Consider the following 111,640-nt stretch of genomic DNA (forward strand, 5'->3'; position numbering starts at 1 on the left):
CCGCCCCGGCCCCGGCCCCCGCTCCGGCCCCGGCCGCCGCCGCCGCCCCGGCGGCGATGCCGTCGGCGCGCAAGATCGCCGCCGATGCCGGGCTCGACACCGCCGGCCTCGCCGGCAGCGGCAAGGGCGGCCGGGTCACCAAGGGCGACGTGCTGTCGGCGCTGGCGGCGCCGGCCGTCGCCCCGGCCAGCGGGCGCGAGGAGCGGGTCAAGATGACCCGCCTGCGCCAGCGCATCGCCGAGCGGCTGAAGGCGGCGCAGAACAACGCGGCGATGCTGACCACCTTCAACGAGGTGGACATGACCGCCTTGTTCGAGCTGCGCAACCGCTACAAGGACGGCTTCGAGAAGAAGCACGGGGTCAAGCTCGGCTTCATGTCGTTCTTCGTCAAGGCCTGCGTCGCCGCGCTGAAGGAATGGCCGGCGGTCAATGCCGAGATCGACGGCGATGAACTGATCTACAAGAAGTATTACGACATCGGCGTCGCGGTCGGCACCCCGCAGGGTCTGGTGGTGCCGGTGGTGCGCGGGGCGGATACGCTGTCCTTCGCCGGGGTCGAGCAGGAAATCGCCGCGCTCGGCAAGAAGGCGCGCGACGGCAAGCTGACGATGGCCGAACTGACCGGCGGCACCTTCACCATTTCCAATGGCGGGGTGTACGGCTCGCTGATGAGCACCCCGATCCTCAACCCGCCGCAATCGGGCATCCTCGGCATGCACAAGGTGCAGCAGCGGCCGATGGTGATGCCCGACGGCAGCATCGCGGCGCGGCCGATGATGTATCTGGCCCTGTCCTACGACCACCGCATCATCGACGGCCGCGAGGCGGTGTCGTTCCTGGTGCGGGTCAAGGACGGGATCGAGGATCCCTCCCGCCTGCTGCTGGAGGTCTGAGCGATGGCCGCAACCTCGTTCGATCTGGTGGTGATCGGCGGCGGACCCGGTGGCTATGTCGCCGCGATCCGCGCCGCCCAGTTGGGGATGTCGGTCGCCTGCGTCGAAAAGCGGCCGGCGCTCGGCGGCACCTGCCTCAATGTCGGCTGCATTCCCTCCAAGGCGCTGCTGGCCGCCTCGCACCATTACCACACCGCCGCCCATGGCCTCGGCACCTTCGGCATCGCCACCGAGGGGGTCAGCTTCGACCTCGCGGCGATGATGGCGCACAAGGACAAGGTGATCGCCGACAACACCAAGGGGATCGACTTCCTGTTCCGCAAGAACAAGATCACCCGCTTCACCGGCGCCGGTCGTCTCGCCGGCGAGGGCCAGGTGGTGGTCAGCGGCGCCGAGGGCGAAACCACGCTCGCCGCCAAGGCGATCGTGATCGCCACCGGCTCGGAATCGACTCCGCTGCCGGGGATCGAGATCGACGAGACGGTGTTCGTCTCCTCGACCGGGGCGCTGGCGCTCGGTTCGGTGCCGAAGCGCCTCGCGGTGATCGGCGGGGGCGTGATCGGGCTCGAACTCGGCACGGTGTGGGGCCGGCTCGGCTCCGAGGTCACCGTGATCGAGTTCCTCGACCGCATCCTGCCGTTCCATGACGGCGAGGTGTCGAAGGCGATGCAGCGGCTGCTGGCCCAGCAGGGCTTCGCCTTCAAGCTGGCGACCAAGGTGGTGGCGGGCGAGCGGGTCGGCGATGCCGCCCGCCTGACCCTCGAACCGGCTGCCGGCGGTCCGCAGGAAACGGTGGAAGCCGACGTGGTGCTGGTGGCGATTGGCCGCCGTCCCCATGTCGATGGCCTCGGTCTCGACACGGTGGGGGTCGAGCGGACCAAGCGCGGCTTCATCGCCGTCGATGCTCACTATCGCACCAACGTCCCCGGGATCTATGCCATCGGCGACGTGATCGGCGGCGCGATGCTGGCGCACAAGGCGGAGGAGGAGGGCGTCGCCCTGGCCGAATTGCTGGCCGGCCAGCACGGCCACGTCAATGCCGAGGCGATCCCGTCGGTGGTCTACACCTGGCCGGAGGTGGCCTCGGTCGGCCAGACCGAGGAGCAGCTCAAGCAGGCCGGCATCGCCTATGCGGTCGGCAAGTTCCCGTTCCTCGCCAATGGCCGCGCCCGCGCCAGCGGCGAAGCCGACGGCTTCGTCAAGATCCTGGCCGATGCCGCCACCGACCGTATCCTGGGGGCGCACATCATCGGCCCCAATGCCGGGGAACTGATCGCCGAACTGGTGCTGGCGATCGAATTCGGCGCCGCCGCCGAGGACATCGCCCGCACCTGCCACGCCCATCCCTCGCTGGCCGAGGCGATCAAGGAGGCGGCCCTCGCCGTCGCCGGGCGGGCGATCCACGTTTGACGCGTGGGCTCCGCCCACACCCGCCAAGGGCCGAGGGCCCTTGGAACCCTTTGGTGGGTGGGGCGGAGCCGCTTTTTTCGTGATGGAAAATCAAGGGGATCCAAGGGCCTGTGGCCCTTGGCGGGTCCGGGCGGAGCCCGGGGGAGTCAAACTGTCTCCCGACGGAGGGGATGCTTCCGGGCCTGTCTGGTGGGGACATCGGCGCCTGGAGCGAGCGGGACCAGGCCGCTCCGGACTTCGTTCCACCGACAGTTCCCCGCCGTCGGGAGTTTGAGGGCCGGCGAGGAACCGGCAATCCGGTAACGGTTCCTCGCCGCCCTGGGGTGGGGGACGCCCCGGCGATGGGGGGGGAGGAGATCGCCGGCGTCTGACCCGATGCCTCGGCCTGTCAGGGGGGATGACGGGGCCGGGCCGTAGCGGTGAGGAGGGGAGGGTGGAGGAACCTCTCTCACCGCCGCGTTAAAGATAGACTAATTCTTATTTGATGCATCCGCAATACATTTTTTGGACCCGCCGCCGATGATCGCCGAATTCGCCGCCGTGCTCGCCGCCGTGCTGTCGCTGGCCACCCTGGTGGTGGTGCTGTTGTCCCGCCGGGGCGACGAGGGGGGCGGCGGCCGGCTCGACCGGCTGGAACGGCTGCTGCGCGACGAATTCGCCGCCCAGGCCCGCCAGGGGCGCGAGGAGCTGGCCGGACAGATCCGCGCCCTCGAAGCCGAGCTGCGCGGCCTGATCGAGCAGCGGCTGGCCGACGCCCGCGCCGATCAGGCCGGGCAGGGGCGGGCGCTGCGCGAGGAGGTCGGCGGCAATCTGCACCAGCTCGCCGACGGCATCGCCCAGACCCTGCGCGACCGGCTTGACGGGGTGATCCGCTCGATGGGCGAGCAGACCCGCACCGTGGCCGATCAGCTCGACCGCCTGCGCGGCGACAATGCCGCCAAGCTCGAACAGATGCGCCAGACCGTCGATGAGAAGCTTCAGGGCACGCTGGAAAAGCGGCTGGGCGAGTCGTTCCGTCTGGTCAGCGACCGGCTGGAGCAGGTGCATAAGGGGCTGGGCGAGATGCAGAGCCTCGCCAGCGGGGTGGGCGACCTCAAGCGGGTGCTGTCGAACGTCAAGACCCGGGGCACCTGGGGCGAGGTCCAGCTCGGCGCGCTGCTCGACCAGATCTTCCGCCCCGATCAGGTGCTGCGCGAGGCGACCTGCCGCCCCGGCAGCGCCGAGCGGGTCGATTACGCCCTGCGCCTGCCCGGCCGGGGCGAGGACGAGCCCGAACTGCTGCTGCCGATCGACGCCAAGTTTCCCAACGAGGATTACGAGCGGCTCCAGCTCGCGGTCGAGCGCGCCGATGCCGAGGCGGTCGAGCAGGCCGCCCGCGCGCTGGAGGCCCGCATCCGCCAATGCGCCCGCGAGATCCGCGACAAATACATCAACCCGCCCTTCACCACCGATTTCGCCCTGCTGTTCCTGCCGACCGAGGGCCTCTATGCCGAGGTGCTGCGCCGGCCCGGGCTGATCGAGCTGCTTCAGCGCGAGTACAAGGTGGTGGCGGCCGGGCCGACCACCCTGGGGGCGATCCTCAACGCCTTGCAGATGGGGTTCCGCACCCTGGCGATCGAAAAACGGTCGAGCGAGGTGTGGGAGATCCTTGGCGCGGTCAAGACCGAGTTCGGCAAATATGGCGAGGTGCTCGACAAGGTGCAGCGCAAGTTGCAGGAAGCCTCGAAGACCATCGACGACGTCGCGGTGCGCAAACGGGCGATTGATCGCCGCCTGCGCGCGGTCGAGGCGCTGCCGGACTCGGGGGTGGCGGCGCTGCTGCCGTTCGACGACGCCGACGACCCGCCGGGCTGACGCCCGGGGCCAAGGGGCGAGCCCCTTGGCAATCCCCCGGAGGGCCGCAGGCCCTCCACCCTTGAATCACGGATTGGCGGGGAGGACGGCCCCGCCTTTTATGAAGAGAAACAAAGGGGGTTTGGGGCATCGCCCCAAATGGGTTTGGGCGAGTGCCCAATAAGGGAGCGGTCAAGCCAGGCTGTCGTCGAGCAGGGCGGCGGGGATTTCCATCAGTCTCGGTCCGTCGGTCCACAGCAGCAGGCAGCGGATCCGCCGTCCGGGATAGAGGCAGGCCAGCGCCAGCCGGTAGGCGGCCATCTGGCGGACATAGAGCGGCGGGATCGCCGCCACCTCCGACGGTGGGCGGCGATTGGTCTTGTAATCGACCGCCACCACGCTGTCGGCGGTGACCACCAGCCGGTCGATCCGCCCCGACAGGATCCGCTCGCCGATGCGGGCCAGCACCGGCACCTCGGCCAGGGCGCCGGGGGCGAACAGCGGGGCGAACTCGGTCGAGTCGAGCAGGGCGTTGACCTCGGCGGCGATCGCCACCTGCTCGGCGGCGGTGAGGCCCCACAGCGGCCGGGCCAGGAACCGGCTCATCGCCGCCGCCCGCTCGGGCCGGGGCAGGTCGGGCAGGCTTTGCAGCAGGCGGTGGATCAGGGTGCCGCGCTGCCAGCGGCCGGTGTCGCCGGCACGGTCGAGCGGCGAGCGCACCGGCGGTTCCTCGTCGTCGGGGCGCGACGGCGCCAGCGGGCGCGGCGGCGATGGCTCGGCCTCGGCCGGGCGGGTGGCCCAGGGCGGCAATTCCGGCTCGGGCGGCGCGGCGGCGGCGCCGGGCTCGGCGTCCACCGCGTCCTGCTGCGGGCAGCGCAGCACCAGCAGCTCGTGCCCCTCGGTCTCGTCGGCCGCGACCAGCCACGGCGCCGGCTCGGTCTCGGCCAGCGGGGCGACCGCGTCGCGGATCAGGCCGTACCAGCAGCCCTCGGGCGGGGCGCGGCGGGTTTCCCAGCCGCAGATGATCAGCCGGTCCTCGGCCCGGGTCAGCGCGACATAGAGCAGGCGGCGGTATTCCTGCTCGCGCGCCTGCTTGCGGGCGGCGGCGGCGGCGCGGCAGACCGGGTCCTGGTCGTCGGCGCGCGGCACCCAGGCCGGCAATTCGTCGGCCGCCGCGCCGTCGCCCAGCCACAGCAGCCGCCCGCTCTGGTTCGGCATCTGGAGGGTGTCGGGCAGCACCACGATCGGCGCCTGCAAGCCTTTGGCGCCGTGGACGGTCATGATCCGCACCGCGTCGCGCCCGCTTTGTTCGAGGTCGCGCTTGATCTCGGGCTGGCTGGTGTCGAGCCAGTGCAGGAAGCCCTGCAACGAGGGGGGATGGATCCGCTCGACCGCCAGCGCCAGGGCCATGAATTCGTCGATCGGGTCCTCCGCCTCCTGGCCGAGCCGGGCCAGCAGCGCCCGCCGTCCGCCGAGCGGGCCGAGGATCCGCGCATACAGCGCCTGCGGCGGCAGCCGGTCGGCCAGCGCCAGCAGGTCGGACAGATAGAGGTAGGTGCGCTCGAACGCCGGATCGCGGGTCAGGCCGGCGGCCAGCGCGCTCCACAGCGAGGTCTCGCCCCGGTCGTGGGCCAGGGTGAACAATTGGGTCTCGTCCAGCCCGACCAGCGGCCCCTTCAGCACGGTGGCCAGGGTCAGATCGTCCTCGGGCAGCAGCAGGAAGCGGCCGAGCGCCATCAGGTCCATCACCGCCATCTGGTCGGTCAGCACCATCCGGTCGGCCCCGGCCACCGCCACCTTCAGCGTCTTCAGCTCGCGCACCAGATCCTCGACCAGCGGGCCGCGCCGCCGCACCAGCACCAGGATGTCGCCGGCCCGCACCGGCCGGCCGCGCGACTCCAGCCTCTCGCTGCCGATCATCGCCGCGATCCGCCCGGCCAGCAGCCGGGCCAGCCGGGCCGGTGGCGAATCGCCCCGGATCCGCTCGACCGGCGGCTTCCATGGCGGCGGGGCGTCGAGCGGGCGCGGCGCCACCGGCGGCCAGATCTCGACCCGCCCGCCGGCCCCGGCGCGGTGGGCGAGGTGGGTGATGTCCTCGTCCGGCCCGGCGACACCGTCGCGGCCGGGGCTGTTGGGCGCGAACACCGCGTTGACCGCGTCGAGCACGGCGCGGCCGGAGCGGAACGACAGGTTGAGGGCGATTTCGTCCCAGCGTTGGCCGGCCGACGGCACCTCGCGGGCGAAGCGGGCGCGCATCGCAGCGAAGGCGCGCGGGTCGGCGCGCTGGAACGAATAGATCGACTGCTTGGCGTCGCCGACCGCGAACACGGTGCGGGTGCGCCCGCCGGCACCGACATCGGCGAAGAATTCCCCGGTCAGCGCCGCCACCACCGCCCACTGGTCGGGGTTGGTGTCCTGGGCCTCGTCGATCAGCACATGGTCGATGCCGCCGTCGAGTTTGTACTGGACCCAGGCGGTCTGGCCCGGCCGGGTCAGCAGGTCGCGCGCGGCCAGGATCAGGTCGTCGTAATCCAGCGCCGCCCGCGCCGCCTTGGCCCGGCGGTAGGACTCGAGCAAAGCGGTGCCGAGGGTCAGCAGCGCGGCGGTGGCGGCGAGGATCCCGGCGGCGCGCAGCCTGTCCTCGACCCACAGCACCCGCTCGGCTTCGGCCTCCAGGGCGTCGAGGCTGGCCGGGTCGGCTTCCCGCACCCCCTTGGAGGCCAGGGTCTGGCGGATCTCGCCCTCGCGGGTGAGGAACTGATCGACCCACCCGGCCCAGCCGGCGGCGCGCCCGGCCGGGTCGGCCAGCCACGCCGCCATCCCTTCGGCCCGCTTCTGGTCGGTCTTGCCGCCCTGTTCCAGCGCGGCGACGGCGCGGCGCAAGGCGGGGCCGTCGAACGAGTCCTCGGCGCAGGCGGCGGCGCGCAGGCTGTCGACCGTCTCGCCCGGCGCCACGTCCAGCCGGGCCGCCAGCGCCCGCACCACCCCGCCCAGCCCGCCTTCGCGGCGCAGGATCCGTTCCAGCCGGCCGCGCTCGCTGGCCAGTTCGCCCAGCAGATCGGGGAAGGCCTGCTCATGCACCCGCGCCGTCACCGTCGCCAGCGCCAGCGCCAGGGTCGGATCGGCCCCGTCGCGGGCGGCGGCCAGCACCTCGATCTTGGCGGCTTCCAGCGCCTCGGCGGCGTCGCCATCGTCCATCAACTGGAAATGGGGGGCGAGCCCGGCCTCCAGCGGGAAGCGGCGCAGCAGCGACTGACAGAAGGCGTGCAGGGTCTCGATCGCCATCCCGCCCGGGGTGTCGAGCACCTGGGCGAACAGCCGGCGCGCCCGCACCCGCTCGGCCGCATCAGGCGCACGCCCCAACAGCCGGGCCAACTCGCCTTCCAGCGTCGCCTCGTCGGCGGTGGCCCAGGCGGCGAGACGGCGGTTGAGCCGCACCGCCATCTCGGCGGCGGCGGCCTTGGTGAAGGTCAGACACAGCAGCCGGCGCGGCGTGGCGCCGGCCAGCAGCAGGGTCAGCACCCGGTCGGTCAGCACCTTGGTCTTGCCGGTGCCGGCGCTGGCGGCGACCCATACGCTGGCGGTGGGATCGGCGGCGCGGCGCTGGCGGCGGTCGGCCTCGTCGGTCAGGCTCATCGCCGGCCCCGCCCGACCACCGAAGCAGGTCCAGGAGCCGCTGGCTCCTGGCGGGTTTGGGCGGAGCCCATGATTTTTTACCCCCCTTTACCGGCGAGAGGATGGTGGCTCTGCACCAGCTTGACCAGCCGCTCGCTCTGGACGTGGGTGTAGATCTCGGTGGTGGCGATGTCGGCATGGCCCAGCATCTGCTGGACCAGCCGCAGATCGGCGCCGCCGGCCAGCAGATGGCTGGCGAAGGCGTGGCGCAGGACGTGGGGCGACAGCCGCGACGGTTCGATCCCGGCGGCGAGCCCGGCCCGCCCCAGCATGCGGGCGAAGCCGGAGCGGGTGAGATGGCCGCTGCGCCCGCGCGACGGGAACAGCCAAGGCGAGGTGGCGGCGCCGGGCAAAGCGGCGCGGACCGGGCGCCACGCCGCCAGGGCTTCGCGGGCCGGCACCGACAGCGGCACCATCCGTTCCTTGTCGCCCTTGCCGCGCACCGTCAGCAGCGCCGGGTCGCGCGCCACCGCCGCGAACGGCAGCCCGACCAGTTCGGACACACGCAGCCCGGTGGCGTAAAGGGTTTCGAGCAGGGCGGTCAGCATCACCCCGTCCTCGCCCGGCACGGCGCGGGCGGCGGCGAGCAGGGCCGACACCTCGGCCACCGACAGGATCTTCGGCAGCGGCCGCTTCAGCCGGGGGGCATCCACCCCCATCGTCGGGTCGTCGCGGCGGCGGCCCTCGGCGACCAGGAAGGCGTGGAACTGGCTGACGCAGGACAGCCGCCGCGCCTGGGTGCGCGGCGCCATCCCGCGCGCGGCCTGATCGCCCAGCCAGTCGCGCAGCAGGGCCGGGCTGGCCTCGAGCGGGCCGGCGCCGGCCCGGCCGAGGAAGGCGAGGTAGGAGTCGAGATCACGGCGATAGGCGTCGAGGGTGTTGGCGGCGGCGCCCCGCTCCGCCGCCATCATTTCCAGGAAGGACTCGACGTGGCGGTCCATCACACCCCGTTGGCCAGCGCGATTTCGATCGCCAGGGCGCGGGCCTCGTTGGTGAGGCCGACCAGCCGCAGCATCGCCACCGCCCGGCCGAGCAGGGCCGGGTCGGCGCGGTCGAAGCCGGTCTGGCCCAGTTCGACCAGACTGAGCAGCACCGTCTCGCCCAGGCGGCGGTCGGTCGCCGCCGCCTCGGCCAGCGAATCGAGCGCCGGACGGGGCGACAGGGTCGGGGACAGCAGCGGATCGCGCAGCGAGGCCAGCCACGGACCGGGCGGCACCACCTCGCCGACGCCTTCCAGCAGCGACAGGATCACCTCGGCGCGGCGGCCGGCGGCCTCGGGCGACAGCCCGTCGGCGGCGGGCAGCTCGATCGGCGCCGCCTCCTCGTTCGGCCGGGCCAGCCGGCGCAGCAGCGCCACCGCCTTGGCCTGACGCAGGGTGGCCGGGTCGCCATAGGCGAGGTTGAGCCAGGGGCCGGCCAGATCGGCGCGGTCGATCACCACCAGGGCGCGGGCCAGCGGCGCCGCCTGGGCGGCGAGGTCGGGGCCGGGCGTCAGCGCGGTCAGCAGCGGGGCGTAGAGGCGGGCGGCGGCGGCGAAGGCGGCCGGATTGGCGCTGCCGGTCAGCAGGCCGGCGATCGCCTGGGCGCGGCGGGCGGGATTGTCCTCGGCCGGGATGGTCCGCCACAGCAAAGCGCGGCCGCGCGGGGTGCGCGGGCCCTGGGCCAGCGCCTCCTGGGTCTCGGTCGGGTTGAACGACAGGTCGGTGTAGAGGTGGCGCAGCGATTCGGTCGCCCACAGCCCGAGCGCCTCGGCCCGTTCCGCCGCCGCCAGCCGGGTGTCGGCGGAATTGACCGGGTTGGTGGCGATCGCCAGCAGCAGGCCGGGCGGCACCGTCGCGGCGGCCTCGGGCGGCAGCGGCAGCCGGCCGGCGCGACAGGCGGCGAGCGACACCGGGGCCAGGGTGTCGATCCGCTCCAGCTTGGCCGGCGGCACCCCGGCCATCGCCTCGGCGGCGAGCAGGAACACCGGGTCGGCTTCCTTGTGGTCGCGCATCAGGTCGAGCGCCATGTTGGCCTCGAGCGTCCGCCCCTCGGACAGGGCGCACACCACCTTGAGGCGCGGCTCGTCGTAATGGCGGGTGGCGGCCTCGACGCAGGCGGCCTTGACGTCGCCGCCGAGCAGGGCGGTCTCGACCCGGGCGCGGGCCAGGGGGGGGGAATTGAGCGATCCCGGCACCGCCTTGACCAGCGCCGCCAGCCCCTCGCTTTCGCCCAGCGCGGTCAGCCGGTCGATGCGGATGTCGAGCAGCGACGGCCCGCCGGCGGGGGCAGCCCCGGCCGGCGCCGCCGCGTTGGTCAGCAACAGCCGTCGCGCCAGCTGGCGCAGGGCGGGGGATTCGGTGGTCGGCAGGCGGGGCAGCAGGCGGCGGATCACCGCCGGGTCGGTGCCGCCCCACATCGCCGCGCCGAGGCCGCCATGGGCATCGTCGAGCACGCCGCCGCCGTCGAGTCCGGGCTCGCCCAGTTCGCGCGCCTCGAACCGCGGCGCGGCCCCGCGCGGGGCGGTGACGGAAAACACCCCCTCGGCGGCGCCCGGCGCCTCCTCCGCCGCCCGGGCCGCGACCGGCCCCAGCAGCAACGCCAGCGCCAGCAGCCCGGCGCCGGCGTCAGCGCGGGAAATGGTCATCCGGAATCATCCGTTCGATTCGTACCGTCGGCGGGGTGGGATCCCAGGCCGAAACCATCACCACGGCGGTGGTGATCAGCACGGCGAGGACGAGGATCACGAAAGCGACAAGCCTGATCATGAGAAACCGGGGACCTCATTGAACGAGGAGTGACATCGATTTCTGGACAGAGCCGGCCCGGCGCGGCTAAAAGCGGCGGATCGGGGCGCCCCGCCCCTGGATTTCGGCGCGATGCCTTGAACACGGGGGGCCAGAAACCGAACGATGGCGAACCTTGAGCAGTCTATCGGCCCCGCCGCCGCCGATCAACGCCGCTCGCGCACTCCCGGTGCCGAGCCGGCCCCCGCCGCCGATCTCGACCGGCTGGCCGCGCCGCTGATCGGCCGGATTCCGCGCACCGTCGCCCTGGTCGGTCTGATGGGGGCGGGCAAATCCTGCATCGGCCGCCGCCTCGCCGCCCGGCTCGGGCTCGATTTCGTCGATGCCGACGCCGCGTTCGAGGCCGCCGCCGGCTGCACCATCGCCGAATATTTCGCCCGCCACGGCGAACCCGCCTTCCGCGAGGGCGAGCGCCGGGTGATCGCCCGCCTGCTCGATCAGGGGCCGATGATCCTGGCCACCGGCGGCGGTGCCTTCATCGATCCCGACACCCGGGCCCGGATGCGCGCGGGCGCGATCACCGTCTGGCTGCGCGCCGAGCTGCCGCTGCTGCTGAAGCGCACCGTCGGCCGCGACCACCGCCCGCTGCTGAAGCAGGGCGACCCGGCCGAGATCCTCGGCCGGCTGATCGCGGCGCGCTATCCGGTCTATGCCGAGGCCGATCTGGTGGTCGAATCGACCGACGAGGCGCCCGAGGCCACGGTGGCCCGGGTGCTGGCCAGTCTGGCCGGCCATCTGGCCCCCGGCCAGGGCGACAGGGAGGAAGCATGAGCGTCGAAACCGTCACCGTCGCCCTGGGCGAGCGCACCTATCCGATCGAGATCGGCCCCGGCCTGCTCGACCGCGCCGGCGAACTGATCCGCCCGCTGATGCGGGGCGAGCGGGCGCTGGTGGTCAGCGACGATCAGGTCGCGCCGCTGTACCTCGAACGGCTGGAACGCAGCCTGTTCGCGGCCGGGATCCAGCCGCTGCACACGGTGATGCCGGCCGGCGAGCAGACCAAGGATTTCCCCCATCTCGAAGCCCTGCTCGACGCGATGCTGGCGGCGCGGGCCGAACGCGGGACGATGGTGGTGGCGCTGGGCGGCGGGGTGGTCGGCGACCTGACCGGCTTCGCCGCCGCGATCCTGCTGCGCGGGGTCGATTTCGTCCAGATCCCCACCACCCTGCTGGCCCAGGTCGACAGCTCGGTCGGCGGCAAGACCGGGATCAACACCCGGCACGGCAAGAATCTGGTCGGCGCCTTCCATCAGCCCCGGCTGGTGCTGGCCGACACCGACCTGCTCGACAGCCTGCCGCGCCGGCAGGTGCTGGCCGGCTATGCCGAGGTGGTCAAATACGGGGTGATCGACGATCCCGATTTCTTCGCCTGGCTGGAGGCGCACGGCCCGGCTTTGGTCGCGGGTGACGCGGCGGCGCGGCGGCATGCGGTGGCGGTCAGCTGTCGCGCCAAGGCCCGCATCGTCGCCGCCGACGAGCGTGAATCCGGCCAGCGCGCCCTGCTCAATCTCGGCCACACCTTCGGCCACGCGCTGGAGGCCGAGACCGGCTTCTCCGACGCGCTGCTGCATGGCGAGGCGGTGGCGATCGGGATGGTGCTGGCGCTGAAGCTGTCGGCCCGGCTCGGCCTCGCCCCCGCCGCCGACGCCGAGCGGCTGGCCCGCCATCTCGACGCGGTCGGGCTGCCCTCGGCCCTGCCGGCGGGGCGGGCGTGGGATCCCGACCGGCTGCTGGAGCACATGTTCGGCGACAAGAAGGTCAAGGACGGGGCGATCACCTTCGTGCTGGCGCGCGGCATCGGCCACAGCTTCCTGTCGCGCGACGTCGCCAATGGCGAGGTGCTCGCCCTGCTGGCGGAGAGCGCCGCCGGGAGGTAGGCCATGGACAGCATTACCCTGACCCTGCTCGCCGTCGCGGCGTTGCAGGCGATGTCGGCATTCTTTTCCGGTTCGGAAACCGCGCTGACGGCGGTGTCGCGGCCGCTGATGCACCAGCTCGAACAGGAGGGCGACCGCCGCGCCGGCCGGGTCAACCACCTGCTCGCCACCCGCGACCGGCTGCTGTCGGCGCTGCTGCTCGGCAACAATCTGGTCAACATCCTGGCCTCGTCGCTGGCGACCGGGGCGCTGGTCGGGCTGTTCGGCGATGCCGGCATCGCCTATGCCACCGCCGGGATGACGGTGGTGGTGGTGCTGTTCGGCGAGGTGCTGCCCAAGACCTACGCGATCTATCACGCCAACCGGGTGGCGCTGTGGGTGGCCGGGCCGGTCAGTGCGCTGGTGCTGGGGCTGACCCCGGTGGTGCGGACGCTCGAACTGCTGGTGCGGCTGATCTTCCGCCTGTTCGGCGCCAGCCGCACCCCGACCGTCTCGCCCGAGGCGGCGATGGCCGAATTGCGCGGCGCGATCGAGGTCCATACCGGCGAGGGCGAGGTGCGCGAGGAGCGGCGGATGCTGCGCTCGATTCTCGAACTGGGCGATGTCGAGGTCGGTCAGGTGATGACCCACCGCCGCAACATGGTCACCCTTGATGCCAGCCTGCCGCCGGCGGCGCTGCTCGATCAGGTGATCGCCAGCCCCTATACCCGGCTGCCGCTGTGGCGCGACGATTCCGACAACATCGTCGGCGTGCTGCATGCCAAGGACGTGCTGCGGGCGGTGCATGACAATCCGGCGGCGATCGAGCAACTCGATCTCGGCGCCTTCGCCAGCCCGCCCTGGTTCATCCCCGCTTCGACCACGCTCCAGGAGCAGTTGCAGGCCTTCCGCCAGCGGCGCGAGCATTTCGCCCTGGTGGTGGACGAATACGGCTCGCTGCTCGGGGTGGTGACGCTCGAGGACATCCTGGAGGAGATCGTCGGCGACATCGTCGATGAGCACGACGTCGCCGTCGCCGGGGTGCGGCCGCAATCGGACGGCAGCTACATGATCGACGGCGCGGTGCCGATCCGCGACCTCAACCGCGAATTCGAATGGCGGCTGCCCGACGACGACGCCGCCACCCTGGCCGGGCTGGTGCTGCACGAGGCGCGGCGGATTCCCGAGGTCGGGCAGGCCTATCTGTTCTACGGCTTCCGCTTCGAGATCGCCCGCCGCCACCGCAACCAGATCACCGCGGTTCGCGTCACCCCGCCGGCCGCGACCGGCACGGGCCGCCCGGCCTGACCCTTCCCTGGGCGTTTGCGCTTGCGCCGGGCCTGCGGTTCCGCTAAGTCTCGGCCAGACTGGAGGAGGTCATGATGCGGCACCGTGCCAATCCGGATGCTGGTCGGCTCCGGGACGCGGTTCCGGCGGCGGTGCCCTTCGCCTTTTTTTCCAAAACCGGCACGACCAAGACCGCCTGACGGCGGGCTGGTTCGTCCTGAGCAAACGACCAGGCCCGCGGCGACGCCTCGCGGGCCTTGTCGTTTGCGGCAGGCAGCGCGGGCCCGGCCGGGCGGCCCCGAAACGGAGAGACAGACACGATGGGCTACAAGGTTGCTGTGATCGGCGCCACCGGCAATGTCGGCCGGGAGATGCTGCAAATCCTGGCGGAACGCGATTTTCCGGTCGATGAGGTCGCCGCGCTGGCCAGCGAGCGTTCGGTCGGGCGCGAGGTGTCGTTCGGCGAGGATCAGGTGCTGCGGGTCAAGGACCTCGCCAAGTTCGACTTCACCGGCTGGGACATCGCCCTGTCCTCGCCCGGGGCCAAGGTGTCGGCCCAGCACAGCCCGCGCGCGGCGGCGGCGGGCTGCGTGGTGATCGACAACACCTCGCATTTCCGGATGGAGCCGGACGTGCCGCTGGTGGTGCCCGAGGTCAATCCCCAGGCGATCGCCGGCTACCGGAAGCGCGGCATCATCGCCAACCCGAATTGCTCGACCATCCAGATGGTGGTGGCGCTGAAGCCGCTGCACGAACTCGGCCAGATCACCCGCGTCGTGGTGTCGACCTACCAGTCGGTGTCGGGCGGCGGCAAGGAGGCGATGGACGAGCTGTTCAACCAGACCCGCGCGATCTACGTCAATGACGAGGTCAAGGCCGAGAAGTTCCCCAAGCAGATCGCCTTCAACCTGATTCCCCAGATCGATTCCTTCATGGATGACGGTTCGACCAAGGAAGAGTGGAAGATGGTGGTCGAGACCCGCAAGATCCTCGATCCCGACATCGCGGTGCTGGCGACCTGCGTCCGCGTCCCGGTGTTCGTCAGCCATTCCGAATCGATCAGCGTCGAGTTCGCCCGCCCGGTCAGCGTCGAGGAAGCGACCGAGGCCCTGCGCGCCGCCCCCGGGGTGGTGGTGCTCGACACCCGCGAGCCGGGCGGCTACCCGACCCCGGTCGAGACCACCGGCGAGGACGCGGTGTTCGTCAGCCGCATCCGCAAGGACCCGACCGTCAAGAACGGCCTCGCCTTCTGGTGCGTCGCCGACAATCTGCGCAAGGGCGCGGCCCTCAACGCGGTGCAGATCGCCGAGCTGCTGGCGCGGGACTACCTCGCTAAGTAATCGGCCCCCTCTCGGGTTTTAGGGTGATGTGGGCTCCGCCCACCCCCGCCAAGGGCCGCAAGGCCCTTGGAACCCATGGGGGGTCGGGCGCGGACCGGCCTGTCAGCTTGGGCGCGGGTGCTTGCCGCGCGAAGGGCAGGGAAAGGGATCCAAGGGCCTTCGGCCCTTGGCGGGTGCGGGCAGAGCCCGCCTGACGGTGGATTCATCCCGGCGAATCGGCTAACACATCCTCCGGCGCCCGTTCGGCGCGCCAGGCCGCGTAGGGAGGAACCGCTTTGCCGTACAATCGGATCACGCTGACCCATTTCCTGTTGCAGGACCAGCGGCGGCTGGGCGGGACCGGCTCGTTCACCGGACTGGTCACCGACCTGATCTTCGCCTGCAAGATGATCTCGCGCGAGGTCAACCGGGGCGCGCTGGCCGGCAATCTCGGCGTCGCCGGTTCGGAGAACATTCAGGGCGAGGAGCAGAAGAAGCTCGACGTTCTCTCCAACGAGATCTTCATGCACATGAACGCGCTGGGCGGGGCCTATGCCGGCATGGCCTCGGAGGAGATGGAGCATGTCAGCGCCATCCACGGCGCCGGCGACGGCAAGTATCTGCTGCTGTTCGATCCGCTCGACGGCTCGTCCAACATCGACGTCAACATTTCGGTCGGCACGATCTTCTCGATCCTGCGCCTGCCCGAGGGCGCCAGCACCATCGCCGAGGCCGCCTTCCTGCAAAAGGGGGTCAAGCAGGTCGCCGCCGGCTATGCCCTCTATGGCTCCTCGACGATGATGGTGCTGACCACCGGCAACGGGGTCAACGGCTTCACCCTCGACCAGTCGATCGGCATGTTCATGCTGACCCATCCCAACATGACGATCCCGGCCGACACCCAGGAATTCGCCATCAACGCCTCGCGCGCCCGCTTCTGGGAACCGCCGGTCAAGCGTTACGTCGATGAATGTCTGGCCGGCAAGGAAGGTCCGCGCGGCAAGGATTTCAACATGCGCTGGGTCGCCTCGATGGTGGCCGAGGTGCATCGCATCCTCTGCCGGGGCGGGGTGTTCATGTATCCGATGGATGCGGAGAACCAGGCCAAGGGCGGCAAGCTGCGGCTGATGTACGAAGCCAACCCGATGGCCTTCATCGTCGAGCAGGCCGGCGGCGCCGCCAGCACCGGCCGCCAGCGCATCCTCGACATCGAGCCGGCCAAGCTGCACCAGCGCGTGCCGGTGATCCTCGGCTCGCGCAACGAGGTGACGCGACTGGTCGGCTATCATTCCGAACACGATTCGCGCCGGAACTGACGGTCCGGCCGCCCCGGAGCCGGTCGGGCTCCGGGGTCGGGATCAGGTGAACAGCCGCAGCACCGCCTGATTGGCCTGGGCGGCCGGGGCCAGCGATTGCAGCGCCGGCGGCTTCCGCCCGGCCGCGTCCGGGTCGGGGTGGGTGACCGTGCGCAGGGTGGCGATCAGCTGGCTGGTGAAATCCTGGCGGATCTGCACGGTGCCGAGCGCCTGGGTCAGGCTGGCAGCGGCCTCGGCCAGGGTGGTGGCGGCCTGGGCCAGTTCCTGCCGGCTGGCGGCGGCGCCCTCGGGGCCGGTCCAGGCGGTGGCGGCCGGGGTCAGGCCCAGCCCGGCGGCGGTCAGGGCCAGTTCCGGCAGGGTGCGCGGGGTGGTGCTGGCCGAGGTGCCGTTGAACAGCACGGTCAGCGCCTCGGGGTCGCTGCCGTCGATCAGCTGGGTGCGGCCGTAGCAGGTGGCTTCGGCGATCTGATCAAGCCGGGCCAGTTCGGCGTCGTAGAGGGTGGCGGCCTGATCGAGCGGGCGGGCGCCGCTGGCGGCGGCCTCGGCCAACTCCGCCAGCCCGCCGACCAGCGCCTGGATCGCCAGCACGCCGTGGTTGGCCGATTTCAGCGCCGCGACCGCATGCTTCATGCCGACGAGCAGGGCGCCGAGATCGCCGGCCCGGCTGTCGAGGGTCGCGGGCGGCAGCGGGGTCTCGCCGAGATCGGGCAGCCCGCCGGCCCGGCGGGCGGCGGCGAGGCGGGCTTCGACATTGGCCAGCAGCGCGGCCGAATTTTGCAGGGAATCCGTGATCGATCGCATTGAATTCGTCTGGGTGGAGTCCGCCATGATCGTCTCCGGATTCTGGAGAGAATGCGACGAAACCTGGGAAAGGCCGTTTCCGGGGCCGGGGGTACGCTAACCCGGCGCTGGGGTTTGCGCAACAGACAACCCCGCCGCCCGCGCGCGCCGATCCTTCTGGCCGGGCTGATCGCCTCGGCGTAGAATGGAAAGCAGCATTCGCACGCTGGAGGGAGGGCCATCATGGCCGAGGAACAAGTGCGTACCGATGTTGCCGATATCAAGGTGATTCCGCCGGTGATCTTCGGCGGGTTTCTGGTGGGGGGACTGGTGCTGGCCGCGATCTGGGGGGTGCCGGTGCTGCCCCGGGTGCTGGCGCACGGGCTGGGGGTCTGTCTGTTGATCGCCGCCGGCTTCGTCGCCGTCACCGCGTTCCAGGCGATGAAGCGCCAGGGCACCGCCGTCCATCCCCGCACCCCGACCGACGCGCTGGTCACCGACGGGCCGTTCGCCTACAGCCGCAACCCGCTCTACCTGTCGCTGCTGGCGATCTATGGCGGGCTGGCGCTGCTGGTCAATTCGCTGCTGATGGTGCTGCTCGGGGTGGCGCTGTACTTCACCCTCCAGCGCCATGTGGTCGAGCCGGAAGAGCGCTATCTGGCCGAAAAGTTCGGCGACGCCTATCAGGATTATCTCGGCCGGGTGCGGCGCTGGCTGTAACGCTCCGGTCGGGCTGCCGCCCGACACCCGCCCGGGGCGATGCCCCGGACCCCCTTGGTTTTCATCGATAAAAAAAAGGGGAGGTTTGGAGGCGCCAGCCTCCAAGCGGGCCGACGGGCGGCAGCCCGCCTCACCTATACATGTTTGCGCGCGGGGCGGCGGCCCGCCTCAGCGCAGCATGCGGCCGAGCAGGTCGGCCAGCGCCTCGACCGCCATGCCGGCGGCGAACACCGCGGTGAAGATCAGCACCTTGTTCCAGGACGGGCGCGAGAAGGCGCCGTTTTCGGCCGGCTCGACCGGGGCCGGCGCCTCCGCCGGGGCCGGAGGGGCGGCGGGACGGGTGTTGGTCGGGTTCCAGGCCGGGGTAGCGGCGCGGCGGGGGATCTCGCCATGCTGGGTGCTGCGCCACAGCCGCAATTGTTCGAGCGCGGCCTCCTCGCCGGCCGGCGGGGCCAGATGGGCCCAATGGCGGTTCTGCCGGATCAGCAGATCGACGGTTTCGCGGGTGGCGTCGAGCAGGGCGCGGCCGGCGCGGCTTTCCGGGTCGAGCACCGCCACCGGCAGGCCGAGCTGGGCCGCCTCGGCCACCGTGGCGTCGGCGGCGATCTCGGTCGACAGCACCTGATCGCCGAATTCGGCGCGGATCACCCGGGCGACGTCGGCGCCGATCGGGTCGGTGCCGGTCATCGTCAGCAGGATGCCGGCGACGTCGAGCTGGTAATTGACCGTCTCGCGGACGCGGCGGACCTCGTACCAGGTGTTGACCAGCCCGTCATGGGCGAACGGGTCGGGCCGCACCGGCATCAGCACGGCGGTGGCCGAGGCCAGCGCGGTGGCGCCGGCGGCCGACAGCGAGGGCGGGCAATCGACCACCACGATATCGACCCCGGTCTCGGCGAGGCGGGCCTCGAGCAGGCCGCGCCGCCGCCCCGAGGGGGCGAGCAGGTGGTCGTTGTCGCGCAGGCTCTGGGTCGCCGGCAGCAGCCACAGCCCCTCATAGACGGTGTCGAGGGCGACGTCGGCGATGTCGGCGCGGCCGGCGATCACCTCGAACGCACCCTCGGCCGGCAGCGGCGCGACGCCGAAGCTGGCGCTGGCATTGCCCTGGGTGTCGAGATCGACCAGCAGCACCCGATAGCCGAACGCGGTCAGCGCGACGGCGAGGTTGCAGGCGACGGTGGTCTTGCCGACGCCGCCTTTCTGATTGAACACCGCCAGCATGGCCGGCGGCGGGGCGGGGGAGGTGGGGGTTTCGGTTTCGGCCATCACGAAAACAGGTCTTCATCCTGGGTTTCGACAGAAGCCGGCCGCCGCGGCCCGGGGTCGCGGCCGGCCAGCGCGGCGGTGAAGCGCCGGCGCCAGTCGGACAGGGTGATGCACTCGCCCAGTTGGCGGCTCCAGACGTCGATCACCGGATCGATCGGGGGCAGAGGGGGGTGGGCGCGGGTCTCGGCCACCAGTTCGGCTTCGAGCCGGCGGAAGGTTTCCAGCACCGAGGCGACCTGCTCCAGCCCCTGGCGCGAGCGGTCGGCCGCCTGAAGCCGGCCGATCACCGCGAAGGTGTCGTCGCGCAGGGTCGCCGCCGCCTCGGCGTCGCCATTGCCGCCGCCGGACCCGCCGATCCTGGCGGCCATCCCGGCCAGCACCCCGGCGGCGCCCTCGGTGGCCTCCTCGAACTCGCGGCCGGTGGCCACCGCCTCGGCGGCCAGGAAGGCGAAGGCGTTCTGTTGCAGGACCGAAAAGGCCTGCCAGCGTGCCAACAGGTCAAGCAGCGCCGCCTTGTCTCCGGAATTGGTCATGGTCGGGATCCCTTGTTGCGCCGGACCGGGCGCGCCCCCCACTGTGGCGCAACCGGGCGCCGGCATCAATCCTCGCCGTGGGCGCGACACAGCCGCAGGATCTCTTCCGCGATCCGGCCGAGCGGCAATTCGCGCTGCGAGGCGCCGTTCTCGCGCGCCGCCTTGGGCATGCCGTAGACCACGCAGGAGGATTCCTCCTCGCCCAGGGTGTCGGCGCCGGCCTGACGCATCGCCAGCAGCCCGTCGGCGCCGTCGCGGCCCATCCCGGTCAGGATCGCCCCCACCGCTTTGCTGCCGCAGGTGGTGGCGACCGAGTGGAACAGCGCATCGACGCTGGGCTTGTGCCCCGACACCAGCGGGCCGTCGTCGAGATGGGTCACCAGGGTGGCGCCGGAGCGCCGCACCAGCAGGTGGCGGTCGCCCGGGGCGATGTAGGCGTGGCCGGCCAGGATCCGCTCGCCGTTTTCCGCCTCCTTGACCCGCATCGCCGCCAGCCCGTTGAGCCGCTCGGCGAAGCTGGCGGAAAAGCGCGGCGGGATGTGCTGGGTGATCACGATCGGCGGCGCGTCGGCCGGCATCGCGACGATGATGTCGCGCAACGCCTCGACCCCGCCGGTCGAGGCGCCGATCGCCACCAGCCGCTCGCTCGAGCGGTAGAGCTGGTTGGCCGACAGCCGCCCCGGTGCGGCCCGCGTGGTGGCGTCGCGCGGCCGCAGCCGGGCCACCGCCGCCGCCTTGACCTTCTCGACCAGTTCGACCCGGCGGGCCTCGAAGCCGGCGGCGGCGGCGTCGGACGGCTTGCACACCACATCGACCGCGCCCAGCTCCAGCGCCCGCAGCGACACCGCCGCGCCCTGGGCGGTCAGCGACGACACCATCACCACCGGCATCGGCCGCAGCGTCATCAGCCGTTCGAGGAAGGTGATGCCGTCCATCCCCGGCATCTCGACGTCGAGGGTCAGCACATCGGGGTTGAGCGCCTTGATCTTCTCGCGCGCCACCAGCGGATCGGGGGCGGTGCCGACCACCTCGATTCCCGGATCGGAGCCGAGCAGGGTCGACAGCATCTGCCGCATCAGGGCGGAATCGTCGACGATCAGAACGCGGATCTTGGCCATGGTCGTCCTCATGTGAACAATTCGACGTCACCCTCGATCGGCACGGCGGCGAGGCGCGAGCGGTAGGACATCTCGCGGGTCAGCACCGCCCGTTCGACCTCGTGCTTGAGGAACAGGCGGATCACCTTGCCGATGCGGGGGAAAAAATGAATCCGGCGCGGATAGGGGCCGCCCAGATCCTCGGCGGCGAGGCGCAGCCCCTCGTCGTCGAGATAGCGGCGGACGAAGCGGGCGTTGCGGTCGCCGACCGAATCGAGCCCGCCATGCATGCCGGGAATGACGTTGCCGGCGCCGAACACCTTGATCTCCAGCGATTCCCGCCGCGCCCCGCGCCGCAGCAGGTCGTTGACCAACTGCTCCATCGCGTGGTTGCCGTAGCGCATCGCCTTGTCGATCGGGGCCTCTTCGTCGCCGCTGTCGGGCAGCATGAAATGGTTCATCCCGCCGATCCGCATCCGGGGATCCCACACGCAGGCGGCGACGCACGACCCCAGCACGGTGACGATCATCTCCTGCCCGGCGGTCGAGACGTAATGCTCGCCCGGCAGCACCTTGACCGCCATGATCCGGAAGGTGGGATCGAACCAGCGGCGGCGTTCGGCCTCGGCCGACGCGGCGAGAGCGGCATTCCACCCGGTCATCGGCGGCGATAGACCGTCTTGTCGGACATTTCGAACCGGTCGGTCAGGCCGATCAGCGATTCGGCGTGACCGAGATACAGCATCCCCCCGGGCACCAGCAGGTCGGCGAAGCGGTTGAACAGGCGGTGCTGGGTCGGCTTGTCGAAATAGATCGCGACGTTGCGGCAGAAGATGACGTCGAACGGCCCCTTCATCGGCCAGGCCTGGTGCAGGTTGAGGCGGCGGAAGCGGATCAGGGCGCGGATGTCGTCGCTGATCTGCACCCGGTCGGGCTCGCCGTGGACGTGGCGGAGAAAGCGCCGGCGGTAGGTTTCGGGGATGGTCTCGCCCTCCTCGGCGGAATAGATCCCGGCGGCGGCCCGGCCCAGCACGTTGGTGTCGATGTCGGTGGCGAGGATCAGCGCGTCCCACGCCCCGGGCGGATGCAGGGTGGCGGCCACCGTCATCGCGATGCTGTAGGGCTCCTGGCCGGTGGAACAGCCGGCCGACCACAACCGCATCCGCGGCCGGCGCGGCTGCTCGGCGGCGCGGGGTTCCAGCACCCGGCTGCGCAGATGGTCGAAATGATGCGGCTCGCGGAAGAAATGGGTGATGTTGGTGGTCAGGGCGTTGACCATGTTCTCCAGTTCGCCCCGCCCGTCCGGCCCCTCGATCAGGGCGCAGTAATCCTTGAAGCTGCGCAGGCCGAGCGCGCGCAGCCGCTTGACCAGCCGCCCCGACACCATCTGCCGTTTGTGCTTGGTGACGACGATGCCGGTCTCGCGGGTCAGGTAGCCGGCCAGGGCGGCGAATTCACGCTCGCCCAGTTCGAAATGGCGCTCGGACGCGGCGGCAGGGTCCGCCGCGCCGTCCTCCGTGTTCCGTTCGGGCCGGCCGGGAGGCGGCGCGGCCCGTTCCTGGTCCTTGCCGCGGCTCAGAATTCAGCCCAATCCTCATCCGCACCGCTCTTGGCGGCGTGTTTGGGAGCCTCGATCCGGGCCGGGCTCTTGGCGGCGTGGGCGGGCGGCGCCTTGCGCACCGCCGCCTTGATCGCCGGCGGGCGGACGGTGGTGGTGGCGCGGGCCGGCTGGCGTTCGGCCGCCCGCGCCGCCGCCGCCGGCTGCCCGGTGTTGAAGAAGGCCATCACCTCGCCGAGATGGCGGGCCTGATCCTCGAGCGAATGGGCGGCGGCGGTGCTTTCCTCGACCAGGGCGGCGTTCTGCTGGGTCATCTCGTCCATCTGGGTGACCGCCTCGTTGACTTGATCGATGCCGCTGGCCTGTTCGGCGCTGGCGGCGGCGATCTCGGCGACGATGTCGGCGACCCGTTTGACCGAGCCCAGGATCTCGTCGAGGGTGCGGCCGGCGCCCTTGACCAGTTCGGCGCCGTTTCTCACCTGCGACGAGCTTTCGGCGATCAGCCCCTTGATCTCCTTGCTGGCCTGGGCGCTGCGCTGGGCGAGGTTGCGCACCTCCTGCGCCACCACGGCGAAGCCCTTGCCGGCATCGCCGGCCCGGGCCGCCTCGACCGCGGCGTTCAAGGCCAGCAGGTTGGTCTGGAAGGCGATCTCGTCGATCATGCCGACGATGTCCTCGATCTTCTGCGACGAGGTTTCGATCCGGCTCATCGCCCCGATCGCGTCGGTGACCACCTGTCCGCCCGAGGCGGCGACCTCGCGCGCCCCGGCGGCGAGCTGGTTGGCCTGCTGGGCGTTGGCCGAGTTCTGGCGCACGGTGGCGGCCAGTTCTTCCATGCTGGCGGCGGTTTCCTCCAGCGCGCTGGCCTGCTGTTCGGAGCGTTCCGACAGGTCCTGGCTGCCGGCGGCGACTTCCGAGGCGGCGCTGGTGATCTGGGTGGCGGCGTCGTTGATGTTGCTGACCACCTCGAACAGCTTGTCGGCGGTGCGGTTGACGTCGGCCTTCAACTGGCCGAACAGGCCGGCATAATCGCCGGTGATCCGCCGGGTCAGGTCGCCGCCGGCCACCGCCGCCAGCACGCTGGCGACGTCCTTCAGCGCGGTGGCGGTCTGCGCCACCAGAGTGTTGACCCCCTCGCACAGATTGAGCAGGAAGCCGTCCTTGCCGGCGAGGTCGATCCGGCGGTCGAGATCGCCGGTGCTGGCGGCCTTGGCCACCTGGGCGACCTCGGCGACGATCGCCGCCTCGCGCTTGCGCTGCTCCTCCTCGGCGCGGCGGGTGGCGTCCTCGGCCGCCTTCTGCTCGGCCTCCATCCGCAGCTTGTCGATGGCGTTCTGCTTGAACACCTGGACCGCCTTGGCCATCTCGCCGATCTCGTCATGGCTGTCGAGGGCGGGCACATCGACGGCATGGTCGCCGCCGGCCAGCCGGGTCATCGCCCCGGTCATCGCGGTCACCGGCACGGTGATGCCCCGCGCGATCGCCCAGGCGAAGATCACCCCGAACAGCACCGCCAGCCCCGACACCGCCAGCAGGACGGTGATCGCGGTGGCGTTGGCGGATTCGGTCTCGTTGGCGACCCGCTCCAGCCGCTCGTCGAGCTGGCTCGACAATTGGGCGGCGCCAGCGGCGAAGTCGGCGGCGATCTTGGGCATCGTGCTGCCGATCAGGTCGCGGGTGGCGGCGTAGGAGGTGATGGTCTCGTTGAGCGCCTTGGCGTAGCTGGCCGCCAGATCGATGGTGGCGCGGATCTCGCGCGCCGCCTCGGGGCTCTTGACCTTGGCGGCGAAGGCGGCGAGGTCGCGCTGGAGCACGTCGATCTGGCGCAGGGCGATGTCGGCGTTGTCGCGGGTCGGGGCCATCAGGTATTTGGCCGCGGTCAGTCGCGACAGGATCCATTCGCCGCGCAGTTCGGACAGGTCGGTGGCAAGGGCGGCATCCGATCCGTTGCGCAGGGTCTCGAGCAGTCGGCCGAGGCCGTCGACCCCGCCGGCGCCGAGGCGGGTCATCGCCTCCTGGGCGGTGTCGCGCTGGTGGTCAAGCTCGCGCAGCCGGGCGGCGTTGGCGAGGTAATCCTCGGTCAGGCGGATCATCTTGCCGACCAGTTCGCGCCGGGATTCGGTGCGGAAATTGTTCTGGGCCACCCTCAGCGCGTCGGTCACCTTGGCGCCCAGCGTCGGGATCAGGTTGTAATCGGCGTCGGTGCCGGTGTTCTGGTAGACCTGGACCTGCCGGCGCAGGTTGGCGAGATCGCCTTCGAGCCGCAGGATCTTCTGGCCCTGGTCGGCGAGGCGGGCATATTCGCGGCTGCGCTCGGCCGCGCCGTTGAGACTCTGCCAGCCGATCACGGCCAGGACGCAGAGCAGGATCAGGACCAGCAGGAACCCGGCGAAGATCCGGCTGCCGATCTTGAAGTTGGCCATCCAGGTGATCATGACGACACTCCTTGTCGGATCGGGCGGTCAGGCCGCCGCGATACCCTCGCTCGGGTCAAATTCGTCGAAGGCGAAGACATGGTCGAGGTCGAGCAGGGCGACCATGCGGCCGTCGCCGGTGACCAGACCGGTGAGGAACCCGGCGTCGCTGCGTTCGACCTGCGGCGTCGGCTGGATCTCGCCCGCCGCCACCGCCAGGATGTCGGCGACGGCATCGACCAGGATCCCCGCCACCCGGTTGCCGACCGCGACGACGATGATGACGTGGCGGGGGGTGGTGGTGGTGACGCCCCGGCCAAAGCGCGCGCGCAGGTCGAGGATCGGCACGATCGCCCCGCGCAGGTTGATCACCCCGCGCATGTAGGGGGGGGTGTTGGGCAGTTCGGTGCTGGCGGTCCAGCCCTTGATCTCACGAATCGCCATGATGTCGACGCCGTATTCCTCGTCGCCGATGGTGAAGGTGATGAACTGCCGGATGTCGCTTTCCGACGCGGTGCTGTCAGACACGTCGTCCTCCCTTGAACGGCCCACCTTGCGGCGCGGGGCGTGTCAGTCCGCCGTGGCGCCCAGGGCGCCCTCGGCACGCGGTGCGGTGTGGTCGAGGCGCTCCCCCATGATCCGGAGCGCGCCGACGTCGAGAATCAGGGCGACGCAGCCGTCGCCCAGGATCGTGGCGGCCGAGATCCCCTCGACCGGGCGGTAATTGGCGTCGAGGCTCTTGATCACCACCTGCTGCTGGCCGAGCAGCTCGTCCACCAGCAGGCCGACCCGGTCGCCGCCGTCGGTTTCGACCACCACCACCAGCCCCCGGGTCGGCTGGGTGATCGCGTCGGGGATCTCGAACAGCTGGTGCAGCCGCACCAGCCGGATGTAGTCGCCGCGCAGGGTCAGCACGTCGCCGATATTGACCAGGGTGCGGGCCTGCTGCGGGGTGGGGCGGAAGGATTCGACGATGTTGGTCAGCGGCAGCACGTAGCGCCGGCCGCCGACCGACACCAGCATCCCGTCCATCACCGCCAGCGTCAGCGGCAGCGACAGCACGAAGCGGGTGCCCTGGCCCGGGCTGTTCTGCACCACCACCCGGCCGCCGATGTCCTGGATGTTCTTGCGCACCACGTCCATGCCGACCCCGCGTCCCGACACGTCGGACACCTTGGCGGCGGTCGAGAAGCCGGGCAGGAAGATCAGCTGGTCGATCTGCTCGTCGGTCAGGGTGGCGCCCCGGTCGATCAGGCCGCGTTCGACCGCCTTGTCGAACACCCGGCGGCGGTCGATGCCGTTGCCGTCGTCGGCGATCTCGATCACGATCCGGCCCGAGCGGTGCTCGGCGCCGAGATGGAGGGTGCCCTCGGCCGGCTTGCCCCGGGCGATCCGCTCGTCGGGCGGCTCGATGCCGTGATCGAGGGCGTTGCGGATCAGGTGGGTCATCGGGTCGGACAGGTGTTCGATCACCGTCTTGTCGACCTCGGTCGCCTCGCCGCTCATCACCAGCCGGGCCTGCTTGCCGAGCTGCTGGGCCAGATCGCGCACCAGCCGGGGCGCGCGGGCGAACAGCGCCTTGACCGGCTGGGCCCGGATCGCCATCACGCTTTCCTGCAATTCGCGGGTGTGATGCGACAGTTCCTGGAGGCCCTGCACCAGTTCGGGATGGGATTCGACCGAGAAGCCCGAGGCCTGCTGGCCCAGCATCGCCTGGGTGATCACCAGTTCGCCGACCATGTTGACCAGCCGGTCGATGCGGTCGAGATCGACCCGGATCGAGGCGGTCTGGATGCCGCCGCCGGGGCGGGGGGCGGCGGGGTGCGGGGTGGCGGGGTGTGGATCGACGGCAGCGGGGGGGTGGGCCTCGGCGGCCGGCAGCGGGGCGAACAGGCCCCAGCCCTCGCCCTCCTCGGCGGCGGGGGCGGCCGGCGGCGGGGCGAACAGGCCCCAGCCTTCGCCCTCCTCCTCGACCGGGGCGGCCGGCGTCACCGGCTCGATCGTCACCTCGGCGCTGGCGGTGTTGACGAATTCGAACACCGCCTCGATGTCGGCCCGCGCGCAGCGCCCGGTCAGGCGCAGCCGCCAGGACAGATAGCTTTCCTCCGCCGCCATCGCCACCAGGGTGGGCAGGCGGCTGCTGTCGACCTCGATTTCCAACGTGCCGAGGGAGGCCAGCTCGCGCAGCAGCAATTGCGGATCGTTGCCGGTCAGCAGCATTTCGGGCGCCGGGGCCAGCCCGATCGACCACACCGCCGGGGCGTCGGCGGGCGGTGGGGCGGCGGCCGCAGCGGCGGGGGGCGCGGGCGCGGGCGCGGCCTCGGATCCGACCAGGGCGGCCAGGGCGGCGCGGATCTCGCCGGCGTGATCGGGGGGCAGGGTCACCTCGTCCTGGGCGGCGCGGACGAAATCGCCCAGCCGGTCGGTGCCGCGCACCAGCAGGTCGGCGATCGCCGGGGTCAGCGTCACCGTGCCGGACCGCAGCGCGTCCATCGCCGTCTCGAACACATGGGCGAAGCGGACCAGCGCCTCGAAGCCGAAGGCGCCACCGCCGCCCTTGATCGAGTGGACGCAGCGGAAGACGGCGTTGAGGTCCTCGGGCTCGCCCTCGCCGGCCTGGAGACGGGCAAGAGTCTCTTCCGCCGCGGCCAGCAGCTCGGCGCATTCCTCGAAATAGGTCGCCTTGAAGCGCGACAGGTCGTAGGACTGATCCTCGCTCACGCCGCGGCCTCCCAGCTTGGCATGGACTTTAGTCTTATACCCTCAGGGGCAGACTTTTGCCACGATTTGCAACAGTTTCTCCGGGCTGAACGGCTTGACGATCCAGCCGGTGGCGCCGGCGGCGCGGCCTTCCTCCTTCTTGGCCTGCTCGCTTTCGGTGGTGAGGATCAGGATCGGGGTGCCGGCATGGCTGGGCAGGCCGCGCAGGCGGCGGACCAGGGTGATGCCGTCCATTTCGGGCATGTTGACGTCGGTGATCACCACGTCGATCTTCTGGCCCTGGAGGGCGCGCAGCGCGGCGACGCCGTTTTCCGCCTCGATCACGGTATAGCCGGCCCCGCGCAGGGTGAACGACACCATGTCGCGCATGGTCTTGGAATCGTCGACGGCCAGAATGCACTTGCCCATGGGCATCTCCTCGCTCAGGTGATCTTGCGCAGTTCGTCCGCCAGGCCGAGCCGGGCGAAGGCTTCGACGATGGAGGCGGTGGGGCGGACCAGGGCGAACGGGCGTTCGCCGCCGGCGAAATCGCGTCCGGCGGCGATCATCACCTGGATCGCCGCGGTCGACAGCCGGGCGACCCGGTCGGCCTGAAGGGTCAGCGCGGCGGTGCCGTCACGACCCAGCACGTCGAGCAGATGCTCCCGCAATTCACGCGCTGCGGGAAGATCGACGATTTCGGGCAGTTCGATCTCGAGCCGCCCGTCCGAGTCCTTGACTTCCATGCCGGTTTCGCCAACTTCTTCGGTGGACCGACTCAGAATGATACGGCAAATGCTAAACTTTCGTAAGAGCCGAACCGTCCGGGCGTGTGCATGGCCAAAATAACCACTCAAGCCGGTCCGTGGAACATGACGGTGTATGCCTTTGATCCAGGCGACACCGACAATCCCTTGACGGCACTTGGCCCCGACGACCTCAGTAAAATACCCTACGGCGCCGCTGAATTGGACGCCGACGGCCGGGTGTTGTCCTACAATGACACGGAGCCCGACGACGGTGAGTCCGGGCGGCCCTCGCCGCTCGGGCGCGATTTCTTCGCCGAAGTGGCGCGCTGGGCCGGCAATTCCCTGCTGATCCGTGAATTCCGCCGGGGGGTCGAGGCCGGCGACCTCAACGTGGTGTTCGACTGCGCCACCCCGCGCCTGCCGCACAAGGTGCGGATCCATTTCAAGGTCAGCCCGATCCTCGGCACCTACTGGGTGTTCGTCAAAAGGTTGCGCCGGCTCTGAACGGTCAGGCGGGCGACCGCCCCGCGCGCTCCGCGCGCAAACAGACACAGGTGAGGCGGGCTGCCGCCCGCCGGCCCGCTTGGAGGCTGGCGCCTCCAAACCTCCCCCTTTTTTATCGATGAAAACCAAGGGGGTCCGGGGCATCGCCCCGGCGGGCTCGCGGGCAGAGCCCGCGCCTCAGCCTTCGCCGCGAAACAGGGCGACCAGTTCGCGCGCCGCCGCGCCGGGGGCGAGCCGGCCGTCGGCGACCGCCTGTTCCAGCGTGGGCAGCCGGGCGGCGATGCGGCCGTCGTCGCGCAGGCTCTGCAACAGGGTTTCCGAGATCTCGTTCCACATCCAGGCGTGGGCCTGGGCGGCGCGGCGGGCGGCGAGGGCGCCGCTGGCCCCCTGGCTGTCGCGGTGGCGCAACACCGTCTGCCACACCGAATCGATTCCGGTGCGGGTCAGGGCGGAGCAGGTTAGCACCGGCACCTGCCAGCCGTCGCCGGGGGCGGCGAGCAGGTGCAGGGCGCTGGCGTAATCGCGGGCGGCGCGGGCGGCGGCGGCGGCGAGGTCGCCGTCGGCCTTGTTGACGATCACCGCGTCGGCCAGTTCGACGATGCCCTTCTTGATTCCCTGCAATTCGTCGCCGCCGCCGGGGACCAGCACCAGCAGGAACATATCGACCATGTCGGCCACGGCGGTCTCGCTCTGGCCGACGCCGACGGTCTCGACCACGATCACGTCGAAGCCGGCGGCCTCGCACACCAGCATCGCCTCGCGGGTGCGGCGGGCGACGCCGCCCAGGGTGCAGCCGGACGGGCTGGGGCGGATGAAGGCGCGCGGGTCGCGTGACAATTCCTCCATCCGGGTCTTGTCGCCGAGGATCGAGCCGCCGGTGCGCGGGCTGGACGGATCGACCGCCAGCACCGCCGGCCGGCCGCCCTGGGCCAGCACATGCAGGCCGAAGCTCTCGATGAAGGTGCTCTTGCCGGCGCCGGGGACGCCGGTGATGCCGACCCGGGCCGCGCCGCCGGTATGGGGCATCAGCTCGCTCAGCAGCGCCTCGGCGGCGGCGCGGTGGTCGGCGCGGGTGGATTCGATCAGGGTGATGGCGCGGGCGAGGGCACGGCGCTGGCCGGCCCGCACGCCTTGGGCCAGGGCGACGGGATCGAGCGGGGCAGGGGTCACGGGCGGGGTCACTTCCGGCGGGGACGGGGAGGGGGCGAGGCCGGCGCGGGGCCGGCGGAATGGGGCGGCAGGGGACGCGGCGGCGGCTGGGGCGGCGGCTGATCCTTCTGGTCGAGAAAGGCCAGGATCGCCATCGACACCAGCTTGGCGCGGTCCTCGTCCGACAGGGCGTCGAGGATCTTGCGCTTGGCGCGGTGGATCTCGCCCGCCTCGCGCAGCAGGCGCGCCCGTTCCGCCGCCGCCGTCACCGCGGCGGCGGGGCGGGGCGGCGGGGACGCGGCGGGCGCGGCGCGGCGGGCGGGGGCGGGGGCCCGGGCCGCCGGCGCCGCGCCGAACAGGCGGGCGATCCAGGCGAACATCGGCGCCATGCTAGCGCGACCGGCCGGCCGCTGTCACCGGCCGTCGCCGTGGCGCGGCGGCGGCGGCGGGCGATCGCCGATCACGACGCCCGATCACGACGATTGAGCGACGCGGCGAGGTTGGCTACAGTCGCGCACCGCGGAACGGTCGGGGGCGCGTCGCGCCCCGGCCCTCCCGGCTCGTTGCAGCATCGGGCGTGCCGACCATGGATCTGGACCTGCTTCGTCATCCCCATCTGATCGCCCTGCGCCGCTGGTGGCTGGAACAGGGCGGCAGCCGGGGGCTGCCCTCCGCCGCCGACCTCAGCCCGACCATGCTGCGCCGCTGGCTCGACAACATGGTGGTGGTCGATGTCGATCCCGCCGGCGAGACCCGCTACGCCTATTATGGCGCCAACCTCGCCGCCGCCTTCGGCACCGACATGGTCGGCCGCTCGATCGACCAGCTGCCCGAGGCGCAGCGGGCGGTGCTGGCCCGCGAATACGACACCATCCGTCATGGCCGCGCCCCGGTGGCGCGCCGCCACACCGCCGATTTCGACGGGCAGACCCAGACCTGGGAACGCCTGCTGCTGCCCTTCTTCGACGGCGCCGGTGCCGTCGAGAAGATCATCGTCGCCGTCTACCGCCTGGAGTGACATGAGCCCCGCCCAAGACGACAGCATGACCGCCGCCGACTTCAATTTCTGGTGCGCGGTCAACAGCAAGCCGTTCCGTCTGGTGCGCCATCGCTGGCCAGACGGCTCGGTCGAGTGGGACGTCGAGGTGTTCCCCGGCCGGCCCGAGGCCACCGTGGCCTACGGCACCGGCCAGACCGCCGAGAGCCCCGCCGCCGCCGCCGCCTTCGCCTTCGCCGCCGGGGTCGAATGGGGCGAGAGCTTCGCCCGCCCCGCCGGCGGCTGGGATGACGGCGCCGAGGCCGACGAGGCCGGGCCGGATCTCGATCCGCCGCCGGCCCCGACCGCCGCCGCGCCCCAGGTTCCGGCTCCCGCCGCGCCGGCCCCCGTGGTCCCGGCTCCCGTGGTTCCGGCCTCCGCCGCCGTGCCGGCCGCCGCGCCGGCCGCCTCGGGCCCGCTGGTGCTGTCGGTGCCGCGCGCCACGGTCACGCCGCCCGAGCGTCCCGAAGCGCCGTCCTTCGCCCCCGATCCGGTGCGGGCGGCGGTGATCCCCCCGCCCGAGCCGGAGCCCGCGCCCGAGGGCTATCAGCCGCCCGACATCGCGCTGTTGCAGCAGCCGCCGCCGCGCAGCCGGGTCGAGGAGGACGAGGAGGCGCTGGCCACCAACGCCCGCATGCTCGAAACCGTGCTGCGCAATTTCAAGGTGCGGGGCGAGATCATGGAGGTCCGCCAGGGCCCGGTGGTCACCCTGTACGAGTTCGAGCCGCTGCCCGGCACCAAATCCTCGACGGTGATCAACCTCGCCGACGACATCGCCCGCTCGATGAGCACGATCACCACCCGCATCGCCATCGTGCCGGGCCGCAGCGTGATCGGCATCGAGCTGCCCAATCCGATCCGCGAGACGGTCTATCTGCGCGAGATCCTGGAAAGCCCGGCCTTCCTCCAGCATTCCGGCCGGCTGCCGCTGGCGCTCGGCAAGGACATCGCCGGCGAGCCGGTGGTGGCCGACCTCGCCCGCATGCCGCATCTGCTGATCGCCGGCACCACCGGCTCGGGCAAGTCGGTCGGCATCAACGCGATGATCCTGTCGCTGCTCTACCGCTTCCGCCCCGAGGATTGCCGCCTGATCATGGTCGATCCCAAGATGCTGGAGTTGTCGGTCTATGACGGCATCCCGCATCTGCTGACCCCGGTGGTGACCGACCCCGACAAGGCGGTGCGGGTGCTGAAATGGGCGGTGCGGGAGATGGAGGCGCGCTACCGGGCGATGGCCCTGCTGGCGGTGCGCAACATCGACGGCTACAACGCCCGCCTGACCGAGCTGGCCGCCACCGGGCAGAAGGTCAGCCACCGCGTCCAGGTCGGCTTCGACCGCACCTCGCGCGAGCCGATCTTCGAGGAACAGCCGATCGACCTCAAGCCGCTGCCCCACATCGTGGTGCTGGTGGACGAGATGGCCGACCTGATGATGGTCGCCGGGCGCGATCTCGAAGTGGCGATCCAGCGTCTGGCCCAGATGGCCCGCGCCGCCGGCATCCATCTGATCATGGCGACCCAGCGCCCCTCGGTCGATGTCATCACCGGCACGATCAAGGCCAACTTCCCCACCCGCATCTCGTTCCAGGTCACCTCGCGCATCGACAGCCGCACCATTCTCGGCGAATCCGGCGCGGAACAACTGGTCGGCCAGGGCGACATGCTGTTCATGTCGGGCGGCGGCCGGGTCACCCGCATCCACGGCCCGTTCGTCTCCGACACCGAGGTCGAGCAGGTGGTGGCCCACCTCAAGTCGCAGGGCGAGCCCGATTATCTCGGCTCGATCACCGAGGACGAGGAGGACGAGGACCTGCGCGGCGGGGGCGGCGGCAGCGACGAGGGCGGCTTCACCAGCGGCGACGATCTCTACGATCAGGCGGTGGCGCTGGTCACCCGCGAGCGCAAGGTGTCGATCAGCTTCATCCAGCGCCAGTTGCAGATCGGCTACAATCGCTCGGCCCGGCTGGTCGAGCGGATGGAGGCCGAGGGGGTGGTGTCGCCCTCCAACCATCAGGGCAAGCGCGAGGTGCTGGCCCGGCGCTGGTCGGAGAACGGCGAGGCCGCCGAGTCCTGAGCCGGGGGCGGCCGTGCCCCCGCCCCGGACCTCCCATGCCGGGGTTGCATGGGCCGGCCGGGGGCGGGGGGTGTAGCCTGCCGCTGCCGGCATCCGGCCGGATCGGGGGGAGCCGATGAGCTACGAAAAGACCATCAACGATTTCCACGATTCCCTGTTCGCCCGCCATCGCGGCGGCGACGGCAGCCTGGGCTGGCGGTCGAGGGACTCCCAGCAGGCCCGCTTCGACGCGGTGCTGTCGCAGGGGCCGCTCGACGGCATGTCGGTGCTCGACGTCGGCTGCGGCTTCGGCGATCTCGCCCCGGCGCTGAAGGCGCGGGCGCCCTCCGCCCGCTATACCGGCTGGGACATCAATCCGCAGTTCGTCGAGGTCTGCCGCGCCAACGCGCCCGATCTGGTCTTCGAGCGGCGCAACATCCTGGTCGATCCGCCCGAGACTCCGTTCGACGTGATCCTGTCGGTCGGGCCGATCAACATCGAACTCGGCAGCAACGAAGAGTTGATGCGGCGGATGCTGAAGGCGATGTACAAATCCTGCACCAGCCATTGCGTGATGAGCATGGCCAGTCGCGAGACCCGCGGCGGGGGGCGTGACTTTCATTATTATGACCCCTGCAAGATGCTGGATTTCTGCTTCTCGCTGACCAAGAACGTGATCTTGCGTCACGATTACCATCCCAGCGACTTCTGCGTGTTCCTGTTTCATTGAGTCTGCGGTCGGGGCCGGTCGGTGTTTTCCACCAGGGCGCCCGGGGCGACTGGACGTTTGCAACTGGGCGCCGGACCGGTATAGTCCCGCATCGTTTTTGACCGAACGCCCCGTTTCCCGAGGAGTCGTCCACCATGTTCGTCTCGACCGCTTACGCCCAGGCCGCCGCTTCCGCCCCGTCGATGGGGACGATGGACGTGCTGCAGCAGTTCCTGCCGCTGGTCCTGATCTTCGTCGTGTTCTACCTGCTGCTGATCCGGCCGCAGCAGAAGCGGATGAAGCAGCACAAGCAGATGCTGGCCGAGCTGCGCCGGGGCGACCGGGTGGTGACCTCGGGCGGCATCATCGGCACCGTCAACAAGGTGGTCAGCGACACCGAACTGGTGATCGAGATCGCCGAGGGCGTGCGGGTGCGGGTGGTCCGCGCCACCGTCGCCGAGGTGCTGGGCAAGGGCGAGGCGGCCGCCGCTTCCGCCGACAAGGCTGACGCCGACAAGTAAGCGTCGGCGTCTTTTCGCTTTCTCCTCCGACCACGAGCCGGGACATGAACCTAATTCCCAGATGGAAGATCGTCGTGGCGGTGCTGGTGGGGCTGACCGGCCTGCTGTTCTCCGCCCCCAACCTGCTGCCGCGTGACGTCACCGACCGCATGCCCGGCTGGTTGCAGCCGGTCAGCCTCGGCCTCGACCTCCAGGGCGGGTCATACCTGCTGCTCGAGGTCGATACCGGCTACGTGGTGCGGGAGCAGATCGCCGGTCTGGTCGAATCGATCCGCACCACCCTGCGCAAGGAAAAGGTCAAGTACGGCGATCTCGGCCAGCATGGCGACACCGTCTCCGTTCGCATCCTCGATGCCGAGGACCGCGAGCGGGCGGCGCCGCTGCTGCGCAAGATCGACGAACAGGCCCAGCTCGAGGTCGGCACCGACGGCCTGATGACCCTGCGCTACACCGATCAGGCGCTGAAGCAGCGCAAGCTGGCGGCGGTCGATCAGTCGCTTGAAATCGTCCGCCGCCGCATCGACCAGCTCGGCACCCGCGAGCCGTCGATCCAGCGCCAGGGCCAGGACCGCATCGTGGTCCAGTTGCCCGGGGTCAAGGATCCCGACCACATCAAGTCGCTGCTGGGCAAGACCGCCAAGCTGACCTTCCATCTGCTCGACGACACCGCCAGCGTCGAGGACGCCCTGCGCGGCCGGGTGCCGCCGGGCGACATGCTGCTGCCCGGCAACGAGCAGGGCCGGGGCCTGCCCGAGAATTACGTGGTGCGCAAGCGGGTCGAGGTCGGCGGCGACATGCTGACCGACGCCCGCGCCACCTATTCCGAAGGCCGCCCGGTAGTCAGCTTCCGCTTCAATTCGGCCGGGGCCAAGAAGTTCGGCGACGCCACCCGCGAGAATTCCGGCCGCTTCCTCGCCATCGTCCTCGACGACAAGGTGATCAGCGCGCCCCGGATCAACGAGCCGATCCTCGGCGGTTCGGGCATCATCTCGGGCGGCTTCACCCTCCAGCAGGTGCAGGATCTGGCGATGCTGCTGCGGGCCGGCGCCCTGCCGGCGCCGCTCCAGGTGCTGGAGGAGCGCACCGTCGGCCCCGATCTCGGCGCGGATTCGATCCGGGCCGGCACCATCGCCTGCGTCATCGGCCTGGTGCTGGTGGTGACGACGATGCTGGTGATCTACGGCTCGCTCGGCCTGCTCGCCAACCTGTCGATGCTGATGAATCTGGTGCTGCTGCTCGGTGCGCTGTCGGCGCTCGGCGCCACCCTGACCCTGCCCGGCATCGCCGGCGTGGTGCTGACGATGGGCATGGCGGTCGATGCCAACGTGCTGATCTACGAGCGCATGCGCGAGGAACAGCGCAACGGCCGCAGCGTGATGTCGGCGTTGCAGGCCGGCTATGACCGGGCCTTCGCCACCATCCTCGACGCCCACGTCACCACCCTGGTCGCCGGCGCGCTGCTGTTCCAGTTCGGCTCGGGGCCGGTGCGCGGCTTCGCCGTCACCCTGTCGCTCGGCCTGCTCGCCTCGCTGTTCACCGCCGTCCTGGTCAACCGGATGCTGGTGATCGGCTGGGTGCGCTGGCGCCGGCTCAAAGCCCTGCCGTTGGCCTGAGGACCGAACCATGCAATTGATCGATCGCTTCCTGCCCCACGGCACCAAGTTCGATTTCATCCGCTATCGCCTGATCGCCTTCGGCATCACCGCGTGCCTGGTGCTGGGCTCGCTGACCCTGATCGTGGTCAAGGGCTTCAATTTCGGCATCGATTTCGCCGGCGGCATCCTGATCGAGGCCCAGTCCACCAACGGCCCGGCCGATCTGCACCAAATGCGGACCAGCCTGTCCACCCTCGGCCTGGGCGAGGTCAGCCTCCAGCAGTTCGGCGATACCGGCCGCGACGTGATGATCCGCGTCCAGCGCCAGGACGGCGGCGACAAGGCGCAGATGGAGGCGCTGGCCAAGGTCAAGGACACCCTCGGCTCGGCCTATTCCTACCGCCGGGTCGAGATCGTCGGCCCCAAGGTCGGCGACGAACTGGTGCGCGACGGCGTGCTGGCGGTGGTGCTGGCGCTGGGGGCGATCGCGGTCTATGTCTGGTTCCGCTTCGAATGGCAGTTCGGGGTGGGGGCGCTGATCTCGACCTTCCACGACGTGATCACCACCTTCGGCCTGTTCGCGCTGACCGGGCTCGAATTCAACCTCACCACCGTGGCGGCGATCCTCACCATCGCCGGCTATTCGGTCAACGACACCGTCGTCGAATATGACCGGGTTCGCGAGAACCTGCGAAAATACAAGACGATGTCGATCTACGACCTGATCAATCTGTCGGTCAACGAAACCCTGGCCCGCACCATCCTGACCGTGGCGACGGTGTTCGTCACCGTGCTGGCGCTGCTGTTCTTCGGTGGCGAGGTGCTGCGCGGCTTCGCCATCGCGATGCTGTGGGGGCTGGTGATCGGCACCTACTCGTCGATCTATGTCGCGATGCCGATGCTGATCTATTTCAACCTGCGCAGCGGCAAGGATCGGGAAAAGGACGCCGAGCCCGCCCCGACGCCGTGACCCGGCGCTGATATCGGGATGTGGGCTCCGCCCACGCCCGCCAAGGGCCGCAAGGCCCTTGGATCCCATTGATGGTCGGGCACGGACCGGCCTGTCAGCTTGGGCGTGGGTGTTTGCCGCGCGAAGGGCAAGGAAAGGGATCCAAGGGCCTTCGGCCCTTGGCGGGGGCGGGCAGAGCCCGCGCAAAAAAACGCCCGCCCCGACGGTTCGGGGCGGGCGAGGGGAGGGTCGGCCGTTAGATGAAGTAGGCCTTCAGCGGTTCGAAGCCGTTGAAGTTCACCGCCGAATAGGAGGTGGTGTAGGCCCCGGTCGAGAGGATGCGGACGCGGTCGCCGACGGCGAGGGTGACCGGCATTTCGTACTGGGCCTTTTCGTAGAGGATGTCGGCGGAATCGCAGGTCGGGCCGGCCAGCACCACCGGGGCGGTGTCATCGCCCTCGTGGCCGGTCTGGATGCGGTACTTGATCGCCTCGTCCATGGTTTCGGCGAGGCCGCCGAACTTGCCGACGTCGAGATAGACCCAGCGGACGCTTTCGTCGTAGCTCTTGCGGCTGATCAGCACCACCTCGGTTTCGAGGATGCCGGCGTCGCCGACCAGCGAGCGGCCGGGTTCGATGATCATCGCCGGGATGTTGTTGCCGAAATGGTTGGTCATCGCGGTCATCACCGCGTCGGCGTAGCGTTCGATCGCCGGGATGTCCTTGCGGTAGCGGGCGGGGAAGCCGCCGCCGAGATTGACCATCCGCAGGTCGATCCCGGCCTCGTCGAGCGCGGTGAACAGCATCGCCGCCTTGCCGACGGCGAGATCCCACTGGGCGAGGTCGGTCTGCTGGCTGCCGACATGGAACGACACGCCGTAGGGGTCGAGGCCGAGGTCGCGGGCGCGCACCAGCAGGTCGCGGGCCATCTCGAACTCGCAGCCGAACTTGCGCGACAGCGGCCATTCGGCGCCGTCGCAGGTCATCAGCAGCCGGCAGAACACCCGGGCGCCGGGGGCGGCGGCGGCCAGCTTCTCCAGTTCGGCCTCGCTGTCGAAGGCGAACAGCCGCACCCCCCGGTCATAGGCGTAGGCGATGTCGCGCTGCTTCTTGATGGTGTTGCCGAACGAGATCGCCTCGGCGGCGACGCCGTTGGCGAGGCACAGATCGATCTCGCCGCGCGAGGCGACGTCGAAGCTGGAGCCGAGCCCGGCCAGCATCCGCACGATCTCGGGGGCCGGGTTGGCCTTCACCGCGTAATAGACCTGGGCCAGCGGCAGCCAGCGGCGCAGGCTGTAATAATTGTCTCGGATGACGTCGAGATCGACCACGACACAGGGGGTGACGGGGCGGACTTCCTCGAGGAAACGGGAGATCTTGGCGGTCATGGCGAAAACAACTCCGATCGGGCCCGGCGGGGCCCGCGCGACGATACGGAAAAAGGGAGTGTTGCCCCGGTCGGCCGATCAGGCGGACACGGGGGCGCGGGACAACGGCACGGACAGGGGTGCCGTCAGACCCGTTCGGACGTACTTCGCACGTCAACCCACAGCATGGCCCAGGCCTGCCGGGGTTTGACCGCTTGCGAGGAGGGTATGGAAAGGGCGGACGCAGCACCTGCGTGCCGGGCAATCGCGTTCATAAGAGTCCCTCCAAGCACCGGGGGCTTGACCCCGCCTGCACCCAGAAGACGCCTTGGACGTCGTTGCCTGGCTCAAACCCAGCCAGAGGCACGTGCGCTGTACGTCTCACCTGAGACCGCTATATACGCTGTTTTGACGCGATGAAAAGACCAAATTGGACCGTGCGGGAAAATTTCATCGAACCGCGACCCGCTCAGGACAGCAGCGGCGGCAGGGTGGCGGCCAGCTTGCGGGCCTCGGCGGCGGCCTGCGGGCCGCACAGGGCGAAGCCGAGCAGGCTGTCGTCATGGCCGACGAAGCGGGCGGTCAGCGCGCCGCCGGCGTCCTCGACCCGCCAATGTCCGTCGGCGCCGGGCGGCGGCGGACAGACCACCGTCGGCAGCGCCGGGGTCTTCACCACCACCGGCAGCGCCGGCAGGGTCAGCGGGGTGTCGGTGCCGGTCAGGGTGGCGGCCAGCGCCTTGGTCTCGGCCAGCAGCGGGGCGATGAACGGCAGCGGTCCGGCTTCGGTCTCGGCGCAGTCGCCCAGGGCGAAGATCGCCGGATCGCTGCTGCGCAGCAGACGATCGACCAGGATGCCGCGCCCCACCGCCAGCCCGGCGGCGGCGGCCAGACCGGTGCGCGGCACCAGTCCGATCGCGCTGAGGCCGCGGTCGAAGGCGACCTCGGTGCCGTCGTCGAGCCGGGCCAGTCCGGGGGCGAAGGCGGCGACCGAGCGGCCGAGATGGAGGGTGATGCCGATCCCGCGCAGGGCGGCGGCCAGCGCGGCGCCGAGTTCGGGCGGCAGCAGCCGGCCGAGCGGCCATGGCGCCGGATCGACCAGGGTGACGGCGAAGCCGGCGGTGGCGAGATCGTTGGCGAACTCGCAGCCGATCAGCCCGGCGCCGATCAGCAGCAGCCGCGCCCCCGGCCGCAGCGCGGCGCGCCACGCCCGGTAATCCTCGAGATCGTTGACGGTGAACAGCCCGGCCCCGGCGCTGCCCTCGACCCGGTAGGGGCGGGGGTCAGCCCCCAGCGCCAGCACCAGCTTTTCATAGCCGATCTCGCCCCGGCCCTCGTCGGGGCGGCGCAGCACCAGCCGGCGGCGGTCGCGATGGATCGCCTCGACCCGATGATGGGTCATCACCTGCAACGACAGTTCGGCGGCCAGCGCGGCGGCGCTCTTCTGCACCAGCCCGGCCGGATCCTTGCCGAGGGCGAAGGCGGCCGACAGCATCGGCTTGGTGTAGGCTTCGCCGCCATCGGCGGTCACCACGGTGATCGCCATTTTGGCGTCGCGGCGGCGCAGCTCGCGGGCGAGGCCGTAGCCGCCGAGCCCGCTGCCGACGATCACCAGTCCGGGCCGGTCGTCCATCGCCTAGTCCTCCAGTTCGAAGAACTCGGCCTTGCTCATCCCGCATTCGGGACAGATCCAGTCGTCGGGCAGATCCTCGAAGGCGGTGCCGGGGGCGATGCCCTCGTCGGGCAGGCCGAGCGCCGGATCGTAAACGAAACCGCACACCGCGCACTGATACCGCTTCATGCCGTTCCCTCCCTTGGTCGCGGTGGGACGGGAAAGCCCCCGCGCTTTCCTACAGTTTGGCTTCGGCGCGGGAGAGGTCAAGAGGGGGGAATCCCCGCCGGCGCCGCCGTCCTTTGCGGGCGGCGCGGCCGGCCGGGCAGATCAGAGCGGGCGGACCTTGCCGTACTGGACGAAATCGGTCCAGGTGCGCTCAAGCCGCAGCAGGGTGTCGAGGGTGGTGTTCAGCCGCTCGGGGGTGCCGCTCTCGCCGGTGATCGTCTCGGCCAGCCCGTCCTGCAGGGTGTGGATCGCGCCGCACAAGGCGAGGCCCTTGTCGGTCAGCCGCAGCCGCACCGAGCGGCGGTCGTGGGGCGAGCGTTCCTGGGTCAGGTAGCCGGATTCGGTCAGAGCCTTGATGTTGTAGGAAACATTCGAGCCGTGATAATAGCCGCGATCCTTCAGGTCGCGAATCACCACCTCGTTCTCGCCAATATTGTAGAGTAACAAGGCCTGGACGGCGTTGATGTCTTCAACCGCAAGACGGCGCAACTCGGTCCGCAGCACATCGAGAAAGTGCCGGTGGAGCCGTTCGATCAGTCGAATTATGTCGAGATAGGGCTGGGTCACGGGCGGAGTATAGGGGGTTCCGCCCGGCCCGGCAACCGCCCTCGTCACACTTCGCGACAAGTCCGCTCCGGCGGGAGCGTAGGGATGACAGCGGCGGAAATAGCGGCTAGGCTGCCGCCATCCATGATGGATGGGCATGGAACCATGACGGCGAAACGGGACGATCTCGGCCGTTCCAGCGACATCTACGTCGCGTTCGCGTTTGCGGCCGCCGATGTGCTGGTCGAGGTCGATGCGGCGGGGACAATCGGTTTTGCGGTCGGCGCGGCGATGGCGCTGCTCGGCCAGGGCGCCCGCGGCCTGACCGGCCAGCCGGTGCGCCGGCTGGTCCATCCCGACGATCATGACGTCTTTGATCAGGCGCTGGCGCAGATGGGGCGGGGCGAGCGGGTGCGCAACGCCCGGCTGCGGCTGCTGCGCCCCGAATCCCGCGCGGTCGACGTGGTGCTGTCGGGCTATCCCAATCCCGCCCAGCCGGACCGGCTGCTGCTGGCGTTCGGCCATCCCGGCGGCCTGCCGCCGCGCGAAAGCCGGGTCGCCGAGACCGGTCTGCTCGACAAGGACAGTTTCCAGGCGATGGCCGCGCATCTGCTCGAGGACGGCGATCCCGCCCAGCCCTATCAGTTGACCCTGGTCGAACTGCCCGACCTCGCCGCCTTGTCGGCCGAGGAGCGCGGCACCCTGCCGGCCGGGTTCGCCGCCGAACTGAGTGCCCGGCTGAAAAGCCTGTCGGTCGGCGGCGACGCGGTCGGTCAGTTCGACGAAGGTCATTTCGGCGTGCTGCACGATGCCTCGGTCTCGACCGGGGCGATCAGCGAATCTGTCGCCCTGGCGGCGCGCGAGGCCCTGCCCGAGGCGCCGGCGCTGTCGGCCTCGGTCGCCACCCTGGTGCTCGACGTCGCCGACATCCCGCCCGACGAGGCGGCGCGGGCGCTGACCTACACCCTCAACCGCTTCTCGCGCGACAGCCGCAACGGCGGCGACCTCGCCAGCCTGATGCGCGACCTCCAGCCCCGGCTGTCGGCGACGGTGCGGCAGATGAACGAGGTGCGCCAGCTGGTCGGCAGCGGCGATTTCGACCTGATGTTCCAGCCGATCGTCGATCTGTGGACCAACGTGGTCCATCATTTCGAATGTCTGGTGCGGTTCCAGGGCGACGATGCCCGCTCGCCCTACGAGACCGTCGCCTTCGCCGAGGATGTCGGCATGGTCGGCATGCTCGACCTCGCCTTGCTCGAACGCGCGATCCGGATCATGCGCTCGCCGGTGGCGCGGTCGGATTCGCTGCGCTTCGCCGTCAACCTGTCGGGGCGCTCGCTGTCCGATCCGGCGGTGGTGCGCGAATTGCGGCGGATTCTGGCCGGGGCCGGCGACCTGCGGCGGCGGCTGGTGTTCGAAATGACCGAATCCGCCGAGATTCTCGATCTGCGCGCGGTCAACGAGGTGATCCAGGGCATCCGCGCCCAGGGGCACGAGGTCTGTCTCGACGATTTCGGCGCCGGCAATGCCGCCTTCCATTACCTGCGGGCGCTGAAGGTCGACAACGTCAAGATCGACGGCAGTTACATCCGCGATGCGATGCGCAGCAACGAGAACGTCTCCTTCATCAAGGCGATCGTCCAGCTCTGCACCGATCTCGGCATCACCACCACCGCCGAATATGTCGAGGATCAGGAAACCGCGGCGCTGCTGCGGGTGCTGAAGGTCCGCTTCGGCCAGGGCTGGTATTTCGGCAAGCCACAGCGTCCGTCGGGCGAGGATCCGCTCACGGCGTGGCGGACCCCGGCGCTCGATTGGCGCAAGGGGCTGCTTTATTTCAAGACGGGAGCGAACGCGTAGTCATGGCCCCCCCCTCTCTGCTTCAGGGCGACATCCCGGTGCGCAGCTGGATCGACCGGTTGCCCCCCTCCTGGGGGCCCTATTGCCGGCTGATGCGGCTCGACCGGCCGATCGGCACCTGGCTGCTGCTGTTCCCCTGCTGGTGGAGCACCGCGCTGGCGGCCGAACGCTGGCCCGATCTGTGGCTGTGCCTGCTGTTCGCGCTCGGCTCGGTGGTGATGCGCGGCGCCGGCTGCACCGTCAACGACTGGGCCGACCGCAATTTCGACGGCAAGGTCGCCCGCACCGCCACCCGGCCGATTCCCTCGGGCGCGGTCAGCCCGCGTCAGGTGCTGTGGTTCCTCGCCGCCCAGCTGCTGGTCGGGCTGCTGGTGCTGCTCCAGCTCAACTGGTTCGCCATCGGCGTCGGCGCCGCCTCGCTGCTGCTGGTGTTCCCCTATCCCTTCATGAAGCGGATCACCTATTGGCCGCAGGCCTGGCTGGGGCTGACCTTCAACTGGGGCGCCCTGGTCGGCTGGGCGGCGGTGCGCGGCGATCTCGACTGGCCGCCGCTGCTGCTCTATGTCGCCGGCCTGTTCTGGACGCTGGGCTACGACACCATCTACGCCCACCAGGACAAGGAGGACGACGTCCTGGTCGGGGTCAAATCGACCGCGCTGGCGCTCGGGCGCCATACCGTGCCGGCGTTGTGGGGCTTCTATGGGCTGGCGCTGGCCCTGATCGCCGCCGCCGGCTGGACCGCCGGGCTGTCCTGGCCGTTCTGGCCGCTGCTGGCGGTCGCCGCCGCCCAGCTGGTGTGGCAGATCCGCACCGTCGATATCGACGATTCGCCCAACTGCCTGCTCCGGTTCAAGTCGAACCGCTGGTTCGGCTGGCTGCTGCTGCTCGCCATCGTCGCCGGGCGGGTGTGGTGAGCGCGCCCGCCGATCCGGCCGCCTTCATCCGCGCCCACACCGCCCCGGCCAGTCCGCCCGCCTGCCCGGAGATCCGGCTGTGGAGCGGCGGCGCGGTCACCCCGCTGTGGGAGGCGACCGAGGCCTGGGCCGGGCGCAGCGGCCTCGCCCCGCCTTACTGGGCCTATTGCTGGGCCGGCGGTCAGGCGCTGACCCGCTGGCTGCTCGACCATCCCGAACAGGCGGCGGGGCGGCGGGTGCTCGATTTCGCCGCCGGCTGCGGCGTCAGCGCGATCGCCGCCGCCCGGCTCGGCGCCGCCCGGGTCGAGGCGGCCGAGATCGACCCGCTCGCCGCCGCCGCGATCGCCCTCAACGCTGACCTCAATCAGGTGGCGGTCGAGGTGGTGTGCGGCGATCTGGTCGGCGCGCCCTGCCGCTGGGATCTGGTGGTGGCCGGCGACGTCTGTTACGAGGCGGCGATGACCGGGCACATCTGGCCCTGGCTGAAGCGGCTGGCCGCCGACGGCGCGACGGTGGTGATGGCCGATCCCGGCCGGGCCTATCTGCCCCGTCACGGCCTGCGCCGGCTGGCCGATTTCGAGGTCGAAACCAGCCTCGAACTGGAGGATCGGACCCGCCGCGCGGTCACCGTCTATACTCTGGCGGGATGAAACCTGGAGCCCTTCTCCGGGCCGGCATTTTCCGCTATCCTCCCCGGCGGCCGCGGGCGAGTGGGTCGCCTGGGGGAACCAACAGATTGTTTTTCGGGGGATTCGAGATGGCTGAAGCCGAGGCTACCGGACGGGAACTGCAGAGCGTGACCGAGACGCCCGCCTTGCCGGCGGAGAAGACGATCAACCTCGCTCAGGCCGACGTGCTCGACCTCAGCGGCCTCAAGGAAGAGCAGATCGCCGAGATCAAGCAGCAGCAGGCCGAGGGGATCGTCGCCGTTCAGGTCAAGGCGGCCGAGAAGAAGCTCGACGTCACCGCGCTCGACGCGGCGCTGACCTCCTTCACCGAACAGACCGCCCGCGCGGTCGAGGCCGGCACCCACGCCACCATCCAGCATTCCCAGACCAGCTCGATCGGCAAGACCGAGGTGGTGATCGGCAACACCGAACGCGCCGCCCAGGGCAAGGTGTCCTCGGCCAGCGATGCGTTGCAGAACAACAGCCTGACCATCATCGGCGTGATCGGCATCATCATCATCCTGCTGGCGGTGTTCGCCAAGGGCGGCTGAGGCCGTCCGTCACGGTCCCAGGGCGCGCCGCGCGTCGCCGCCTCGCGGGGCGCGCCGCCCGCCCGGGGCCTCCCGACCTTTCCCGTACCGCGCTTGTTCCGCCGACGGCGCCCCCGACCGGGGCCGCGCCGTGAGTCCGGCGGGTTTCCCGCTGCCCCGGTCTTGTTTCTGGCCCAAAGTGCTATATCTTAAGTAAGGCCCGCAGCGGCGGGTCGCGGATCCCCCTCGGTTGGCACAGGTGCGGGCATGAACGGTCGCGGCAGCAGGCTTGGTCTGGTGGTGGCGGTGGTTTGCCTGTCGGCCGGCCCCGCCTGGGCGACGGACGGGGCGGCGGCTGCCCCGGTGCCGGCGGCCGGCGCGGTGCGGCTGGTCTATGGCGGCGACGAGATCTGTCTGGTCGATAGTGCTCCGCCGGCCCGCGCGTCGCGGCGGCCGGCGGTGTCGTGGCGCGATCCGGTGGTGCGGGTGCTGGCCGGGGCGGCGCCGCGCCGGCTGGCCCGCTGTTCCAGCCGGGTCGGGGCGATCCGCTGTCTCGGCGGCGGCTGACCGCCCGCATCCCGCCGGTCGGCAGGAAAAGGCCGGCGGGACAGAAAAGCCTGTTGATTCCCCCCGGCCGATTTGCTATCTCCCTCACTCCCCGGCGGCGGCAAGCCGGACGGGGAACACGCCAGGGTTTGCGGCCATGGCGGAATTGGTAGACGCGCAAGCTTGAGGTGCTTGTGGGGTAACTCCCGTGGAAGTTCGAGTCTTCTTGGCCGCACCAAGCGATGACACCAGGCCCGCCGGCCCCAACCGGCGGGCCTCGTCGTTTCCGGCCCCGGCATCCGTCAAATACCGCGAGGATACCGTGCGATGGGGCTGAGCGAAGCCGAGATCCTGGCCCGGGTGCTGTATCGCGACCAGGACGTGATCGTGCTCGACAAGCCGGCCGGGCTCGCCGTCCATGCCGGGCCGGGCACCCCCGACCATCTCGAACTCTATCTCGGCCCGCTGGCGTTCGGCTGGGCGCGGCCGCCGCGCCTCGCCCACCGGCTCGACCGCGACACCTCGGGCTGCCTGATCCTCGGCCGCCACGACAAGGCGCTGAAGCGGCTGGGCCGGCTGTTCGAGGCCCACCGCATCGACAAGGTCTACTGGTCGCTGTGCCGGGGCGCGCCGCCGGCCGAGTCGGGCCGGGTCGAGGCCCCGCTGCTGAAACAGTCGCTGCCCGAGATCGGCTGGCGGGTGCGGGTCGATCCCGCCGGGCGGAGCGCGATCACCGACTGGCGGGTGCTGGGGCGGGGCGACGGCTTCGCCTGGGTCGAATGGCGGCCGCGCACCGGCCGCACCCACCAGATCCGCGCCCATGCCGCCCATCTCGGCTGCCCGCTGGTCGGCGACGCGGTGCATGGCGCCGATCCGGCCGAGCCGGGGCCGTTGCAGCTGCATGCCCGCGCCGTTTCGATCCCGCCGCTGGGGCCGAGCCGGCCGCCGATCGCGGTCGAGGCGCCGCCGCCGCCGCATCTGCACGCGGCGCTGGCCGCGTTGGGGTTGAACTCGTCCCTCCCTTGACAGCGCCGCCCGCCGGGCGGACTCTGCGCGGCGACTTGGGGAGCGCACATCCGATGGCTTATCTCGACCACATCGCCGCCTGCAACCGCCACGATCTGTCGCGGTTCCGGCCGTTCGTCATCGACGGCACGGGGGTGGGATGGGTCCGGCACGACGTCGCCCACCGTCTCGCCCCCTATCCCGAGGTGTTCCGGGTCGGCCGCGACGCGGTGACGCTGCATCCGCTGCTGACCTCTCCGCAGGCGCGCACCGAGGCGGTCGGCGGGGTGGCGCTCGACCTGCACCGGGCCTGGGGCACCCCGGCGCCGCGCGGCGAGATGTACCGCGTCGCCGGCCGGTTCGGCGCCCCGCCGCTGATGGACATCGACCGGGGCGTGGTCAGCCTGTTCGGCATCCGCGCCTATGGCATCCACGTCAACGGGCTGGTGCGCCGGCCCGACGGCGATCATCTGTGGATCGCCCGCCGCTCGCCCGACAAGAGCGTCGCCCCCGGCGCGCTCGACAACATGGTGGCCGGCGGCCAGCCCGGGGCGCTGTCGCTGGCCGACAACCTGCTGAAAGAAGCGGCGGAGGAGGCCGACATCCCCGCCGCGCTGGCCGCCACCGCCCGCCCGGTGGGCGCGATCGCCTATTGCATGGAAGACGAGTGGGGCCTCAAGCCCGACGTGATGTTCTGCTACGACCTCGCGGTGCCCGAGGATTTCGTGCCGCGCAACACCGACGGCGAGATCGACCGCTTCACCCTGATGCCGGTGGCCGAGGTGGCCCGGCTGGTGCGCGACACCACCCGGTTCAAGTTCAACGTCAATCTGGTGATCCTCGATTTCCTGATCCGCCACGGCCATCTGTCGCCCGACCGCGAGCCCGACTACCTCGATCTGGTCGCCGGGCTGCGGCGCGGGGTCCGATAACGCCCGGGCCCCGATTCGCGCGGATGGTTCGCGCCTCGGCGGCGTGACGAATTATTCTTCCGCCGCGTCGCTGTTTGGGCAAGTATTCTTACCGCCCGTTCGGGTTGACTGAGCCACCCAAAATCATTGCTCGGACCCGCGCGCGGGTCTATGGTCGCCACTCTTTTCGGCGGCGCCACGGCGGGCTGCGGCCGGTTCAAGTCAGGGAGATAGGGATCAGATGAGCGGACCAGGGATTCCCGGCGGAAAGACCACCAACAGCAAACTGCTGGGCTGGATCGAGGAGGTGGCCGCGCTGTGCCGGCCCGACAATATCTATATCTGCGACGGTTCCCAGGCCGAATATGATGCGCTGTGCGAGAAGATGATCGCCAGCGGGACGATGATTCGGCTCAATCCGGCGCTGCGTCCCAATTCCTACCTGTGCCGATCCGACCCCCGAGACGTCGCCCGGGTGGAAGACCGAACTTTCATCTGCTCGATCAACCGCAACGATGCCGGCCCGACCAACAATTGGGTCGAGCCGAAGGAAATGAAGGCGCGGATGCGCGCCCTCTATGACGGCTGCATGCAGGGCCGCACCCTCTATGTCGTGCCGTTCTCGATGGGCCCGCTCGGCTCGAACATCGCCCATATCGGCGTCGAGCTGACCGACAGCCCCTATGTCGCCGCCAACATGCGGATCATGACCCGCATGGGCCAGAAGGTGCTCGACCTGCTGGGCGAGACCGGTGATTTCGTCCAGTGCCTGCACTCGGTCGGCAAGCCGCTGGCCAAGGGCGAGCAGGACGTGGTGTGGCCGTGCAACCCGGACAACATCCACATCACCCACTTCCCGGAAGAGCGCAAGATCTGGTCGTTCGGCTCGGGCTACGGCGGCAACGCCCTGCTCGGCAAGAAGTGCTTCGCCCTGCGCATCGCCTCGGCGATGGCCCATGACGAGGGCTGGCTGGCCGAGCACATGCTGATCGTCGGCGTCGAGAGCCCGAAGGGCGAGAAGACCTATGTCGCCGCCGCCTTCCCGTCGGCCTGCGGCAAGACCAACTTCGCGATGATGGTCCCGCCCGCCGGCTTCGAGGGCTGGAAGATCTGGACCGTCGGCGACGACATCGCCTGGATCAAGCCCGGCCCCGACGGCCGCTTCCATGCGATCAATCCCGAGGCCGGCTTCTTCGGCGTCGCCCCCGGCACCGGGGCCAAGACCAATCCGTCGGCGATCGCCGCCTGCGCCGCCAACACCATCTTCACCAACGTCGCCCTGACCGACGAGGGTGACGTGTGGTGGGAAGGCCTGACCGACGACAAGCCGGCCCACCTGATCGACTGGAAGGGCAACGACTGGACCCCGGACAGCGCCACCCCGGCGGCCCATCCCAACGCCCGCTTCACCGCCCCGGTCAGCCAGTGCCCGAGCGTCGATCCCGATTGGGAGAACCCGGCCGGCGTGCCGATCTCGGCCTTCATCGTCGGCGGCCGCCTGTCGAAGAACGCGCCGCTGGTGGTGCAGTCGTTCAACTGGGCCCACGGCGTCTATCTCGGCGCCACCATGGGGTCCGAAGCCACCGCCGCGGCGGTCGGTCAGGCGGCGATCCGGCGCGATCCCTTCGCCATGCTGCCGTTCTGCGGCTACAACATGGCCGATTACTTCAATCATTGGCTCAACATGGGCCGCGCCGTCAGCAACCCGCCGCCGATCTTCCGGGTCAACTGGTTCCGCAAGAACGCCGAGGGCAAGTTCATGTGGCCGGGCTATGGCCAGAACATGCGGGTGCTGAAGTGGATCGTCGATCGGGTCCATGGCCGCGCCAACGGGGCGGAATCCCCGATCGGCGTGGTGCCGACCTACCACGACATCGAATGGGCCGGCCTCGATTATCCGGCCGAGACCTTCAAGGAACTGATGAAGATCGATCGCGAGGCCGGTGTCGCCGACGCGCGCAGCCAGGAGGACCTGTTCGACAAGTTCCTCGACCGCGTGCCGAAGGAGATGCTGTTCGAGCGCGAGATGCTGAAGTCCCGCCTGTGGCGGGCGCCGGCGGTGTGGGAGCTGGCCAGCGAGATCTGATCGCCGCGCCGGTCGTGGTGTGACGATGGGCCGGGGGCGTCTGCCTCCGGCCCTTTCGTCGTGTGGGGCGCGGCCGGAGGGAGGCCTTTCCGTCCCGCGCGATCGTGCCAATATATCGGCCGTGTGGTGAACACGGCCCGCGTCGGGCGGTGGTCGCCGCCGGGACGCGGCAGGGAGGCGGTACGGGTGGACTTTCTTTCCCCGAAACACGGGTGCGACCCGGCTGCCGCGGTCGATTGCGGCGACCTCGGCATCCATATCGACCGCCAGGGCCGCTGGTTCTATCACGGCTCGCCGATCGCCCGGCGCGAGATGGTCTGCCTGTTCGCCTCGATGCTGTGCCGCGACGCCGACGGCTCCTATCTGCTGGTGGCGCCGGGCGAGGTCGGGCGGATCGAGGTCGAGGACGTGCCCTTCCTCGCCGTCGAGATGTTCGTCGGCGGGGCCGGGCGCGAGCAGATCCTGTCGTTCCGCACCAATGTCGATGCCCTGGTGACGCTCGACGCCGATCATCCGCTGCGTCTGGCCGGCGGCGGCGAGGCCGAGGCCCCCGCCCCCTATCTGCGGCTGGAGGGGGGATTGGAGGCGCGCCTGACCCGATCGGTGTACTATGACCTGGTCGCGCGGGGGTGGGAGGAAGAGCGGGATGGTGAAAAGGTTTATGGCGTATGGAGCAGCGGCGTGTTCTTTCCCCTGGGGCGGCTGACCCCGTCCGAATGAGCGTCGAAACGATCGCCCGGCGGCTGGCCGCCCGTCCGCCCGGCGGGCTGCGCCGCACCTCTCCCAGCGATGACGATGACCTCGCGGCGATGGTGCCGGCGGCGGTGCTGCTGCCGCTGATCGACCATCCCGGGGCGATGACGGTGCTGCTGACCCGGCGCACCGCCCATCTTGCCCATCATCCCGGCCAGATCAGCTTTCCCGGTGGCCGGCTCGAACCCGAGGATGACGGCGACGCGGTGACCTGCGCCCTGCGCGAGACCTGCGAGGAGGTCGGGCTACCGCCCGGCCGGGTGCGGGTGCTGGGCCGGCTCGATCCGCTTGCCACCGGCACCGGCTTCCTGATCCAGCCGGTGGTCGGGCTGGTGCGGCCGCCGGTCGCCTTCACCCCCGATCCGTTCGAGGTGGCCGACCTGATCGAACTGCCGCTGGCCTTCGCCCTCGACCCCGCCAACCATCAGGGCCTGACGGTCGAGCGCGAGGGGCGGCTGTGGTCGGGCTGGCGGCTGGCCTGGGGCGACGCGGTGATCTGGGGCGCCACCGCCGCGATGCTGGTCAACCTGTCCGAGGTGCTGCTCGATGGCCCCGCCTGAGCCGGGCGGCGGCGGCCTCCATCGCCGCCCGGGCGATCCGGTCGGGCAATTGCCGCCCCAGCCCTGGCGCGACGCCGCGCCGACCCGGGCGGTGCTGGCGGCGCTGACCGCCGGCGGGGCCGAGGTCCGCTTCGTCGGCGGCTGCGTGCGCGACGCGGTGTGCCGCCGGCCGGTGCGCGACATCGACCTCGCCACCCCCGAGCCGCCGGAACGGGTGCTGGAGCGCCTCGCCGCCGCCGGGCTGCGCGGCATTCCCACCGGCCTCGCCCACGGCACCGTCACCGCCGTGGTCGGGGGGGCGCGGTTCGAGATCACCACCCTGCGCCGCGACGTCGAGACCGACGGCCGCCATGCCAAGGTCGTCTTCACCGACGATTGGGTCGCCGACGCCGCCCGGCGCGATTTCACCATCAACGCCCTGTCGGCCGATCCCGCCGGGCGGATCTACGATCCGTTCGACGGGCTGGCCGATCTCGGCGCTGGCCGGGTCCGCTTCGTCGGCCTGCCGGCGCGGCGGATCGAGGAGGACGCGCTCAGGCTGCTGCGCTTCTTCCGCTTCCATGCCTGGTTCGGCCGGGGCGATGCCTGCGATCGCGACGCCGTGGCCGCCTGCCGCCGCTTCGCCCCCAGCCTGGTCCCCCTGTCGGGCGAGCGGATCGCCGCCGAACTGCTGCGGTTGTTGCAGGCCGACGATCCCGCCACCACCCTGATGGTGATGCTGGCCAACGGCGTGCTGGCGCCGATCCTGCCCGAGATCCACGACATCCCCCGCCTGCGCCAGCTCTCCTGGCTGGAGTGTCGCGGTCTGGCCCGGCCCGAGATCCGCCCCGACCCGCTGCGCCGTCTCGCCGCCCTGCTCGGGCCCGACCCGGCCGCCGCCGCTGCCGTCGCGGCGCGGCTGCGGCTGTCGGCGGCCGACCGCGACCGCCTCGCCGCCCTCGCCGCCGCCGAGCCGGTGCTTCTTCCCTCGCTGTCCGCCGTCGCCTTCCGCCGCCTGCTGCACCGCCACGGCGCCTCGCGCCTGCGCGACCGGACCCTGCTGGCCTGGGCGGCGTGGCGCAACGGCCGGCTGCGGCTCGATCCGGCCGACACCGCCGCCTGGATCGCTCTGCTCGATCTCGCCAGCCAGTGGGAGCCGGTCGCCCTGCCGGTGCGCGGCGCCGACCTGCTGGCGCTGGGGCTGACGCCCGGCCCGGCGGTGGGACGGCTGCTGGCCGAGCTGGAGGGATGGTGGGCGGAACGGGATTTTCGTCCCGACCGCGCTGCCTGTCTGGCCGAGGCGCAGGCTCGGCTGTAGCCGGCCAAGGGGCGGGTGCCCCTTGGCGATCCCCCCGGAGGGCCACAGGCCCTCCACCCGATGGGGTCGCGGGGCCGCCGGCCCCGCGCGGAGAGCGCCGAGAGGCGGCGCCTCTCGGCTAGACCGCCGTGCCGCCGACGGTGAGCCCGTCGATCCTGAGCGTGGGCTGGCCGACCCCGACCGGCACGCCCTGGCCATCCTTGCCGCAGGTGCCGATGCCGGGATCGAGGGCGAGGTCGGTGCCGATCATCCTGACCTGTCCCATCGCCTCGGGGCCGTTGCCGATCAGGGTGGCGCCCTTGACCGCCGGGCCGATCCGGCCGTTCTCGATCAGGTAGGCCTCGGAGGCCGAGAACACGAACTTGCCGCTGGTGATGTCGACCTGCCCGCCGCCGAAATTGACGGCGTAGATCCCGCGCCCGACCGAGGCGATGATCTCGGCCGGGTCCCTGTCGCCGGCCAGCATGAAGGTGTTGGTCATGCGCGGCAGCGGCGGGTGGGCGAAGGACTGGCGCCTGCCGTTGCCGGTGGCGGCGGCCCCCATCAGCCGGGCGTTGAGGCGGTCCTGGAGGTAGCCGGTCAGGATGCCGTCCTCGATCAGCACGGTGCGGCCCGACGGCGTGCCCTCGTCGTCGATGGTGATCGAGCCGCGCCGGTCGGGCAGGCTGCCGTCATCGACCACGGTGACGCCGGGGGCGGCGACGCGCTGGCCGATGCGGTCGCTGAAGGCCGAGGTGCGCTTGCGGTTGAAATCGCCCTCGAGGCCATGGCCGACCGCCTCGTGCAGCATCACCCCCGGCCAGCCCGGGCCGAGCACCACCGGCATCTCGCCGGCCGGGGCGGGAATCGAGCCGAGATTGACCGCGGCCTGCCGCAGCGCCTCCTCGACGCAGCCGCGCCACGCCTCCGGCCCGGTGACACCCTGATAGGCGATCCGGCCGCCGATGCCGTGGCCGCCGGTTTCCATCCGCCCGGCCTCGCTCATCACCACGCTGACGTTGAGCCGCACCATCGGCCGCAGGTCGGTGCCGAGGCTGCCGTCGGCGCGCAGCACCGCCACCGCCTGCCACGAGCCCGACAGCGAGGCGGTGACCTGGGTGACGCGCGGGTCGCGGCCGCGGGCATAGGCGTCGATCTCGCCCAGCAGCGCCACCTTGGCGGCGAAATCGAGGCTGCCGAGCGGGTTGAGGGCGGTGTAGAGCGGCGTGGCCGCGCCGGCCGGGGCGGCGGCGAGCCGGCCCGAGGCGCCGCCGCGCACCGCCTTGACCGTCGCGGCGGCGCGGGCGATCGTCGCCTCGTCGAGGTCCGAGCCGTGGGCGTAGCCGTGGGCCTCGCCCGCCACCGCGCGCAGGCCGAAGCCCTGGGCGGTGTCGAAATTGGCGCTCTTGATCCGGCCGTCGTCGAGCACCACCGTCTCCGACTGGCGGTATTCGAGGAACAGCTCGCCGTCATCGGCGCCGGCCACCGCCTCGGCGACCAGGCGGGTCAGCCGGTCGGGGTCGAGCCCGGGGCGGACGAACAGCAGATCATGGGCCTGGGCGGCGGCTTTCATGGCGACTCCGGGGAATGAACGCGGGATGACGTTTCGACGCGATGATTGGCAGTCGGAAAGGAACGGTGTAAAGCTTTTCTCTCAAGACATCCATCATCAGGGATAGGTAGGTCATGGCCGAGGCTCTGCCACTTCGACCGGTGGCGTTGCGCGAGCATCCGCAGCGCCGTGTCCTGGCCGGTGAAATTCACGCCCGCCCGTTCGATCTGCTCGAGGCGCCGCTGCGGGTGTCGCACCTGTCGCTGGTCCATGCCGATCCCGGCGCCGAACGGGCCCATCTCGCCGAATTGCTGGCGGCCCACGGCGCCGAGGTGATGGCGGCCGACTGCAATTTCTTCAGCCGCGAACTGGGCGGGTTCCGCCTGCGCTGGGAACGTCACAGCGAATTCTCGACCTATACCGTCTCGCGTGGCGATTCCTTCGTCAACCCGTTCGAGGCCACCGCGCTCGAACTGCTGCCGCTCGGCTGGCTGGAAAGCCTGCCGGGCGAGGTGCTGAGCGCGATCCACGTCTCGGTCGCGCGCGAGGTGCCCGAGGACCTGTCCGCCTTGTTCGGCGGCAATCCGCTGGTCGGCAGCAAGGTGGTCGGCGGCCATGCCGAGATCTGGACCGATTTCCGCCTGCACAATGACGGGTTCGGCCGGGTGCTGGTGCGCGACGGCGACCTGACCGCCGGCCAGACCGGCCGGCTGGTGCAGCGGGTGCTGGAAATCGACACCTACCGGATGATGGCGCTGCTGGCCTTCCCGCTGGCGCGCTACGCCAACAACGAGACCGGCCGGATCGACCGCGCCCTGGCCGACATCGTCACCCAGCTGGCCGATCCCCAGGGCACCCAGAACGATCGCGAACTGCTCGACCGGCTGACCCGGCTCGCCGCCGAGGCGGAACAGCTCGACGCCACCACCAGCTTCCGCCTCGCCGCCGCCAAGGCCTATTTCAACATCGTCAACAGCCGGGTCTACGAACTGCGCGAGGATCGGATCTTCGGCTTGCAGACCATCGCCGAATTCACCGAGCGCCGGCTGGTGCCGGCGATGAAGACCTGCGAGGCCGCCGCGCGGCGCCAGCAATCGCTCGCCACCCGGGTGTCGCGCGCCGGCGACCTGCTGCGCACCCGGGTCGATATCGCCCTCGAAGAGAAGAACCGCGACCTGCTGCGTTCGATGAACCGCCGCGCCGAGATCCAGGTCCGCCTCCAGCAGACGGTCGAGGGGCTGTCGGTGGTGGCGATCACCTATTACCTGCTCGGGGTGATCGGCTATCTCGCCCGCGGCCTGATCCAGCTCGGCCTGCCGATCCATCACGACGTGGTCGAACTGATCGCGGTGCCGACGGTGGCGGTCGCGGTGTGGCTCGGGGTGCGCCGGCTGCGCAAGGCGCTGATCGGCGCCGCGCGCGAGTAGCCGGCTGCCCCGCTCAGTCGCCGGCCCGGCCGGCGGCGCCGGGCGAGCGCAGCAGCTTGCGCAGATGCAGGTCGGCGACCGCGATCGCGAAGCTGTCGGGATCCTTGGGGTCGAGGAACATCAGGGTCTCGTGCTGGGCATCCTCCCAGCCGAGCATCTGGGCGCCGCCGGCGCTGGGCGGGCCGAGCAGGGCGGTGACCGCCTCGACCACCTTGTCCCAGGCCTCGCGGCCGGCCCACAGGCTGACCCGGGCCAGCCGGTAGCGTCCGCCGCCGCCCTGTTCGACCAGCACCAGCCACAGCCGGGCCGGGCCGGCCAGGCTGGGGATCGCCGCCTGGCTCCAGCGCGTCGCGCCGCCGTCGGCGGGGGCGACCACGGTACAGAAGCGGATCCGTCCCGAGGCGCGGCCGGTCAGCGGTTCGACCAGGGTGGGATCGGCCAGCCGGGGCATGTTGTCGTCGCCGCCGCACAGCAGGCGCCGCCCTTCGGGCAGCGGCATGGCGCGGACCTCGTCGAGGCTGGCGCCGAGGCTGGGCAGGCCGTTGGCCAGCACCGTCAGCGCCCGCTGGTCCGCCAGCGCCCGCTCCGGAAGGGCGGCGCTGCCCGCCACCAGGGTTGCAACCACCGCCAGCCACCGTGGCGTGGGCATGGCATGTCCTTTCAAGCGTCTCACGGGGCCGAAGTATGCCACGGCCCCGGCGGGGCGTCACCGCCGCAGATCGCGGGAGGGGGTCACCGGCTCCGCGCGGCTTGGCGTTCGGCCCGCACCGCGTCGGCATGGCGATCGGCGCCCGAGGGCAGCGGGGCGGCGGGGGCGGCGGTCCAGGCGGCGATGTCGTCGATTACCCGCTGGGCCTGGAGATCGCGCAGCAGCATGTGCCAGCCCTCGGGATAGAGGGCGGCGCGCTGGTCGGGGCGGTCGAGGGCGGCGATCGCCCGCCACACCGGCTCGGGCGGGATCACCTCGTCCTTCTCGCCGTACAGCAGCAGCAGCGGCAGGGGCAGGCGGGCGACGTCGGCCTCGGCCGCGTCCATCAGATCGACCAGCCCGTGGATGGCGTCGACCCGGGTTTCCTTGATCACCAGCGGATCGCGCGACAAGGCGCGCAGCATCTCGATGTTGTCCGACGGCAGGATGTCGAGCCCGCGCCCGGTCAGGGTCAGGCCGGGGGTCAGCGCCTCGGCCAGCCACAGCAGGGCGCGCTGGACCACCCCCATCGAGTCGCGTCCCCATACCGCCGGGGCGACCAGGATCGCGCCGCGCAGCCCGGCCGGAGGCGGGGCGGGGGGCGAGTCGGGGGCCAGGGCCTCGATCGCCACCGCGCCGCCCATGCTCTCGCCCAGCAGGAACAGCGGCAGGCCGGGATGGCGCTCGGCCAGCAGCCGGAGGGCGGCGCGGGCGTCGGCGGCCAGGGTCGCCCGGTCCGACCACAGCCCGGGATGGGGGCCGCGGCCGAAGCCGCGCTGGTCGTAGGCGTAGGTGACAATGCCGTGCGCCGCCAGCGCCCGGCCGGGCCGGTCGAAGGCGTTGGAATAATCGTTCATCCCGTGCAGGGCCAGGATCACCGCCCGGGGCGGCCCGTCGGGGGCCCAGCGCCGCAGCGGCAGGGTCTGGCCGTCGGCGGTGCGGATCGCCTCGGCCTCCAGCGCCGGCGGCGCGGTGTCCGGCCCGGCCGGCACCAGATGGGCGACGCAGCCGCCGAGCAGCAGCAGCAAAGCGAGGCCGGGCCGGCTCAGCCGGACCATGGCAGGATGCGGCCGCGCATCTTGCGGTCGACCTTGACGATATGCTCGGTGATCCACACCGCCAGGAACGACCGCATCGTCGCGGCGGTGGCCCGGGCATCGGCGCCCTGGTCGAGGTCGAGGCGGACCCGGCCGTCGAACGCCTCCAGGGTCCGCGCCAGTTCGCCATGATGACGGCGATTCTCCTCCAGCCCGGGATAGCCGACCTCGCTCTGGATCTCTTCCTCCCGCTGGAAATGAATCCTGACATAGTTGCCGAGCCGGGCCAGGATGTCGGCCAGGGCCGCCGGGGCGATCGGCCCGTCGCGGCCGAGCAGGGCGTCGATTTCGTCGATGATGGCGAACAGGACGCGGTGGTCCTCGTCCACCGCCTCGATCCCCACTTTCATTCCGCTATGCCACAGGCTCACAGACGTCTTCCCAACGGCCGGCGGGCGCGGCGATCGCCGCCGCCGGTACGGGCCTCCCTCCCCCAAGAGTAGGCGCGGGATCCCCCGATGGCAATCTTGCCTAGGCCGTTGGCCCGCTGGCCGACAGTTTCACCCGGTCGTCATTGTGGCCGGCGGTGGAATGTGGCAGGCTTTCCGCTACGCCCGGGGAAAGGCGCGTTCAATCGAAACAACGGCGGTGGGTTAGGAGCGTGTTTTTATGTTAGATCAAGCCGAGTTGGGAGTGGATCTCGAAGTAATCCAGCGATTGCGTCGAACGTTGGCGTTGATTCTCGCCGGGGGGCGGGGGTCTCGTCTTATGGACCTGACCGATTGGCACGCCAAGCCGGCCATTCCCTTTGCCGGAAAGTTCCGCATCATCGACTTTGCCCTGTCGAACTGCATCAATTCCGGCATTCGCCGCATCGGGGTCCTGACCCAGTACAAGGCGCACTCGCTGTTGCAGCACATCCAGCGCGGCTGGGGCTTCCTGCGCGGCGAATTCAACGAATTCATCGAGCTGCTGCCGGCGCAGCAGCGCACCGAGGGCGGCAACTGGTATCGCGGCACCGCCGACGCGGTTTATCAGAACCTCGACATCATCCGCGAGCACCGGCCCGAGCATGTGCTGATCCTGGCCGGCGACCATGTCTACAAGATGAACTACGCCAAGATGCTGGCCCAGCATCTCACCAGCCAGGCCGACGTCTCGGTCGCCTGCATCGCGGTGCCGCGCGCCTTGGCCACCGGCTTCGGGGTGATGGCGATCGACGAGCATGACCGCATCGTCCGCTTCGACGAGAAGCCGGCCAATCCGGCACCGATGCCGGGCCATCCCGACATGGCGCTGGCCAGCATGGGGATCTACATCTTCAACGCCTCGCTGCTGTTCGACCTGCTCGAGACGGATTCCTCCTTCGCCGGCAGTTCGCACGATTTCGGCAAGGACGTGATTCCCAGCCTGATCGGCACCCATCGCGTCGTCGCCCATCATTTCAGCGAATCCTGCGTGATGCATGACGGCGCCCAGGAACATTACTGGCGCGACGTCGGCACCATCGACGCCTATTGGGAAGCCAACATCGACCTGACCACCGTCACCCCCTCGCTCAACCTCTATGACGAATCCTGGCCGATCTGGACCGATCAGCCCCAGGTCCCCCCGGCCAAGTTCGTGTTCGATTCCGATCACCGCCGGGGCATGGCGGTGGATTCGCTGCTGGCCGGCGGCTGCATCGTCTCGGGCGCGACGGTGCGGCGCTCGATGCTGTTCTCGAACGTCCGGGTCAATTCCTATTGCCTGGTCGAGGATTCGGTGATTCTGCCCAATTGCGACATCGGCCGGCATGCCCGGCTGAAGAACTGCATCGTCGATCAGGGGGTGGTGGTGCCGCCCGGTCTGGTGGTCGGCGAGGATGCCGAACTGGATGCCCGCCGCTTCCATCGCACCGAGAAGGGGATCACCCTGGTCACCGCCGCCAAGCTCAAGGCGCTGGAAACCGTCGAGCCCTGACGATCAAGGCGCGCGGGCTTCTGCCCGTGCGCCTGTTTGCCAAAGGTCGAAAGACGAAACGCGGGCTCTGCCCGCACCCGCCAAGGGCCGCAAGGCCCTTGGAACCCGTTCCTTGCCCTTCGCGCGGCAAATCCCGCGCCCAAGCTGAAAAGCCGCTCCGTGCCCGACCATCAAAGGGTTCCAAGGGCCTTGCGGCCCTTGGCGGGGGTGGGCAGAGCCCACATCACGAGAGAAGCCAGGTCCGGAGGCGCCGCCTCCGGGCGGGGTGCGGGGCGGCAGCCCCGCCTTGGGCGCTACTTCAGCAGCAGCGCGACCGCCAGCCCGGCGGCGATCAGCCAGGGCAGCACGATCATCACGGCGCGGCCGCCCCGGCGCTGATCGGCCGCCAGCGCCTTGACCGTCTCCGGATGCAGCCGCAGCCCCGAGCCCTGCAACATCGCATAGGTCCGCTCGGTCTCGCGCAGCAGCCGGGGCAGCCGCTCGATCGACTCGGCCACGGTGCCGGCGGCGGCGCGGATCCGCGCCTCGGGGCCGAGATTGGCCCGCATCCAGGTCTCGATCAGCGGCTGGGCCAGCTGCCACATGTTGACGTTGGCGTCGAGATTGCGGCCGACCCCTTCCGCCACCAGCATGCTCTTCTGCAACAGCAGCAATTGCGGCTGGGTTTCCATCGCGAAGGTTTCGGTGATCTGGAACAGCTGGCCGAGCAGGCGGGCGATCGAGATCTCGTGCATCGGCCGGCCGAGGATCGGCTCGGCGATCGAGCGGCAGGCCTGGGTAAAGGCGTCGATCGACTGGTCGGCCGGGACGTAGCCGGCGGCGAAATGGACCTCGGCCACCTTGCGGTAATCGGCGGAGAGGAAGCCGAGCAGCATCTCGCCGAGGAAGCGGCGGGTGTCCTGGCTGATCCGGCCCATGATGCCGAAATCGACCGCGACCAGATTGCCGTCGGAATCGACGAACAGGTTGCCTGGATGCATATCGGCATGGAAGAAGCCGTCGCGGAACACCTGATTGAAGAAGGCCTCGGCCGCCTTGCCGACGATGGCGGTGGGGTTGTGGCCGGCCTGGATCAGGGTGTCGCGTTCATCGATCGGGGTGCCCTGGACCCATTCGAGGGTCATCACCCGCTTGCCGGTGCGGACCCAATCGACCTCGGGGACGCGGAAGCTCTCGTCGCCGCGGAAATTGTCGGCCAGCTCGGCCGCCGCCGCCGCCTCGAAGCGCAGGTCCATCTCGAGATTGACCGATTCCTCGAAGGTGCGGACGGTTTCGAGCGGCTTCAGCCGGCGCAGCCGGGGCAAAGCGCGCTCGGCGGTCTGGGCCATCCACAGCAGCAGGTCGATGTCGCGGCGGAACTTGGCGGCGACGCCGGGGCGCAGCACCTTGACCGCGACGTCGCGGCCCTCGACGGTGGTGGCGCGGTGGACCTGGGCGATCGAGGCCGCCGCCACCGGATTATCGTCGAAGGCGGAATAGAACTGGTCGAGCGGGCCGCCCAGTTCTTCCTCGATGATCTTGCGGGCCTGTTCGGCCGGGAAGGGCGGCAGCCGGTCCTGGAGGCCGGACAGGTCGGCGGCCATCTGTTCGCCGAGCAAATCGGGCCGGGTCGACAGCGCCTGACCGAGCTTGATGAAGGAGGGGCCGAGTTCGGCCAGCGCCATCGCCAGCCGCTCACCCGGCCGCAGCGCGGCGACGGCGCGGCGCCGGCCGAGGCGCGGCGGCCGGATCTTCAGCGGCCACGACACCAGCCGGGCCGGCGGGAAGTTTTCCTCGAGCAGGAACAGCGCGTCGTAGCGGGCCAGCACCCGGGCAATCGAGGCCAGACGACTGAGATTCCGATACGCCTTGATCACACGCGCCAGCCGGAATGAATGGCCGCGATGCCGGCCGACAGGTTGCGCACCGACACCCGCTCGAACCCGGCCTCGGCGATCATCGCCGCCAGTTCGCCCTGGGGCGGGAACTTGCGGATGCTCTCGACCAGATACTGGTAGGCGTCGCGGTTGCCGGTGACCATCTCGCCGACGCGCGGCAGCACCTGGAACGAATAGGCGTCATAGGCCTCGCGCAGCCCGGGCACCACCACATGGCTGAATTCGAGGCACATGAAGCGCCCGCCCGGCTTCAGCACCCGATAGGCCTCGGCCAGGGCGGCATCCCAGTGGGTGACGTTGCGCAGGCAGAAGGCGATGGTGTAGCGATCGACGCTGCGGTCGGGCAGCGGCAGGGATTCGGCGTTGCCGCACACCCAGGTCAGCCCGCCCGACAGATTGCGGTCGAAGGCGCGGTCGCGGCCGACCGCCAGCATCTCGCGATTGATGTCGCAGACGGTGACCGGGCCGCCGCCGCGCTTCTTCCAGCCGAAGGCGATGTCGCCGGTGCCGCCGCCGACATCGAGCAGGACCTGATCCGGGCGCGGGCGCAGCATGTCGAGGAAGGTGGCCTTCCACAGGCGATGGATGCCGACGCTCATCAGGTCGTTCATCAGGTCATACTTGCCGGCGACGGAATCGAACACGTCGCGGACCAGACCGGCCTTCTCGGTCTCGGCCACGGTGCGGAAGCCGAAGTGAGTGGTGCCGGCGGGGGTGCGGGAAGAGGAATCGCTCATCATGGGGCGGCACGATAATCCAACAGCGGCGCGGGTGCGAGGGGGATCTGGTCCCCCCCGCGCAGAAAAAGCGGAGCTAGAGCTGCCAGCCGCGCAGCCCGGGCGGCAGGGCGACGCCGCGCCACATCCCCTTGATGTCGGCGACCAGCCCGCCCGGGGCCAGCAGCGCGGCGAAGGCCTCGGCGGTGAAGGCGGCGTAGGGGGCGTGCGGCACCGCGCCGACCACGCAATCATAGCCGCCGGCGCCGTCGAGGCTCGGCATCAGCGTCTCGCCATATTCGTGCGCCGCCTCGGCCGGGTCGGCCAGCGGATCGTGGACATCGACCCGGTGGCCGGCCTCGCGCAGGGCGCGGATCACGTCCACCACCTTCGAGTTGCGCAGGTCGGGGACGTTTTCCTTGAAGGTCAGGCCGAGCACCAGGATCCGGGCGTTGTCGGCCAGCTTGGCCGAGATCCGGTCGGCGATCCAGCGCCCCATCCCGTCATTGATCCGCCGCCCGGCCAGCACGATCTCGGGATGGTGGCCGTGATCGATCGCGCAGCGGGCGAGGTAGAACGGATCGACCCCGATACAGTGGCCGCCGACCAGCCCCGGCTTGAAATTGAGGAAGTTCCACTTGGTGGCCGAGGCCTCCAGCACGTCGTGGATCGAGATCCCCAGGTTCTGGAAGATCATCGTCACTTCGTTGATGAAGGCGATGTTGATGTCGCGCTGGGCGTTCTCGATCACCTTGGCCGCCTCGGCGACGCGGATCGAGGCGGCCTCGAACACGCCGCCCCGGGTGACCTTGCCGTAGACGGCGGCCAGCATCCGCGTCACTTCGGCGGTCTGGCCGGCCACCACCTTGGTGATGGTGTCGACGGTGTGCTCGCGGTCGCCGGGATTGATCCGCTCCGGGCTGTAGCCGAGGAAGAAATCGACCCCGCATTTGAGGCCGGACACCCGTTCCAGCTCGGGGCCGCAGATGTCCTCGGTGACGCCGGGATAGACCGTGCTTTCGAACACCACCACCGCGCCGGGGCGGATCGCCTCGCCGACGGTGCGGCAGGCGCTCAGCACCGGGCGGAGGTCGGGTTCGTTGGCGGCATCGACCGGGGTCGGCACGGTGACGATGTAGAGGTCGAAGCCGGCGATCGCGGCGGGGTCGGCCGACAGTTTCAGCGTGCTGGCGCGCAGGGTGGCGGGGGCGACCTCGTCGGTCCGGTCGTGGCCGCGCTGCAACTCGGCGATGCGCGCGGTCGAGATGTCGAGGCCGAGGGTGGGGAAATGACGCGCGAGCGTTACCGCCAGCGGCAGGCCGACATAGCCGAGGCCGACGACGGCGACGCGAAGGGAGGAAGACATCGACACAACTCTCATCATCGGAGCAAGGAGGCGACTTTCGCCGCAGCCGGTCCCCGCTGTCAACGGTCACCGCCGCCGGGCGGCCCCGCCCGGAGCGCCGGCGGCACGAAGGGGAACGAAAACAACCCGTTGTCCCGGCCGGGCGGGGGCGGCGGCGCGAAATCGACCGGGCGATGAAGCCGTGGGTTGCTCCTACCGGCATCTTGGATCAAGATAAGATGCCGCCGCCCAAGAACTGGCGCGCGCGGGACAGCAGAATGTCGTCGGGACGGTGTCCGCATGTCACTCCCTACCATCATCGGGTTTTTCCTCAGCCTGGTGTTGTTCGTGGGCGCGATTCTGATCGCCACCACGAATGTTAAGATTTTCCTTCACCTGACCGGCTTCATGATGGTGATCGGCGGCACGCTCGCCGCGACCCTGGTGGCGTTCGAGCTGCGCTATGTCCGTCAGGCGATGGGGCTGCTGAAGGCGATCTTCTTCACCCCCAAGATGGCGCGCGAGATGCTGACCAACGAGGTCGCCCGCGTCATCCGCTGGGGCTACCTGATGCAGAAGGGCGGCATCACCGCGCTGGAAACCGACACCCGGGCGCTGAAGAGCCAGGATCCCTTCCTCGCCTTCGGCATCAATCTGGTGATCTCGGGCTATACCGGGGCCGAGGTGCGGCAGTTGCTGGAGAACCTGATCGAGACCTCGTTCCAGCGCCATGTCGTGCCGACCGAGATTCTCAAATACATGGCGAGCAACGCCCCCGGCTTCGGCATGATGGCCACCCTGGTCGGTCTGGTGGTGATGCTCGACAATCTCGGCAGCGACCCGTCCAAGCTCGGCGGCGGCATGGCGGTCGGCCTGCTCGGCACCCTCTATGGCGTGCTGTTCGCCCGCATGGTGCTGATGCCGGCGGCCAACAAGGCGTTCCAGCGCGAATCGATCGTTCGCTTCCGCAATCAGGTGGTGGCCGAGGGGCTGGCGCTGCTGGCCGAGCGGCGCAGCCCGCGCTTCATCCAGGACGCGATGAATTCCTATCTCGATCCCTCGATCCACTTCGACATCGACAAGGTCCGGCGCTGACCGGAGGGAGCGCGCGATGAGCCGGTTCGAGAAGAAGAACGAGGAACCGCTGGAAGACTGGCTGCTGTCCTACGCCGACATGATCACCCTGGTGATGGCGTTCTTCGTGCTGCTGGTGTCGATGTCGAAGATCGACCTCAGCAAGTACGAGGAGGTCCAGGCCGGCATGGCCCGCGACATCGGCAACCGCGACGTCACCAAGCCGTTGCAGGACCTCAGCACCGAGCTGCGCGGCAAGGTCGCCGGGGCCGGGGTGGAGGATTCGGTCGATATCGGCCGCGACGATCGCGGCGTGGTGCTCAATCTCGCCAGCGGCGGGATGTTCAAGCCCAGTTCGGCCGAGATCCTGCCGGCGATCCGCCCGCTGCTGAAGGACATCGCCGAGACCCTCGGCCAGAAGCGTTTCAACGGCTATCAGATCGAGATCCAGGGTCACACCGACGATACCCCGGTCAGCACCCCGCAATTTCCCAGCAATTGGGAATTGTCGAGCGCCCGCGCCCTGGCCACCCTCAAGGTGCTGAACGAACTCGGGATCGACACCGCGCGGATGAAGACCGCCGCCTTCGCCGACAACGCCCCGCGCGTCCCCAACCACAGCGACACCGGTCAGCCCTATCCCGAAAATCAGGCGATCAACCGCCGGGTCGAGATCCACGTCTATCCGCGCTGACCCCTCGCCCGGGGGGATCAGGCGCGGTGGGCGGTCAGGATCAGCCGCTGGCCATGCACCGGCTCGTGATAGAGCTGACGCAGGCCCTTGACCGTCAGCGAGGCCTGGAACTGGCGCGGCGGGCAGGCATTGTCGGGGAACAGGTCCCAGTGGCAGGGGATCGCCAGCGCCGGCCCGACCCGGCGGACCAGTTCCGCCGCCTCCCAGTGCGACAGGTTGCCGTAGCCGCCATTGATCGGCACGCACACCACGTCGGGCAAATGCTTGAGTCCGGCCTCGGCCAGCCGGTCGTGCCAGCCGGTGTCGCCGGTGATCCACAGCTTGGGCCCGCCGCCGGCCTGGATCAGCAGCCCGACATGGTTGAGGTCGCCGGCATCGGTCGGCAGGGCGAAGGTGCCGGTCAGGCGCAGGTCGCCGTGTTCGATCACCCGGTTGGGCCACAGCAGGTCGCGGTCGCCCTCGGCGATGCCGGCATCGGCGAACACCGTCTGGGTGTCGCCCGGGCCGAGGAAGCCGCCGATCCGGCCGCTCCAGGCGCAGGCGGCCAGGGTGGCGGGGTCGGCATGGTCGCGGTGGGAATGGGTGCAGACCACCAGATCGGCCTCCAGTTCCTCCGGGGCCAGCGGCGGCGGCACCATCCGGGCGAGGTCGAGCCCGCGCCGCGACGGGTTGCAGGAATCGGTCAGGTAGGGATCGACCGCCACCACCCCGCCGCCGGGGGATTTCACCACCCAGCCATTCTGCCCGAGGAACCACAAGGCGAGGCTGCCGGGTTCGACCCGGGTCTCGCGGATCTCGGTCGCCAATGCCGTCATCGCCCCTCTCGCCGTCACGTCCGGGTGTCGGCCGAAGTATCCGTCCGATCAGCCCGTTCGCCAAGGGGTCCCGGCGGAGACGAAGGCGATAGGTCGAGCGGATGCTGGGGGCCGGTCTCGGCCCGCGCCGCCAGTTCGGGCCGGGGGCGGGGGCGCAGCAGGTCGGCCAGCGCCTCGGCCGGCGCGGGGATTTCCCCCAGCCACAGCGGCCAGTCCTCGGGGGCGAGCGGCACCGGCATGCGCGGATGCAGTGCCGCGACCGGATCGCGGGCCTCGGTGGTGATGATGGTGGCGCTGCGCCGCCATGTTCCGTCCGGGCCGCGCCAATTGTCCCACAGCCCGGCCAGCGCCAGCAGGCCACCCTGGCGCGGGGCGATGCGGTGGAGCCGGCGCGGCGGGTGGTCGTCGCGTTCGAAGAAATCCTCGGCCGGGATCAGGCAGCGGCGGCGCTGGAACGGGTCGCGGAACGCCGGCCGTTCGGCCAGGGTCTCGGCCCGGGCGTTGAACAGCTTGCCGGCCGGCACCGCCTCGCGCGTCCAATGCGGGATCAGGCCCCAGCGGGCCGGGTCGAGCGTTCGCCGTCCCGTCGCCGGGTTGAAGCGCAGGATCAGGATCGGCTGGCCGGGGGCCAGGATGCCGTCGGGCGTCGCCTCGGTCGGCGGGGCGGCGGCGAAGGTTTCGGCCAGCGCGGCGGGGGAGGTGGTTCGGGTGAAGCGTCCGCACATCGGGGCAGTGTATCACGTCCGCTCGCGCGGGCGCTGCCCGCGGGCCCGCCGGGGCACGGCCCCGGACCCCCCTCTTTTTCAGGGGAGGGCGTGCCAGTGCAGATGGTCGTGCTGGTGGGCGTGGCGGTGCAGGGTGGCCGGGATCAGGTGGCCGTCGCGCAGCACCGCGCCCCGGGTCGCTAGGCGCGCCAGCAGGGCATCGTCGTGCGAGACGATCACCATCGCCTGATCGAGGCCGCTCAGCACCTGTTCCAGCCGGTGGGCGTGGTCGCGGTCGAGCGCGTTGGTCGGCTCGTCCAGCAGCAGCACCTCGGGGCGCATCGCCAGCAGGGCGGCGAGGCTGACCAGCCGTTTCTCGCCGCCGGAGAGGTGGTGGGTGATGCGGTCGCGCAGCGGGGTAAGGTCGAGTTCGGCCAGGGTTTGCTCGGCACGCTGGCGGGCGGCGTCGGGGGCGAGGCCGAGATTGAGCGGACCGAAGGCGACGTCCTCGATCACCGTCGGCGAAAACAACTGGTCGTCGGCGTCCTGGAACAGCAGGCCGGCGCGGCGGCGCACCTCGTGGAAATCGCGTTCCCGCCGCCGTTCGGCGCCGAAGGCAACAAGGCGGCCGGCGCTCGGTCGTTCCAGTCCGACCAGGGTGCGCAGCAGGGTGGTCTTGCCGGCGCCGTTGGCCCCGACCAGCGCCAGCCGTTCGCCGGGATCGAGCCGCAGCGACAGGCGGTCGAGCACCACCCGGCCGCCGCGTTCGACCCGCACCGCATCAAGGTCGAACAGCGGGCTCATCCCAGCCGGTCCGCCGCCAGGGTCAGCGCCAGCACCAGCCCCAGCCCGGCGGCGAAGCCGGCATCGGCGCGGCCGAAGCGGGATTCGTCGATCAGGGCGAAGCGGCCGGCGAAGCCCCGGCAGCGCATCGCCTCGTCGATCCGCTCGGCGCGGGCGACGGCGCGCACCAGCAGGGCGGCGATCAGGTCGGCCAGGGTGGCGAAGGCGTGGCGCGACAGGCGGGGGCGGAAGGCGCGGGCGCGCAGCGCCTCCTGCAACCGGGTCGCCTCGGCCCCGATCAGCCCGACATAGCGCGCGGCGAACAGCAGCAGATGGACCAGCCGCGCCGGGGTGCCGAGCCGGGCCAGGGCATGGCCCAGCCGCACCGGCTCGACCCCGCCCAGCAGGGTCAGCAGCGCCACCGCGCACAGCCCGACCCGCAGCAGGATTTCCGCCGCCCGCTCCAGCCCCGGCCGCGACAGCGCCAGCGGCCCCCATTCCACTGCCGCCGGCCCCGGCATGGTCAGCGGCAGCGTCGCCAGCAGCACCAGCAGGAAGCCCTCGACCTGAAGCAGCCGGCGCGCCAATTGCCGCGCCGGCACCCCGGCCAGCAGGGCCAGCCCGACCGCCAGGGCCAGCGCGGCGGCCAGCACCCCGGGCGAGTGCAGCGCCAGCGCGGTGGCCAGCGTCGCCAGGGTGGCGAGCAGACAGGTGCGCGGGTCGAGGTCGCTCACCGCCGCCGCCGCGCCGCCCAGGCGAGGCCGAGCCCGGCCAGCCCGACGATGTAGCCGATCCCGCCGACGAGATCGTTGAGCCTAAGCCGGCTGTCCGCCTCGATCTGGGCGGCGATCAGCGGGTCGAGCCGCCGCGCCAGCACCCGTTCGACCGCCGCCTCGATCCGTGCCTCCTCGGGCGCCGGCCCCGCCGCCACGGGTACTGCGACCGGCGCCGCCCCCAGGCTGGTCTCGATCGCGTGCCCGTCGCCGCAATCGACGGCGATGCGATAGGCATCGGGCCGGGGCGGAGTCCAGCGGAAGCGGCCTTCCGCGTCGGTGGCGAGCCGTGCCACTTCCTGCCCGGCCGGATCGTGGATGATCACGCTGGCGCCCTGCGGCCGGCCGCCGCCGACGAAGAACGCCTCGCCCTCGATGTCGGTGCCGGCCTGGGTGACGAACAGCTTGAGCTTGTGCGCCTCGGCCGGCCCGGCCGCCAGCAGCAGGACGGCCAGCGCCAGCGATCGGGCTGCCGCCCGAACCCGCCCGGGGCGATGCCCCGGACCCCCTTTATTTTCAGAAAAAAGGGGGTTTGGGGCATCGCCCCAAGCGGGGTGCGGGGCGGCAGCCCCGCTCATGGCGCCACCTCGATCGGCGTGACGATCAGATCGGGCCGGACCCGGGCCAGACTGCGCAGCAGCAGGGCGGTCAACACCGCCTCGACCCCCGCCAGCGGCAGATAGGTCAGCGCCACCAGCCGCAGGCTGGGCAGGTAATCGCTCGACGACGCGGCCAGGGCGAGGGCGACACCGCCGGCACTGCCGAGCGGGGCCAGCCCGCCGACCAGGGCGCCGAGCGCCAGCAGCCGGCCGGGGCCGGCTCCGGCCAACGCCGGGCGGACGGCGGCGGCGAGCAGGATCCCGGGCAGGGCCATCGTCACGGTGTTGACGCCGAGGCTGGTCAGGCCGCCGACCCCGAACAGCACCGCCTGCAACACCAGCCCGACGAACACGGCGGGGAAGGCGCGCCAGCCCAGCACCAGCCCCATCAGCCCGCCGAGCAGGGGATGGACGCTGGTCGGCCCGAGCGGCACCGCCACCAGCGAGACGACGAAGAAGGTGGCGGCGAGGATCGCGGTGGGGGGGATCGCCCGTTCGTCGAGCCGGCGCAGGCCGAGCGCCAGTCCGCCCGCCGCCAGCAGCGCGCCGCCGGCCAGCACCGGGACCGCCAGCACCCCGTCGGGAATGTGTGCCATCGCCGCCGCCCTACTTGGCCGGGGGCAGGTCGGTGGCCCGCACCCAGATCAGGCCGCCCAGTTCGCTCTTGGCCGGCTTGCCGTCCGGGCCTTTGGCCGCCGGCCCCTCGGTCAGGGCGGCGAAGCCCCACCAGCCGGCGCGCGGCAGGGTGGCGGCGAACACCCCGTTCTGGTCGGTGCGGGTGACCTGGGTGACGAACGCCTCGTTGGGCGCGGTGACCGAGCCGTCATTGGCCCATTCGATCTCGACCGGGACGAAGGCCGCCGGCTTGCCCTTGACCCGCACCACCCCCCGGAACAGGCTGCCGGTCCACAGCCCGGTCGGGCGGGTCAGCGGCTCGATCTCGACCGGCAGGCCGACCGGCTGCTCCCAGCCCTCGCCCGAGGCGTAGCCATCGACCACCACCTTGGCGTAATGGGTGATCCAGCGCCGTTCCGCCGGCTCCCAATAGGGCTGCGGCTCGACGAACAGGGTCACCGCGCCGGGGCGGGACAGGCTGGTGTCGAACCGCCAGCCCTGGTGACCCTCGACCTTGTCCTCGCGCAGGCTGGCGGTCAGGTCGGTGACCTTGCCGCCGGCGGCGAGGCCGACCCGCTTCGGCCGGGCGAGGTCCATCACCGGGCCGCGCTCCATCGGATGGGTGAACAGCAGCGCCACCGACAGGGCGCCGCCCTCGGGCAGCACGTCGGCACTGGGCAGGATTTCGAGGAAATGGGCCTGGGCCGGGGCGGCGGCGAGCAGGGCGGCGGCGAGCAGGGCGAGGGCGGCGGGACGGGGCGGCATCGGCGGGGCTCTCCTGGTGACGGTGGGGTCAATTGAGCGATTCGGCGGCATAGCCGCCCTCGCCGTCGGGACGGCGCAATTGGTAACGGTCGATCTTGGCGCGCAGCCCGACCCGTGACAGGCCGAGCAGTTCGGCGGCGTGGCTGATGTTGCCCCGGCTGCGGGCCAGCGCGTCCTCGATCTCGCTGCGTTCCAGCGCCTCGACCCGGTCCTTGAGGGTGGCGCCGATGCCGGCCGGGGCGGGGGCGAGGATGCGCGGCGACAGCAGCTGTGGCCCGAGCGGCTGGTTGGCGTCGGACAGCGCCACCATCCGCTGGATCTCGTTGTGCAGCTCGCGCACGTTGCCGGGCCAGCCATAGGCCTCCATCCGCCGCAGCGTGTCGGGGGCGAAGCCGGGCACGGCGCGGTGGAAGGCCTGGTTGACCTGGGCCAGGATCCGCTCGGCGATCGGGGCGACGTCCATCCGCCGCTCGGCCAAAGGCGGGATGTGGATCGGGAACGCCGCCAGCCGGTAATAGAGGTCGCGGCGGAAGCGGCCGGCCGCCACCTCGCTTTCCAGGTCGCGGTTGGTGGCGGAAATCACCCGCACATCGACCCGGCGCGGCCGCTGCGCGCCGACCGGGCGGATTTCGCCCTCCTGCAACGCCCTGAGCAGCTTGACCTGGAAGGCGGGCGAGGTCTCGCCGATCTCGTCGAGGAACAGGGTGCCGCCGTCGGCGACCTCGAACAGGCCGATCCGGTCCTGATAGGCCCCGGTGTAGGACCCCTTCTTGCTGCCGAACAGCTCGCTTTCGAGCAGATGCTCGGGCAGGGCGCCGCAATTCTCGACCACGAACGGGCCGCCGGCCCGGGCCGAGCCCTGATGGATGGCGCGGGCCAGCAATTCCTTGCCGGTGCCCGAGGCGCCGGTGATCAGCACCGAGATGTCGTAGGCGGCGGCGCGGCGGGCCAGTTCGATCACCTTGGCCACCGGGCTGGTGGCGGCATGGACGATCGGGTCGAACCCGTCGGCGGCGGGCGGGCGGACGGGCAGGGGGCGCGCATCGTTGGCCGGGGTCTGGGTCAGGCGCTGGAACAGCCAGGCCGCCTCGGCGACGGTGGCGAGCAGGCGGTCGGGCTGCCATGGCTCGGCGACGACGCGGTACAGCCCGGCATGGTCGAGCCCGGCGACGATCTCCTCCGCCGCCAGCCCGCCGGCCAGCAGCAGCCGCACCGGGTCGGGCCAGTGGGTGCGCAGCCGCGACAGCAGGGCGAGGCCGCTCTCGCCGCCGACCCGGGGGGCGCACAGCACCACCGCCACCATCGCCCCGGCCAGCACGGATTCGGCCTCGGCCCCGCCGGTGACGGTGATCACCTCGAACACCGGGGCCAGCGCCTGCCGCAGCGCCTCGCGCAGGCCGGTTTCCTCGGCCACCACCAGGATTGGACTGGGTTTGCTCATCGTCCCCCGCCCCCCTCAGCAGATCCGTGGCAATTGCTCGCCGGCCAGCCAATCGACGATCCGTTCGCCGCCGAAGGCGGTGCGCATCCGCACCAGCCGGCGCGGATCCTCGACCACCGTGCCGACGATCGCCGCCGCCGCCCCGAGCGGATGGGCCCGCATCGCCGCCAGCAGCGTTTCCGCCGCCTCGGGGGCGACCACCGCCACCAGCTTGCCCTCGTTGGCGATGGTCAGCGGATCGAGCCCGAGCAGTTCGCACACCGCGCTGACCGCCGGCTTGACCGGGATCGCCGCCTCCTCCAGCGCCATGCCGACGCCGGACTGGCGCGCCAGCTCGTTGAGGGTGGCGGCCAGCCCGCCCCGGGTCGGGTCGCGCATCAGCCGCAGCGCCGGCCCGGCGGCGGCGACCATCGCCGCCACCAGCGGCACCAGCGCGGCGCAGTCGGATTCAAGATCGGTGGCAAAGGACAGGTTTTCCCGCTGCGACAGGATCGCCACCCCGTGATCGCCGACGCTGCCCGACAGGATCACCCGGTCGCCCGGCCGGGCGCGGTCGCCCGACAGTTCCAGCCCGGCCGGCACCACCCCGATCCCGGCGGTGGCGATGAACAGGCCATCGGCCTTGCCGCGTTCGACCACCTTGGTGTCGCCGGTGACCACCGCGACCCCCGCCGCCCGCGCCGCCGCCCCGATCGAGCGGGCGATGCGGTCGAGATCGGCCAGCGGGAAGCCTTCCTCGATGATGAAGCTGGTCGAGAGGTAGAGCGGAGTCGCCCCGGCCATCGCCAGATCGTTGACGGTGCCGTTGACCGCGAGCTTGCCGATGTCGCCGCCGGGGAAGAACAGCGGCGACACCACCGCGCCGTCGGTCGAGAACACCAGCCGGCCGCCGGCCGGAATCGGCAGCGCCGCCTGATCGTTGCCCTGGGCGAGATAGGGGTTGGCCAGCGCCGGGGCGAAGATCGAGGCGATCAGTTCGGCCATCGCCTTGCCGCCGGCGCCGTGGATCATCTCGACCCGGCCGCCGGAGGGCGGGGTGGGGCGCGGCGCGGTCATGCCGGCACCGCCTGCCCGGCCGGGGCGGCGCGGAAGCGGCCATAGCTCCAGCGCGCGGCGCAGGCGCCCTCGGCCGAGACCATGCAGGCGCCGACCGGATGGTCGGGGGTGCAGCCGGTGCCGAACAGCCGGCATTCCTCCGGCCGCTTGCGTCCGCGCAGGATCGCGCCGCATTCGCAGGCGGGCGGATCGGCCACCGGGCGGGGGGCGAGGTCGAAGCGGGCCTCGGCGTCGAAGCGGGCGAAGGCGGGGCGCAGCTTCAGCCCGCTGGCCGGCAGCGATCCCAGTCCGCGCCAGGCGAAGGCGCCGCGCGGCTCGAACCAGCGTTCGACCAGGGCCTGGGCCTTGCGGTTGCCACCGGGGGTGACGGCGCGGCGGTACTGGGTCTCGATCCGCGCCTCGCCGCGATTGATCTGACGCACCAGCATCAGCACCGCCTGGAGCAGGTCGAGCGGCTCGAACCCGGCCACCACCAGCGGGGTGGCGAATTCGGCGGCACAGAAATCGTAGGCCTCGGCCCCGATCACGGTCGAGACATGGGCCGGGCCGATCACCCCGTCGAGATCGGCCGCCAGCCCGTCGGCGCCGGCCAGGATCGCCCGCATCGCCGGGGGGGTCAGCACATGGTTGCAGATCAGGGCGAAATTGCCGAGCCCGGCCGCCTCGGCCTGTTCCAGCGCCACCGCGCTGGCCGGGGTGGTGGTCTCGAAGCCGATGGCGAGGAACACCACGGTCCGCTCCGGCTCGCGCTGGGCGATCGCCACCGCGTCGAGGGTCGAATAGACCATCCGCACGTCGGCCCCCGCTGCCTTGGCCTTCAGCAGGCTGGTCCCGCCCGAGCCCGGCACCCGCAGCAGGTCGCCATAGCTGCACAGGGTGATCCCGGGCCGCCGCGCCAGGGCGATGGCGGCGTCGATCCGCTCGACCGGCAGCACGCAGACCGGACAGCCGGGACCGTGGATCAGCCGCACCGCCTGTGGCAGCAGGTCTTCCAGCCCGTAGCGGGCGATGGCGTGGGTATGGCCGCCGCAGAATTCCATCAGGCGGTAGGTCCGCCCCGGCTCCGCCTCGGCGGCGATGGTGGCGGCAAGGCCGCGGGCGAGGCCGCCGTCGCGGAATTCATCGACATATTTCATGCCGCGCCCTCCGCCGTCAGCGCCGCCGCCTCGGCCAGCAGGTCGAGGGTGCGGCGGGCCTCCTCCGGGTCGATCCGGGCCAGGGCATGGCCGACATGGACCACGACGTAATCCCCCACCGCCACCCCGTCGAGCAGCGCCACCGAGATTTCCTTGGTCACCCCGTCAAGGCTGACCAACGCGCGTTCGCCGGGATGAAGCGCGACGATTTCAGCGGGAATGGCAAGACACATCACGTCCCCCATGACGAAGAGCAAGACCGGAGACCACGCCGCCCGGCGTGTCGCTCCGATGTTCGCGGGGGATCCCCCGCACTCCCTGCCGGGGCCTTGGCGGCCCTTCGTTTCTTTTGTTCTTGTTCCGCCTCCCTTTACGGGGACGGATTGGTTAGGGCTTCAGTATAGCCGATTGCACCGGTTTTGCGACCCGAACCTACGCTCAAGGCGAGAAGTCGGCGGGCTCCCGCCCGCACCCGGCCGGGGCGATGCCCCGGACCCCCTTTGTTTTTAAAATTTGCGGGCCAAGGCCGCCTGACCCAATGACAGGCCGCCGTCGCCGCAGGGGACGGCGCGGGCCAGCAGCGGGGTCAGGCCTTGCCGACGCAGGGCGGCGGCGAGGCCATCGGCCAGCACCCGGTTGGCAAGGCAGCCGCCGCCCAGGGCGACCCGGTCGGTGCCGAATTCGGTGGCGGCGGCGGCGATCCAGGCGGCAAGGCCGGCGATCAGGGTGCCGTGGAACAAGTCGGCGCCCTCGGTGGGGGTGAGGCCGGGGGTGGCCAGGGTGGCGAGCAATGGGAGGAAGTCGAGTTGGCCAGCCGTCAGGGTGAAGCCATCGGGCAGCGGGCGCGGGGTTGTGACCAGCGCCTCCAGTTCCATCGCGGCCTGGGCTTCGTGGTCCTGCACCAGACGCAGGCCGAGCAGGGCGGCGGCGGCGTCGAACAGGCGGCCGAGGCTGGTGGTGACCGGGGCACGGTCGATCCGCGCGGCCAGGGCGGCGGCCAGGGGTTGGGTGGGGAAACGGGCCGCCGCCGCGTCGGCGCGGCCGAGCCGGGCCAGCGCCGCCGTCGCCATCCGCCACGGCTCGCGCGCGGCGCGGTCGCCGCCGGGCAAGGCGAGCGGGGCGAGGGCGCCCAGGCGCTGCCACGCGCCGGCCTCGATCCGGAGCAGTTCGCCGCCCCAGGCGGTGCCGTCATCGCCGAGCCCGATCCCGTCGAGGGCGGCGCCGAGCAACGGTTCGTCGATGCGATGTTCGGCGGCGATCGCGGCGATGTGGGCGGCATGGTGCTGGACCCGAAGCACGGGGCGGCCGAGGGCGGCGGCGATCTCCTCGGCGATGCGGGTCGAGCGGTAGTCGGGATGGCGGTCGCACACCACCAGATCGGGGGTCAGGCCGAGCAGCCCGGTCAGGCCGGCGGCGACCTCGCGCAGGAAGGCATCGGCGGCGGGGCTGTCGAGGTCGCCGACATGCTGCGACACGAACGCCTCGCGCCCCCGGGTCAGCGTCACCGTCGCCTTGAGATGGGCGCCGAGCGCCAGCACGCAGGGGCCGTCGCCGCCGAGGTCGAGCGGTTCCGGCACCAGTCCCCGGCCGCGCCGCAGCACCGCCGGGGCGCCGTCGGCCAGCATCAGCAGCGAATCATCGAGCCGGGTGACGATGGCGCGGTCATGGCCGACGATCAGGTCGGCGATCCCGCCCAGCCGGGCGCGCGCCTCGGCATCGTCGATCACCAGCGGCTCGCCGCTGGGGTTGGCGCTGGTGGCGACCAGTGCCACCGGCAGCGGCTGGGTGCGCCAATCAATCCCGTCCGGTGCCCCGGCCAGGGCGTGGAACAGTACTTCGTGCAGGGCCGAGGGCGGCAGCATCAGCCCGATTTGGGCCAGCCCCGGCGCCACCCCCGCCGCCAGTGCTCTGGCCCGCCCCGGCATCAGCACGATCGGCCGGGCCGGGCCGGCGGCGGCGGCGCGGTGCCCCGCTTCCGGCCGGGCGAACCGGTCGAGCGAGGCTTCGTTGGCGACCATTACCGCGAACGGCTTGGCGTCGCGGCCCTTGCGGGCGCGCAGGGCGGCGAGCGCGGCCGGGTTGGTGGCGTCGCACAACAGATGGAAGCCGCCGACCCCCTTAAGGGCGACGATCCGCCCGGCCCGCAACGCGGCGACGATTTCGGCGAGCGGGGTGTCGAGACGCGGCCCGCAGACCGGACAGGCGATGGTCTCGGCATGGAAGCGCCGGTCGCGCGGATCGCGATAGGCGGCGGCGCAGGCCGGGCAGAGCGGGAAATCGGCCAGCGCGGTGTTGGCGCGGTCATAGGGTAGGGCGCGGACGATCGAGGCGCGCGGCCCGCAGCGGGTGCAACTGAGGAAGGGATAGAGATGAAACCGGCTGCGGGGATCGAACAGCTCGGCGAGACAGTCGGGACAGGGCGCCAGATCGGCCGGAATCGCCGCCGCCGCCGCCCCCTGCCCGGCACTGGCCCGAATGACGAACCCGCTCTCGCCGCAAGGTGCCCGTGACGCACGCTCGAACGCGACGATGCGGGCCAGCGGCGGCGCCTCGGCGATCAGCCCGACCCCGAACGCCTCGATTGCCCCCGCCGCGCCTTCGACCTCGATGGTGACGCATTCCCCATCATTGCGAACGAACCCGGCCAACCCGTGCCGCTCGGCCAACCCGAACACGAACGGCCGAAAGCCGATCCCTTGCACCACCCCGCGCAACCGGATCGCCTCACGAACAAGAAGGGGGTTCGGGGCATCGCCCCGAGCGGGTGCGGGCGGCAGCCCGCCGAGTCGCCCCCGGTTCACCGTGCCGCGAAAGCCCGCGCGGTGGCGGCGGCCAACCCGGCCTCGCCCCGTACCCATTCGACCAGCGGCCCCAGCCCCTCGCCGGTCCGCGCCGACACCTCCATCACCCGCAGACGCGGATTGACTCGCCGGGCGTTGGCGAGGCAGGCGGCGACATCGAAATCGAGATGGGGCAGCAGGTCGCTCTTGGTCAACAGCATCAGATCGGCGAAGGCGAAGATGTCGGGATATTTGAGCGGCTTGTCCTCGCCCTCGGTCACCGACAGCAGGACGACGCGGCGGGTCTCGCCGAGATCGAACCCGGCCGGGCAGACCAGATTGCCGACATTCTCGATCACCAGCAGCCCGCCGACGGCGAGCGGCAATTCGTCCAGCGCATGGCCGACGGCGTGGGCGTCGAGGTGGCAGCCCTTACCGGTGTTGATCTGCACCGCCGGGACGCCGGTGGCGCGGATCCGCTCGGCGTCGTTGGCGGTCTGCTGGTCGCCTTCGATCACCACCACCGGCGGCTGCCCGGCCAGTTCGGCGATCAGGCGGACCAGCAGGGTGGTCTTGCCGGCGCCGGGGCTCGACATCAGGTTGAGCGAGAACAGCCCGGCCTCGGCGAGGCGGGCGCGGTTGGCGGCGGCGTGGGCGTTGTTGCGGGCGAGGATGTCGCGCTCGATGCGAACGATCCGGTCGGGGGCCACCCCGGGGGCGTGGGCGGCGCCGAGCGCCGGGGTCTGGTCGTGGGCGCGGTCGTGGTCGCCGCCGGCCCACGGCCCGTGGTCATGGTCGTGCCCATGATCGTGATCGTGGGGGTGGTCATGGTCGTGATCGTGGCCGTGGGGATGGTCGTGGTCATGATCGTGGGGGTGACCCGCCGGGGTGTCGTGGTCGCCGCAGCCGCATACGGTGCACATCATCCGATCTCCACTTCCTTGAGCCGCAATTGGTCGCCTTCGGTCATCTGGACGTGCGCGCACCCGCATTCCGGGCAGGCGCCGAAGCGTTCCGCCAGCGGGACGATCTTGCCACAATCGAGGCACCAGCCGGCACCCGGGATGTGACGGATGTCGAGCCTGGCCCCTTCGGCGATTGTGCCCCGGCTGACCGCCTCGAAACAGAAGCGGATCGCGGCGGGATCGACATGGCTGAGGGCGCCGATCTCGACCACCAGGGCGGCGGCGCGGCTGAAGCCGGTTTCGCGGGCGGCGTCCTCGACCAGGGCGATCAGGCTTTCGGTCAGGGCCATTTCATGCATCGGCTTGGTCCTCCGCCCGCGCCCCGGTGACGGTGACGACGCGGGCGACGCAAGGGTCGTACAAGGCGGCGAGCCGGTCGATCGCCGTGGCGGGATCCGCCTCGGCGTCGAGCCGCAGCCCGGGCAAGGCGGCGGCGAACGGCCCGGCGGGGGCGAAGGCCCATTCGGTCGGGGCCAGGATGTGGTAGCGGACCAGCCGGCCGGCGCGGTCGAGTCCGACCAGATGATGCAGCCGTCCGCGCGGGCTTTCCACCACGGCGAAGCCGAGCCCGGGTTCGAGTTGGCCGGCGCGCAGCCAGTCCTTTTGGCTTTCGCCAAGCGGGCTGCCGCCCGCGCCCGCTTGGGGCGATGCCCCAAACCCCCTTCTTTTCAAAAATAAAAGGGGGTCCGGGGCATCGCCCCGGTTGGGTCTGGGCGAAAGCCCAGCGGCGGCGGCGATCTCGTCGAGGCGGGTGCGCAGGCGGGCGGCGGCGTCGCAGGGCAGGGTGGCGATGCGGCCGGCGGCGACGGCGCGGGCCAGCGGCCCGGTCTGCGGCCGGCGGCCGGGCAGGCTGGGGCGGGCGGCGAAAGAGTCCCCGTCGCGATCGAGCGCGGCCAGCACCGCCGCGTCGTCGGCGGCGGTGAGGGGATCGGGCGGGGTCGGCTCGACCGCGCCGAGGCCGGCGGCATCGGCCAGCAGCCGCGCCGCCCAGGATCCGGGCGGCGGGTCGGCGGGGCCGAGCCCGAGCCGCGTCAGCGCCCCGGCCGGATCGGTTCCGGCCAGGGCGGCGCGGGCGGCCTGCATTTCGTCCGGGGTGGGCGGCACCCGGGCGGCGAAATCGATCAGGCAGGCGCGCAGCAATTCGCCCAGCCGCTCGGCGGCGAGGCGGCCCGGCGGCGGGAGCGGCGGTTCGCGTCCGGCGGCGGCGGCCAGCGCGGCGGCGGCGGCGCTCTGCTGCGACAGGGCGCACAGGCCGTGCAGCCGGCCGATCGCGGTCGGCACCGCGTCGAGCGGCAGCCGGGCCAGCAGCGGGGTCAAAGCGCGGCGGCGGTCGCAGGCGACGGTGACCGCGCCGATCCGCCCGGCGGCGAGGGTGGCGGCGATGCGGATCCGGCCGGGATCGGGCAGGCCGCTCATGCCGCTCCGGCCGGCGGGGTGAACAAGGCGGTGAGGACGCTGGCAGCGGTGGCGCGGGTCACCGCCGGGTCGGGGAAGGCATGCATCGGCGAGAACAACGAGGCGGCATCGACCCGGCCGAAGCCGTCGAGCAGGCCGACGGTGAGGGCGACGGGGCCGGCCGGCAGCGGCAGCGACCAGGACTCGCCCGGTCCGGCCGGCGGCAGCGGCGCGTCCTCGGCCAGCGCGGCGACGGCGAGGTTCATGAACCAGGGGGTGATCACCACCCCGAGCGCCCAGCCGCGATGGGGCCGGAAGCCGACCGCCTCGACGCCGAGGCGCGGATTGACGATCGGCAGGTCGCCCAGCCCGGCGGCGATGGCGCGGTAGCGCCCGACCAGCCGGTCGGCGACGGCGCGGGCGGCGGCGGCCTCGTCGCTCATGCGAAATAGGCCGAGGCGATCTCGCGCAGCCGCAGCGCCGAATCGCGCCGGTCCTCGGCGGCGGCGCACACCGTTTCCGGCACCGCGCCGATCTCGATCGCGTCGAGCTGGATCTTGCCGGCGCCGTTGCGGTAGCGCACCGACCACACCCCGCGACAGGCGGTGGCGGCGACGTGGCAGTCGCCGGATTCGCCGCGCACCGCCAGTTCGACCGGCCCCTGGCCGAGCTGGTCGCGCAGCCAGCCGACCGCCGGGTCGGGCATCACCGGCGGCGCGACGGTCAGGGCGTAATTGGGCTGGCCCGGCTGCCAGTGCGCGGCGGCGTGGGCGATCTCGGCCAACAGGGCGTGGCCGGACTCGGCCCCGTCCGGGGCGGCGGCGGGAAGAGTCAGCGGCGGCAGCGGCGCCACCGCCGGCAGCAGGTCGCCCGGCACCGGGCCGACATCAAGCGCCTCGCCCACCATCTGCCCGTCGGCATCGCTGATCCGCAGCCGCCACAGACCGGCCATCACCGCTTCCTCGGCCTCGATCCGGCGGCCGTCGGGGCGGCGGATGCGGGCGATCACCTCGCCGCGTCCGGTGATGTCGTCGAGCAGGGCGCGCTCGGTCGCGTCAAGATCGGCCGGCAGCGGGAAGCGTTCGCTGGCGCCGCCCTCCAGCGCGTCGGCCAGGCGGGGCAGCAGGGTGGCGATGCGCGGGCAGGCGGCGGCCAGCCGGGCGCCGTCGGCGGAGGCGAGCAAAGCGAGGGGACGGTCGAAGGTCATGGCTGATGCTCCGGCTGTGGCTGGCAGGACGGGGCTGCCGCCCCGCGCCCCGCTTGGGGCGATGCCCCAAACCCCCTTCTTTTTTCGAAAAAAAAGGGGGTCCGGGGCATCGCCCCGGGCGGGTGCGGGCGGCAGCCCGCCTTCAACCCGGGGGGTCTCCGCGCAGGAAATCGGGCAGGGTCGGCTCGCGGTCGATCAGGTCGGCGAACAGATGCTCGAACGGCTTTCCCTCCATCGCGGCGGCGAGGCCGTCGAGGGCGTCATCGATCCGGCGCGCCTCCTCCTCGTCGAGCACCCGCACCGCGGTGCCGAGATGGACCAGCAGCGGTGTACCGAGAGGGACCGGGCCGATCAGCAGCAGCGATATCGGCTCGACCGCGCCGCGCCGTTCGCACAAGGCGGTGACGTCGTCGCCGCCGACCACCCGCATCGGGACGCCGAGACACATCGCGGTCAGAGCCCGGCGGCCGCCCGCTCGAAGCGGGCGGCGTCGAGATCGTGGCCGAGCAGGGCGGCCTCGTCGCCCGGGGCGCGGCGGACCAGCGGGATGCCCCAGCCGGTCAGAACCCTGGCGGCGGTTTCGACCGCCGGCTCCAGCGCGGCGCGGACCGGCTCGGTCAGCGGCCCGCCCCAGTTTTCGAGGTCGAGCGGCTGGCAGCCGATCAGGGTCAGGCGGCGGGGATAACGGCCGAGCAGGTCGGCCGCGCTCAGCACCTCCTGGAACCCGGTCTGGTGCAGGCTCATCTTCTTGGCCCCGGTGAATTTCGGCACCTCGTCATCCTCGATGACGCGCAGGGTGCCCGGGGGCAGGCCGTAATCGATCGCGTCGAACAGCAGCAATTGCTCGGCGGCGGTGACGTACTGGACCAGATACAGGCCCTGGGTGCCGCCGTCGAGCAGCTCGATCTCGGGCGGGGTGACGTAGGCGCGGTGGAACGCCTCCAGCGCCCGCACCCCGAACGCCTCGTCGCCCCACAGCAGGTTGCCGATCCCCAGCACCAGGGTGGGGGCGACGGGCACGGTCTCAGTGACGGAAGTCATCGCGGAACACACGCTCGCCCGAAACGATCGAGGAAATCATGCTCTGGCGCGACAGGATGTCTTCCCGCACCGCGGCATAGATGTGGATCACCACGAACACCACGATCGACCACATGCCGAGATGATGCCAGGTGTGGAGATCCTGCGAGTTGGGGAACAGCCAGAACATCCAGCCCGCCAGATGGGCCTGCCACGAATCCGCCCCGGCCCCCTGCGAATAAAGCGCCAGCCCGGACCAGATCATGAAGATCAGCACGAACAGGAAGCTCGACATCGCCGCGTTGGCCATCGGGTTGTGGCCGATATACTTCTTCGGGGTATCGACCAGGAACATGTACCACTTCAGTTCGTAGATCAGACCCCACTGCCACAGCCGGTCGAAGATGGTGGGGAAGAAGATCTGGCGGGCATAGCGGTTGCCGACCAGCGCCCAGTAGAAGCGGAAACACAGCGCCACCGCCACCACGTAGCCGGCGGAGAAATGGGCGTAGCGGATATAGCCCATCAGGAACCGCTCACTGGCCTCGCCCGGCACCGACGGCAGCGGCGAGCCGATCAGATAGCCGGTAACGCACAGCACCACGATCGCCAGGGCGCTGATCCAGTGCCAGATCCGTACCGCGGTCTCGTAGACATAGACGGTCTGTCGGCTGAAGGCGAACTCGCCTTCGGCGTCGAGGGGCCCTTCGAGCTTGGAGAAATCAGTCGCCATGGCCGTTGCCTTTCCGTCCTGGGTTGCAGGGGCCTGGGTTGCGGGGGGGGGGGGGGCCGCCGGCGCGTCAGCGCACGGCGACCTTGGCCATCTCCTGTCCCTCCGGGCTGATCACATGGGTCGAACAGGCCAGACAGGGGTCGAACGAATGCAGGGTGCGGATGATCTCGAGCGGCTGGGCCGGATCGGCGACCGGGGTGTCGAGCAGCGAGGCCTCGAACGCGCCGATATTGCCCTGGGGATCGCGCGGGCTGCCGTTCCAGGTGGTCGGCACCACCGCCTGATAATTGTCGATCTTGCCGTCCTTGATCTTGATCCAGTGGCCGAGCGCACCGCGCGGGGCCTCGGTGAAGCCGACGCCGCGCGCCTCCTTCGGCCAGGTCTCGGGCGACCATTTCTCGGTGTTGGCGGTGGCGAACTGGCCGGTCTTGATGTTGCCGAGCAGCCGGTCCTGGAACGTCCGCAGCTTGGCGGCGGCCCACTGGCATTCGAGCGCGCGGGCGGCGGTGCGGCCCAGCGTCGAGAACAGGGCGGTCAGCGGCAGGCCGAGATCGGTTAGCAGCTTGTCGGCCGGTTCCTTGAACTCGGCCTTGCCCTGGGCGTAGCCGATGATGTAGCGCGCCAGCGGTCCGACCTCGACCGCGTTGCCCTTCCAGCGCGGCGACTTGATCCAGGAATATTTGCCGGATTCGTCGAGCGCCGCGATGTTGGTGCGGGTGCCCTTGAAATGGGGGCCGGGCTGGAAGTTCGGCTCGGTCACGCCGTCGAACGGATGCAGGCCGACGCTCTCGTCCGGGTATTTGTACCAGGAATGGGTGACGAACTCCTGCACCTGATCGGGCGCGGTCAGGTCGATCGGATGGATTTCCTTGAGGTTGCCGTTGAGGATCACCCCGCGCGGCAGCAACAGGCTCGCGTCGGAATAATCGTTGGCGCGGTCGGGGATGTCGCCGTAGCTCATCACCGACCGCGACGACAGCCCGCCGCCATACAGCCAGTCCTTGTAGAATTTGGCGATCGCGGCGACGTCGGGCAGATAGACCTGCTCGACGAACTCGATGGTGCGGTCGATCACCGACGACACCAGATTGAGCCGTTCGATGTTGATCGCGCCGACCGCGCCGGTGCCTTCGATGTTGATGGCGCAGGGCACGCCGCCGACCAGCCAGTTGGGGTGCGGGTTCTTGCCGCCGTAGATGGTGTGGATCTTGACGATTTCCTTCTGGAAATCGAGCGCCTCAAGGTAATGCGCCACCGCCATCAGGTTGGCCTCGGGCGGCAGCTTGTAGGCGGCGTGACCCCAATAGCCGTTCTTGAACGGCCCGAGCTGGCCGGATTCGACGAACTTGGTCAGCCGGACCTGGAGGTCCTTGAAATAGCCGGGCGAGGACAGCGGCCAGGGCGAGATCGCCTGGGCCAGCGCCGAGGTCGCCTTGGGATCGGCCTTCAGCGCCGACACCACGTCAACCCAGTCGAGCGCGTGCAGGTGATAGAAATGGACCAGATGGTCATGCACCTGCAACGCCAGCTGCATGATGTTGCGGATGATGTTGGCGTTGTCGGGGATCTTGATCCCGAGCGCGTTCTCGACCGCGCGCACCGAGGTCAGCGCGTGGGTGCCGGTGCAGACGCCGCAGATCCGTTCGGTGAAGGCCCAGGCGTCGCGCGGATCGCGCCCCTTGAGGATCACCTCGATGCCGCGCCACATCGTCCCGGTCGAGACGGCGTTGCGGATGACGTTGTGTTCGTCGACATTGACCTCGACGCGAAGATGCCCCTCGATGCGGGTGACCGGATCGACCACCACCCGGGTTCCGGACGAGTCGAGGGTGAAGCCGTTGGGAGTCTGAACGGGCATGACTCGATGCTCTCCTTACTTGCCGAAGGTGGGCGGGGAGGGATCCTTGGTCGGATTGGGCTCGCCCTTGGTCAGCCGCTGCACCGCCGTGACGGCGGCGTGGGCGGCGATGCCGGCGGTGACCGCTCCGGCGGCGACCAGACCGATCTGGTCGGCGTTGGCCTCGATGCCGAAGGCGTTGATGTTGGTCAGGCGGTCGTAGAACGGTCCCTTGTCCCAGAACCCTTCCTCGGAACAGCCGATGCAGCCGTGACCGGACTGGATCGGGAACGACACCCCGTCGTTCCAGCGGGTGGTCGAACAGGCGTTGTAGGTGGTCGGGCCCTTGCAGCCCATCTTGTAGAGGCAGTAGCCCTTGCGCGCGCCGTCATCGTCCCAGGATTCGACGAACTGGCCGGCGTCGAAATGCGGCCGGCGATAGCATTTGTCGTGGATGCGCTGGGAATAGAACATCTTCGGCCGGCCGTGCATGTCGAGCTCGGGCAGGCGGCCGAACATGGTGACGAAGGTCACCACCCCGGTCATCACCTCGGCGATCGGCGGACAGCCCGGCACCTTGATGATCGGCTTGCCCCGGATCACCTCGTCGATCGGCACGGCGTGGGTCGGGTTGGGCTTGGCGGCCTGGACGCAGCCCCACGAGGCGCAGGCGCCCCAGGCGATCACCGCCGAGGCGTCGGCGGCCATTTCCCGGAGGCGCTCGACGAACGGGCGGCCGCCGTCGATGCAGAACATCCCGTCCTCGTTGAGGGGCGGATTGCCCTCCACCGCCAGGATGTAGCGGCCCTTGTAGGTCTGGCGGGTCTCCTGGAGGATCGCCTCGGCCTGATGGCCGGCCGCCGCCATGATCGTGTCGTTGTAATCGAGCGAGATCATCGACAGCAGCACATCCTTGGCCAGCGGATGGGCCGAGCGGATGAAGCTTTCGGTGCAACAGGTGCATTCCAGCCCGTGCATCCAGATGATCGGCACGCGCGGCTTGGTCTCCAGCGCCTCGGCCACCGAGGCGGCGCCGAGCGGGCCGAGGCCCAGGGAGGCCGCGGTCAGGCTGCAAAATCGCACGAAGCTGCGGCGGCTGATCCCCTTGCGGCGGACCACATCATAGAACGTCTCGATCTGAGGGGTCATCGGCCGTTTCCCTCCCCGGCGGGTTCAAAGCGGACGGTCCATGGCGACGGCGCGGCATGGCCATCGGTTCAATCAGCAAGAACCGGGCCATTCCCCTTCCGCCCCCGTCGCGGGCGGTTTTCCGCCGCGCCGGCCGCTCGGCCGTCCCCCGGCCGGCCCGGCCGCCTGCAAAGTTGTTTGCCACCGTTGGCAAGCCCCTTGCCGCGCCGGCGGCGCGCCCGGGCGGCGGTGTTTTTTTACCGGGCGGCCAGAAGATCTTAACCTCTGTTTGCTTATCCTCCTCCCGCGCGGCAGTCCCCGGGCGCGAAGCGGGGTGTTCGGTCCGCGTCGGTAAACGGAATGGACATGACACATCACGCGACGGCCGAGCCCGCCTCCCCGCAGATCCACCAGCGACTGGTCGAGGCGCTGACCCTGCACAAGGCCGGGCGGCTCGACGAGGCGGTGTGGATCTATCGCGCGGTGCTGACGGCGGCGCCGACCAATTTCGACGCGCTGCATCTGCTCGGCGCCGCGCTGGCCCAGGCCGGGCGGCGGGGCGAGGCCGAATCCTATCTGCGCGCGGCGGTGGCGCTGTCGCCCGACCATGCCGCCGCCCGCAACAATTTCGGCAATCTGCTGAAGGACATGGGCAAGTTCGAGGATTCCCTCGCCCAGTATGACCGGGCGGTGGCGCTGGCCCCGGGCGAGGCCTCGGCCCATTCCAACCGGGGCAACGTGCTGCGCGAGATGGGCCGGCGCGAGGAGGCGCTCGACAGCTACGCCCGGGCGATCGCCGCCCAGCCCGATTACGCCGACGCCCATTACAATCGCGGCGTGGTGCTGACCGAACTGGAGCGGCCCGGGGAGGCGCTGGCCTGCTACGACCGCGCCATCGCCCTCAACCCGCTGAAGACCGAGGCCTATTACAATCGCGGCAACGTGCTGCGCCAGCTCGGCCGGCTGGAGGACGCGCTGGCCAGCTACGACCGGGCGCTGGCGCTCAATCCGCGCGGCGAGAAGATCCTGTCCAACCGGGGCAACATCCTGGCCGAGCTTGACCGGCTCGACGAGGCGCTCGATTGCTTCAATCAGGCGATCGCGATCAAGCCCGATTATCCGGCGCCCTATTCCAACCGCGCCAACATCCTCAAGGAATTCCGCCGTTTCGACGAGGCGCTGGCCAGTTTCGACCACGCCATCGCCCTCGATCCCGATTTCGTCGATGCCCACTGGAACCGCGGGCTGTGCCTGCTCCAGACCGGCGCGCTGGCCCGGGGCTGGGCCGATTACGAATGGCGGCGGCGCAAGGCCACCTGGCAGAGCTCCGCCCGCGCCTTCGACCAGCCCTGCTGGCTGGGGCAGAGCGACCCGGCCGGCCGCACCCTCCTGGTCCATGTCGAGCAGGGCTTCGGCGACACGCTCCAGTTCTGCCGCTACCTGCCGCTGCTGGCGGCGCGGGGGGCGCGGGTGGTGCTGGAGGCCGAGCCGCAATTGTGCGGCCTGCTCGGCGGGCTGCCCGGGCTCGATCGGGTGGTGGCCAAGGGCGATCCGCTGCCGCCGTTCGATTATTACTGTCCGATGATGAGCCTGCCGCTGGCCTTCGGCACCGATCTCGCCTCGATTCCGGCCGCGCCGCGCTATCTCACCGCCGACCCGGCCCGGGTCGCGCGCTGGCGCCAGCGGCTGGGCGAGGCCCGCCGGCCCCGGATCGGCGTCGCCTGGAGCGGCAGTCGGCTGCACCGCAACGACCGCCACCGCAGCATTCCGCTCGACGCCTTCGCCCGGCTGTTCGCCGCCGACGCCGATTTCATCGTGCTGCAAAAGGAATTCCGCCCCGGCGATGCCGAGCGGCTGGCCTCCCTGCCCGGGGTGCGCGCGCCCGGGGCCGAGCTGGTCGATTTCTCCGACACCGCCGCTTTGTGCGAGCTGTGCGATCTGGTGATCGCGGTCGATACCAGCGTCGTCCATCTCGCCGGCGCGCTGGGGCGTCCGGTCTGGCTGCTGCTGCCGGGGATCAATCCCGACTGGCGCTGGCTGCTCGACCGGCCGGATTCGCCCTGGTACCCGTCGCTGCGGCTCTACCGCCAGGCGCTTTATCAGGGCTGGCCGGCCGTGCTCGATCGGGTCGCCGCCGATCTCGACCGTGCCCTGGCCGGCGGAGGCCGGGCTTGATCATGTTCCGGCCGCCGCGCGCGGGGCGCGGCCGCCGCTGTCGCCGCCCGCTAACGACCGACCAGGAGGATTGGGGATGAATGCTTTCGCGCAGCAATTCCGGCAGGAGCCGAGCGATGTGGCGGTGGTGATTCCCACCGTGCTGCGCGAGACCCTGACCCGGGCGGTGCATTCGGTGTTCGACCAGGACCTCGACGGCCGGATCCAGATCCTGATCGGCATCGACGCGGTGCACGGGCCGGCCGAGCAACTGGCCGGGCTGATGGAAAGCTGCCCCGACAACGTCACCCTGACCATCGTCGATCCGGGCTATTCGACCGCCCGGCGCAATGGCGGGGTCCATGCCTGCGGCTATGGCGGCAGCCTGCGCGCGGCGCTGAGCTTCCTCGCCAACAGCCGCCACGTCGCCTATCTCGACGACGACAACTGGTTCGCCCCCAACCACCTGTCCAGCCTGCGCAAGACCATCACCGGGGTGGATTGGGCCTATTCGCGCCGCTGGATGGTCGATCCGCGCACCGACGGGGTGATCTGCGTCGATACCTGGGAATCGGTCGGCCCCAATGCCGGGGTCTATGCCAAACGCTTCGGCGGCTTCGTCGACACCAGCTCGCTGATGATCGACAAGCTGAAATGCCTCGACGTGCTGCCCTGCTGGTCCGACCCGCCGACCCCGCGGGGGAATTGCGAGGACCGGATGGTGTTCTTCGCCCTGACCTCGCGCTACAAGGGCGCCGGCACCGGCGAGGCGACCTCGTTCTACACCGTCGATGCCGACGACGTGCTGCAAAAGACCCGCGAGGAATTCTTCCGCCGCGCCGGCTACGACTGGGCGGCGATGCCGGCGCCGACCCCTGCGCCGTCGCGGCGCGGCAACGTCGCCCCGGCCCGTCAACGCGCCGTCGGCAGCCTGATCGCCCTGGCCGGGCGCTATGAAAGCGAAGGCAAGCGGGCGGTCGCGGTCGATCTGCTTGGCCGCATTCTCGACGCCGCCCCGGGCGACCGCCTCGCGCTGCGCTACATGGAGGAGATGTGCGCGCGGCTGGGCCATGCCGAGGACGCCCGCGCGGTGGCGCGGGAGAGATCCAATCTCGATGCCGGGGCGAGTTTCACCCCGCGCGCGGCGGAGCCGGCCGCCGCCCCCGCCTTGTCCTGAACCCCCGCCGCCCAGGAGACGATACCATGCGTTCGCCGGCCGACATGAAGGTCATCCAGATCGAGATCACCAACGCCTGCACCAAGCGTTGCGGCAATTGCACCCGCTTCTGCGGGCACCATACCAAGCCGTTCTTCATGGATTTCGACACTTTCCGCCAGGCGGTGGATTCGTTGGCCGGGTTCGGCGGCGTGGTGGGGATCATGGGCGGCGAGCCGACCATCCATCCCGATTTTCCCCGGCTGGTCGGCTATCTGCGCGACCATGTCGGCTATGACGATCCGACCCGCGCCGCCTATGCGCCGACCCCGGACTTCCTCGACCACATCCTCAACAACGCCTTCAACTTCAACCGCGGCTACAACAACCAGCGCGGCCTGTGGACCTCGGTGTCGAGCAAGTACGGCGAACATTTCGAGCTGATCCAGGACACCTTCGGGGTCCAGTGCATCAACGACCATTCCAGCCCGAGCGAACACACCACCCTGATGGCGACACGGGCCGAGCTGGGCATCCCCGACGAGGACTGGTTCCGGCTGCGCGACAATTGCTGGGTGCAGAACAACTGGAGCGCCTCGATTACCCCGAAGGGCGCCTTCTTCTGCGAGGTGGCGGCGGCGATGGACGCCACCCTGGGCGGCCCCGGCGGCTGGCCGATCGAGCCGGGCTGGTGGAAGCGCACCCCCAAGGATTTCGCCGACCAGCTCCATTGGTGCGAATTGTGCAGCGCCTGCCTGCCGGTGCCGAAGCGCAACGCCAACGACGAGACCGACGACGCCTCGCCGGTGTGGGTCGAGAAGCTGAAGGGCATCAACAGCCCCAAGCTGCGCAAGGGCCAGGTCGAGGAATTCGACCCGGTGCGCTATGTCGCCGGCGACTACACCGTCACCCAGGGCGAGCAGCCCTACCTCGCCTCCAACGACCAGCGGATCGGCGTCGCCCAGCAGATGCTGGTGCCGAAGAACATCTTCGCCGTGCTCGACGTCGATGACGCCCTGCCGGTCGCCGCGCTGCGGGCGCTGATCGAGGCCAATCAGGCCGCCTTCGGCGTCCATGTCCTCCTCAGCGACAATCCCGAGCACCATGCCCTGGCCGGCGAGCTGGGGATCGCGGTGCTGCCCTGCGCCGACAAGAGCGGCGAGGAGCTGTTCGCCGCGCTGAAGAGCGCCGCCGGCACCCGCGACTGGGTGCTGATGCTGCACGGCCATGTCGCCACCGAGGATCTGGTGGCGATGGTGCAGACCCAGGTGTTCAATCCCGGCTGCTTCTATTCGCTGCGCAACCGGCCGACCCGGCCGGAATTCGCGGTCGATCTGTTCAATTTCCGCGCCTCGGCCCTGGTCGGCGGCGGCGACCTGTTCGCGCTGAAGGCCAATTACGCCCCGCGCAAGGTCCAGTTCGTCCTCGCCCCGTTCGCGCCGCTGCCCAAGCCCGATCCGGCGGCGGTCCCGGCCCCGGCCCCCGAGCCCGCCGCCCCGGCGGTGCAGACCGCGCCGCCCTTTCGCATCGCGGTGGTGACGCCCTATTACAAGGAGGCGAGCGAGATCCTGGCCGAGTGCCATGACAGCGTCACCGCCCAGAGCGTTCCCTGCACCCATTTCATGGTCGCCGACGGCTTCCCCAACACGGTGGTGGACGGCTGGGGCGGGGTCGAGCATCTGGTGCTGTCGCGCGCCCACGCCAACAACGGCAACACCCCGCGCGCGATCGGCTCGATGTCGGCGATCGCCCAGAATTTCGACGCGATCGCCTATCTCGACGCCGACAACTGGTTCCGCTCCGACCATCTCGAACGGATGCTCGAACTGCACCGCTCGAAGGGGGTGTCGATCTGCACCTCCAACCGCACCATGCACCGGCCGGACGGCTCGATCCTCTATTGCGACCTCGAGAATGACGGGGTGACCTTCGTCGATACCTCCTGCTTCTTCCTCACCCGGCGGGCCTTCCGGCTGACCGCGCTGTGGGGGATGATGCCCAACCAGCTTTCGCCGCTGTGCGACCGCATCTTCTGGCAGGCGGTGCAAAGCTCGCGGCTGCCGCGCGCCCACAGCCGCGAGGCGACGGTGGCGTTCCGCACCCGCTACGCCTCGCATTACGCCTTCGCCGGCGAGGAACCGCCGCCCGGCGCGGTCAGCCCCGAGCAGTTCAGCCGCCCGGCGCGCTGGTGGTCGGAACAGCCGGCCCAGTTCCGCCAGGAATGGGACCTCTACTTCACCTCGGGCGGCTGGTGACCGCTCGCCGTCTCGGCGCCGTCCTCGCGGCGGCGCTGCTCCTGACCGGCGCGGCCGGGGCGGCGGAGATCTCCGGCCCGGCCCATGTCGTCGATGGCGACAGCCTGGAGGTGGACGGCCAGCCGATCCGGCTGTTCGGCATCGACGCGCCGGAATGGAGCCAGGTCTGCCACCGCGACGGGGCGGAGTGGGCCGCCGGCCGCGCCGCCGCCTTCTGGCTGCGTGCCCGGGCCGAGGGCAAGCCGGTCCGCTGCGTGGTCGAGGACGAGGACGGCCATTATCACCGCCGCGTCGCCACCTGCCATCTCGGCCGGCGCGACCTCAACCGGGCGATCGTCGCCGCCGGCTGGGCGGTGGCCTACCGGCGCTATTCCGACCGCTATGTCGAGGCGGAGCAGGCGGCGCGGACCGCCGGGCGCGGGATCTGGCGGGGCGAATGCGATCCGCCGGAGGAATGGCGGCGGGCGCATTCCCACGGTTAAGACCATGCGCGGGCTCCGCCCGCACCCGCCAAGGGCCGAAGGCCCTTGGAACCCTTTCCCTGTCCTTCGCGCGGCCAACGCCCGCGCCCAAGCTGACAGGCCGCTCCGCGCCCGACCATCAAGGGGTTCCAAGGGCCTTGCGGCCCTTGGCGGGGGTGGGCGGAGCCCACGGAATTACGCTTCCCAGCGTTGGGTGCGTTCGGCATCCCCGGCGGTGGTTTCGACCCAGCCGGCGCCGTCGCTGCGTTCCTCGTATTTCCAGAACGGCGCCCCGGTCTTCAGCCGGTCGATCACGAACTCGCAGGCGGCGAAGGCCTCGGCGCGGTGGGGGGCCAGCACGGCCACCAGCACGATCGCCTCGCCCGGCCGCATCCGCCCGACCCGGTGCAGGATCGTCACCGCGTCCAGGCGCCAGCGGTGGCGGGCCTCGGCCGCGATCGCGGCCAGACGGCGTTCGGCCATGCCGGGATAATGTTCCAGCGTCAGCGCGATCAGCCGGCCGCCTTCGTCGCGCACCAGCCCGACGAAGCTGGCCAGCGCGCCGGCCTGGCTCTGGCCGGCGGCGAGCCGGGTCAGTTCGGCGCCCGGGTCGAACGGCTCGGGCTGGATCCGGATCATCGTCTCAGCCCCCGCTGAACAGCGGGAAGAAGGCGATCTCGTCACCCGGCCGGATCGGATGGTCGGGGGTGGCCAGCTCCTGATTGACCGCGCCGCGCACCGGCAAATCGGGGGCCAGCGCGGCGGCGTGGCCGGGGCCGAGCCCGGCCAGCCATTGGCGCACCTGGCCGAGGGTGGCGAGGTCGGGCGGCGGGGCCGCCGTCTCCCGGTCGAGGCCGATCCGGGTCCGCACCCAGGAAAAATAGAGGATGGTCATCGCAGCAGCTCGGCGAAGGTCAGGAACGGGACCGGGTCGCCGGGGCGGATCTCGGTCCGCTCCTCGGCCAGATCGAGCAGGCCGTCGGCGGCGGTGACGGCGGTCAGCGCCCCGGAACTGTCGTTCGGCACCAGACTCGCCGTTCCGTCGGCGGTGAGGCGGGCGCGGGGGAATTCGCGCCGGCCCGCCCCCTTGCGCAGGGCGAAGGCGGCCGGCACGGCAAAGCGGCGTGGCGGCGGTAGGTCCTCGCCGCCGAGCCGGGCCAGCACCGGCCGGCCGACCAGCGCCATCCCGACCAGCACCGACACCGGATTGCCCGGCAGGCCCAGCAGCGGGGTGGCGCCGATCCGGCCGAACAGCACCGGCTTGCCCGGCTTGATCGCCAGCCGCCAGAAGCGCACCGCGCCAAGGCGGGCCACCACCCCGCGCAGATGGTCCTCGGCCCCGACCGAGGCGCCGCCCGAGGTGACGATCAGGTCGCATCCCGCCGCCGCCTCGGCCAGTCGCGCCGCCAGCCGGTCCGGCCGGTCGGGGATGATGCCGAGATCCGCGATCTCGGCGCCCCAGCCCGCGAGCAGGGCGCGCAGCAGCGGCCGGTTGGCGTCGTACAGCCCGCCCGGCGGCAGCGCCGGGCCGGGATCGTGCAGCTCGTCGCCGGTCGAGGCCAGCGCCACCCGCAGCCGGCGCCGCACCGGCAGCTCGGTCAGGCCCAGCGCGGCGGCGACGCCGAGTTCGGCCGGCCCCAGCCGCCGGCCGGCGGCCAGCGGGCGGTCGCCCGGCGCCACCGATTCGCCGGCGCGGCGGACGTTGGCGCCGGGAGGCGACGGCGGCAGGACCACCGCCCCGGGGCGTTCCTCCGCCTCCTCCTGAACGACCACCGTGTCGAGCCCGGCCGGCAGCGGGGCGCCGGTGAAGATGCGGTAGGCGTGGCCGGGCCGCACCGGGGCGGCCAGCGGGTGGCCGGCGGCGATCCGCCCCCCCACCGGCAGCGGATCGGGGCCGAGATCGGCGGCGCGCACCGCCCAGCCGTCCATCGCGGCGCAATCGGCCGGCGGCACCGTCACCGCCGCCACCGGGGCGGCGGCCAGCACCCGGCCCCCGGCCTGGGCGGTGGCGACGTTTTCGGCCTCCGCCACCGCCGCGAGGTCGCGGTGCAGCAGGGCGAGGGCGGCATCGAGCCGCAGCGGGGCGGCGGGGGACTGGTCAGACGGAGCCATGCAGCGGATAGTATCGGCAAGCCCCGGCAACGCCAACGTGCAAAGCGGGGTCCGTTCACCGCCCCAGGAGCCGCCATGCTTTCGATCGGCATCGTCACCGTTTCCGACCGCGCCGCCGCCGGCCTTTATCCCGACGCGGGCGGCCCGGCGGTGGCGGCCTGGCTGCGCCGGGTGGTGGTGTCGCCCTGGCGGCCGGTCACCCGGCTGGTGGCCGACGAGCGGGTGCGGATCGAGGCGGTGCTGCGCGATCTGGCCGATGGCGAGGGCTGCGGGCTGATCATCACCACCGGCGGCACCGGTCCGGCCCCGCGCGACGTCACCCCCGAGGCCACCGTCGCGGTGTGCGACCGGCTGCTGCCGGGCTTCGGCGAGCTGATGCGGCGCGAGAGTCTGCGCGTGGTCCCCACCGCGATCCTGTCGCGCCAGACCGCCGGGATCCGGGGCCGCAGCCTGATCGTCAATCTGCCGGGCAAGCCGGCGGCGATCGCCGATTGCCTGGGCGCGGTGATGCCGGCGATCCCCGATTGCCTCGACCTGATCGGGGCGGGCCGGCTGGACACCGACCCCGCCCAGTGTCGGGCCTATCGTCCCGACTGAAGCGACACCGGATCGGCGGGGAGGGCGGCTGCGTTCTTTCCGTCCCCTGCGGGGGGCGCCGCCGCTCCGTCCGTTCGCCCAAACCTTTCGCAATGGGGGCGATATATTCCTAACCGGCCCGCTCGGTCGGCGCTTAACCCGGAAAAGGTGTTTTGCTATCATCGCGGCAGCGGGATGGGGAGCGGGACGGCATGAGCCACGCGGCGCTGGTCGAGACGAATTTCCTTCTCCAGGACATGGTCGAATCCGCCCAGGCCGCGATTCTGATCCTCGATGCGACCATGACCGTGCGCTACGCCAATCTGGCGGCGGCCGCGCTGTTCGGCGCCCTGCCCGAGGCGATGGTCGGGCGGCGGCTGGCGCTGTCCTGGCCGCGCGATGCGGTGGAGGAAGGCGGCGGCGCCGGTCGGGTCGCGCCGTCGCGGCGGGTCGGCACGCTGATGGGCGAGGACGAGGCCGGCGCGCCGGTGCTGCTGACGGTGCAGGTGATCGACGCCGGGGGCGGGGCGGGCGACGGCTGCCTGCTCTGCATCTCGACCGGTGGGGCGGAAAAGCCGCCCGACATCGCCCGGCTGGAATATCTCGCCACCCATGACCCGCTGACCCGGCTGCTTAACCGGCAATCCCTGTTCGACCGGTTGCAGACGGTCGCCGCGCTGTGCCAGCGCGGCGGGGCGCGGGCGGCGCTGCTGCATATCGACCTCGACCGCTTCAAGCCGGTCAACGACACCCTCGGCCACGATGCCGGCGACGAATTGCTGCGTCAGGTGGCGCAGCGCCTGCGCGCCGCCCTGCGCCAGTCGGACACCGTCGCCCGCATCGGCGGCGACGAGTTCATCCTGATCCTGACCGACATCCATTCCGGGTTCGACGTCGAGGCGATCGCCCGCAAGATCCTCGACGCGCTGGCGGCCGATTTCTCGATCCGGGGCCGGGCGGTGTTCATCTCGGCCAGCATCGGCATCACCCTGATCCCCGAGGACGGCACCGATGCCGCCGTGCTGGTCCGCAATGCCGACATGGCGATGTACAAGGCCAAGGAGGCGGGGGCCAACACCCTGCGCTTCTTCACCGCCGAGATGAACGAGCGGGCGGCGCGGCGGCTGGAGCTGGAATGGGGCCTGCGCGCCGCGCTGGAGCAGAACCGGCTCCGCCTGCGCTTCATGCCGATCTTCGACATCCGCGACCGCCGGCTGGTGGCGGCCGAGGCGCTGCTGCGCTGGGACCACCCCGAGCGCGGCCTGATCGGGGCCGAGGCCTTCATCGAGGTGGCCGAGAGTTCCGGCCTGATCGTCGCCATCGGCGAATGGATGCTGGGCGAGCTGATCGACGCCCTGGCCGATTGGCGCGATCGCGGCCTGCCGCCCTGCCAGATCGCGGTCAATCTGTCGCTGCGCCAGCTGCGCGCGCCCGACACCTTCGTCCGCGCCTTCGAACGGATGCAGGCCCGCCATCTGCCGCCGCATCTGCTGGAGATGGAGATCGCCGAATCCGTCCTGCGCGACGGTTCGCCGACGGTGCTGCAATCGCTCGAAACCATCGCCCGCTTCGGCGTCAGTCTGGCGATCGACGATTTCGGCTCGGGCTACACCTCGCTGCGCCTGCTGAAACGCTTTCCGGTGCGCTCGCTGCGGATCGACCGCATCTTCCTGCGTCACCAGCGGATCGACCGCGAGGACGGGCTGCTGATGCGGGCGATGATCGCGATGGCCAATTCGCTGGGGATCCCGATCGTCGGCAAGGGGGTCGAGACCGACGGCCAGCTCGCCTTCCTGCGCAGCCACAATTGCGACCATTTCCAGGGCTATCTCGCCAGCCAGCCGCTCGACCGCGCCGCGCTGGAGGCCCTGATGGCCGGTCCGGCCGACTAAAGCGGATCGCGGTCCGCTCGGAGCCCGCCGGCGGGCCGTCCGCTCACGGCCCGGGCGGGGCCGACGCCGTCGCCAGCGGGGTCAGCGGCTCCAGCGTCTGGGTCTCGATCCGGTCGCGCCCCCGCAGCTTGGCCTGATACAGCAGGCGGTCGGCCCGGCCGATCGCGCCGCCGACCGGTTCCCACGGCGGCAGATCGACCACCCCGAAGCTGGCGGTGATCCGGCGCGGCTGCCCGCTTGCCGCGCCGATCGGGTGGGCGGCGATGGCGCGGCGGCAACGCTCGCAGACGTCGAGCGCCTGGGACAGGCCGGTGTCGGGAAAACAGATCAGGAATTCCTCGCCGCCCCAGCGGGCGACGATGTCGCCGCCGCGCAGGGTGCCGCGCAGGGCCGCCGCCACCAGGGTCAGGGCGTGGTCGCCCTCGTCATGGCCGAATTCGTCGTTGATCCGCTTGAAATGGTCGATGTCGAGCAGGGCCAGGGTGATCGGGCTGTCGCGGCGGCGGGAGCGGGTCCGCTCGATTTCGATCAGCTCGGTCGCGGCGCGGCGGTTGTGCAGGCCGGTCAGCGGATCGGTCCCGGCCAGCCGCCGCAGATGATTGCGCTCGCCGCGCAGGCTGGCGATCATCCCGCCGAAATAGGTCAGCGAGGCGATCGCCAGCATCGCGCCCTGATAGTCGATGGCGTTTTCCGGGATGCCGATCGCCCAGGCCTCCAGCACGAAGATCAGTTCCGACCACGCGACCAGGAACGACAGCCGGAGGAAGTCGAGCCGGCCCGAGGCCAGCAGCAGCGGCAGCAACTGGACATAGGCGACCATCGACAGCGGGATCCGCCCCTGGCTGACATGGCTGAGCCAGGTCATCGTCGCGAACAGCAGGGTGGTCCCGGCCAGATAGGGCAAAGCGGGGGTGCCGAGCCCGAGGCTGAAGCGGGCGAGCGGGATCCGCATCAGGTAATAGAGCGGGAAGGTCAGGGTCACCACCGCGACGAGGTCGCCGCAGAAGCGGATCGGGGCCAGGGCGATCAGCTGGTCGGGGCCGAGGTCGGTGAACAGCCACAGATTGGCGAGGCCGAGCCCGGTCTGGGCGGCGCAGAACAGCGGGGCGAACAGCATCGCGTGGGTTTCGGCCGGCATGTCGGCCCCGCGCCGTCCCCGCGCGTTGCGCCGGTGGCGTCGGATCAGCTCGGCGAAACCGCCATAGACCAGGGTGTGGATCAGGGTGAAGCCGAGCCACACCAGCCCCGCTCTCGGATCGGCGGTCTGCTCCAGCAGCGCCCCTTGCAGGCTGGTCAGGCCGCAGCCGAGGGCGACCATCGGCAGCGCGCCGAGGCGGAAGCGCAGGAACAGGGCGACGCTGAACGCCGCCGGCGGGTACCACAGGCTGGCCTGGCCCGAGGCGCCCATCACCAGGGCGAGGTTCCACAGCAGATACCAACTGAGGCCGAAGGCCAGCGTGGTCAGGAGCGGCGCGAACGAAGCCGGGCGCGCGCCGGCCCGGCGGGGAGGAAGGGGGAACTTGACCGGGGCACCCATGGAAACCTTTCCCGCAGGCCACCTTATCGAATTTGGCTAGTTATTTCCCGACGATATATCAACCTAAAGGATAGGTGCAAGGGCGGCCCTCGGCAAATCGTCGCCGCCGGATCCGGCCAAAGACGGCTCAGGCGCGGGAGCGGATCTCGGCGAGGAATCGCTCGACCTCCTCTTCCAGCCGGCGGGATTCGCTGGTCAGGGTGGCGGAGGCGTCGAGCACGTCGCGGGCCATCCGGCCGGTTTCGCCGGCGGCCAGGGTGACCTCGGTCACGGCGGTGGAGACGGCGCGCACCCCCGCGCTGGCGGCGGCGACGTTGCGGGCGATGTCGGCGGTGACCGCGCTCTGTTCCTCGACCGCCCCGGCGATCGCGGTCGAGAAGCTGTCGATCCGGTCGATGGTGGCGGCGATGGCGTGGATCGCCTCGACCGCCTGCCGGGTGACGTCCTGGACGGCGGCGACCTGGCGCGAGATGTCCTGGGTGGCGTTGGCGGTCTGGCCGGCCAGCGCCTTGACCTCGTGCGCGACCACGGCGAAGCCCTTGCCGGCCTCGCCCGCCCGCGCGCTTTCGATCGTGGCGTTGAGGGCGAGCAGGTTGGTCTGGGCGGCGATGCCCGAGATCATCGCCACGATGTCGCCGATATGGCTGGCGGTGGCGGACAGGCCCTCGACGGTGTGGTTGGTGGCCGCCGCCTCGCTCACCGCGCCGCGGGCGACCTCGGTCGAGCGGGCGACCTGACCCGAGATTTCCTGGATCGAACAGCTCAGTTCCTGGCCGGCGGCGGAGACGGTCTCGACGTTGCGGCTGGCGGTCTCGCTGGCGGCGGCGAGGGTCACCCCCTGCTGGCCGGTGCGTTCGGCGGTGGCGGTCAGCTCGTCGGCGAGGCGGTGCAGGTTGCTGGCCAGCCCGCCGATCGCGGCGATCGAGCCCTGCACCCGCTGTTCCATCTCGCGGGCCAGCGCTTCCATCTCGTCGCGGCGGCGCCGTTCGGCCTGACGGTCGATCTCGGCCTGCTCGCCCCGCAGCCGCTCATTGTCGACCACATGGCTGCGGAACACCTCGATGGTGCGGGCGATGTCGCCGATGTCGTCCTGGCGGTCGAGCGAAGGCAGGGCGATCCCGATCTCGCCCGCGGCGATCCGGGTCATCGCCGAGGTGATCCCGCGCAGCGGCCGCAGGATCGAGGCGCGCGCCACCAGCAGCCCGATCGCCAGTCCGAGTCCGCCGGCCACCAGTCCGGCCCCCAGCGTCCAGCGTTTGACCGCCTCGGTGGCGGCGAAGAACTGGGCGGTCGGGCTGCCGACGAACAGGATGCCGACCACCGTGCCGTCGGGGCCGCGGATCGGGTCGTAGCCGGTGATGAACGGCACGCCGAGGATGTCGACGAAGCCCCGGAACGATTCGCCGCGTTGCAGCACCGCCGCATAGGCGGCGTTGCGGGCCAGTTTGGTGCCGACGGCGCGGCTGCCGTCGGCGGCCTTGACGTTGGTGGCGATCCGGGTGTCGCCGCGGAAGATCGTCGCGGTGCCGCCGACCTGGGCGCTGACCGCATCGACGATGGCCTCGTTGCCGTTGAGCACCACGCCGCCGGCCAGCAGGCGGTCGCCCTGGACCTCGACGGCGCCGCCGGTTCGGGTCAGCTCGCGCCACGCCACCCGCATGTTGCGGTCGATCGCCTCGTAGGCCTGGCGTTCGGCGTCGCGACTGAGGATCCACAGCGTCGCCGCGCCGACCGACAGCCCGGTCAGCACGGTGTTGAGCAGGATGACCAGGGCGAGGCGGAGCGAAATCGTCATACGGGGCAGGGGCATGTCGGTGGTCTCGCTGCGGGGCTGGAGCCGGGGGGAGCGGCGGCGCGCGGGGGGAGAGGGATACGGCATAAACCCTATGTTAGGGCATTCCAGTGCAAAGGGTATAGGAGCCCTCGCATGGGCGCCATGTCACAATTCCGTCACGATCCCAACCTTGCCGAAATCGGGGCGAGGTTAAAAAAGCCGGCAATTTATTCTTGCCGTTCAGGGTGGACTTATCAAGTTTTAGTGTTCCTACCCTGCGTATAATTCATACGGAATGATCTTCGCGCGGGGCGGGCGGATCCCCGCGCCGCGCGGGTCCTGGCGCCGTCCCGCGCTGTTTTTGATTGAACCGGGCGGCGCCGGACCGCATGGTTGACCCCAACCAAAACAACCGGACCACGGCCGTCCAGGGCGGGTCCGAGAAAAGACCGGGGAGTGACACGTCCGATGACCGCCGCCTGGGATGCGGCGCGCGCCCGCGCGCTGATCGAGGATCACCGCCCGGTGCGGGGCGGCCTGCTGCCGGCGCTGCACGCGCTGCAACGCGATTTCGGCTATATCGACAGCGCGGCGACGCCGCTGCTGGCCGAGGCCTTCGGCCTGTCCCAGGCCGAGGTGCATGGGGTGATCGCCTTCTATCACGAGTTCCGCCGCACCCGGCCCGGCCGCCATGTCGTGCGGCTGTGCGTCGCCGAGGCCTGTCAGGCCCGCGGCGCCGAGGCGCTGCTGGCCGGGCTGCGCGAGCGGCTGGGGATCGGCCTGGGCGAGACCAGCGCCGATGGCGCGGTGACGCTCGAACCGGTCTATTGCCTGGGCAATTGCGCCCTTGGCCCGGCGGCGCTGATCGATGACGAACTGCATGGCCGGCTCGATGGCGCCGGGCTGGCCGAGGCGATCGGATGAGCCGGCCGGTCACGGTCTATGTCCCGCGTGACGCCGCCGCTTTGTCGGTCGGGGCCGACCGGGTGGCGGCGGCGATCGAGGCCGAGGCGGCGGCGCGCCACCGGCCGGTGCGGCTGGTGCGCAACGGCAGCCGGGGCCTGCTGTGGCTGGAGCCGCTGGTCGAGGTCGCCACCCCGGCCGGCCGGGTCGCCTATGGTCCGGTCGGCCCCGAGGCGGTGCCGGCGCTGTTCGAGGCCGGCTTCCTCGACGGTGGCGCCCACCCGCTCGGCCACGGCCCGACCGAGGAGATCCTCTATCTCAAGCATCAGGAGCGGCTGACCTTCGCCCGCTGCGGGGTGATCGACCCGCTGTCGGTCGAGGATTACCAGGCCCATGGCGGCTTCGCCGGCCTGTCGCGCGCGCTGGGGATGAGCGCGGCCGAGATCGTCGCCGAAGTCACCGCCTCCGGCCTGCGCGGGCGGGGCGGCGCCGGTTTTCCCACCGGGATCAAGTGGGGCACCGTGCTGGCGGCGACCGCCGAGGAGAAATTCGTCTGCTGCAATGCCGACGAGGGCGACAGCGGCGCCTTCGCCGACCGGATGATCATCGAGGGCGACCCGTTCCTGCTGATCGAGGGGATGACCATCGCCGCGCTGGCGGTGGGGGCGCGCCAGGGCTACGTCTATCTGCGCTCGGAATATCCCCACGCCGCCGCCACCCTGGCCGAGGCGATCCGGCTGGCCTATCGCCAGGACTGGCTGGGCGAGGACATCCACGGCTCGGGCCGGGCGTTCCATCTCGATCTGCGGGTGGGGGCGGGCTCCTATGTCTGCGGCGAGGAAACCGCGATGCTGGAAAGCCTCGAGGGCAAGCGCGGCACGGTGCGGGCCAAGCCGCCGCTGCCGGCGATCAGCGGCCTGTTCGGCCGGCCGACGGTGATCAACAACGTCCTGACCCTGACCTCGGTGCCGGTGGTGCTGGCGCGCGGCGCCGCCTATTACCGCGATTTCGGCGCCGGCCGCTCGCACGGCACCCAGCCGTTCCAGCTCGCCGGCAACATCCGCCAGGGCGGGCTGGTCGAACTGGCGTTCGGGGTGTCGTTCCACGATCTGGTCTACCGCTTCGGCGGCGGTACCGCCTCGGGCCGGCCGCTGCGGGCGATCCAGGTCGGCGGGCCGCTCGGGGCCTATCTGCCCGCCGACGGGCTCGACCTCGCCGCCGATTACGAGACCGTCGCCGCCGCCGGGGCGATGCTCGGCCATGGCGGCATCGTGGTGTTCGACGACACGGTGCGGATGGAGCGGATGGCCCGCTTCGCGATGCGGTTCTGCGCCGACGAATCCTGCGGCAAATGCACCCCCTGCCGGATTGGGTCGCAACGCGGGCTCGAACTGCTCGACCGCATCGCCGCCGGCCAAGGCGGGGACGCGGATTTCGCCTTGCTGGAGGATCTGTGTGAGGTGATGAGCGAGGCCTCGCTGTGCGCGATGGGCGGGCTGGCCCCGCTGCCGGTCCGCAGCGCGCTGCGCCACTTCCCCGAGGATTTCGGCCGGGAGCGGCCGGCATGAGCGGGCGCGATCTCGGCACCCCGGCGGTGGAGGGGACGGCGCCGGTCGGCCTGACCATCGACGGCCAGCCGGCGCGGGTGCCGGCCGGCACCTCGATCCTGCGCGCCGCCGCGACGATCGGGATCGAGATTCCCCGCCTGTGCGCCACCGCATCGCTGGCCGCCCATGGCTCGTGCCGGCTGTGCATCGTCGAGATCGCCGGCCGGCGCGGCACCCCGGCCGCCTGCACCACCCCGGTCGAAGACGGAATGGTGGTGACCACCGACACCCCCCGGCTGGCGAAGATCCGGCGCGGGATCGTCGAGCTGTATCTGTCCGACCATCCCGCCGACTGCCTGACTTGCGCCGCCAACGGCGCCTGCGACTTGCAGGCGGTGGCGGGGAAGGTTGGGCTGCGCAAGGTCCGCTATCCCGCCGGGGGGGCGACCCATCGCGCCGCCCCGGCCGAGGCCGCCACCCCCTATTTCGTCTACGACCCGGCCCGCTGCGTGGTCTGCGCCCGCTGCGTCCGCGCCTGCGCCGAGATCCAGGGCAATTTCGCCCTGACCATCGTCGGGCGCGGCTTTGCGTCGCGGATCCGGCCGGGGGCGGCCGAGGATTTCGTCGGTTCGGAATGCGTCGCCTGCGGCGCCTGCGTCCAGGCCTGCCCGACCGCCGCCCTGATCGAGACCAGCGTGGTCGCCCACGGCCAGCCGACCCATGCGGTCGAGACCACCTGCGCCTATTGCGGGGTGGGGTGCAGCCTGCGCGCCGAGATGCAGGGTGCGCAGGTGGTGCGGATGGTGCCGGTCGCCACCGGCGGGGCCAACCAGGGCCATGCCTGCGTCAAGGGCCGTTTCGCCTGGGGCTGGACCCGCCACCGCGACCGCGTCACCACCCCGATGATCCGCGAGCGCCGCACCGATCCGTGGCGCGCGGTCGGCTGGGACGAGGCGATCGCCTTCGCCGCCGAGCGCTTCCGCCGGATCCTGGCCGACCATGGCCCGCGCGCGGTCGGCGGCGTCACCTCGTCGCGCTGCACCAACGAGGAAATCTACGCGGTGCAGAAGCTGATCCGCGGCGGGTTCGGCACCAACAACATCGACACCTGCGCCCGGGTCTGCCACGCCCCCACCGGCTACGGCCTGCGGCAGGCGTTCGGCACCTCGGCCGGCACCCAGGATTTCCAGAGCGTCGATCAGGCCGACCTGATCCTGGTGATCGGGGCCAATCCCACCGACGGCCACCCGGTGTTCGGTGCCCGGCTGAAGCGGCGGGTGCGTCAGGGGGCGACCCTGGTGGTGATCGATCCGCGCCGGATCGATCTGGTCGGCGCGCCCCATGCCCGCGCCCGGCTGCATCTGCAATTGCGCCCCGGCAGCAACGTGGCGATGCTCAACGCCCTGGCCCATGTCATCGTCACCGAGGGGCTGGTCGATCGCGCCTTCGTCGCCGCCCGCTGCGACCTCGAGTCCTTCGCCGCCTGGGAGGAATTCGTCGCCGATCCGGCCCAATCGCCCGAGGCGGTGGCCGAGATCACCGGGGTCGCCGCCGCCGAGGTGCGGGCGGCGGCGCGGCTCTACGCCACCGCCGGCAATGCCGCGATCTATTACGGCCTGGGCGTGACCGAGCATTCCCAGGGCTCGACCGCGGTGATGGCGATCGCCCATCTGGCGATGGCCACCGGCAATATCGGCCGGCCGGGAGTCGGGGTCAATCCGCTGCGCGGCCAGAACAACGTCCAGGGCTCGTGCGACATGGGCTCGTTCCCCAACGAGCTGCCCGGCTATCGTGACGTCGCCGATCCGGCGGTGCGGGCTTTGTTCGAGGCGGCGTGGGGGCGGACACTCGATCCCGAACCCGGGCTGCGCCTGCCGCAGATGCTCGACGCGGCGGTGGAAGGCCGCTTCAAGGCGCTGTTCGTCCATGGTGAGGACCTCGCCCAGAGCGATCCCAACACCCGCCACGTCGTCGCCGCGCTGGAGGCGCTCGACCTGCTGGTGGTGCAGGACCTGTTCCTCGGCGAGACCGCCGCCTACGCCCACGTCTTCCTGCCCGGCACCTCGTTCCTGGAAAAGGACGGCACCTTCACCAACGCCGAGCGGCGGATCAACCGGGTCCGCCCGGCGCTGGCGCCGCGCACCGGCCGGCATGAATGGCGGATCGCCGCCGACCTTGCCACCGCGCTCGGCTTCCCGATGGGCTGGGACGACGGCGCGGCGATCCTTGACGAGATCGCCCGTCTGACCCCGAGCTTCGCCGGGGTCAGCTTCGCCCGGCTCGACCGCGCCGGCAGCCTGCAATGGCCCTGCAACGATGCCGCCCCCGACGGCACCCCGATCCTGCATGTCGAAGGCTTCGTCCGGGGCAAGGGGCGCTTCGTCCCCACCCCGTTCGAACCGACCGCCGAGCAGGCCTCGCGCTTCTATCCGCTGATCCTGACCACCGGGCGGGTCCTGGCCCAGTACAATGTCGGCGCCCAGACCCGCCGCACCGACAATCTCGTCTGGCATGGCGAGGACGTGCTCGAGATCCATCCCGACGACGCCGCCGCGCGCGGCATCGCCGACGGCGAGCTCGTCACCCTGGCCAGCCGGATCGGCAGCACCACCCTGAGGGCGCGGCTCGGCGACCGGGTGCCGCCCGGGGTGGTCCACACCACCTTCCATCATCCGGTCGGCGGCGCCAACGTGGTGACCACCGACCGCGCCGACTGGGCCACCGGCTGCCCCGAATACAAGGTGACGGCGGTCGAGGTCAGCCGCGCGAACTTTCCGCCCCCAGGTTGAGCTTTTCGGTCGCATCGGGCGGAGGGAAAGGCGTACAAGCCGCTCCCCGGGCGGATCGCCCGGGGAGTGGCGGCGACCGGCCGCCCGCAACGACCCCGTTCAGGGAGGATCCCCCCCACCATGATTCACCTGTCCCCGACGGCGCCCGGCTTGCTGGCGCGCGAACGCACCATCGCCCCGCCCGGCTACCATCGCTGGCTGGTGCCGCCGGCCGCGCTGGCGGTCCATCTCTGCATCGGCATGGCCTATGGCTTCTCGGTGTTCTGGCTGCCGCTGTCGCATGCGGTCGGGATCACCCAGGCGGTGGCCTGCCCGCGCGAATACGGTCTGCTCGACGAGCTGTTCGCCACCGGCTGCGACTGGAAGATCTCGACGCTCGGCTGGATGTACACCCTGTTCTTCGTCTTCCTCGGCACCTCGGCGGCGCTGTGGGGCGGCTGGGTCGAACGGGTCGGGCCGCGCCGGACCGGGGTGGTGGCGGCCTGCTGCTGGTGCGGCGGGCTGCTGATCTCGGCGCTCGGGGTCTACCTCCACCAGATCTGGCTGCTGTGGCTGGGTTCGGGGGTGATCGGCGGGGTCGGGCTCGGGCTCGGCTACATTTCGCCGGTCTCGACCCTGATCAAATGGTTCCCCGACCGGCGCGGCATGGCCACCGGGATGGCGATCATGGGCTTCGGCGGCGGGGCGATGATCGGGGCGCCGCTGGCCGACCAGCTGATGAAATTCTACGCCACCCCGACCTCGGTCGGGGTGTGGGAAACCTTCGTCACCCTGGCGGTGGTCTATTTCGTGTTCATGATGGCCGGCGCCTTCGGCTACCGCGTCCCCGCCGCCAACTGGCGGCCCGAGGGCTGGGTTCCGCCCGCCGCCGCCGACAATGCGATGATCACCCAGGGGCACGTTCATCTCGACGTGGCGTGGCGCACCCCGCAATTCTGGCTGGTGTGGGCGGTGCTGTGCCTCAACGTCACCGCCGGCATCGGCATCCTCGGCATGGCTTCGCCGCTGTTGCAGGAAGTGTTCGGCGGCCGGCTGATCGGGCTCGATCTCGGCTTCGGCGAGCTGTCGCCGGCGCAGAAGGGCCAGATCGCGGCGGTGGCCGCCGGCTTTACCGGGCTGCTGTCGCTGTTCAACATCGGCGGCCGCTTCTTCTGGGCCTCGCTGTCCGACCGGATCGGGCGCAAGGCGACCTACGCCATCTTCTTCCTGCTCGGGCTGGTGCTGTACGCCTCGGTGCCGTGGGCGGCCGGAACCGGCCATCTCGCTCTGTTCGTCGCCATCTTCTGCGTGGTGCTGTCGATGTATGGCGGCGGCTTCGCGGCGGTGCCGGCCTATCTCGCCGACATGTTCGGCACCCGGATGGTGGGGGCGATCCATGGACGGGTGCTGACCGCCTGGGCCACCGCCGGGGTGCTGGGGCCGGTGCTGGTCAATTACATCCGCGAATACCAGCTCGACCACGGCGTGCCCCGGGCCGAGGCCTATTCGGTGACGATGTACGTGCTGGCCGGGCTGCTGGCGCTCGGGCTGGGCTGCAACGCCCTGATCACCTCGGTGGCGAAGAAGCATCACATGAGCCCGGAGGAACTGGCCGAGGAGAAGAAGGGCGCCGACGACACCCACCAGCATTTCGTCGCCGATGTCGCCGCGCTGCGCCAGGAGGTCGGCCAGTCGTGGAAGGTGGCGCTGGCCTGGGCGGCGGTGTGGATCCCGATCGGCTGGGGGGTGTGGATGACCGCCCAGAAGGCGGTGCTGCTGTTCCGCTGATCCCCCGTCCGCGTGGAGCCCGCCGATGACCGTCCCCGCCGATCCCGATCCCGCCGCCGCCGAGGCCGGACCGCGCCTCGGCGGGGTGACGGCCGCCGGGCGGTGCCACCGGCCCGGCGCGCCGCCCGAACCGGTGGCGTGGCTGCTGCCCGAGGAGGCGCCGGTGGCGCTGGTCTACAACCGCCGCAGCTTCGCGGTGATGCTGGCCAGCCCGGCCGACCTCGAGGATTTCGCCCTCGGCTTCAGCCTGAGCGAGGGGGTGGTGGCCGCCTTGGACGAGATCGACGATCTCGTGGTGCGGCGGCTCGACCAGGGGCTGGGGGTGGAGATGACCATCCCCGCCGCCCGTGCCGCCGCTTTGCTCGGCCGCCGCCGGGGGGTGGAGGGCAGTTCGGCCTGCGGCCTGTGCGGGATCGACGACCTCGCCGCCGTGCAACGGCCGCTGCCGGCGGTGGTGGCCCCGGCGGTGACGGCCGAGGCGATCCGCCGCGCCGGGGCCGGCTTCGCCGCGCATCAGCCGCTGCGGGCGCGGACCCATTCGGTCCATGGCGCGGCGTGGTGCGATCCGGCCGGGACGATCCTGCTGGCGCGCGAGGATGTCGGCCGCCACAACGCCCTCGACAAACTGATCGGCGCCGCCCGCCGCCAGGGCCTGCGCCTCGAGGACGGGTTCGCCCTGCTGTCGAGCCGCTGCGGGGTCGAACTGGTGCGCAAGGCGGCGCGGGTGGGCATCGGCCTGCTCGCGACCCTGTCGGCCCCGACCGGTCTCGCCGCGACGATGGCGGCGGCGGCCGGGCTCGACCTGGCGGTGCTGGGGCGTGACGGCGGGGTGACCCGGTTCGGGCGGCGGGGGGAGGGATGCTGATCGACCCGGCCGGGCGGCCGATTTCCTATCTCCGTCTGTCGGTCACCGACCGCTGCGACCTGCGCTGCGTCTATTGCCTGGGCGGCGCGGTGCGGTTCGTGCCGCGCGCGCAGATCCTCAGCCTGGAGGAGATCGAGCGGGCCGCCGCCGCCCTGATCGGCCTCGGCATCCGCCGTCTGCGCCTGACCGGGGGCGAGCCGCTGCTGCGGCGCGGTCTGGTCGGGCTGGCCGGGCGGCTGGCGGCCCATCGCGGCGGCGGGCTCGACGAACTGACCCTGACCACCAACGGCACCCGGCTGGCGGAGCATGCGGCGGCGCTGGCGGCGGCCGGGGTGGGGCGGATCAATGTTTCGCTCGACGCGCTGTCGCCCGACTCCTACCGCCGCGTCACCGGCGGCGGCCGGGTCGCGCCGGTGCTGGAGGGGATCGCCGCCGCCCGCGCCGCCGGGCTGGCGGTGCGGGTCAACGCCTTGGCCCTGCGCGGCCTGATCGAGACCGAGATCGATTCCCTGCTGGCGTGGTGCGGCGGTCATGGCTGCGATCTGGCGGTGATCGAGCCGATGCCGTTCGGCGGCCCCGGCCTCGCCCCGGTGCCGTTGGCCGAGCTGCGCCGATCGCTGGAGCAACGCTGGACCCTGCGCCCCGATCCGTTCCGTTCCGCCGGCCCGGCCCGCTATGTCACGGTGGCCGAAACCGGCGGCCGGCTCGGCTTCATCGCCCCGATCAGCCATGGTTTCTGCGCCGGCTGCAACCGGCTGCGGCTGACCGCCACCGGGGCGCTGTTCCCCTGTCTTGCCGCCGAGTCTTCGATCGATCTGCGCCCGGCCTTGCGCGAGGGCGGCGACCTGACCGCGACGATCCGCGCCGCGATCGCCGCCAAGCCGGCCGCCGCGCCGGGCTGGCCGGGATCGCGCCGCGCCCTCAACCTGACCGGCGGCTGATGGTTCGCGGGCTCTGCCCGCACCCGCCAGGGGCCGGGGGCCCTTGGATCCCATTGGTGCGGGCGGAGCCCGCGAAACAGGAGGCCGTGATGTCCGATTTGACTCATTTCGACCCGACCGGCGCGGCGGTGATGGTCGATGTCGGCGCCAAGCCGGCGACCCGGCGCGCGGCCACCGCCACCGGCCGGGTGCGGATGGCGCCGGCCACCCTGGCCCTGATCGATGCCGGCGGGCTGGCCAAGGGTGACGTGCTGGGGGTGGCCCGCCTCGCCGGGATCATGGCGGCCAAGCGCACCGCCGAGCTGATCCCGCTGTGCCATCCGCTGCCCTTGACCAGCGTGCGGGTCGATCTCGCCTGCGATCCGGCCGCCTCGGTGGTCGAGATCACCGCCACCTGCGGGGTGACCGGCCCGACCGGGGTCGAAATGGAGGCGCTGACGGCGGTGTCGGTGGCGGCGCTGACCCTTTACGACATGTGCAAGGCGGTCGATCCGGCGATGGAGATCGAGGCGATCCGGCTGGTTGCCAAAAGCGGCGGCAAGAGCGGGCGATGATCCCGCCCGAACTGATCGGCCCGCGTCCGGCCGGCCTGGGCGGGGTGATCCTGGCCGGCGGCGGCGCCCGCCGCTTCGGCGGCGGCGACAAGGGGCGGCGGATGGTGGCCGGGCGCAGCATCCTCGACCGCCAGATGGCCGTGCTGGCGCCCCAGGTGGCGGAACTGGCCCTCAACGCCAACGGCCCGGCCGAGCGTTTCGCCGACACCGGCCTCGTCGTGCTGCCCGACCCGCCCGGGACCGCCGGGCCGCTGGCCGGATTGCTGGCCGGGCTCGATTGGGCGGCGGGGCGGGGGCTGACCCGGCTGCTGACCGTGCCGTGCGACCTGCCGTTTCCGCCGCGCGATCTGGCGCTGCGGCTGGCGGCCGGGGCCGGCGGCGGGGCGGCGGTGGCCGCCTCGGCCGGGCGGATCCATCCGGTGATCGGGCTGTGGCCGGTCGGGCGGCGCGACGCCCTGCGCCGTTTCCTGGCCGAGAGCGGCGAGCGCCGGGCGATGGCCTGGGTCGAGCGTTGTGGCGCGGCGGTGGTGGACTGGCCGGACGATCCCTTCCTCAACGTCAACGACCCGGCCGGCCTCGCCGCCGCCGAGGCCTGGGCCGCCGCCCCGCCGTCTTGGCCGGCGGCGATCCTGCTTCCGGCCGGCGCCACCGCCCAGGACCTGCTGGCGGACGCGGTGGCGCTGGCCCGGGCTCGTGGCCTGCGCGTCGGCGGGCTGCTCCAGCAGGGGCGGCGCGGCGAGGCGGTGCTGGTCGCGCTCGATGACGGCGAACGGCTGCCGATCATGCAGAAGCTGGGGCGGAGCGACGCCTGCGCGGTCGATGGCGGCGCGGTGGCCGAGGCCTGCCGGGTGGTGCGCCGCGCCGTCGCGCGCGGCGACGATCTGGTGGTGGTCAACAAGTTCGGTCCGCTCGAAGCCGAACGCTCCGGCCTCGCCGACGAGATGATGGCGGCGATGGCCGGCGGGCAGCGCCTGCTGACCACCGTCACCCTCGACCGGGTGGCGGCGTGGCTGGCCTTCACCGGCGGCCTGTGTACCCTGCTGCCGGCCGATCCGGCGGTGGTGGCCGGCTGGCTGGAAGGTTGAGCGCCTTTGGCTTTCGCCAAGCGGGCTGCCGCCCGCGCCCGCTCGGGGCGATGCCCCGAACCCCCTTTGTTTTCGAAAATGAAGGGGGTCCGGGGCATCGCCCCGGTTGGGTTTGGGCGAAAGCCCAATAGCTTTCAGGCCAAGCCGTAGGGGGGCGGGGGATCGCGCTTGATATCAGGTGTTCACCGTGCTACCAGCAGCCCCCCTTTTCCTCCTCGGACGAAATTCCTTGAAAGCGCTGGCGCACATGGCGGCGGGACTGGCCTCGGTCTCGGTCGCGGTGGTTATAGGAAAACATACCGGTCACCCGTTCGACCCCGCCGGTCTGCCGCTCTATTACGCCGTCGGGGTGGGGGCGGCGCTGCTGCCCGATTTCGACCATTGCGGCTCGACCATCGGCAGCGGCCTCAAGACGGTGATGCTGCTGCTCAGCCTCGGCATGATCGGGGCGATCGTGGTGATGGGGCCGGCGCTGCCGCTGGCGCGGCTGACCGTGCCGCTGGCGGTGCTGGCCTATTACGCCGCGGCGATGCTGGGCGGCCACCGCAGCCCGTGGACCCATTCGCTGTGGCCGCTGCTGGGCGGCACGGTGGCAACGATCGTGCTGGCCTCGTGGCTGCGCACCGGCCAATTGTGGGTCGATGGCGCGCTCGATCTCGGCATCGCCTTCGCCGCCGGCTACGGCTCGCATCTGCTGCTCGATTCCTGCACCCGCTATGGCGTGCCGCTGCTGTGGCCGTGGGTCAGCCGCAATGTCGGGCCGCGTCTGGTCACCACCGGCGGCCCGGCCGAGACGGTGGCGGTGACGCTCAGCCTCGTCGTCGCCGCCGCGCCGCTGGTGCTGTAGCCGTCCGGTTCCGCCCCGGGGGGGTGACAGCGGCCCGGCCCGGGGGCTAGGCTGAGGCCGCCGGCGCCGCCCGTCCGGGCCGCGCCTCTGGCCAAGGAGGGACCCGCGATGACCGAAGCTTCTCCCGTCTGGCTGATCACCGGCTGCTCGGCCGGCCTGGGCCGCGAACTGGCCCGCGCGGTGCTGGCCCATGGCCACCGCGTCGTCGCCACCGCGCGCAACCCGGCCAGTCTGGCCGAATTCACCACCGATCCCGCCGCGCTGGTGGCGCGGCTCGACGTCACCCGCCCCGACGAGATCGCCCAGGCGGTGGGGCTGGCCGAGGCCCGTTTCGGCCGGATCGACGTGCTGGTCAACAATGCCGGCTACGGCTATCTCGCCGCGATCGAGGAAGGCGAGGACGAGGCGGTGCGCGACCTGTTCGAGACCAATGTCTTCGGGGTGGCCGCCGTCACCAAGGCGGTGCTGCCGGGGATGCGGGCGCGGCGGCGCGGCCACATCCTGACCCTGTCCTCGATGGCCGGGCTGGCCGGCTTTCCCGGCATCGGCTACTACAACGCCAGCAAGTTCGCGGTCGAGGGCCTGTGCGAGGCGCTGGCGCGCGAGACCGCTCCGCTCGGGATCAAGGTGACGCTGGTCGAGCCCGGTCCGTTCCGCACCGAATGGGCCGGCCGGTCGCTGCGCACCCCCCGGGTGGCGATCGCGGATTACGCCGACACCGCCGGGGCCCGCCGCGCCACCATCCAGGGCTACAGCGGCAGCCAGCCGGGCGATCCTGTCCGTGCCGCCGCCGCGATCATCCAGGCGGTCGAGGCGGCCGAGCCGCCGCTGCATCTGCTGCTCGGCCGTCAGGCGGTCGCCACCGCCGAGGCCAAGATCCGCGATCTGTCGCGTGATCTCGAAACGTGGCGGGCGGTGTCGCTCGGGGCCGATTTTCCCGACGACGGCGCGTGATGTCCTGCCCGGAAGGTTGTCGGCGGCGGCGGCGGCAAAGTGTTCGGTTGTTCCGCGCGACCGCCGTTTGACTCCCTTCGCCGAAAACGCGATGATGGCCCGCACGGCCGAAAGGCCGTGCCGGCCGATCCCCTGTGGCGCGCCGGCAGGCGAAAGAAGCGTCGGGGCAGGCGGTATTATGGCGAAGACAGTGCTGATCGTTGAAGACAACGACCTCAATATGAAGTTGTTCAACGATCTGCTTCAGGCCAATGGCTACCAGACGTTGCAGACCAAGGACGGGCGCGAGGCGGTCGACATCGCCCGGGCCCACCATCCCGACCTGATCCTGATGGACATCCAGCTGCCGGAGATCTCCGGGCTCGAAATCACCCGGATCCTCAAGGAAGACAGCGACCTGCGCGCCATTCCGGTGATCGCCGTCACCGCCTTCGCGATGAAGGGCGACGAGGAGAAGATCCGCGAGGGCGGCTGTGAGGGCTATATCGCCAAGCCGATCTCGGTCGCCAATTTCCTCCAGACCGTCGCCCGTTTCCTCGACTGACCGGCCGCTGGCGCCGCGCCGCGCCGCCGGGGCCTGACCGGAGCGCCGGATGAGCCTCCCCCTCACCGTATCCCTGCCCGACGAAGCCGCCACCTGCCGGCTCGGCCGGGCGCTGGCGGCCCGCGCCCGCCCCGGCGACGTGATCGCCCTGCGCGGCGGGCTGGGGGCCGGCAAGACCACCCTGGCCCGCGCCTTCGTCCGCGCCCTGACCGGTCCCGACGAGGAGGTGCCGAGCCCGACCTTCACCCTGGTCCAGGTCTATGACACCGCGGCCGGCCGGGTGTGGCATTTCGACCTCTACCGGCTCGACGCCCCCGACGACGCGGTCGAACTCGACATCGACGACGCCTTCGCCGACGGCATCAGCCTGATCGAATGGCCCGACCGGCTGGGCGGGCTGCTGCCGGCCGCCCGGCTCGACCTGACCCTGGCGGAGGGCGGGCCCGATGGCGCCCGCCGCGCCCTGTTGACCCCGTCGCCCGCCTGGGCCGACCGACTCGGAGACCTGATTTCGTGACCCCCGCCCGCGCCGCCCTGATCCGTCCCTTCCTGGCCGCCCATGGCTGGGGCGAGGCCGAGATCCGGCCCCTCGCCGCCGATGCCAGCTTCCGCCATTACCACCGGCTGAGCCGGGGGGCCGAGCGCGCGGTGCTGATGGACGCGCCGCCGCCGCGGGAGGACGTCCGCCCGTTCGTCGCCCTGGCCCGCCATCTGGTCGGGCTTGGCCTGTCGGCGCCGCGCCTGCTGGCGGTGGACGAGGCCAACGGCCTGCTGCTGCTGGAGGATCTCGGCGACGACACCTATACCCGCTGTCTCGCCGCCGGGGCCGACGAGGCCGGGCTCTACGCCCTGGCCACCGATGTGCTGGCCGAGATCGCCACCCGCCCCGACGCGATCCCGCCCGGTCTCGCCCCCTATGATGATGAAAAGCTGCTGACCGAGGCCGGCCTGCTGACCGAATGGTATCTGCCGGCGGTGGCCGGGCGCGACCTCTCCGCCGCCGCGCGCGCGGATTACCACCGGCTGTGGCGGACCCTGTTCCCGCTGGCCCGGCTGGCGCCGGCCACCCTGGTGCTGCGCGACTTCCACGTCGATAACCTGATGCGGCTCGACCGGCCCGGCCTCGCCGGCTGCGGCCTGCTCGATTTCCAGGATGCGGTGGCCGGCCCCGCCACCTATGACCTGATGTCGCTGCTGGAGGATGCCCGCCGCGACATCGACCCGCTGCTGGTCGAGC

Annotated in this window: 105 protein-coding genes and 1 tRNA gene (1 of these 106 cut by a window edge); 51 read left to right on the plus strand and 55 right to left on the minus strand. The window is 71.2% G+C overall.

Annotated features, from left to right (window positions below; all coding sequences use genetic code 11):
• The 3 genes from odhB to ACFSNB_RS01070 all read left to right on the plus strand — a co-directional run.
• The coding region (gene odhB, locus ACFSNB_RS01060; protein WP_377313648.1) for a 2-oxoglutarate dehydrogenase complex dihydrolipoyllysine-residue succinyltransferase at positions 1-893 on the plus strand (893 nt) is incomplete at its 5' end.
• 3 nt (positions 894-896) lie between these two features.
• Positions 897-2,303, plus strand: a complete 1,407-nt coding sequence (gene lpdA / locus ACFSNB_RS01065; protein ID WP_377313650.1) for a dihydrolipoyl dehydrogenase — start codon at positions 897-899, stop codon at positions 2,301-2,303.
• A gap of 519 nt (positions 2,304-2,822) precedes the next feature.
• Complete coding sequence (locus ACFSNB_RS01070; protein ID WP_377313652.1) at positions 2,823-4,157, plus strand: DNA recombination protein RmuC; 1,335 nt, start codon at positions 2,823-2,825, stop codon at positions 4,155-4,157.
• A gap of 171 nt (positions 4,158-4,328) precedes the next feature.
• Here ACFSNB_RS01070 and addA read toward each other — a convergent pair whose 3' ends face one another.
• The 4 genes from addA to ACFSNB_RS01090 all read right to left on the minus strand — a co-directional run bounded on the left by addA (position 4,329) and on the right by ACFSNB_RS01090 (position 10,558).
• Positions 4,329-7,772 (minus strand): double-strand break repair helicase AddA, encoded by a 3,444-nt coding sequence (gene addA / locus ACFSNB_RS01075; protein WP_377313653.1) that lies wholly within the window; start codon positions 7,770-7,772, stop codon positions 4,329-4,331.
• Positions 7,773-7,849: 77 nt separating this feature from the next.
• The gene (locus ACFSNB_RS01080) at positions 7,850-8,752 is read right to left on the minus strand and encodes a site-specific tyrosine recombinase XerD (RefSeq protein WP_377313655.1); all 903 of its coding nucleotides are present in this window, start codon (positions 8,750-8,752) and stop codon (positions 7,850-7,852) included.
• Positions 8,752-10,437 carry an antifreeze protein gene (locus tag ACFSNB_RS01085; protein ID WP_377313657.1) on the minus strand — a complete coding sequence of 562 codons (1,686 nt, stop codon included), beginning with the start codon at positions 10,435-10,437 and terminating at the stop codon, positions 8,752-8,754. Before ACFSNB_RS01085 ends, ACFSNB_RS01080 begins: the two co-directional genes overlap by 1 nt.
• On the minus strand, positions 10,418-10,558 hold the full coding sequence (locus ACFSNB_RS01090; protein WP_377313659.1) for a hypothetical protein: 141 nt from the start codon (positions 10,556-10,558) through the stop codon (positions 10,418-10,420). Before ACFSNB_RS01090 ends, ACFSNB_RS01085 begins: the two co-directional genes overlap by 20 nt.
• 144 nt (positions 10,559-10,702) lie before the next feature.
• Here ACFSNB_RS01090 and ACFSNB_RS01095 point away from each other — a divergent pair, with 144 nt between their 5' ends.
• The 5 genes from ACFSNB_RS01095 to ACFSNB_RS01115 all read left to right on the plus strand — a co-directional run bounded on the left by ACFSNB_RS01095 (position 10,703) and on the right by ACFSNB_RS01115 (position 16,375).
• Positions 10,703-11,368 (plus strand): shikimate kinase, encoded by a 666-nt coding sequence (locus tag ACFSNB_RS01095; protein ID WP_377313661.1) that lies wholly within the window; start codon positions 10,703-10,705, stop codon positions 11,366-11,368.
• Complete coding sequence (gene aroB, locus ACFSNB_RS01100) at positions 11,365-12,474, plus strand: 3-dehydroquinate synthase (protein WP_377313663.1); 1,110 nt, start codon at positions 11,365-11,367, stop codon at positions 12,472-12,474. The genes ACFSNB_RS01095 and aroB overlap by 4 nt, the downstream gene beginning before the upstream one ends.
• 3 nt (positions 12,475-12,477) lie before the next feature.
• Positions 12,478-13,761, plus strand: a complete 1,284-nt coding sequence (locus ACFSNB_RS01105) for an HlyC/CorC family transporter (RefSeq protein WP_377313665.1) — start codon at positions 12,478-12,480, stop codon at positions 13,759-13,761.
• A gap of 299 nt (positions 13,762-14,060) precedes the next feature.
• Positions 14,061-15,080 (plus strand): aspartate-semialdehyde dehydrogenase, encoded by a 1,020-nt coding sequence (locus tag ACFSNB_RS01110; RefSeq protein WP_377313667.1) that lies wholly within the window; start codon positions 14,061-14,063, stop codon positions 15,078-15,080.
• 275 nt (positions 15,081-15,355) lie between these two features.
• Positions 15,356-16,375, plus strand: a complete 1,020-nt coding sequence (locus ACFSNB_RS01115) for a class 1 fructose-bisphosphatase (RefSeq protein WP_377313669.1) — start codon at positions 15,356-15,358, stop codon at positions 16,373-16,375.
• 42 nt (positions 16,376-16,417) lie between these two features.
• Here the strand turns inward: ACFSNB_RS01115 and ACFSNB_RS01120 are convergent, their stop codons facing one another.
• The gene (locus ACFSNB_RS01120) at positions 16,418-17,176 is read right to left on the minus strand and encodes a hypothetical protein (RefSeq protein ID WP_377313671.1); all 759 of its coding nucleotides are present in this window, start codon (positions 17,174-17,176) and stop codon (positions 16,418-16,420) included.
• 222 nt (positions 17,177-17,398) lie between these two features.
• Here ACFSNB_RS01120 and ACFSNB_RS01125 point away from each other — a divergent pair, with 222 nt between their 5' ends.
• A complete protein-coding gene (locus tag ACFSNB_RS01125) occupies positions 17,399-17,875 on the plus strand; it encodes a methyltransferase family protein (protein ID WP_377313673.1) in 477 nt (158 codons plus the stop codon).
• A gap of 168 nt (positions 17,876-18,043) precedes the next feature.
• On the opposite strand, the gene ACFSNB_RS01130 is transcribed toward ACFSNB_RS01125, so the two are convergent.
• The 10 genes from ACFSNB_RS01130 to ACFSNB_RS01175 form a co-directional block, all read right to left on the minus strand.
• Positions 18,044-19,141 carry a ParA family protein gene (locus tag ACFSNB_RS01130; protein ID WP_377313674.1) on the minus strand — a complete coding sequence of 366 codons (1,098 nt, stop codon included), beginning with the start codon at positions 19,139-19,141 and terminating at the stop codon, positions 18,044-18,046.
• Positions 19,141-19,674: a hypothetical protein gene (locus tag ACFSNB_RS01135; RefSeq protein ID WP_377313675.1), complete on the minus strand. Its 534-nt coding sequence runs from the start codon at positions 19,672-19,674 to the stop codon at positions 19,141-19,143. The genes ACFSNB_RS01130 and ACFSNB_RS01135 overlap by 1 nt, the downstream gene beginning before the upstream one ends.
• 65 nt (positions 19,675-19,739) lie before the next feature.
• Entirely contained in the window at positions 19,740-20,792 is a 1,053-nt protein-coding gene (locus tag ACFSNB_RS01140) for a protein-glutamate methylesterase/protein-glutamine glutaminase (RefSeq protein WP_377313676.1), read from the minus strand.
• A gap of 8 nt (positions 20,793-20,800) precedes the next feature.
• Positions 20,801-21,433, minus strand: coding sequence for a chemoreceptor glutamine deamidase CheD (gene cheD, locus ACFSNB_RS01145; RefSeq protein WP_377313678.1), 633 nt, complete (start codon positions 21,431-21,433; stop codon positions 20,801-20,803).
• Positions 21,430-22,239 (minus strand): CheR family methyltransferase, encoded by an 810-nt coding sequence (locus ACFSNB_RS01150; RefSeq protein ID WP_377314023.1) that lies wholly within the window; start codon positions 22,237-22,239, stop codon positions 21,430-21,432. Before ACFSNB_RS01150 ends, cheD begins: the two co-directional genes overlap by 4 nt.
• 107 nt (positions 22,240-22,346) lie before the next feature.
• Complete coding sequence (locus tag ACFSNB_RS01155) at positions 22,347-24,764, minus strand: methyl-accepting chemotaxis protein (protein WP_377313680.1); 2,418 nt, start codon at positions 24,762-24,764, stop codon at positions 22,347-22,349.
• A gap of 27 nt (positions 24,765-24,791) precedes the next feature.
• The gene (locus ACFSNB_RS01160) at positions 24,792-25,271 is read right to left on the minus strand and encodes a chemotaxis protein CheW (RefSeq protein ID WP_377313682.1); all 480 of its coding nucleotides are present in this window, start codon (positions 25,269-25,271) and stop codon (positions 24,792-24,794) included.
• Between the two features lie 42 nt (positions 25,272-25,313).
• Complete coding sequence (locus ACFSNB_RS01165; protein ID WP_377313684.1) at positions 25,314-27,464, minus strand: chemotaxis protein CheA; 2,151 nt, start codon at positions 27,462-27,464, stop codon at positions 25,314-25,316.
• Between the two features lie 42 nt (positions 27,465-27,506).
• Positions 27,507-27,872, minus strand: a complete 366-nt coding sequence (locus ACFSNB_RS01170; protein ID WP_377313686.1) for a response regulator — start codon at positions 27,870-27,872, stop codon at positions 27,507-27,509.
• Positions 27,873-27,886: 14 nt separating this feature from the next.
• Positions 27,887-28,189 carry an STAS domain-containing protein gene (locus tag ACFSNB_RS01175; protein ID WP_377313688.1) on the minus strand — a complete coding sequence of 101 codons (303 nt, stop codon included), beginning with the start codon at positions 28,187-28,189 and terminating at the stop codon, positions 27,887-27,889.
• 126 nt (positions 28,190-28,315) lie between these two features.
• On the opposite strand from ACFSNB_RS01175, the gene ACFSNB_RS01180 reads away from it, so the two are divergent.
• Entirely contained in the window at positions 28,316-28,696 is a 381-nt protein-coding gene (locus tag ACFSNB_RS01180; RefSeq protein ID WP_377313690.1) for a hypothetical protein, read from the plus strand.
• A gap of 177 nt (positions 28,697-28,873) precedes the next feature.
• On the opposite strand, the gene meaB is transcribed toward ACFSNB_RS01180, so the two are convergent.
• Positions 28,874-29,866, minus strand: a complete 993-nt coding sequence (gene meaB, locus ACFSNB_RS01185; RefSeq protein ID WP_377313692.1) for a methylmalonyl Co-A mutase-associated GTPase MeaB — start codon at positions 29,864-29,866, stop codon at positions 28,874-28,876.
• 8 nt (positions 29,867-29,874) lie between these two features.
• Positions 29,875-30,234, minus strand: coding sequence for a hypothetical protein (locus ACFSNB_RS01190; protein WP_377313694.1), 360 nt, complete (start codon positions 30,232-30,234; stop codon positions 29,875-29,877).
• Between the two features lie 197 nt (positions 30,235-30,431).
• Between ACFSNB_RS01190 and ACFSNB_RS01195 the strand changes: the two genes are divergently transcribed.
• The 6 genes from ACFSNB_RS01195 (at position 30,432) to secF (ending at position 36,729) form a co-directional block, all read left to right on the plus strand.
• Positions 30,432-30,863, plus strand: a complete 432-nt coding sequence (locus ACFSNB_RS01195; RefSeq protein ID WP_377313696.1) for a PAS domain-containing protein — start codon at positions 30,432-30,434, stop codon at positions 30,861-30,863.
• Between the two features lies 1 nt (position 30,864).
• Positions 30,865-32,955: a DNA translocase FtsK gene (locus ACFSNB_RS01200; protein ID WP_377313698.1), complete on the plus strand. Its 2,091-nt coding sequence runs from the start codon at positions 30,865-30,867 to the stop codon at positions 32,953-32,955.
• A 115-nt stretch (positions 32,956-33,070) separates the two neighbouring features.
• Positions 33,071-33,664 carry a class I SAM-dependent methyltransferase gene (locus ACFSNB_RS01205; protein ID WP_377313700.1) on the plus strand — a complete coding sequence of 198 codons (594 nt, stop codon included), beginning with the start codon at positions 33,071-33,073 and terminating at the stop codon, positions 33,662-33,664.
• 134 nt (positions 33,665-33,798) lie between these two features.
• The gene (yajC, locus tag ACFSNB_RS01210; RefSeq protein WP_377313702.1) at positions 33,799-34,164 is read left to right on the plus strand and encodes a preprotein translocase subunit YajC; all 366 of its coding nucleotides are present in this window, start codon (positions 33,799-33,801) and stop codon (positions 34,162-34,164) included.
• 44 nt (positions 34,165-34,208) lie between these two features.
• Positions 34,209-35,777 carry a protein translocase subunit SecD gene (gene secD, locus ACFSNB_RS01215; RefSeq protein WP_377313704.1) on the plus strand — a complete coding sequence of 523 codons (1,569 nt, stop codon included), beginning with the start codon at positions 34,209-34,211 and terminating at the stop codon, positions 35,775-35,777.
• Positions 35,778-35,787: 10 nt separating this feature from the next.
• Positions 35,788-36,729 carry a protein translocase subunit SecF gene (secF, locus tag ACFSNB_RS01220; protein WP_377313706.1) on the plus strand — a complete coding sequence of 314 codons (942 nt, stop codon included), beginning with the start codon at positions 35,788-35,790 and terminating at the stop codon, positions 36,727-36,729.
• Between the two features lie 235 nt (positions 36,730-36,964).
• Here the strand turns inward: secF and ACFSNB_RS01225 are convergent, their stop codons facing one another.
• The 4 genes from ACFSNB_RS01225 to ACFSNB_RS01240 form a co-directional block, all read right to left on the minus strand.
• Positions 36,965-38,095, minus strand: a complete 1,131-nt coding sequence (locus ACFSNB_RS01225; protein WP_377313708.1) for a type III PLP-dependent enzyme — start codon at positions 38,093-38,095, stop codon at positions 36,965-36,967.
• 448 nt (positions 38,096-38,543) lie between these two features.
• Positions 38,544-39,704 (minus strand): NAD(P)/FAD-dependent oxidoreductase, encoded by a 1,161-nt coding sequence (locus ACFSNB_RS01230; protein WP_377313710.1) that lies wholly within the window; start codon positions 39,702-39,704, stop codon positions 38,544-38,546.
• Positions 39,705-39,707: 3 nt separating this feature from the next.
• The gene (gene rd, locus ACFSNB_RS01235) at positions 39,708-39,872 is read right to left on the minus strand and encodes a rubredoxin (RefSeq protein WP_377313711.1); all 165 of its coding nucleotides are present in this window, start codon (positions 39,870-39,872) and stop codon (positions 39,708-39,710) included.
• Positions 39,873-40,013: 141 nt separating this feature from the next.
• Entirely contained in the window at positions 40,014-40,478 is a 465-nt protein-coding gene (locus tag ACFSNB_RS01240; protein WP_377313713.1) for a MarR family winged helix-turn-helix transcriptional regulator, read from the minus strand.
• Positions 40,479-40,622: 144 nt separating this feature from the next.
• Between ACFSNB_RS01240 and ACFSNB_RS01245 the strand changes: the two genes are divergently transcribed.
• The 12 genes from ACFSNB_RS01245 (at position 40,623) to ACFSNB_RS01300 (ending at position 51,587) form a co-directional block, all read left to right on the plus strand.
• Entirely contained in the window at positions 40,623-42,317 is a 1,695-nt protein-coding gene (locus ACFSNB_RS01245; protein WP_377313715.1) for an EAL domain-containing protein, read from the plus strand.
• A 2-nt stretch (positions 42,318-42,319) separates the two neighbouring features.
• Positions 42,320-43,231 carry a 4-hydroxybenzoate octaprenyltransferase gene (gene ubiA, locus ACFSNB_RS01250; RefSeq protein ID WP_377313717.1) on the plus strand — a complete coding sequence of 304 codons (912 nt, stop codon included), beginning with the start codon at positions 42,320-42,322 and terminating at the stop codon, positions 43,229-43,231.
• Positions 43,225-43,881, plus strand: coding sequence for a class I SAM-dependent methyltransferase (locus tag ACFSNB_RS01255; protein ID WP_417629358.1), 657 nt, complete (start codon positions 43,225-43,227; stop codon positions 43,879-43,881). Before ubiA ends, ACFSNB_RS01255 begins: the two co-directional genes overlap by 7 nt.
• Positions 43,882-43,988: 107 nt before the next feature.
• Positions 43,989-44,450: a hypothetical protein gene (locus ACFSNB_RS01260; protein WP_377313721.1), complete on the plus strand. Its 462-nt coding sequence runs from the start codon at positions 43,989-43,991 to the stop codon at positions 44,448-44,450.
• Between the two features lie 246 nt (positions 44,451-44,696).
• Entirely contained in the window at positions 44,697-44,996 is a 300-nt protein-coding gene (locus tag ACFSNB_RS01265) for a hypothetical protein (protein ID WP_377313723.1), read from the plus strand.
• Positions 44,997-45,126: 130 nt separating this feature from the next.
• A tRNA-Leu gene (locus ACFSNB_RS01270) sits at positions 45,127-45,213 on the plus strand.
• Between the two features lie 95 nt (positions 45,214-45,308).
• A complete protein-coding gene (locus ACFSNB_RS01275) occupies positions 45,309-46,001 on the plus strand; it encodes an RluA family pseudouridine synthase (RefSeq protein WP_377314025.1) in 693 nt (230 codons plus the stop codon).
• A gap of 53 nt (positions 46,002-46,054) precedes the next feature.
• The gene (locus ACFSNB_RS01280) at positions 46,055-46,912 is read left to right on the plus strand and encodes a DUF4743 domain-containing protein (RefSeq protein ID WP_377313725.1); all 858 of its coding nucleotides are present in this window, start codon (positions 46,055-46,057) and stop codon (positions 46,910-46,912) included.
• A 220-nt stretch (positions 46,913-47,132) separates the two neighbouring features.
• A complete protein-coding gene (locus ACFSNB_RS01285) occupies positions 47,133-48,977 on the plus strand; it encodes a phosphoenolpyruvate carboxykinase (GTP) (protein ID WP_377313727.1) in 1,845 nt (614 codons plus the stop codon).
• A gap of 186 nt (positions 48,978-49,163) precedes the next feature.
• Positions 49,164-49,697: a DUF1285 domain-containing protein gene (locus ACFSNB_RS01290; protein WP_377313729.1), complete on the plus strand. Its 534-nt coding sequence runs from the start codon at positions 49,164-49,166 to the stop codon at positions 49,695-49,697.
• Complete coding sequence (locus ACFSNB_RS01295; protein ID WP_377313731.1) at positions 49,694-50,290, plus strand: CoA pyrophosphatase; 597 nt, start codon at positions 49,694-49,696, stop codon at positions 50,288-50,290. The genes ACFSNB_RS01290 and ACFSNB_RS01295 overlap by 4 nt, the downstream gene beginning before the upstream one ends.
• Positions 50,277-51,587 (plus strand): CCA tRNA nucleotidyltransferase, encoded by a 1,311-nt coding sequence (locus ACFSNB_RS01300; RefSeq protein WP_377313733.1) that lies wholly within the window; start codon positions 50,277-50,279, stop codon positions 51,585-51,587. The genes ACFSNB_RS01295 and ACFSNB_RS01300 overlap by 14 nt, the downstream gene beginning before the upstream one ends.
• 118 nt (positions 51,588-51,705) lie before the next feature.
• On the opposite strand, the gene tldD is transcribed toward ACFSNB_RS01300, so the two are convergent.
• Positions 51,706-53,139 carry a metalloprotease TldD gene (gene tldD / locus ACFSNB_RS01305; protein WP_377313735.1) on the minus strand — a complete coding sequence of 478 codons (1,434 nt, stop codon included), beginning with the start codon at positions 53,137-53,139 and terminating at the stop codon, positions 51,706-51,708.
• Positions 53,140-53,252: 113 nt separating this feature from the next.
• On the opposite strand from tldD, the gene ACFSNB_RS01310 reads away from it, so the two are divergent.
• The gene (locus ACFSNB_RS01310; protein ID WP_377313737.1) at positions 53,253-54,545 is read left to right on the plus strand and encodes a DUF3422 family protein; all 1,293 of its coding nucleotides are present in this window, start codon (positions 53,253-53,255) and stop codon (positions 54,543-54,545) included.
• 13 nt (positions 54,546-54,558) lie between these two features.
• Here ACFSNB_RS01310 and ACFSNB_RS01315 read toward each other — a convergent pair whose 3' ends face one another.
• From ACFSNB_RS01315 to ACFSNB_RS01325, 3 genes are all read right to left on the minus strand, one after another.
• A complete protein-coding gene (locus ACFSNB_RS01315; protein ID WP_377313739.1) occupies positions 54,559-55,194 on the minus strand; it encodes a hypothetical protein in 636 nt (211 codons plus the stop codon).
• Between the two features lie 83 nt (positions 55,195-55,277).
• Positions 55,278-56,291, minus strand: a complete 1,014-nt coding sequence (locus ACFSNB_RS01320; protein WP_377313741.1) for an alpha/beta fold hydrolase — start codon at positions 56,289-56,291, stop codon at positions 55,278-55,280.
• Complete coding sequence (locus ACFSNB_RS01325) at positions 56,279-56,680, minus strand: bacteriohemerythrin (RefSeq protein WP_377313743.1); 402 nt, start codon at positions 56,678-56,680, stop codon at positions 56,279-56,281. The genes ACFSNB_RS01320 and ACFSNB_RS01325 overlap by 13 nt, the downstream gene beginning before the upstream one ends.
• A 259-nt stretch (positions 56,681-56,939) precedes the next feature.
• Here ACFSNB_RS01325 and glgC point away from each other — a divergent pair, with 259 nt between their 5' ends.
• Positions 56,940-58,232 (plus strand): glucose-1-phosphate adenylyltransferase, encoded by a 1,293-nt coding sequence (gene glgC / locus ACFSNB_RS01330; protein ID WP_377313745.1) that lies wholly within the window; start codon positions 56,940-56,942, stop codon positions 58,230-58,232.
• Positions 58,233-58,525: 293 nt separating this feature from the next.
• Here glgC and ubiB read toward each other — a convergent pair whose 3' ends face one another.
• The 3 genes from ubiB to ACFSNB_RS01345 all read right to left on the minus strand — a co-directional run bounded on the left by ubiB (position 58,526) and on the right by ACFSNB_RS01345 (position 62,191).
• Positions 58,526-60,088, minus strand: a complete 1,563-nt coding sequence (gene ubiB, locus ACFSNB_RS01335; protein ID WP_377313746.1) for a 2-polyprenylphenol 6-hydroxylase — start codon at positions 60,086-60,088, stop codon at positions 58,526-58,528.
• Positions 60,085-60,846: a bifunctional demethylmenaquinone methyltransferase/2-methoxy-6-polyprenyl-1,4-benzoquinol methylase UbiE gene (gene ubiE, locus ACFSNB_RS01340; protein ID WP_377313748.1), complete on the minus strand. Its 762-nt coding sequence runs from the start codon at positions 60,844-60,846 to the stop codon at positions 60,085-60,087. Before ubiE ends, ubiB begins: the two co-directional genes overlap by 4 nt.
• 76 nt (positions 60,847-60,922) lie before the next feature.
• Positions 60,923-62,191 carry a nucleotide sugar dehydrogenase gene (locus ACFSNB_RS01345; RefSeq protein ID WP_377313750.1) on the minus strand — a complete coding sequence of 423 codons (1,269 nt, stop codon included), beginning with the start codon at positions 62,189-62,191 and terminating at the stop codon, positions 60,923-60,925.
• Positions 62,192-62,470: 279 nt separating this feature from the next.
• Here ACFSNB_RS01345 and ACFSNB_RS01350 point away from each other — a divergent pair, with 279 nt between their 5' ends.
• Both ACFSNB_RS01350 and ACFSNB_RS01355 read left to right on the plus strand, forming a co-directional pair.
• Positions 62,471-63,265 carry a motility protein A gene (locus tag ACFSNB_RS01350; RefSeq protein ID WP_377313752.1) on the plus strand — a complete coding sequence of 265 codons (795 nt, stop codon included), beginning with the start codon at positions 62,471-62,473 and terminating at the stop codon, positions 63,263-63,265.
• 16 nt (positions 63,266-63,281) lie between these two features.
• Positions 63,282-63,938, plus strand: a complete 657-nt coding sequence (locus ACFSNB_RS01355; protein WP_377313754.1) for an OmpA/MotB family protein — start codon at positions 63,282-63,284, stop codon at positions 63,936-63,938.
• A 17-nt stretch (positions 63,939-63,955) separates the two neighbouring features.
• Here ACFSNB_RS01355 and ACFSNB_RS01360 read toward each other — a convergent pair whose 3' ends face one another.
• The 22 genes from ACFSNB_RS01360 to ACFSNB_RS01465 all read right to left on the minus strand — a co-directional run bounded on the left by ACFSNB_RS01360 (position 63,956) and on the right by ACFSNB_RS01465 (position 83,711).
• Positions 63,956-64,753: an MBL fold metallo-hydrolase gene (locus tag ACFSNB_RS01360; RefSeq protein ID WP_377313756.1), complete on the minus strand. Its 798-nt coding sequence runs from the start codon at positions 64,751-64,753 to the stop codon at positions 63,956-63,958.
• Between the two features lie 14 nt (positions 64,754-64,767).
• Positions 64,768-65,478 carry an SOS response-associated peptidase gene (locus ACFSNB_RS01365; RefSeq protein WP_377313758.1) on the minus strand — a complete coding sequence of 237 codons (711 nt, stop codon included), beginning with the start codon at positions 65,476-65,478 and terminating at the stop codon, positions 64,768-64,770.
• 78 nt (positions 65,479-65,556) lie between these two features.
• Positions 65,557-66,261, minus strand: a complete 705-nt coding sequence (locus ACFSNB_RS01370; protein ID WP_377313760.1) for an energy-coupling factor ABC transporter ATP-binding protein — start codon at positions 66,259-66,261, stop codon at positions 65,557-65,559.
• Entirely contained in the window at positions 66,258-66,974 is a 717-nt protein-coding gene (cbiQ, locus tag ACFSNB_RS01375; protein WP_377313762.1) for a cobalt ECF transporter T component CbiQ, read from the minus strand. The genes ACFSNB_RS01370 and cbiQ overlap by 4 nt, the downstream gene beginning before the upstream one ends.
• Positions 66,971-67,591: a carboxypeptidase-like regulatory domain-containing protein gene (locus tag ACFSNB_RS01380; RefSeq protein ID WP_377313764.1), complete on the minus strand. Its 621-nt coding sequence runs from the start codon at positions 67,589-67,591 to the stop codon at positions 66,971-66,973. The genes cbiQ and ACFSNB_RS01380 overlap by 4 nt, the downstream gene beginning before the upstream one ends.
• Positions 67,588-68,208, minus strand: a complete 621-nt coding sequence (gene cbiM / locus ACFSNB_RS01385) for a cobalt transporter CbiM (RefSeq protein ID WP_377313766.1) — start codon at positions 68,206-68,208, stop codon at positions 67,588-67,590. The genes ACFSNB_RS01380 and cbiM overlap by 4 nt, the downstream gene beginning before the upstream one ends.
• 10 nt (positions 68,209-68,218) lie before the next feature.
• Entirely contained in the window at positions 68,219-68,992 is a 774-nt protein-coding gene (locus ACFSNB_RS01390; protein ID WP_377313768.1) for a DUF4198 domain-containing protein, read from the minus strand.
• A gap of 28 nt (positions 68,993-69,020) precedes the next feature.
• The gene (locus ACFSNB_RS01395) at positions 69,021-70,433 is read right to left on the minus strand and encodes a sigma-54 dependent transcriptional regulator (protein ID WP_377313770.1); all 1,413 of its coding nucleotides are present in this window, start codon (positions 70,431-70,433) and stop codon (positions 69,021-69,023) included.
• Positions 70,434-70,448: 15 nt separating this feature from the next.
• On the minus strand, positions 70,449-71,489 hold the full coding sequence (gene hypE, locus ACFSNB_RS01400; RefSeq protein ID WP_377313772.1) for a hydrogenase expression/formation protein HypE: 1,041 nt from the start codon (positions 71,487-71,489) through the stop codon (positions 70,449-70,451).
• Positions 71,486-72,625, minus strand: a complete 1,140-nt coding sequence (gene hypD, locus ACFSNB_RS01405; RefSeq protein ID WP_377313774.1) for a hydrogenase formation protein HypD — start codon at positions 72,623-72,625, stop codon at positions 71,486-71,488. The genes hypE and hypD overlap by 4 nt, the downstream gene beginning before the upstream one ends.
• Entirely contained in the window at positions 72,622-72,858 is a 237-nt protein-coding gene (locus ACFSNB_RS01410; protein WP_377313776.1) for a HypC/HybG/HupF family hydrogenase formation chaperone, read from the minus strand. The genes hypD and ACFSNB_RS01410 overlap by 4 nt, the downstream gene beginning before the upstream one ends.
• Before the next feature lie 273 nt (positions 72,859-73,131).
• Entirely contained in the window at positions 73,132-75,426 is a 2,295-nt protein-coding gene (hypF, locus tag ACFSNB_RS01415; protein WP_377313778.1) for a carbamoyltransferase HypF, read from the minus strand.
• Positions 75,423-76,328: a hydrogenase nickel incorporation protein HypB gene (gene hypB / locus ACFSNB_RS01420; RefSeq protein ID WP_377314027.1), complete on the minus strand. Its 906-nt coding sequence runs from the start codon at positions 76,326-76,328 to the stop codon at positions 75,423-75,425. The genes hypF and hypB overlap by 4 nt, the downstream gene beginning before the upstream one ends.
• Entirely contained in the window at positions 76,328-76,669 is a 342-nt protein-coding gene (hypA, locus tag ACFSNB_RS01425) for a hydrogenase maturation nickel metallochaperone HypA (RefSeq protein WP_377313780.1), read from the minus strand. Before hypA ends, hypB begins: the two co-directional genes overlap by 1 nt.
• Complete coding sequence (locus ACFSNB_RS01430) at positions 76,662-77,786, minus strand: hypothetical protein (RefSeq protein ID WP_377313782.1); 1,125 nt, start codon at positions 77,784-77,786, stop codon at positions 76,662-76,664. Before ACFSNB_RS01430 ends, hypA begins: the two co-directional genes overlap by 8 nt.
• A complete protein-coding gene (hybE, locus tag ACFSNB_RS01435) occupies positions 77,783-78,208 on the minus strand; it encodes a [NiFe]-hydrogenase assembly chaperone HybE (RefSeq protein WP_377313784.1) in 426 nt (141 codons plus the stop codon). The genes ACFSNB_RS01430 and hybE overlap by 4 nt, the downstream gene beginning before the upstream one ends.
• Positions 78,205-78,972 carry a hydrogenase expression/formation C-terminal domain-containing protein gene (locus ACFSNB_RS01440; protein WP_377313786.1) on the minus strand — a complete coding sequence of 256 codons (768 nt, stop codon included), beginning with the start codon at positions 78,970-78,972 and terminating at the stop codon, positions 78,205-78,207. The genes hybE and ACFSNB_RS01440 overlap by 4 nt, the downstream gene beginning before the upstream one ends.
• A 142-nt stretch (positions 78,973-79,114) precedes the next feature.
• Entirely contained in the window at positions 79,115-79,420 is a 306-nt protein-coding gene (locus ACFSNB_RS01445) for a HypC/HybG/HupF family hydrogenase formation chaperone (protein WP_377313788.1), read from the minus strand.
• A 5-nt stretch (positions 79,421-79,425) separates the two neighbouring features.
• On the minus strand, positions 79,426-80,013 hold the full coding sequence (locus ACFSNB_RS01450; protein WP_377313789.1) for a HyaD/HybD family hydrogenase maturation endopeptidase: 588 nt from the start codon (positions 80,011-80,013) through the stop codon (positions 79,426-79,428).
• A complete protein-coding gene (cybH, locus tag ACFSNB_RS01455; protein ID WP_377313791.1) occupies positions 79,997-80,725 on the minus strand; it encodes a Ni/Fe-hydrogenase, b-type cytochrome subunit in 729 nt (242 codons plus the stop codon). Before cybH ends, ACFSNB_RS01450 begins: the two co-directional genes overlap by 17 nt.
• 67 nt (positions 80,726-80,792) lie before the next feature.
• Positions 80,793-82,583: a nickel-dependent hydrogenase large subunit gene (locus ACFSNB_RS01460; protein WP_377313793.1), complete on the minus strand. Its 1,791-nt coding sequence runs from the start codon at positions 82,581-82,583 to the stop codon at positions 80,793-80,795.
• Positions 82,584-82,598: 15 nt separating this feature from the next.
• Positions 82,599-83,711, minus strand: a complete 1,113-nt coding sequence (locus ACFSNB_RS01465; protein WP_377313795.1) for a hydrogenase small subunit — start codon at positions 83,709-83,711, stop codon at positions 82,599-82,601.
• 345 nt (positions 83,712-84,056) lie between these two features.
• Here ACFSNB_RS01465 and ACFSNB_RS01470 point away from each other — a divergent pair, with 345 nt between their 5' ends.
• The 4 genes from ACFSNB_RS01470 to ACFSNB_RS01485 all read left to right on the plus strand — a co-directional run bounded on the left by ACFSNB_RS01470 (position 84,057) and on the right by ACFSNB_RS01485 (position 89,737).
• Complete coding sequence (locus ACFSNB_RS01470; RefSeq protein WP_377313797.1) at positions 84,057-85,865, plus strand: tetratricopeptide repeat protein; 1,809 nt, start codon at positions 84,057-84,059, stop codon at positions 85,863-85,865.
• Between the two features lie 76 nt (positions 85,866-85,941).
• On the plus strand, positions 85,942-87,021 hold the full coding sequence (locus ACFSNB_RS01475; RefSeq protein ID WP_377313799.1) for a hypothetical protein: 1,080 nt from the start codon (positions 85,942-85,944) through the stop codon (positions 87,019-87,021).
• A gap of 26 nt (positions 87,022-87,047) precedes the next feature.
• Complete coding sequence (locus ACFSNB_RS01480) at positions 87,048-89,255, plus strand: hypothetical protein (protein ID WP_377313801.1); 2,208 nt, start codon at positions 87,048-87,050, stop codon at positions 89,253-89,255.
• Complete coding sequence (locus ACFSNB_RS01485; protein ID WP_377313803.1) at positions 89,252-89,737, plus strand: thermonuclease family protein; 486 nt, start codon at positions 89,252-89,254, stop codon at positions 89,735-89,737. The genes ACFSNB_RS01480 and ACFSNB_RS01485 overlap by 4 nt, the downstream gene beginning before the upstream one ends.
• 174 nt (positions 89,738-89,911) lie before the next feature.
• On the opposite strand, the gene ACFSNB_RS01490 is transcribed toward ACFSNB_RS01485, so the two are convergent.
• The 3 genes from ACFSNB_RS01490 to ACFSNB_RS01500 are packed head-to-tail and all read right to left on the minus strand — an operon-like array spanning position 89,912 to position 91,828.
• A complete protein-coding gene (locus ACFSNB_RS01490; RefSeq protein WP_377313805.1) occupies positions 89,912-90,355 on the minus strand; it encodes a molybdenum cofactor biosynthesis protein MoaE in 444 nt (147 codons plus the stop codon).
• 4 nt (positions 90,356-90,359) lie between these two features.
• Entirely contained in the window at positions 90,360-90,611 is a 252-nt protein-coding gene (locus ACFSNB_RS01495) for a MoaD/ThiS family protein (protein WP_377313807.1), read from the minus strand.
• Positions 90,608-91,828, minus strand: a complete 1,221-nt coding sequence (locus tag ACFSNB_RS01500; RefSeq protein ID WP_377313809.1) for a molybdopterin molybdotransferase MoeA — start codon at positions 91,826-91,828, stop codon at positions 90,608-90,610. The genes ACFSNB_RS01495 and ACFSNB_RS01500 overlap by 4 nt, the downstream gene beginning before the upstream one ends.
• A gap of 75 nt (positions 91,829-91,903) precedes the next feature.
• Between ACFSNB_RS01500 and mog the strand changes: the two genes are divergently transcribed.
• Complete coding sequence (gene mog, locus ACFSNB_RS01505; RefSeq protein WP_377313811.1) at positions 91,904-92,425, plus strand: molybdopterin adenylyltransferase; 522 nt, start codon at positions 91,904-91,906, stop codon at positions 92,423-92,425.
• 191 nt (positions 92,426-92,616) lie between these two features.
• Positions 92,617-94,296 carry a putative bifunctional diguanylate cyclase/phosphodiesterase gene (locus ACFSNB_RS01510; protein ID WP_377313812.1) on the plus strand — a complete coding sequence of 560 codons (1,680 nt, stop codon included), beginning with the start codon at positions 92,617-92,619 and terminating at the stop codon, positions 94,294-94,296.
• Positions 94,297-94,339: 43 nt separating this feature from the next.
• On the opposite strand, the gene ACFSNB_RS01515 is transcribed toward ACFSNB_RS01510, so the two are convergent.
• A complete protein-coding gene (locus ACFSNB_RS01515; protein WP_377313814.1) occupies positions 94,340-95,833 on the minus strand; it encodes a sensor domain-containing diguanylate cyclase in 1,494 nt (497 codons plus the stop codon).
• Between the two features lie 127 nt (positions 95,834-95,960).
• Positions 95,961-97,643 (minus strand): methyl-accepting chemotaxis protein, encoded by a 1,683-nt coding sequence (locus ACFSNB_RS01520; RefSeq protein WP_377313816.1) that lies wholly within the window; start codon positions 97,641-97,643, stop codon positions 95,961-95,963.
• A gap of 432 nt (positions 97,644-98,075) precedes the next feature.
• Here ACFSNB_RS01520 and ACFSNB_RS01525 point away from each other — a divergent pair, with 432 nt between their 5' ends.
• The 13 genes from ACFSNB_RS01525 to ACFSNB_RS01585 all read left to right on the plus strand — a co-directional run.
• Complete coding sequence (locus tag ACFSNB_RS01525; RefSeq protein WP_377313818.1) at positions 98,076-98,531, plus strand: formate dehydrogenase subunit gamma; 456 nt, start codon at positions 98,076-98,078, stop codon at positions 98,529-98,531.
• On the plus strand, positions 98,528-100,078 hold the full coding sequence (locus ACFSNB_RS01530; RefSeq protein ID WP_377313820.1) for a formate dehydrogenase beta subunit: 1,551 nt from the start codon (positions 98,528-98,530) through the stop codon (positions 100,076-100,078). The genes ACFSNB_RS01525 and ACFSNB_RS01530 overlap by 4 nt, the downstream gene beginning before the upstream one ends.
• Positions 100,075-102,846, plus strand: a complete 2,772-nt coding sequence (gene fdhF, locus ACFSNB_RS01535; protein ID WP_377313822.1) for a formate dehydrogenase subunit alpha — start codon at positions 100,075-100,077, stop codon at positions 102,844-102,846. Before ACFSNB_RS01530 ends, fdhF begins: the two co-directional genes overlap by 4 nt.
• Before the next feature lie 120 nt (positions 102,847-102,966).
• Positions 102,967-104,613 (plus strand): OFA family MFS transporter, encoded by a 1,647-nt coding sequence (locus ACFSNB_RS01540; RefSeq protein WP_377313824.1) that lies wholly within the window; start codon positions 102,967-102,969, stop codon positions 104,611-104,613.
• 25 nt (positions 104,614-104,638) lie between these two features.
• The gene (gene fdhD / locus ACFSNB_RS01545) at positions 104,639-105,478 is read left to right on the plus strand and encodes a formate dehydrogenase accessory sulfurtransferase FdhD (RefSeq protein ID WP_377313826.1); all 840 of its coding nucleotides are present in this window, start codon (positions 104,639-104,641) and stop codon (positions 105,476-105,478) included.
• Positions 105,472-106,419, plus strand: coding sequence for a GTP 3',8-cyclase MoaA (gene moaA / locus ACFSNB_RS01550; RefSeq protein ID WP_377313828.1), 948 nt, complete (start codon positions 105,472-105,474; stop codon positions 106,417-106,419). The genes fdhD and moaA overlap by 7 nt, the downstream gene beginning before the upstream one ends.
• Before the next feature lie 89 nt (positions 106,420-106,508).
• On the plus strand, positions 106,509-106,973 hold the full coding sequence (gene moaC, locus ACFSNB_RS01555; protein ID WP_377313830.1) for a cyclic pyranopterin monophosphate synthase MoaC: 465 nt from the start codon (positions 106,509-106,511) through the stop codon (positions 106,971-106,973).
• Positions 106,970-108,058 (plus strand): molybdenum cofactor guanylyltransferase MobA, encoded by a 1,089-nt coding sequence (gene mobA, locus ACFSNB_RS01560; RefSeq protein ID WP_377313832.1) that lies wholly within the window; start codon positions 106,970-106,972, stop codon positions 108,056-108,058. The genes moaC and mobA overlap by 4 nt, the downstream gene beginning before the upstream one ends.
• Positions 108,059-108,287: 229 nt before the next feature.
• Complete coding sequence (locus ACFSNB_RS01565; protein WP_377313834.1) at positions 108,288-108,905, plus strand: metal-dependent hydrolase; 618 nt, start codon at positions 108,288-108,290, stop codon at positions 108,903-108,905.
• 108 nt (positions 108,906-109,013) lie between these two features.
• Positions 109,014-109,859, plus strand: a complete 846-nt coding sequence (locus ACFSNB_RS01570) for an oxidoreductase (RefSeq protein WP_377313836.1) — start codon at positions 109,014-109,016, stop codon at positions 109,857-109,859.
• A 178-nt stretch (positions 109,860-110,037) separates the two neighbouring features.
• A complete protein-coding gene (locus tag ACFSNB_RS01575; RefSeq protein ID WP_377313838.1) occupies positions 110,038-110,403 on the plus strand; it encodes a response regulator in 366 nt (121 codons plus the stop codon).
• Between the two features lie 49 nt (positions 110,404-110,452).
• Positions 110,453-110,920 (plus strand): tRNA (adenosine(37)-N6)-threonylcarbamoyltransferase complex ATPase subunit type 1 TsaE, encoded by a 468-nt coding sequence (gene tsaE / locus ACFSNB_RS01580; protein ID WP_377313840.1) that lies wholly within the window; start codon positions 110,453-110,455, stop codon positions 110,918-110,920.
• Positions 110,917-111,640, plus strand: the 5' portion of a protein-coding gene (locus ACFSNB_RS01585) for an aminoglycoside phosphotransferase family protein (RefSeq protein WP_377313842.1). Its footprint extends 269 nt past the window's final position; only the first 724 of its 993 coding nucleotides appear in the window; the start codon lies at positions 110,917-110,919; its stop codon lies beyond the right edge, outside the window. Before tsaE ends, ACFSNB_RS01585 begins: the two co-directional genes overlap by 4 nt.

Origin of the sequence: Phaeospirillum tilakii (assembly GCF_042683125.1) — a bacterium.
Classification (GTDB): domain Bacteria; phylum Pseudomonadota; class Alphaproteobacteria; order Rhodospirillales; family Magnetospirillaceae; genus Phaeospirillum; species Phaeospirillum tilakii.

Coding starts and splice junctions, on each gene's coding strand:
- rd (WP_377313711.1), bottom strand. CDS start 39,872: ATGAAGCGGTATCAGTGCGCGGTGTGCGGTTTCGTTTACGATCCGGCG.
- ACFSNB_RS01515 (WP_377313814.1), bottom strand. CDS start 95,833: ATGGGTGCCCCGGTCAAGTTCCCCCTTCCTCCCCGCCGGGCCGGCGCG.
- ACFSNB_RS01245 (WP_377313715.1), top strand. CDS start 40,623: ATGACGGCGAAACGGGACGATCTCGGCCGTTCCAGCGACATCTACGTC.
- ACFSNB_RS01575 (WP_377313838.1), top strand. CDS start 110,038: ATGGCGAAGACAGTGCTGATCGTTGAAGACAACGACCTCAATATGAAG.
- ubiE (WP_377313748.1), bottom strand. CDS start 60,846: ATGAGCGATTCCTCTTCCCGCACCCCCGCCGGCACCACTCACTTCGGC.
- secD (WP_377313704.1), top strand. CDS start 34,209: ATGAACCTAATTCCCAGATGGAAGATCGTCGTGGCGGTGCTGGTGGGG.
- ACFSNB_RS01130 (WP_377313674.1), bottom strand. CDS start 19,141: ATGGCCGAAACCGAAACCCCCACCTCCCCCGCCCCGCCGCCGGCCATG.
- ACFSNB_RS01525 (WP_377313818.1), top strand. CDS start 98,076: ATGACCGCCGCCTGGGATGCGGCGCGCGCCCGCGCGCTGATCGAGGAT.
- ACFSNB_RS01200 (WP_377313698.1), top strand. CDS start 30,865: ATGAGCCCCGCCCAAGACGACAGCATGACCGCCGCCGACTTCAATTTC.
- ACFSNB_RS01465 (WP_377313795.1), bottom strand. CDS start 83,711: ATGACCCCTCAGATCGAGACGTTCTATGATGTGGTCCGCCGCAAGGGG.
- aroB (WP_377313663.1), top strand. CDS start 11,365: ATGAGCGTCGAAACCGTCACCGTCGCCCTGGGCGAGCGCACCTATCCG.
- ACFSNB_RS01095 (WP_377313661.1), top strand. CDS start 10,703: ATGGCGAACCTTGAGCAGTCTATCGGCCCCGCCGCCGCCGATCAACGC.
- ACFSNB_RS01380 (WP_377313764.1), bottom strand. CDS start 67,591: ATGAGCGGGGCTGCCGCCCCGCACCCCGCTTGGGGCGATGCCCCAAAC.
- ACFSNB_RS01190 (WP_377313694.1), bottom strand. CDS start 30,234: ATGGCGCCGATGTTCGCCTGGATCGCCCGCCTGTTCGGCGCGGCGCCG.
- ACFSNB_RS01140 (WP_377313676.1), bottom strand. CDS start 20,792: ATGGCCAAGATCCGCGTTCTGATCGTCGACGATTCCGCCCTGATGCGG.
- ACFSNB_RS01180 (WP_377313690.1), top strand. CDS start 28,316: ATGACGGTGTATGCCTTTGATCCAGGCGACACCGACAATCCCTTGACG.
- ACFSNB_RS01295 (WP_377313731.1), top strand. CDS start 49,694: ATGAGCGTCGAAACGATCGCCCGGCGGCTGGCCGCCCGTCCGCCCGGC.
- ACFSNB_RS01480 (WP_377313801.1), top strand. CDS start 87,048: ATGCGTTCGCCGGCCGACATGAAGGTCATCCAGATCGAGATCACCAAC.
- hypA (WP_377313780.1), bottom strand. CDS start 76,669: ATGCATGAAATGGCCCTGACCGAAAGCCTGATCGCCCTGGTCGAGGAC.
- hypE (WP_377313772.1), bottom strand. CDS start 71,489: ATGACCGCGCCGCGCCCCACCCCGCCCTCCGGCGGCCGGGTCGAGATG.
- ACFSNB_RS01495 (WP_377313807.1), bottom strand. CDS start 90,611: ATGACCATCCTCTATTTTTCCTGGGTGCGGACCCGGATCGGCCTCGAC.
- mobA (WP_377313832.1), top strand. CDS start 106,970: ATGATCCCGCCCGAACTGATCGGCCCGCGTCCGGCCGGCCTGGGCGGG.
- ACFSNB_RS01175 (WP_377313688.1), bottom strand. CDS start 28,189: ATGGAAGTCAAGGACTCGGACGGGCGGCTCGAGATCGAACTGCCCGAA.
- ACFSNB_RS01205 (WP_377313700.1), top strand. CDS start 33,071: ATGAGCTACGAAAAGACCATCAACGATTTCCACGATTCCCTGTTCGCC.
- ACFSNB_RS01430 (WP_377313782.1), bottom strand. CDS start 77,786: ATGAGCGGCCTGCCCGATCCCGGCCGGATCCGCATCGCCGCCACCCTC.
- ACFSNB_RS01475 (WP_377313799.1), top strand. CDS start 85,942: ATGAATGCTTTCGCGCAGCAATTCCGGCAGGAGCCGAGCGATGTGGCG.
- ACFSNB_RS01365 (WP_377313758.1), bottom strand. CDS start 65,478: ATGTGCGGACGCTTCACCCGAACCACCTCCCCCGCCGCGCTGGCCGAA.
- hypD (WP_377313774.1), bottom strand. CDS start 72,625: ATGAAATATGTCGATGAATTCCGCGACGGCGGCCTCGCCCGCGGCCTT.
- yajC (WP_377313702.1), top strand. CDS start 33,799: ATGTTCGTCTCGACCGCTTACGCCCAGGCCGCCGCTTCCGCCCCGTCG.
- ACFSNB_RS01395 (WP_377313770.1), bottom strand. CDS start 70,433: ATGAGCAAACCCAGTCCAATCCTGGTGGTGGCCGAGGAAACCGGCCTG.
- ACFSNB_RS01110 (WP_377313667.1), top strand. CDS start 14,061: ATGGGCTACAAGGTTGCTGTGATCGGCGCCACCGGCAATGTCGGCCGG.
- ACFSNB_RS01155 (WP_377313680.1), bottom strand. CDS start 24,764: ATGATCACCTGGATGGCCAACTTCAAGATCGGCAGCCGGATCTTCGCC.
- hybE (WP_377313784.1), bottom strand. CDS start 78,208: ATGAGCGACGAGGCCGCCGCCGCCCGCGCCGTCGCCGACCGGCTGGTC.
- ACFSNB_RS01540 (WP_377313824.1), top strand. CDS start 102,967: ATGATTCACCTGTCCCCGACGGCGCCCGGCTTGCTGGCGCGCGAACGC.
- ACFSNB_RS01490 (WP_377313805.1), bottom strand. CDS start 90,355: ATGATCCGGATCCAGCCCGAGCCGTTCGACCCGGGCGCCGAACTGACC.
- mog (WP_377313811.1), top strand. CDS start 91,904: ATGCTTTCGATCGGCATCGTCACCGTTTCCGACCGCGCCGCCGCCGGC.
- ACFSNB_RS01230 (WP_377313710.1), bottom strand. CDS start 39,704: ATGGACGACCGGCCCGGACTGGTGATCGTCGGCAGCGGGCTCGGCGGC.
- ACFSNB_RS01530 (WP_377313820.1), top strand. CDS start 98,528: ATGAGCCGGCCGGTCACGGTCTATGTCCCGCGTGACGCCGCCGCTTTG.
- ACFSNB_RS01260 (WP_377313721.1), top strand. CDS start 43,989: ATGGCTGAAGCCGAGGCTACCGGACGGGAACTGCAGAGCGTGACCGAG.
- secF (WP_377313706.1), top strand. CDS start 35,788: ATGCAATTGATCGATCGCTTCCTGCCCCACGGCACCAAGTTCGATTTC.
- cbiM (WP_377313766.1), bottom strand. CDS start 68,208: ATGGCACACATTCCCGACGGGGTGCTGGCGGTCCCGGTGCTGGCCGGC.
- ACFSNB_RS01120 (WP_377313671.1), bottom strand. CDS start 17,176: ATGCGATCGATCACGGATTCCCTGCAAAATTCGGCCGCGCTGCTGGCC.
- ACFSNB_RS01500 (WP_377313809.1), bottom strand. CDS start 91,828: ATGGCTCCGTCTGACCAGTCCCCCGCCGCCCCGCTGCGGCTCGATGCC.
- ACFSNB_RS01280 (WP_377313725.1), top strand. CDS start 46,055: ATGGCTTATCTCGACCACATCGCCGCCTGCAACCGCCACGATCTGTCG.
- ACFSNB_RS01285 (WP_377313727.1), top strand. CDS start 47,133: ATGAGCGGACCAGGGATTCCCGGCGGAAAGACCACCAACAGCAAACTG.
- ACFSNB_RS01080 (WP_377313655.1), bottom strand. CDS start 8,752: ATGGACCGCCACGTCGAGTCCTTCCTGGAAATGATGGCGGCGGAGCGG.
- ACFSNB_RS01105 (WP_377313665.1), top strand. CDS start 12,478: ATGGACAGCATTACCCTGACCCTGCTCGCCGTCGCGGCGTTGCAGGCG.
- moaA (WP_377313828.1), top strand. CDS start 105,472: ATGCTGATCGACCCGGCCGGGCGGCCGATTTCCTATCTCCGTCTGTCG.
- tldD (WP_377313735.1), bottom strand. CDS start 53,139: ATGAAAGCCGCCGCCCAGGCCCATGATCTGCTGTTCGTCCGCCCCGGG.
- ACFSNB_RS01355 (WP_377313754.1), top strand. CDS start 63,282: ATGAGCCGGTTCGAGAAGAAGAACGAGGAACCGCTGGAAGACTGGCTG.
- ACFSNB_RS01460 (WP_377313793.1), bottom strand. CDS start 82,583: ATGCCCGTTCAGACTCCCAACGGCTTCACCCTCGACTCGTCCGGAACC.
- fdhF (WP_377313822.1), top strand. CDS start 100,075: ATGAGCGGGCGCGATCTCGGCACCCCGGCGGTGGAGGGGACGGCGCCG.
- ACFSNB_RS01265 (WP_377313723.1), top strand. CDS start 44,697: ATGAACGGTCGCGGCAGCAGGCTTGGTCTGGTGGTGGCGGTGGTTTGC.
- ACFSNB_RS01510 (WP_377313812.1), top strand. CDS start 92,617: ATGAGCCACGCGGCGCTGGTCGAGACGAATTTCCTTCTCCAGGACATG.
- ACFSNB_RS01360 (WP_377313756.1), bottom strand. CDS start 64,753: ATGACGGCATTGGCGACCGAGATCCGCGAGACCCGGGTCGAACCCGGC.
- ACFSNB_RS01450 (WP_377313789.1), bottom strand. CDS start 80,013: ATGACTTCCGTCACTGAGACCGTGCCCGTCGCCCCCACCCTGGTGCTG.
- lpdA (WP_377313650.1), top strand. CDS start 897: ATGGCCGCAACCTCGTTCGATCTGGTGGTGATCGGCGGCGGACCCGGT.
- ACFSNB_RS01570 (WP_377313836.1), top strand. CDS start 109,014: ATGACCGAAGCTTCTCCCGTCTGGCTGATCACCGGCTGCTCGGCCGGC.
- ACFSNB_RS01125 (WP_377313673.1), top strand. CDS start 17,399: ATGGCCGAGGAACAAGTGCGTACCGATGTTGCCGATATCAAGGTGATT.
- addA (WP_377313653.1), bottom strand. CDS start 7,772: ATGAGCCTGACCGACGAGGCCGACCGCCGCCAGCGCCGCGCCGCCGAT.
- ACFSNB_RS01085 (WP_377313657.1), bottom strand. CDS start 10,437: ATGACCATTTCCCGCGCTGACGCCGGCGCCGGGCTGCTGGCGCTGGCG.
- ACFSNB_RS01440 (WP_377313786.1), bottom strand. CDS start 78,972: ATGACCTTCGACCGTCCCCTCGCTTTGCTCGCCTCCGCCGACGGCGCC.
- ACFSNB_RS01300 (WP_377313733.1), top strand. CDS start 50,277: ATGGCCCCGCCTGAGCCGGGCGGCGGCGGCCTCCATCGCCGCCCGGGC.
- glgC (WP_377313745.1), top strand. CDS start 56,940: ATGTTAGATCAAGCCGAGTTGGGAGTGGATCTCGAAGTAATCCAGCGA.
- cybH (WP_377313791.1), bottom strand. CDS start 80,725: ATGGCGACTGATTTCTCCAAGCTCGAAGGGCCCCTCGACGCCGAAGGC.
- ACFSNB_RS01345 (WP_377313750.1), bottom strand. CDS start 62,191: ATGTCTTCCTCCCTTCGCGTCGCCGTCGTCGGCCTCGGCTATGTCGGC.
- ACFSNB_RS01410 (WP_377313776.1), bottom strand. CDS start 72,858: ATGTGTCTTGCCATTCCCGCTGAAATCGTCGCGCTTCATCCCGGCGAA.
- moaC (WP_377313830.1), top strand. CDS start 106,509: ATGTCCGATTTGACTCATTTCGACCCGACCGGCGCGGCGGTGATGGTC.
- ACFSNB_RS01320 (WP_377313741.1), bottom strand. CDS start 56,291: ATGGTCCGGCTGAGCCGGCCCGGCCTCGCTTTGCTGCTGCTGCTCGGC.
- cheD (WP_377313678.1), bottom strand. CDS start 21,433: ATGACCGGGTGGAATGCCGCTCTCGCCGCGTCGGCCGAGGCCGAACGC.
- ubiA (WP_377313717.1), top strand. CDS start 42,320: ATGGCCCCCCCCTCTCTGCTTCAGGGCGACATCCCGGTGCGCAGCTGG.
- ACFSNB_RS01170 (WP_377313686.1), bottom strand. CDS start 27,872: ATGGGCAAGTGCATTCTGGCCGTCGACGATTCCAAGACCATGCGCGAC.
- ACFSNB_RS01090 (WP_377313659.1), bottom strand. CDS start 10,558: ATGATCAGGCTTGTCGCTTTCGTGATCCTCGTCCTCGCCGTGCTGATC.
- ACFSNB_RS01310 (WP_377313737.1), top strand. CDS start 53,253: ATGGCCGAGGCTCTGCCACTTCGACCGGTGGCGTTGCGCGAGCATCCG.
- fdhD (WP_377313826.1), top strand. CDS start 104,639: ATGACCGTCCCCGCCGATCCCGATCCCGCCGCCGCCGAGGCCGGACCG.
- hypB (WP_377314027.1), bottom strand. CDS start 76,328: ATGTGCACCGTATGCGGCTGCGGCGACCACGACACCCCGGCGGGTCAC.
- ACFSNB_RS01070 (WP_377313652.1), top strand. CDS start 2,823: ATGATCGCCGAATTCGCCGCCGTGCTCGCCGCCGTGCTGTCGCTGGCC.
- tsaE (WP_377313840.1), top strand. CDS start 110,453: ATGAGCCTCCCCCTCACCGTATCCCTGCCCGACGAAGCCGCCACCTGC.
- ACFSNB_RS01350 (WP_377313752.1), top strand. CDS start 62,471: ATGTCACTCCCTACCATCATCGGGTTTTTCCTCAGCCTGGTGTTGTTC.
- ACFSNB_RS01445 (WP_377313788.1), bottom strand. CDS start 79,420: ATGTGTCTCGGCGTCCCGATGCGGGTGGTCGGCGGCGACGACGTCACC.
- ACFSNB_RS01470 (WP_377313797.1), top strand. CDS start 84,057: ATGACACATCACGCGACGGCCGAGCCCGCCTCCCCGCAGATCCACCAG.
- ACFSNB_RS01195 (WP_377313696.1), top strand. CDS start 30,432: ATGGATCTGGACCTGCTTCGTCATCCCCATCTGATCGCCCTGCGCCGC.
- ACFSNB_RS01520 (WP_377313816.1), bottom strand. CDS start 97,643: ATGCCCCTGCCCCGTATGACGATTTCGCTCCGCCTCGCCCTGGTCATC.
- ACFSNB_RS01390 (WP_377313768.1), bottom strand. CDS start 68,992: ATGCCGCCCCGTCCCGCCGCCCTCGCCCTGCTCGCCGCCGCCCTGCTC.
- ACFSNB_RS01135 (WP_377313675.1), bottom strand. CDS start 19,674: ATGACCAATTCCGGAGACAAGGCGGCGCTGCTTGACCTGTTGGCACGC.
- ACFSNB_RS01225 (WP_377313708.1), bottom strand. CDS start 38,095: ATGACCGCCAAGATCTCCCGTTTCCTCGAGGAAGTCCGCCCCGTCACC.
- ACFSNB_RS01370 (WP_377313760.1), bottom strand. CDS start 66,261: ATGAGCCCGCTGTTCGACCTTGATGCGGTGCGGGTCGAACGCGGCGGC.
- ACFSNB_RS01315 (WP_377313739.1), bottom strand. CDS start 55,194: ATGCCCACGCCACGGTGGCTGGCGGTGGTTGCAACCCTGGTGGCGGGC.
- ACFSNB_RS01325 (WP_377313743.1), bottom strand. CDS start 56,680: ATGAAAGTGGGGATCGAGGCGGTGGACGAGGACCACCGCGTCCTGTTC.